Raw genomic sequence first — 88844 nt, 5'->3', positions numbered from 1 at the left:
GCGCTTCGACAAGCTGGCCAGGAACTTCCTCGCCGCCGTCCTGCTCGCCTCAACCCGCCTGTGGCTCAGAGCTTATGAGTCCACGCCCTAGTGCTGGTGACCCTGCTTGGCCATCCAGGCCTCGCCCTGGCTCTTCACGAGGGCGACGAGGTCGCCCATGGCCAGGTTCACGTCGATCAGGTGCAGGCCCCAGTCCTTGGCCACCACGCCGTTCTGAACGACGTCGCCGGCGATCTCGTCGGTGCGCGGGTCGCTCGGATCGGCGTTGGTCTTCACCGCCAGATAGTGGAATCCGTCCTTGCGGACGCATTGGCCGGTCAGCAGGCCGGGGACGGAAACGAAGGGCGTCGTGACCGTCTCGCCGCCCTTCACCCAAGCGCCCGGCTCTTCGGAGGAGCCGAGCAGGCTGCCGCTGCTGGCGAGGTAGGCGTGCATCTCCGCCGGCTGGTCCGACAGGTTCGCCGGATTGACGCAGGCCGCCTCCATCGTCGCGTCCGGCTCGCGCGGCACGCCGAAGCGCGAGTTGGCCGGCGGCGGCACGTCTTCGCGGAAGCTGACATAGGCGACGGCGCAGCCGACCTGGGTCTTGGATTCGCAGAGCGGCACCGACTTGAACGTCCCCGTCGTCTCGCCCTTCTTCACCGGCAGGTTGGTCCCGATCAGCAGGGCTGAGACCAGCTTGTCCTGCACCGGCTTGCCGTCGATTTCCTTGGCGATCAGCTGGGTCAGCACGCCCGAGCCCTGGCTGTGGCCGATCAGGACCACGCCGCGGCCGTTGTTCTCGTGCTCGAGGTAATAGTTCCAGGCGTCGACCACGTCCTCATAGCCGGTATTGGCCCGCGCCGCTGCGCCCGGCATGGGCGTGCCCGTCACCATCGCCCTCAGCGCCGTCAGGGTGAACTGGCGGTAGAGCGGGGCATAGACCCGGCATTGGGAGGCGAAGCGCGAGAGCTGCTGCTCGACGACGCGCTTCTCCTCCGGACCGGCCTCCATGTCGCTGATGACGCCGGGATCGTTGGAGACGGTGGGGTAGACGTAGAAGCAGTCGATCGGGGCCTCGGGATTGGCCGACCAGGTCTCGACCTGCGTCTCGCCGCTCGCCTTCACCACGGTCGTGGTGTTGTCGCCGGCGCAGGCGTCATCGCGCCCGGGCCAGCAGAGCCAGCTTGCCTTGTCGGCATAGTCGTTCTTGGGCGGCGGCCCCTGATCCTGCGCCTGGGCGTGCCAGACCCCGGCGGCGAGGGCGAGCGCGCCCGTCGTCGCCGTGAATGCGGCGATCATCTTCCTGGACATGTGTTCCCCGTGTGCAATTCGGCTTGCATCAATAAGGGTCGGACCATCGCCCAAGCCGCCTGTGCCGTAAAGCATCGGCGGCCACGCCCCACTGTAGAAAAACGTCCGTTAACTGACGAATACCGGCTGTCGCGCCTCCGGAGGCGGATGGTGGCGGCCGTTTGTCGCAAATATGACGGCGAATCGTCATAAATCCTTCACAAGGCGCCTTCGCCGTGAGACGATTTCCTCAAGTCCAGTGCATATGGACTCGCTAAGTGGAGGAAAGAAATGAAGTTTTTTGCGATGTCCACGGCGGTCGCCCTTCTTCTCGCCGGCGCTGCGAACGCCGGCGAAGCGCAAAATGCGCAGCGTCAGGGTACGGACGCCGCCGCCGTCGAGGCCGTTGAGGCCCGTAGCGAGCGCGTGGTCTATGTCTGCGACCGCTCCGACGAAACCCGCCGCTCCTTCGAGCGGCAGTATGGCGAGGCGAAGTTCGTCACCGCCGAGGAAGCCCTGAACGGCACGGCCGAAGCCTGGAGCGCCCCGCGCTGCATGACCGAGGGTCAGGCCCAGAAGCTGACCGCGCTGATGAGCCGCTAGGCGGTCTCAAGGCCCGCAAACGAAAAACGGCGGCCGATCGCCCGGCCGCCGTTCTTTTTTCGATGAGGCCGGCGGCCCTTAGGCCACGCGCACCCGCGCCGTGCTCTCCGGCAGGTCCTTGCCGAAGGCGCGCTGGAAGAACTCGGCCACTGTGCCGCGCTCCAGCTCGTCGCACTTGTTGAGGAAGGTCAGGCGGAAGGCCAGCGCCACGTCGCCGCCGAAGATCTCGGCGTTCTGCGCCCAGGTGATCACCGTCCGCGGGCTCATCACCGTGGAGATGTCGCCGTTCATGAAGGCGTTGCGCGTCATGTCGGCCACGCGGACCATGGCGTTGATCGTGCGCTTGCCCTCGGCCGTGTCGTAGTTGGGCGCCTTGGCCAGGACGATGGCCGCCTCCACGTCGTGCTCCAGATAGTTGAGCGTGGTGACGATCGACCAGCGGTCCATCTGGCCTTGGTTGATCTGCTGGGTGCCGTGATAGAGGCCCGTCGTGTCGCCCAGACCGATGGTGTTGGTCGTCGAGAACAGGCGGAAATAGGGGTTCGGCCGGATCACGCGGTTCTGGTCGAGCAGGGTCAGCTTGCCCTGCGCCTCCAGCACGCGCTGGATCACGAACATCACGTCCGGACGGCCGGCGTCGTATTCGTCGAAGACGAGCGCGATGGGCCGCTGGATGGCCCAGGGCAGGATGCCTTCGCGGAACTCGGTGATCTGCTTGCCGTCCTTCAGGACGATGGCGTCCTTGCCGACCAGATCGATCCGGCTGACATGGCTGTCCAGGTTCACCCGGATCAGCGGCCAGTTCAGGCGCGCCGCCACCTGCTCGATGTGGGTCGACTTGCCGGTGCCGTGATAGCCCTGGACCATGACGCGGCGGTCGTAGGCGAAGCCGGCGCAGATGGCCTTGGTCGTTTCGGGATCGAAGCGGTAGGCCGGATCGATCTCCGGCACATGGCTGTCGCGGTGCGAAAAGGCCGGCACGGTCATGTCCACGTCGACGCCGAAGGCTTCCCGAACGGAAACCTTCTTGTCCGGGACAAGGGTCAGCAGCTGATCGTCTTGGGGTTCGGAAATCGCGCTCATGACCCGTCCCGCATACAGGGTTACGCCCGCAAAGCAAACGGGTGTTTCATAGGCCCGCCGATCAAAACCAAAGAGGAAACGCCGGCGCCATGTCGAACCTTGACCTTAAGGACTATGAGACGATCCGGGTGACGCCGGAGGCCTCCGGATTCGGGGCTGTGGTCGAAGGGATCGACCTCTCGCGGCCGCTCGCCGAACCGGTCCGCCAGGAGATGCTCCGCGCCTGGGCCGAGCACGCCGTCCTGAGCTTTCCCCGGCAGGCGCTGAGCCTGGAGGCGCTGGAGGCGGCGACCCTGCAGTTCGGGCCCTTCGGCGCCGATCCGTTCATCAAGCCCATGGACGGCCACCCCAACGTCCTGGAGCTGCGCCGCGAGCCCGACGAGAAGGCCACCAACTTCGGCGCCGGCTGGCACTCGGACTGGAGTTTCCAGCCGGAACCGCCGGCCGCCACCCTGCTGCACGCCCAGGTCGTCCCGCCCGTCGGCGGCGACACCCTCTTCGCCGACTGCGCGGCGGCCTATGACGCGCTCTCGCCCGTGATGAAGGACCTGCTGGCGCCCCTGCGCGCGGTGCACAGCGCCAGCCGCGCCTATGGGACGCAGGGCGTCTTCGCCCGCGAGACCGAGAAGCGGACGATGCAGATCGTCGTCAGCCCCGAGGCCGACAAGACGCACGCTCACCCGCTCGTGCGCACCCATCCGGTGAGCGGCCGCAAGGCGCTCTTCGTCAGCCCTGTTTATACGGTCGGGATCGAGGGCATGACGCCGGAGGAGAGCCAGGCGATCCTCGGCTTCCTCTTCAAGCACATGACGCAGGACGCCTTCATCTTCCGCCACCGCTGGGCCAAGGACACCCTGCTCATCTGGGACAACCGCCGCACGGTCCACTTCGCCGAGGGGGGCTATGACGGCCACCTGCGGGTGATGCATCGCACGACGGTCGCGGGCGAGGTTCCGGTTTGAACACAGCCGACCTGGTCGCCGCCCTGCCGGGCGCGGCGCAGCGGCGGGCGGCGTCTCATGGCCAGGCCGGGCGCGACTGGCTCGACGGCCTGCCCGCGCGGGTCGACGAGGTGGCGGACCGCTGGCGGCTGCGCCTCGAGGGGGTGCTGGACGGAGGTTCGGAGTCGCTGGCCCTGGCGGTGGCCTGCCGCGACGGTCGTCCCGCCGTGTTGAAGATGGCCCCGCCCTGGGCCGAGGTCGACGGTCCGCAGACGCGGGTCCTGCAGGCCGCGCGCGGCCGGGGCTATGCCGAGCTCTACGCCGTCGACGCCACGGTCGGCGCGCTCCTGATCGAGCGCCTGGGCCGGCGGCTGGACCAGATGGGCTGGCCGCCGGAGGCGGAGATGGCGGCCCTCTGCACGGCGTTCCAGGCCGCCTGGACCGTCCGGATCGATCCGGACGGCCTGATCGACGGACGCGGGAAGGCCCACGCCCTGATGGCCTTCATCGACGCCACGGCCGCCGAGCTGGGCCATCCCCTGTCGGCCGCCGTGATCTCGCGGGCCCGCCTCTATGCCGAGGACCGGGCCGCGGCGCACGATCCGGCGCGCGCCGTGATCGCCCATGGGGACGGCCATGCCGCCAACGCGCTTCTGGGCGAGGACGGAGCGTTCCGCTTCATCGATCCCGACGGCCTGTTCATCGAGCCGGCCTATGATCTGGGCGTGCTCATGCGCGAGTGGCCGGACGACATCCTCGCGGGCGATGCGGTGGAGCGGGGGCGGGGGCGCAGCCGGGCCCTGGCTGATCCTTGCGGTCTCGATCCCGAGGCGGTGTGGCGTTGGGGATATCTGGAGACGGTCTCGACAGGTCTGCTCTGCCGCAAGCTCGACATCCCCGACTGGCCCCGGATGTTCGAGGTCGCCGAGGCCTGGGCCAGGGCCTGAGCCGGCCTATCCCTCGCAGACATCTCCCGACACGTAGTGATCGATGGTCCGGGCCAGCTCGACGCACAGCTCCCGCCGCTGCTCGTCGTCGAGCATGAAGTCCTCGTGCATCATCCGGTTCATGGTCGCGCCGAGCATCAGACAGCCCAGCAGGCGGGCGCGCACGGCGGCGTTCTCGCCGCCCATGAAGGTCTCCAGCGGACCGAAGAAGGAGGCGCCGGAGTGCTGCCGCACCGCCTCGGCGGTCTTCGGCGAGGAGGCGGACCGCAGCATGATGAGGATCAGCTCGAGCTTGTCGTCCCGCATGGGCTCCACAGCCAGCATGTGGGCCAGCCGTTCCCCGAAGCCCTCGCGTCCCTCCACCAAGAGCTCGTTGATGCTCGGCGCGCAGGACAGCACCTCGGCGAACAGCTCCTCCTTGCCGCCGAAGTAGCGCGAGATCAGCGCCGCATCGACGCCGGCGTCGGCGGCGATCTCCCGCACGCCGGTCTGGTCATAGCCTTCGCGAGCGAAGCGCTTGCGCGCGGCGTCCAGGATAGCGGCCCGCGTGGCCGCGGCGTTGCGGGCTCGGGCGGGGCTCAGCGGCGGGACCAATCGGGCATCTCCGAATTTTTTGTGTCAACACTTGTAGACAAGCACAGCCCTTCCCAACTAGGAAGTCACCACCTGTTGACATGACCCAGCGTCAAGCTGGGATGCGAGCCTTGGGGATAGGGCATGCGTACACTCTTTGTGGCTGCGGTCTTCGCAGCGACCGCTCTGGGTATGGCCGGATGCGGCGACCCATCTAACGCGGGTCAGGCGCCTCCGACCCCAACGGTCTCGGTGGCCGTCCCGCTCCAGGAAACCCTCGTGGACTGGGATGATTTCACGGGCCGGTTCGAGGCGCCGGAACGCGTCGAGGTGCGGGCCCGCGTGGGCGGCTACCTCCAGGGCGTGCACTTCCGCGACGGCCAGACGGTCCGCAAGGGCCAGCTCCTCTTCACCCTGGATCCGCGCCCGGCGCAGGCGGCCCTCGCGGCCGCCCAGGCCCAGGCCGATCTCGCCCGCGCCGACCTGGCCCGCGCCGAAGGGCTTCTGAAGGCCCAGGCCATCTCCCAGGAAGAGTTCGACAGCCGCAGGGCCCAGGCCCAGGTGGCCGAGGCCACTCTGCGCGCCCGCCGGCTGGACGTGGAGTTCACCCGCGTGACGGCTCCGGTGTCGGGCGTCGTCTCCCAGCGCCAGGTCGACCCGGGCAATGTGATCAGCGGCGGCGCCTCCTCCGGCGACGTGCTCACCACCATCGTTTCGGTCAGCCCGATCCATTTCGCCTTCGACGCCTCCGAAGCCCAGCTCTTGAAGTATCAGCGGCAAAATGGCCAGCGCCAGGGCGCGCAGGTCGAGGTGAAGCTGCAGGACGAGACCGACTATCGCTGGACCGGGCGCGTGGACTTCGTCGACGCCCTCGTCGATCGCGACACGGGCGCGGTGCGCCTGCGCGCCACCATCGCCAATCCGAACGGCTTCCTGAAGCCCGGCATGTTCGGCGAGGCCCGCATGGTGGGCACCGAGCCCTACAAGGCCCTGATGATCCCCGAGACCGCCGTGGTCACCGACGGTCCGCGCCGCGTGGCCTATGTGGTCGGCGCCGACGGCAAGGTGGGCGTCAAGCCGCTTCAGCTCGGTCCCGCCAGCGGCGGCCTGCGCGTCGTACGCTCGGGCCTGCGCCCGGACGACAAGGTGATCGTCGGCGGCGTCCAGCGGGCCATGCCCGGCCAGCCGGTGCAGACGCAGCCGGGCCGCATCACGCGCCAGGCGCAGTCCGACGATCCCGATACGCCCGTCCTCACCTCGGCTCCCGCCGCCTCGGCGACGCGCGCCGACTGATCCGCAAGATCGCGCCCGGACACCCCCCATGCGTCTTTCGCACTTCTTCATCGAGCGGCCGATCTTCGCCGGCGTGCTCTCGCTCTTCATCACCCTGATCGGCCTGTTCGCCTATCCGCTGCTGCCGTTGTCGCAGTATCCGGATATCGCGCCGCCGACCGTGGCGGTGATCGCCTCCTATCCGGGCGCCTCGGCCGAGACCCTGGCCGAGACGGTCGCCGCTCCGCTGGAGCAGGAGATCAACGGCGTCGAGGACATGATCTACATGACCTCGTCGTCCTCCAACGGCACGGTGCAGATCACCGTCACCTTCCAGCCGGGCACCGATCTCGATTCCGCTCAGGTGCTGGTCCAGAACCGGGTGAACCTGGCCGAGCCGCGCCTGCCCGAGCAGGTCCGCCAGACCGGCGTCATCGTCAATAAGCAGTCCACCGGCTTCCTGATGGTCGTGGCCCTCGTCTCCTCCGACGGCGAGGTCGACACCGACTATGTGGGCAACTACGCCAACTCTACGGTCCGCGACCGCCTGCTGCGGGTCGACGGCGTGGGCGAGGTCCAGATCTTCGGCGGCGGCCTCTATTCGATGCGCGTCTGGATCGACCCCGGCAAGGCCGCCGCCCGCAACCTGACGCCGACCGAGATCGTCGAGGCCCTGCGCGCTCAGAACCTGCAGGCCGCCGGCGGCGCCATCGGCCAGCCGCCGTTCGGTCCGGCCGTGGCCAACGAACTGCCCGTCGAGGTGCAGGGACGCCTCACCACGCCGGAGGAATTCGGCGACGTGGTGCTGCGCACCGACGCCGACGGTCGCGTGATCCGCCTGCGCGACGTGGCGCGGGTGGAGCTCGGCGCCCAGGACTACGGCGTGCGCGGCTACTTCCAGGGCCGTCCCGGCGTGGCCATGGCCATCCTGCAGCAGCCCGGCTCGAACGCGCTCTCCACCGCCGAGAACGTCATCGCCACCATGGAAGAGCTCAAGGCCGACTTCCCGCCGGGCGTCGCCTACGAGATCCCCTACAACCCGACCGAATATGTCGCCGCCTCGGTGGAGGCCGTCCAGCACACCCTGATCGAGGCCATCTTCCTGGTCGTCATCGTGGTGGTCGTCTTCCTGCACACCTGGCGGGCGGCCATCATCCCGATCCTGGCCATTCCGATCGCGCTCGTCGGCACCTTCGCCGTCCAGCTGGCGCTCGGCTACTCGCTGAATTCGCTGTCGCTGTTCGCCCTGGTGCTGGCCGTCGGCATCGTCGTCGACGACGCCATCGTCGTGGTCGAGAACGTCGAACGGAACATCCGCGAGGGCTTGAGCCCGCGCGAGGCGGCCCACCGGACGGTGAAGGAGGTCTCCAGCGCCCTGATCGCCATCTCGCTGGTGCTGGTGGCCGTGTTCATCCCGTCGGCCTTTGTGGCCGGCATTCCGGGCATGTTCTACCGCCAGTTCGCGGTGACCATTTCGGCGGCGACGGTGATCTCGCTGATCGTCTCGCTGACGCTCTCACCGGCGCTCGCGGCCCTGCTGCTCAAGGCGCACAAGGACGGCGAGGGCGCGCACGGCCCGCGCTGGCTCGCCCCCCTCTCGGCGGCGGCCGGCAAGTTCAACCAGGGCTTCGACTGGCTCAGCGACCGCTACGGGCGGCTGACCGCCCGCATCGTGCGCATGACCTTCATCGTGCTGGTCGTCTATGTCGGGCTTCTGGCCATGACCGGCTGGCGCCTGGCCGCCACGCCCACGGGCTTCATCCCCGAACAGGACCAGGGCGTGCTGATCGGCGTGGTCCAGCTGCCGCCCGGCGCCTCCCTCGAGCGCACCGACGCCATCGTCCAGCGGGCGACCCAGGCCATCGGCGAGACCGAAGGCGTCCAGAACGTGGCCGCCTTCGTGGGTCTGGACGGGGCCAGCTTCTCCAACGCCTCCAACGCGGCGACCATCTTCATCCGCCTGGACGACTGGGCCGAGCGCGGCTCGCAGCTCGACGCCCAGGCCATGTCCGGCATGATCATGCACAAGATGGGCGCCATCGAGGAGGCCAACATCTTCGTCCTGGCGCCCCCGCCCGTGGAGGGCATGGGCAACGCCGGCGGCTTCAAGATGATGGTCCAGGACCGCTCGGGCGCCGGCTACGCCGAGCTGGAGCAGGCCGCCAACGCCCTGATGATGCAGGCGTCGCAGAATCCGAAGGTCGTCGGCGTCTTCAACCAGTTCAACACCGGCGCGCCCCGCGTGACCGCCGACGTGGACCGGCAGAAGGCCCTGCTGATGGGCGTGCAGCCGGCCGACGTCTTCCAGACGCTCGGCACCTATCTCGGCTCCACCTATGTCAACGACTTCAACATGCTGGGCCGCACCTTCCGGGTCACCGCCCAGGCCGAGCCGTCGGGCCGCTCGCAGGTGTCCGACATCGCCAACCTGAAGGTCCGCACGGCGTCCGGCGGCCTGGCGCCGCTGGGCACCGTGGCGACCCTGCGCGACGACGCCGGTCCGGCCCGCGTGGTGCGCTTCAACCTCTTCCCCTCGGCCGAGGTGCTGGGTAACGCCGCGCCCGGCGTCTCCTCCGGCGAAGCCCTGGCGGAGATGGAGCGGATGGCGGCCGAGACCCTGCCGCCGGGCATGTCCTTCGAGTGGACCGAGCTCGCCTACCAGGAAAAGGCGGCGGGCGACTCCGGCCTGCTCGTCTTCTCCCTGGCCGTCATCTTCGTCTTCATGGTGCTGGCGGCCCAGTACGAGGCCTTCACCCTGCCGCTGGCGGTCATCCTGATCGTGCCGCTGTCGGTGCTGGCCGCCATGCTGGGGGTCTGGGTGCGCGGGATGGACAACAACATCCTGACCCAGGTGGGCCTGATCGTGCTGGTCGCCATGGCCGCGAAGAACGCCATCCTGATCGTGGAGTTCGCCAAGCAGGCGGAGGACCAGATGGGCATGAACCGCTTCGATGCGGCGGTCCATGCGGCCCGGACGCGCCTGCGTCCGATCCTGATGACCTCCTTCGCCTTCATCTTCGGCGTCCTGCCCCTGGCGCTCGCCACCGGCCCCGGCCAGGAGATGCGTCAGGCGCTCGGCACGGCCGTGGTGTTCGGCATGATCGGCGTGACCGTGTTCGGCCTGGTCTTCACGCCGGCCTTCTACGTGGTCTGCCGCAAGCTCGCCTCGCGCCTGCCCACCCGCGCCCCGCGCGCGCCGCAGGCCTCGGGCCACCCCACCTATGACGGCGAAGCCCAGGAGGTGCGGCCGTGAACCTTTCGCCCATCCTCGCCCTGACGGCGGGCGCCGCGCTGCTCAGCGCCTGCGCCGTCGGCCCGAGCTATGAAACCCCGACGCCGCCGCCGACGGAGACCGGCGGATTCGTCTCGGCGCAGGCCGGCCCCTTCACGGCGGGGCGGGTCCCCGACCAGTGGTGGCGGCTCTACGACGATCCCCTGCTGGACGATCTCGTCGGACAGGCGCTGGCCGCCAATCGCGACGTGGCGGTGGCCGCGGCGAACCTGCGGCAGGTCCGCGCCGCGCTTGGCGAGGCCCGTTCCGGCCTCCTCCCCTCGACCACGGTGACCGGCTCGGCCCAGCGGGTGCGTCAGCAGGACCAGCAGACCGGCGTCTTCGAGGAGGCCGACGCCTTCCAGGCCGGCTTCGAGGCGGCCTATGAGGTCGATTTCTTCGGCCGCGTCCGCCGTTCGATCGAGGCCGCCCGCGCCGACGCCGGCGCCGCCGAGGCCCTGCTGGACTCGGCCCGCATCACCGTGGCGGCCGAGACCGCGCGCGCCTATGCCGACCTCTGCGCCGCCAACCTGCAGATCGACACCGCCCAGCGGACCCTGTCGCTGCAGCAGGACACCTTCGACCTGACGCGCCAGCAGCTGGACCTGGGGCGCGGCACCGGTCTGGACGTGGCCCGCGCCCAGACGCAGCTGGAATCGACGCGCTCGACCATTCCGCCGCTGGAGGCGCAGCGCGACAGCGCCCTCTTCCGGCTGGCCGTTCTGACCGGCCGCCCGCCTGCCGAGGCGCCCATCGCCGCGGCCGGGTGCAAGATCGTGCCCGAGGTGGAGACGGCGATCCCCGTGGGCGACGGCGCGGCCCTGCTGGCCCGACGTCCGGACGTCCGGGCCGCCGAGCGGCGCCTGGCCGCGGCCACCGCCCGCATCGGCGTGGCGACGGCCGCCCTCTATCCGAACGTCACCCTCGGCGGCGCCATCTCGACGCTGTCGGCGGACTCCGGCGATCTGGGCGACGACTACCAGTTCAATGTCGGGCCGCTGATCAGCTGGAGCTTCCCCAACATCCTGGCCGCCCGCGCGCGGGTCGCCCAGGCCGGGGCGGCGGCGGAGTCGGCGCTCGCCACGTTCGAGCAGACGAACCTCACGGCGCTGCAGGAGACCGAGACGGCCCTGACCCAGTACGCCAAGGCGCTCGAGCAGCGGGCCGCCCTGCAGCGGGCGCGGGACGAGGGGGCGCGGGCTGCGCGCCTGTCGCGCATGCGCTTCGACGCCGGGGTGGACAGCTTCCTCACCGTGCTCGACGCCGAGCGGACCCTGGCCAGCCTGGAGGCGCAGCTCGCCCAGTCCCAGGCGGCGGTGGCGAACGCTCAGATCGCCGTCTTCCGGGCGCTCGGCGGCGGCTGGCAGACCGCGGCCGCTCAGGCCGACTGACGCTTGCGGCGCCTTCTCTTCGCCCGAACTTGATCTCTAAGCTCCTCCCACGGCCGGCGAACGGCCGACGGGAGGAGCCGATGAGCCGAAACGCACAGTCCGAGTCCGCCGCCATGGCGGTGCTCGACGCCTTCATGACCGCCTTCAACGCGCGCGACATGGAGGCCTTCGCCAAGACCTTCAACTTCCCCTCGATCCGCCTGGCCTCGAACACGCTGCGGATCATCGAGAAGGGCGACCTGACCCTCGACACCTTCAAGCACGCCTCGCTGGCGGACTGGGACCACTCGGCCTGGGAGCGGCGCGACGTCATCCATTCGGGCGAGGACAAGGTCCATGTCGACACCCGCTTCACCCGATACCGCAAGGACGGCAGCGTCATCGGCGGGTTCGACTCCATCTATGTGATCACCTGCGAGGACGGCCACTGGGGGGTGAAGGCGCGGTCCAGCTTCGCGCCCTGAGGCCGGGCGCCTGCCGCGCAGGCGCCCTCCGGCCCGCCGCAGCCCGTTACGGCCCCGCGCCGATCCATTCGCCCTGTCCGGCGTTGAGGCCTTGTCTCACAGGAGGGGGAGAGAGGACGCATGGCGGAACTCATCCTGGACTATCGTCCCGAATGGTTGCCGGTCTGGGCGGCGAACCTGCTGATCTTCGCCGGCTTCGCCGCCCTGGCCTTCGTGCTCCACGACATGGCCGTCACCCTGGTGCGCCGGCTGACGCGCCGGAGCGAGAGCTTCTGGCGGACCCTGCTGCCCAAGCTGCGCCGGCCGACGCGGCTGGCCGCCCTGATCCTGGGCCTCGGCCTGGCCGCCGAATTCGCGCCGATGAACGCCGAATCCGCCATCGCGCTGCAGAGGGTGCTGACCTTCGGCTTCGTCATCCTCATCGGCTGGTCGCTGATCGTGGCGATCGACATCTGGGCCGTCCTGCACGCCCGGCAGTACAAGGTCGATTCCGAGGACAACCTGCTGGCGCGCAAGCACCTGACCCAGCTGCGCATCCTCACCCGCTCGGCCTCGCTCGTCATCGGGCTGCTGACGGTCGGCCTGGCCCTGATGAGCTTTCCGGGGGTGCGGCAGTATGGGGTCAGCCTGCTCGCCTCGGCCGGGGCTGCGGGCATCATCGCCGGCCTCGCCCTGCAGCCCTTCCTGACCAACCTGATCGCCGGCATCCAGATCGCCACCACGCAGCCGATCCGCATCGACGACGCCGTCATCGTCGAGGGGGAGTGGGGCTGGATCGAGGAGATCACCTCGACCTATGTCGTGGTCCGGCTGTGGGACTGGCGGCGCATGGTCCTGCCGCTGACCTATTTCATTCAGAAGCCCTTCCAGAACTGGACGCGGGAGACGGCCTCCCTGATCGGAACGGTCATGCTCTATGTGGATTACACCGCGCCCATCGACGTGCTGCGGGCCAAGCTGGAGGAGATCGCCCGGGCCTCGCCGCTGTGGGACGGGCAGGTGATCAACCTGGCCGTCACCGAGGTCAGCGAGCGCACGATCCAGGTCCGCTGCCTGGTCAGCTCCCGCAATGCGCCCAGCACCTTCGACCTGCGCTGCGAGGTGCGCGAGAAGATGATCGCCTGGATGCAGAAGGAGATGCCCCACATCCTGCCGCGCGACCGCTTCGAACTGGACGCGCCGCGGCAGGAAGGCTTCAGCGCCTCGACAGCTTCGGCCTGAGGTCGAGTTCGGCCGTCTCCTGGTCGGCCGCGTACGGCGTGAACTCGAAGTCGTCGCTGGGCGGCGCGGCCGGATCGAGACCGTCATGGCTGGCGATCACCGCCCGCGTGACCGCCTGCATCAGGGCCTGACGCTCGGGAATGGTGGCGGTGGTCTCGGCGATCATCACCGCGACCGCATAGGTCGCCCCGTCCGGCGCCGTCAGCAGGCCGACGTCGTTGTAGCCCGTGGCGAGCGGCCCCATCACCTGACCTGTGCCGGTCTTGTGCGCCAGGGTCCAGCCCTCGGCGAGGCCCCCGCCCAGGCGGTTGGGCCCGGTTCGGCTGGCGCCCAGATGAGTGAGCAGAAGTTCGGTCGATTCCGGCGAGAGCAGCTCGCCGCGGTGCAGCCGCTCCAGCGCCTCGACGACCGCCACAGGCGTCGCGCCGTCCGGCGGCTCCGCCAGATAGGCCTCCAGGGCCGCGCGCCGCTCCGCCTGGGGCATGGCCGAGCGGGCGCGCCAGAAGGTGCGGCCGAAGGAGAACTGCTCCCGCCATTCCAGTCCGGCGATCTGCGTCTGGAAGTAGCGCTCCTCGTCAGCCAGACCGATGGCGCCAAGCTCCTTTTCCGCGATCACCGCGCGAACGGCTTCGGGGCCGCCGACCAGCCGCATCAGGACATCGTTGGCGGCGTTGTCGCTCTTGGTGGTGGCGCTCTCCAGAAGCTCGTCCACGCTGGTGGCGAAGCCGCGGGGGCCGACGAAGTCGCGGATCGGCTGGTGGAAGATGCTGAGGTCCTGCCGACGCACCAGGACCGGGTCGTCCAGGCGGATGACCTGCCGGTCGACCGCGTCCAGGACGCTGAGCGCGACCCACAGCTTGCTGACGCTCTGCTGGGGGTACAGGCCTTCGGCGTCGTGGGCGGCCGTCCAGCCGCCCTCCAGGCTTCGCACCGCGATTCCCGCGCGGCCCCGGAAGTTCCGCCCCAGGGCGTCGACATAGGCGGCGAGCGCTTCCGGCGGCTGCGGAACAGGCGGCGGAATCCTCAGGTTCACCCACTGCGCGCGCGGCTGCTCGCCCGCGCCGGGCGGCGGCTGATCGGGGACAAGGCTGGCGGCCGCCAGCGCGGCGAAGCCGAATACGCCGGCGAGCGTCTGAACCAGGGCGCGGCGGCGGCGGCGCGCGCGGTTCGCGCGTCTGGCCTTCCGGTCATCCAGCGCCTGCCGGATGGAGAATTCCGCCCCCTGCACGTCCGCCCCCGCTGCTCTCCGTCGCTTGCCTCGACCTGATCCTACACCATGCCGGCCTTGCGCAGCGCCTGGTAGGCCTTGATCACCCGCTGCAGCTTGTGCTCGGCCGACCGGTCGCCCCCGTTGGCGTCGGGGTGGCAGCGCTTGACGAGCTCGGTGTAGCGCGCGCGGATCGCCGGACCCTCGGCGTTCTCGTCGAGATCGAGGTCGGCGAGCGCGTTGCGTTCGATCTTGCCCAGACGCCGGCTCGGCTGGGCTACGGGCCCCGGACCGCTGGCGCCGCCATGGCCGAACATGTTGAACGGATCGCGATAGCCGCCCTTGCCGCGGGCGAAGTTGCTGGCGAAGGCCGCAGACTCCCGGGAGTTGCGGCTGGCCTTGAAGTCCCAGGTCGGCCGGCCGCCCGTGGTCTGCTCCTCCTCCTGGCGGGCGCGGATCTCGCCCTCGCTCATGCCGGCGAAGAAGTTCCAGTTGCGATTGTACTCCGCCGCGTGCGGCTGACAGAACCAGTAGTGCTCGTTCATCATGTCGCGCGACTTGGGCGCGCGCGCGCTGGCGGGCATGCTGCAGCCGGGGTGGTCGCAGCGCCTTTCCCCAGGCTTGAGCGCATAGACGTCGTCGGCCTGCGCCTCCTCGCCGGGCTTGGGCGGGCGAACGCGGATGTCGACGAACTTGGGCTTGTATTGAAACGCGCCGGGCATGGCCCAAGTATGGGGGCGTCTCTTTGTGTTTTGAAGAATTGAAGATGCGGCCGATGGGCGCCATATTTGATGCCATCCACAACAAGCTGACCGCGGCCTTCGCGCCGGTCCGACTCGAGATCGAGGACGAGTCCTCGCGCCATGCGGGGCACGCGGGCTCGCGCGAAGGCGGGGAAAGCCATTTCAACGTGCTGATTGAGGCGCAAGCCTTCGCCGGGGCGCCCAAGGTCGCGCGCCAGCGCATGGTCTACCGGGCGCTCGCCGAGGAGCTGGCGGGGCCGGTCCACGCCCTTTCCGTCAAGGCGCTCGCGCCCGGCGAGGCCGCCTAGGCGACGGCCGAGGACAACAGAATTCTACGGCGGGCCGTTCGGCCGCCGGGCCATTGGGGAGAGGCCGTTTGAAGACCAGTTTCACCGTCAACGGGCAGGCGACGACGCTCGACCTGGACCCGCGCACCACCCTGCTCGACGCCCTGCGCGAGCGGCTGGACCTCAAGGGTTCGAAGAAGGGCTGCGACCACGGCCAGTGCGGCGCCTGCACGGTCCTGGTGAACGGCCGGCGGATCAACGCCTGCCTGTCGCTGGCGGTCAGCCATGAAGGGGACGAGATCACGACGATCGAGGGGCTGGGCTCGCCGGACGATCTGCACCCGATGCAGGCGGCCTTCCTCGACCGCGACGCTTTCCAGTGCGGCTACTGCACGCCGGGCCAGATCTGTTCGGCCGTGGGCATGCTGGCCGAGGTGGGCGAAGGCTGGCCGAGCCTCGCGACCGAAGACGTGGCCGGCCCCGTCAGCCTGACGGACGCCGAGATCCGCGAGCGCATGAGCGGCAATCTCTGCCGCTGCTCGGCCTATCCCCAGATCGTCGAGGCCATCCGCGCCGCCGCGGGAGAGCCGGCATGAAGCCCTTCACCTATGAGCGTGCGGGCGACGTGGCCTCGGCGCTGGCTCTCGTCGCCGAACGCCCGGGCGCCAAGTTCATCGCGGGGGGCACCAACCTGGTCGACCTGATGAAGCTGCAGATCGAGCAGCCGGCCCATCTGGTGGACGTCTCGCGCCTTCCGCTCGGCCAGATCGAGGAGACCGCCGACGGCGGACTGCGCCTCGGCGCCGTCACGACCAACAGCCAGGTGGCCGCCGATCCCCGGGTGCGCGAACGCTATCCGGCGCTGGTCCAGGCCATCGTCTCCGGCGCCTCCGGTCAGCTACGCAACAAGGCGACGACGGCGGGCAACCTGCTGCAGCGGACCCGCTGCCCCTACTTCTACGACACCACCAAGCCCTGCAATAAGCGGCAGCCGGGCGCGGGCTGTTCGGCCCTCGGCGGGATCAACCCCAACACCGCCATCTTCGGCGCCAGCGAAGCCTGCATCGCCACCCATCCTTCGGACATGGCCGTGGCGCTGGTGGCGCTGGACGCCAAGGTCGAGACACAGGCCGCGACGGGCGAGAACCGGCTGCTGGCCGTTGAGGGGCTGCACCGCCTGCCCGGCGAGACGCCGCACATCGAGACCGAGCTGATGCCGGGCGAGATGATCACCGCCGTCGTCCTGCCCCCGCCTCCGCCGGGCGGACAGATCTACCGCAAGGCGCGCGAGCGGGCCTCCTACGCCTTCGCCATCGGCAGCGTGGCCGTCGCCGGCGGCCGGGTGGCCCTGGGCGCCGCCGCCCACAAGCCCTGGCGCGCCGAGGCCGCCGAGCAGGCCCTGGAGGAGGGCGCCGCGCCCGCCCAGGCCATGCGGGCCGAACTGGCCGCCGCCCGCACCGACGGCCGCAACGACTTCAAGATCAGGCTGTTCGAGCGCCTCGGCGCCGCCAGCATCGACGCCACGCGCCAGGGGAGGGCCCGATGAGCTCCGTCAAGGACTGGGAAGCGCCCAACCCCATCAGCGAGAACCGCGGCGGCCTGATCGGCAAAGGCGTCGATCGCTATGAGGGCCGGCTGAAGGTCACGGGTCAGGCGCCCTACGCCTACGAGGTCGAGCCGCCCTCGCCGCCGGCCTACGGCTTCCTGGTCGGCGCGCCGATCGCCCGAGGCCGGGTGGTCGCCGTCGACACCGCCGCCGCCGAGGCCGCGCCCGGCGTCCTGCTGGTCTGGACCCATCGCAATGCGCCCAAACAGGGCGAACGTGGCGCGAAGCTGAATCCGCGCAGCCAGCGCGGCGCCAATCCGGCCCTCGCCGACGACCGGGTCGAGCACTTCGGCCAGCATGTGGGCTTCGTCGTCGCCGACAGCTTCGAGAACGCCCGCGCGGCGGCCGCCCTGATCCGCTTCGAGTTCGCCGCCGAGCCGGCCGACCTGATCTTCGAGGAGAACCTCGCCAAGGGCGAGCAGCCCGAGGGCGAGGAGGACGTGCGCGTCGGCGACTTCGAGGCCGCCTTCGCCAAGGCGCCGGTCACGCTGGACGAGACCTATACCAGCCCCATCCAGAACCACGCTCAGATGGAGCCCTGCGCCACCACCGCCTGGTGGGAGGGCGACAAGGTCACGGTCCACACCTCGATCCAGATGGTGAAGGGCGGACAGCACACGCTGGCCGAGACCCTCATGCTGCCGTCGGACAAGGTGCGCCTGCTGACGCGCTATATCGGCGGCGGCTTCGGCGGAAAGGGCCAGTCCTACGACGACCTGACGCTTTCGGCGCTGGCGGCGCGCGAACTCGGGCGTCCGGTGAAGATCGCCTACACCCGCCAGCAGATGATGCAGGCCACCATCCATCGCCCCGCGGTGCGGATGCGCGTGCGCCTGGGCGCCCAGCCCGACGGGACGCTCGACGCTTTTGCGCTGGAGGCGGTCACCCACTGCCGGCGCGAGGTCCCCTTCACCGAGCACGCCGCCAACTTCTCGCGCAGCCTCTATGCCGCGCCCAACCGGCTCACCGGCCACCGGCTGGTCAAGCTCGACATCCCCGCCGCCGGCCCCATGCGGGCGCCGGGCGAGGCCTCGGGCATGCTCAGCCTCGAATGCGCCATGGACGAACTGGCCGAGCGCCTGGGGCTCGACCCTGTCGAATTGCGCCTGCGCAACGAGCCGGAGCGCGATCCGGAGACGGGCAAGCCCTTCTCCGTCCGCCAGCTGGCGCGCTGCCTGACCGAGGGCGCGCAGCGCTTCGGCTGGGATCGCCGCAACCCGAAGCCGGGTCAGGTGCGCGACGGCCGTTGGCTGGTGGGCATGGGCATGGCCGCCGCGATCCGCGGCAACTTCCTGCTGCCGGCCAAGGCGGGCGTGCGCATCGACGCCGACGGGACCGTCACCCTGCGCCAGGGCATGACCGATATCGGCACCGGCACCTACACCATCCTCGCCCAGATCACCGCCGAGACGCTCGGCGTGCCGCTGGAGCAGGTGAGGGTGGAGCTCGGTGATTCCGACTTCCCGCCCGCCCCCGGCTCGGGCGGTCAGTTCGGCGCGGCCACCGCGGGCTCGGCGGCTTTCGCGGCCGGCATGAACCTGCGCAGGGCGCTGGCGGAGCTGGCGACGGGCGACCCTCATTCGCCCCTCTACGGCGACGATCCGGAGCTGGTGACCTTCGGCAGCGGCAACATCGCCGTGGCCAACCGCGCCGAGCCGCTCGACCGGCTGGTGGCCCGCGCCGCGCCGGACGGCGTCTATGTGGAGGGCGCCATCACGCCCGCCGCCGACGCCCGGGACTACTCGCAGCACACCTACGGAGCCCACTTCGCCGAGGTCGGCGTCGATCCCGACACCGGGGAGACGCGCCTGCGCCGGATGTTCGGGGTCTTTGCGGCGGGGCGGATCCTCAACGCCAAGACGGCGATGAGCCAGATCACCGGCGGCATGATCTGGGGCGTCGGCACGGCGCTCCACGAATACAACGAGGTCGATCCGCGCTACGGCTCGTTCCTGGCCCAGGACCTGGCCGGCTACCACGTGCCGGCGCACGCCGACATCGCGGGCCTTTCGGCCATGTTCCTGGACGAGGCGGACGACAAGGCCAACCCCATGGGGATCAAGGGCGTGGGCGAACTCGGCATCGCCGGCGCCGGCGCGGCCATCGCCAACGCCGTCTACAACGCCTGCGGGGCGCGGGTGCGAGACTATCCGCTCACGCCGGAGAAGGTGCTGGCGGCGCTGCCCTGACGGGCCGCCGCCGGGGCTTAGACCTTGGCGTGGAGTTCGCCCAGAATCCGCGCCAGGTCGCTTTCCCGGAAGGGCTTCTGGAGAACCGGCGTCCCCTTGTCGACCTCGCGCAGGCCCGCATCGCCGTAGCCTGTGGCGAAGGCGAAGGGCGCACCCTTCTCGCGCAGCACGTCGGCCAGCGGGAAGATCGGCTGGCCGCCGAGGTTGACGTCGAGAACGGCGCAGTCGATCTCGGCGCTCTTGGCCAGTTCGAACGCCTCTTCGATGCGTGAGGCGGGGCCGACCACAGTGCAGCCCAAGTCGCCGAGCATGTCCTCGATCAGCATCGAGACCATCATCTCGTCCTCCACGACCAGGACCTTCAGGCCCTGAAGCTTGGTGACGTCAGTCATAGAGGGCGGCTCCGGAACGCGTTTTCAGACACTTAATGGCGCAGCATAGCGCGACCGCCGGCGAAGTCGCCTGCGATCTCACGTCCAACGTGTACGACATGGTCGCACCCGCGCGTTTCGTGAATCCCGTCATCGGAAGCTTGGCCTACCCACACCCACAGGCGCAAGCAACGCAGCCGCGAGGCGTTGGTTCCTTCAGTCCTCGGTCGGCGTCTCGATGGGACTGCTCACCCGAAGGGCGGTGATCTGGTTGCGCTCGCGCCGGACGATCTGGAACCGGTGGCCGTGGAAGATGAAGGTCTGGCCCACGCGCGGGATGGTCTGGGCCTCGTGGATCACAAGGCCGGCCACCGTCACGGCGTCCTCGTCGGGCAGGTCCCAGTCCATGGCGCGGTTCAGATCGCGGATGGGCACCGAGCCGTCGACATTGACCGTCCCGTCCGGCTGCGGCCGCACGCCGGGGATGGCGACGTCGTACTCGTCCTCGATCTCGCCGACGATCTCCTCGAGGATGTCTTCCAGGGTGATCAGCCCCTTCAGCCCGCCGTATTCGTCCACCACCAGGGCGAAATGGGTGTGGCGCTTGAGGAACGCGTTGAGCTGGTCCTTCAGGTTCGTCGTGTCGGGGATGAACCAGGGCTCCCGGGCGATGGCCAGGATGTCGAGCCGGTCCATGTCGCCGTCGGCCTGGGCCAGGGCGCGCAGCAGGTCCTTGGCGTGCATCACGCCGACGATGTTCTCCGGGTCGTCCTTGTAGAGCGGCATGCGCGTGTGCGCGCTCTCCAGCACGGCCTCGACGAACTCGCGCACCGGCAGGCCGACATCGACCATGGCGATGGACTTGCGGTGCACCATCACCTGGCCGACGTCCATCTCCGCCAGATCGAGCACGCCCCCCAGCATCAGCCGGTCGCGGTTCTCCACCAGGCCTTCGGAGTGGTGGTACTCCACCGCGCCGCGGATCTCCTCGTGGGCCGCCAGCACGTCGGTCTCCATGTCCAGCTTGATGCCGAAGGGCCGCAGCGTCAGGCGCACGATCCACTGGGCGCCGGTGGCCAGCGGGCCGAAGATCCGCACGATCCAGGTGGCCGGGATGGAGAGGATGCGCGCCGCCTGGTCCGGCTGTGCGATGGCCAGGGTCTTGGGCAGGATCTCGGCGAAGATCACCACCAGGGCGGTCATGGTGACGGTGGCGATCAGGGCCCCCGTCGGTCCGGGAATGGCCGTCGTGAGCACCGTCGTCGCCAGGGCCGAGGCGCCGATATTGATGGCGTTGTTGGAGAGGAGGATCGCCCCGATCATCTTCTCCTGGTCGTCGATCAGCCGGTTGACGCGACCGGCCGCCTTGTCGCCGTCACGCTCCAGCTTGTGCATGCGGCTGCGGCTGGCGGCCGTCATCGCCGTCTCGGTGCCCGAGATCATGGCCGAACAGAAGAGCAGGAAGATGATCGCCGGCGCGAGGCCGATCAGGACGGCGGTGATCATGCGGCGGCGCCTTCGGCGACCGCGCCGTCTTCGATCAGGAAGTCCCGGATGGCGCCGGCGTCCACGTCCTTGGCCACGAAGGCTTCGCCGAGGGCGCGCGCCAGGATGAAGGTCAGGCGACCGCCCTCCGCCTTCTTGTCCTGGCCCATGTGGCGGACGAGCGCGTCGGCGTCGAAGGGATAGCCCGCCACCTCGTCCATGCGCACCGGCAGACCCACGGCGGCGATGGCGGCCTGGGCGCGCTCGGCGTCCTGGCGGGGACAAAGCCCCTGGCGGGCGGAGAAACGGAAGGCCATGGCCATGCCGGCGGCGACGGCCTCGCCGTGCAGCAGGGCCTCGCCGTAGCCGGTCTCGGCCTCCAGGGCGTGGCCGAAGGTGTGGCCGAGATTGAGCAGCGCCCGGCGGCCGGCCTCACGCTCGTCCTGCGCGACGATCTCGGCCTTCATCTCCACGGAGCGGGCGACGGCGCGGGTCAGGGCCTCAGTCTGGCGGGAGAGCACGCCCGGCCCGTTCGCCTCCAGCCATTCGAAGAAGGCGAAGTCGCCGAGCAGGCCGTACTTGATGACCTCGGCGTAGCCGGCCTGCATTTCGCGGCGGGGCAGGGTGGACAGGACGTCCAGGTCGGCCAGGACCAGCCGTGGCTGGTGGAAGGCGCCGATCAGATTCTTGCCACGCGGGGTGTCGATGGCCGTCTTGCCGCCGACGGAGGAGTCCACCTGGGCCAGGAGCGTCGTGGGGATCTGAACGAAGTCGATGCCGCGCTTGTAGATGGCCGCCGCAAAGCCCGCGAGATCGCCGACCACGCCGCCGCCGAAGGCGACGATCAGGTCGCCGCGATCGAGTTCCAGGGCCAGCAGGTCGTCGCTGACCCGGGCGAGCATCTCGAAGCTCTTCGAGCCCTCGCCCGCCGGGACGATGACGGGGCTGGCGACGATGTCGGCGCGCGCCAGCGCAGAGGTCAGGGCTTCGCCGTGCAGGGCCCAGACCGTGGCGTCGCTGACCACGGCGACACGGCCGCGCTTGAGGAGCGGACGGATGTGGGCCCCGGCCTCGGCCATGAGCCCGCCGCCGATGCGGACGTCATAGGCCCGGTCGCCCAGGCCGACGGGAATGGTCACGCTCATGAGCCGGCCTCCTCCAGGTAGCGGGTCAGGCCGTCGATCACCTGACCGACCGCCACGTGGTGGGGCGTGTCGCCGGTCTGCACGGTGACGTGGGCTTCGGCATAGGTGGGATAGCGCGCCTCGGCCTGCGCCTTCAGGACCGCCATGGGATCGGCGTCCTTCAGCAGGGGACGGGTGTCCTTGCGCCCGACCCGGCGGGCCAGGATGTCGAGGTCGGCCTTCAGCCAGACCACGAGGGCCTTGCGCTTCAGCAGCTCGCGGGTCTCGGCGTTCATGAAGGCGCCGCCGCCGGTGGCCAGGACGTGCGGCGGCTCGTCCAGCAGTCGGGCGATCACGCGGCGTTCGCCCTCGCGGAAGGCGGCCTCGCCCATGTCGGCGAAGATGTCCTTGATGGATCGGCCGGCCGCGGCCTCCACCTCGGTGTCGGCGTCGCGGAAGGGCAGGTCCAGGGCGTTGGCCAGCCGGCGTCCGACGCTCGACTTGCCGACACCCATCAGACCGACGAGGGCGATGGTCCGGTTGCGGAGGGGGGCGTAGCGATCCATGGGCGGCAAGGCTTTACACGAGCCGCGCCGCCCACGCCAATCCGACCCCGCCTCAGCGGCGGGTCGCGCCCTTCAGATAACCGGCGATGGCCGGACCGTAGGGCGGCCGCATCCGCTGCAGAGGGCCGATGTCCTTCCTGATCTGGCTGTAGACCGACTTGGCGTGGCTGAACTCGCGGAAGCCGTCGTGGCCGTGATAGCTGCCCATGCCTGAGGGCCCGACGCCGCCGAAGGGCAGCTCCTCCTGCGCCACGTGGAAGATCACGTCGTTGATCGTCGCCCCGCCCGAGGTAGTGTTGGCCAGCACGTGGTCGCGCTCGGCCTCGTCGGTCCCGAACCAGTAGAGGGCCAGCGGCCGCTCGTGGGCGTTGACATAGTCGACGGCCTCGGCGGTCTTGCGATAGGTCTTCACCGGCAGGACCGGGCCGAAGATCTCCTCCTGCATCACCGCCATCTCCTCCGTCGGATTGAGGATCAGGGTCGGCGGGATCTTGCGATAGGGCTGCTGGCTGAAGTCCTCCCCCGCGGGGTTCAGCTCGACCACCTGGGCGCCCTTGGCCCGCGCATCCTCCACATAGCCGGTGATCCGCTCGTAGTGCTTCTGGGAGATGATGGCGGTGTAGTCCGGATTGTCCTTGATGGTCGGGAACATCTTGGCGACCGACTGGCGCGCTTCCTCGATGAACTCCCCGATCTTGGTTTCGGGGGCGAGGACATAGTCCGGCGCCAGGCAGATCTGGCCGGCGTTCAGCGTCTTGCCGGCCATGATGCGGGCCGCGGCCGTCTTGATGTCGGCGCTTTCGGAGATCACCACGGGGCTCTTGCCGCCCAGTTCCAGGGTGACGGGCACGAGGTTCTCCGAGGCCGCCCGCATGACGTGGCGCGCCACCGCCGTGCCGCCGGTGAAGATCAGGTGGTCGAAGGGCAGGCCGGAGAAGGCCTGGCCGACGTCCGGCCCGCCGGTGAAGACGGCGATCTCCTCCTCCGAGAAAGCCTTGGCGAACATCGACTTCATCAGCTCGGAGGTCGCCGGAGTCAGCTCAGAGGGCTTGATCATGGCCCGGTTGCCGGCGGCGAGGATGCCGGCCAGCGGGGCAAAGGTCAGGTTCACCGGGAAGTTCCACGGACTGATCACGCCCACCACGCCCTTGGGCTGATACTGGATCTGCGCTTTTGCGCCGAAGAGGCCGAGGATGGCGGGCGTCGTCTTGCGCTTTTCCGGCCGCATCCAGGCCTTCAGATTGGCCTTGGCGTGCTTCAGCGGCCCGATGGAGGCCGAGACGTCGGTGAGGCCCGTCACCGCCTTGGACCGCGAGCCGAAGTCGGCGTTCAGCGCCTCGGCGATCGCCTCGGCGTGATCGACCAGCAGGCCGATGCAGCGGTCCAGGCGTTCGGCCCGCAGGGCCTCCGACGGGGGGCCGTCGGCCAGCTGCGCCGCCTTCTGCCGGGCCAGCACGGCCATCATGTCGTCCCTGGTGGGTTCGCCGGTCATGGAAGCCTCCCATAATCTTGTCGGCTTCAGTAGAGCTCGGTTTACGCGGGGGCTGTCATGCGGAAACTGAGCCGAACAGCGGTGACCCGCCGCTCGGCTGGCTTATGGTGGCGCCATGGACTTCCGCAGACACTTCCGACTTCCCGCCCTGGTCCTCGCCGCCGGGCTCGCCCTGCCGCAGGCCGTCGCCGCCCAGGTCGCCGTCGAGGCTGCGCCCCTGCCGGCGCTGGATCTCTTCTCCACAGCAGGGCGCGAGACGGGCCTGCCGGCCGACCTTTGGCGCGAGGCCTCGGCCGCGACGGCCTCGACCGTGATCCCTCTGCTCGCGCAGAAGCCGCTGTCCCCGGCCGCCGCCGCGCTGGCGCGCCGCGTCCTGGCCACCGGGGCGCAGGGACCGGAAGGCGGCGGAAACGATCCGGCCTTGGCGGCGGCCAGGGCCCAGGCGCTGGTCGCCCTGGGCGACGCCGAGGCCGCCCGCATGATCCTCCAGCGCACGGCCCAGGTGGAGCGCAGCGAACCGCTCTCCCGTGCGGCGGCCGAAGCCGCCCTGCTGGCGGGCGACGAGCAGGGGGCGTGCGACGCCGCCGAGGCGCTCACCACCGACCGCGACCGCATCTACTGGCTGCGCCTGCGCGCCTTCTGCCAGGCCCGGGCCGGCGAGACGGCCGCCGCCCAGCTGACCTTCGACCTGGCCCAGAGCGTCGAACGGGACGCCGCCTACGGCCGCCTGATGGGCGCCAAGCTGGCCGGCGTCGGCGATCCTGGCGCGCCGTCCCTGCGCAACGGCCTGGACTACGCCCTCTCCCGCAGCCTCGGGCTCGATCTGACGGCGGCCGAGCCTGCGCCCGCCGTCGCCGCGGCGCTCGCGCCGGAGACGCCGCTCGAGGCCCGCTGGACCTTCGTGGCCGGGCCTGGCCCCGTCTCCGCGGCCATGGCGGTGCTCGCCCAGGGCGACCTGGCGCTGGCGGAGAATGTCCGCGCCACCCTCGTTCAGGACGAAATCCCGGAGGCCGGCGCCTTCGACCTCGCCCTGCTGGACGCCCTGATCGCGGCGTCCGCCGGCCGTGAGGACCGAGCCACCCTCGATCGCCTCGTCGAGCGGGGCGGGATCGGCGAGGCCAAGGCGCGCGCCCGGGCTCAGCAGGCCGCCGCCATCTTCGCCGCCCTGGGCTCGCCCATGAGCCCACAGGCCCGCGGCGAGTTCGCCCGCTTCGCCATCGGCGAGGCCAAGGCCCCTGAAGCCCGCACGCTCGCCTTGGCGCTGGCCTCCGAACGGCGCCTCCCGGGGGAGACCGCGATGCTGGCGCTCTGGATCGCCGCAGAGGCGGGCGCCGCGGGGCCCGCGCCGGCCGACCGAACGCACATCGTCCGCGCCCTCAAGGCTGCGGGCCTGGACCAGCACGCCCGCGACTTCGCCGTCGAAGGCCTGCTGGCTCTGCGATGAGCGGCGCGAACGCGCAGGGCTGGATCGAAGCCTTCCTGGAGATGATGGCGGTGGAGCGCGCCGCGGCGCGCAACACGCTGACCGCCTACGGCAAGGACCTTGCCGACGCTCAGGGCTTTCTCGCCGCCCGCGACTCAGACCTCGCCGTCGCCGCGGCCGAAGACATCGAAGCCTATTTCGCCGCCCTGGCCGACCGCGGTCTCGCCGCCTCCACCGCCGCCCGCCGCCGGGCGTCAGTGCGCCAGTTCTATCGCTTCGTCCTGGGCGAAGGCTGGCGCAAGGACGATCCCTCGCGCCGGGTCGACGCGCCGAAGAAGGGCCGGCCCCTGCCGAAGATCCTCAGCCGCGAGGAGGTGGACCGCCTGATCTCCGCCGCAGGCGCGCGGGACGGGGCGCAGGGCCTGCGGCTCGCCTGCATGGTGGAGCTGATCTACGCCTCGGGTCTGCGGATCTCGGAGCTGACGGCGCTGCCGCTGGCCGCCCTGGCGCGCGATCCGGCCTATCTGATCGTCAAGGGCAAGGGCGGCAAGGAGCGGCTCGTGCCGCTGAACGCGCCCGCCCGGGCGGCGGTGAAAGCCTATCTTGAGGTGCGGAAGGCCTTCCTGCCGAAGGGGGACGCGGCCAATCCGTGGCTGTTTCCTTCGCGGGGCAAGGGCGGGCGGCTGACGCCCCGGCGCTTCGCCCAGCAGCTGGACGAGGCGGCCGCCGACGCCGGGATCGATCCGGCTCGGGTCAGCCCCCACGTGCTGCGTCACGCCTTCGCCACCCATCTGCTGGAGGGCGGCGCCGACCTGCGGGTGGTGCAGACCCTGCTCGGTCACGCCGACATCGCCACCACCCAGGTCTACACCCACCTCGCCGGCGACCGGCTTCGGGAGGTGGTTGCAACCAAGCATCCTCTCGGACGTAAGCGCTAGCATGCAGGGCGACCTTCAGCAGCTCGAGGAGCTGGTGCTCTTCACCGTGGGCCGGACGCCTGTGACGCTGGGCGGCGTGGTCGCGGGCTTGCTGGTGATCCTGGCCGCCATCGTGATCGCCCGCTTCTCGGCGCTTGGCCTGAGGCGTCTGCGTTCGCGGGCGCGCTACGGCGGGGCGGCGCTCTACATCGTGGAGAAGCTGATCACCTACGGGGTGATCATCCTCGGCCTGATCGCAGGCCTGTCCACGGTCGGCATCGACTTCTCCTCGCTGGCCATCTTCGCCGGGGCCATCGGCGTGGGCGTCGGCCTGGGCCTGCAGGGCGTGGTGAAGGAGTTCGTCTCCGGCCTCGTCCTGATCTTCGACCGAGTGGTCAATATCGGCGACTATGTGGAGCTGGAGAGCGGCCAGCGGGGCCAGGTGCAGGAGATCGGGCCGCGGGCCACCCGCATCCGCAACAACGACAATATCGACATCATCGTCCCCAACTCGCACCTGATCGAAGGCACCCTCGTCAACTGGACCCTGCATGGCGCCACGCGGCGCATCCATATTCCGTTCGCCGTGGCCTACGGCGCCGACAAGGAGAAGGTGCGCGACGTGGTGCTGGCCGCCGCCCGGGCGCTGCCCTTCACGCAACCCGACACCGAGAGCCAGAAGAGCCAGGTGTGGCTGGTCGGCTTCGGCGATTCGTCGCTGAACTTCGAGCTGCTGGTCTGGCCGGACCTGCCGGCGGTGAAGCGGCCCAACGCCATGCACGCAGCCTACACCTGGGCCATCGACGACGCCCTGCGCAAGGCCGGCATCGAAATCCCCTTCCCGCAGCGTGACGTGCGCCTGCGCGGTCTGTTCGGCCAGGAAGGGGAGGCGGCCCTGTCGGCCCTGCGCCTGGAACACCCGGAGCCTGCGGCGCCCGAGCCGGCGGCCCGGAGCCGCAGCACGAACGACGCGGCCAAGGACATCCAGCGGCCGCTGCCCGAACCGGATCCGGAAGCCGAGGCGATGCCGCCCGACGGCGCGCCGCCGTGACCAACGGGCCCAAGCGTTCGGCGACGCACTTGTGACGCGGGGGGATCGCGCCTAACTTCGCGCGCTTTCGTGCACAGCCAGGGACAAAGTGACCTCGATGGCCGCCCACTATCTCGAGTTCGAGCGCCCCATCGCCGATCTCGAAGCCAAGATCGAGGAGCTCCAGCGTCTGTCGGAGACCGCCGAGGCCGGCGCGCTGGACGCCGAGATCGACGCCCTGCGGGCGCGCGCCTCGGAAATGCGGGTCAAGGCCTACGCCAAGCTGGACGCCTGGCAGAAGACGCAGGTCGCCCGCCATCCTGACCGGCCGCACTTCGTCGATTACGCCGAGGCGCTGATCGAGGACTTCGTCGAGCTGCGCGGCGACCGCAAGTTCGCCGACGATCAGGCGATCCTGGGCGGCCTGGGCCGCTTCCGGGGGCGGCCCGTGGTGGTCATGGGCCACGAGAAGGGCCGCGACACCGTCGGCCGCGTGAAGCACAATTTCGGTTACGCCCGGCCCGAGGGCTATCGCAAGGCGATCCGGCTGATGGAGATGGCCGAGCAGTTCAACCTGCCGGTGGTCAGCTTCGTCGACACGCCCGCCGCCTATCCGGGCGTGGGCAGCGAGGAGCGCGGCGTGGCCGAGGCGATCGCCCGCTCGACCCAGAAGGCCCTGATGCTCGGCGTGCCCATGGTGGCCGTCGTCACCGGCGAGGGCGGCTCGGGCGGCGCGCTCGGCATCGCCTGCGGCAGCCGCGTGCTGATCATGGAGCACGCCATCTATTCGGTGATCCCGCCCGAAGGCGCCAATTCCATCCTCTGGCGCGGCTCGCGCACGGCGGAAGAGGCGGCCAAGGCGATGAAGATCACCGCCCAGGATCTTCTCAAGATGAAGATCGTCGACCGCATCGTCCCCGAACCGCCGGGTGGCGCGCATTCCGATCCCGCCGCGGCCATGGCCGCCGTCGGCGATGCGGTGGAGGAAGAGCTTTCCGCCCTCGACGGCGTCGCCTCCGACGTCCTCCGCGCCAAGCGGTCGGAGCGCTTCTACGCCATCGGACGGTCGGGCCTGTGAGCGACTTCGGCGGCTGACCTCAGGTCGCCGCTTGCCTGAACGGCGTTCAAGGTCTTGAGTGCGTCCAAACAGACGTTTGGGAGGACGTGATGGCGCTGAAGACCCGTTTCACCGAGATGTTCGGGGTCGAGCATCCCGTGGTGCAGGGCGGCATGCAGTGGGTCGGCCGCGCCGAGCTGGTGGCCGCCGTGGCCAACGCCGGGGGCCTGGGCTTCATCACCGCGCTGACCCAGCCGACGCCTAAGGACCTGGTCAAGGAGATCGAGCGCTGCCGGTCCATGACCGACAAGCCCTTCGGCGTGAACCTGACCATCCTGCCGGCCATCAACCCGCCGCCCTATGCGGAGTACCGGCAGGCGATCATCGATTCGGGAATCAGGATCGTCGAGACGGCCGGCAACAAGCCCGCCGAGCACGTCGAGGAATTCAAGAAGCACGGCATCCTGGTGCTGCATAAGTGCACCGCCGTCCGCCACGCCCTGTCGGCCGAGCGGATGGGCGTGGACGCCATCTCCATCGACGGTTTCGAATGCGCCGGTCACCCCGGCGAGGACGACGTGCCGGGCCTGATCCTGATCCCGGCCGCCGCCGACAAGGTGAAGATCCCGATGATCGCCTCGGGCGGGTTCGGCGACGGACGCGGCCTGGCTGCGGCGCTCGCCCTGGGCGCCGAGGGCATCAACATGGGCACCCGCTTCATGTGCACGGTGGAAAGCCCGATCCATGAGAACGTGAAGCGCCAGATCGTCGAAAACGACGAGCGCCAGACCGACCTGATCTTCCGCACCATGCACAACACCAGCCGCGTGGCGCGCAACGACATCAGCCGCAAGGTGGTGGAGCTGGAGCGCTCGGGCGCCAAGTTCGAGGACGTGCGCGAGCTGGTGGCCGGCTCCCGCGGCCGCGTCGTCTACGAGACCGGCGATCCCGACCACGGCATCTGGTCGGCGGGTCAGGTCCAGGGCCTGATCCACGATATTCCCACCTGCCAGGAACTGGTCAGCCGGATCGTCAAGGAGGCCGAGGAGATCATCCAGGGCCGCCTGACGCGCATGCTGGGACACCGGACCCTGGCGCCGGCCTGAGGGCCTTAGGCGGTTGGCGATCCCGCGGGCGACTGTAATCTGGCGGCTGTTCCCTTCATGAAGAGTCGCCGTGCCGTCCGCCGCCGTCCGTCGTTCTGAGGCCGATCAGCTCATCGAGACCCTGCACACGGTCGCGGCCGATCCGGCGCTTTGGGAAAGCCTCGTCACCGCCCTGGCCGACGCGCCCGCCGATGCGCCGTCCGAGACGGACATGGACGGCTTGGAAGACGCGCCGGTCGGTCCTCCGGCCGTGGGCCTGCTGCTGCTGGCCGCCGACGGCGCCGTCGTGGGCTGGAACGCCGCGGGCAAGTCGCTCTTGCGGGGCAAGCTGGGGGCGGACGACGCCGCGGGACGGCCGCTGTTCAGCCCGGCCAATCACGAGGCGCTGGTCGAGGCCCGCCGTCGGCTCGGGGAGACGGGCGCGGCCCAGGTCATCGTCCGTCTGGTCCAGGCCGAGGACGAGGATCCGCGGTTCGCCTATGTCGGGCCCATTGAGGCCCTGCCGGCTATGTTGCGACAGGGCGTCGAGGGCAGGGAGGCCCCTCGGGCCAAGGTCGCCGTCATCTTTCCGGCGCCGGAAAACACCGACCGGCTGTGGATGACCGTCCGCGCCAGTTTCGGCCTCACCGCCGCGGAGACCCGGCTGGCGGCGCGCCTCAAGGCGGGCCGCACCCTGAAGGAGGCCGCGGACGACCTAGGCGTCTCCCTCAACACCGTGCGCAACCAGCTGCGGGCGGTGTTCGACAAGATGGGGCTCAACCGGCAGAGCGAACTCGTCCGGGCCCTGGCGCAGCTCAGCGCCTTGTCGAACTCGATCCAGCCGGAGCCCGCCATCGTCTCGGCCAGCGAGGCCGGGGCCCTGATGGCGGCTCCTCCGGTCCGCATCCACCGGCTGCCCGACGGCCGGGCTCTGGCCTATCGCGTATATGGACGGCCGGACGGCCGCCCCTGCATGGTCTTTCACCAGGGGCTGGGATCATCCCTTCTGCCGCGGGGGTCGGACGAACTGGCCCGGGACCTGGGCCTGCGGATCGTCTGCGCGGAACGCCCGGGCGTCGGGCGCTCGGACCTCCATCCGGATCTCAGCCTCGAGGCGGTCGCCGCCGATCTCGGCGACCTGACCCGCGCCCTGGACATGCGTCGCGTGCGGGTGGCGGCGATGATGTATGGCGCCGCCTTCGCCCTCAGCTATGCCGAGGACATGGCCGGCGAGGTCGAGCACGTGCTCCTGGCCTCGGCCCGTCCGACGGGCGCAGCGCCCGAGCGGCCTGAGGACCGGCGCAATCCGTTGGTCCTGCTTCGCCGGCGCATGCTGCGGCTGCGCTGGGTGGCCGGGCCGATGTACGCCGTGTTCCGTCGCCGGCTTTCGCACAGCCTCGTCGAGCGGATGGTGCGGGCCGGCGCATCGGCGCCTGGCGACGGCGCCTACCTCGCCCGCCACCCCGGAGTGGTCGACTTCATCCAGGCCTACATGGGCGAGAGTCTGACGCGAGGCTCAGAGGGCGTCGCCCGGGAAACCGTCCTGCTCGCCTCCAGCGACGGCGCGTCCTGGCCGCGCCTGCGCGCGCCCGTGTCGGTCTGGCACGGCGCGGAGGACACGGTGACCAGCGTGGAGGAGGTTCTCTCCTGGCTCGGCCATGCGCCGCATCAGGTGCGGGTCTTCGACGGCGTGGGCCACTTCCTGCCGCACAAGCACTGGCCCGAGATCATGGGCTGGATGGCGGCCTAGGCGATCGCGCGAAGGGTTCCGGCCAGCTCCTCGACCGCCGCCTCGGTCGTCGCCCAGGAACACATGAAGCGCACAGAGCCGTCGATGAAGCGATAGGCCGCCCAGCCCGCCGCGTGCAGGCGCCTCAGGGCGGCCTCGTCCATCTCCACGAAGACGCCGTTGGCCTCGACCGGGTGGCGCAGCGGAAAGGGCGTGAGGCCGGCCAGCTTCTGCGCCATGGCGTTGGCGTGGGCGGCGCGGCGGACGAACGATCCGTCCTGCAGCATGCCGACGAAGGGGGCGGCGTAGTAGCGGCTCTTGGACGGCAGTTGGCCCGACTGCTTCAGGCGCGCGTCGAAACGGGGGACGAGGTCCTTGCGGAACAGGACGATGGCTTCGGCGGGCGTCATGCCGGCCTTGGTCCCGCCGATGACCAGCAGGTCCACGCCCAGTCCCTGGATCGCCTTGGGATCGAAGCCCGCAGCCATGGCGTTGGCGAGCCGTGCGCCATCCAGGTGGACGCCGCAGCCGCGCCCGCGCGCCGGGCCGATCAGGGCGCCCAGGTCGTCGGCCGAATAGACGGTTCCATATTCCGTGGCCTGGGTGAGCGAGAGCGCCGCCGGCGGCTGGGCGTGGGCGCTTTCCGGCGCCGCCAGCGCCGCCTGCAGCGCCGCCGGCTCGATGCGCCCGGACGCGCCGGACAGGCCGCGGATCGCCAGGCCGTGGCCGAAGAAGGCGGGCGCGCCCGTCTCGTCGGTGGCCACATGGGAGTCCCGATGCGCCAGCACCGCCTCGAAGGGGCGGCAGAGCGCCGCCAGACTGATGGAATTGGCCGCCGTGCCGGAGGTCACGAACCGCACCTCGGCGTCGGCGTCCAGCAGTTCGCGGATGAGGTCGGCGGCGCGGGCGGTCGTCGCATCGGCGCCATAGCTGGCGGCGAAGCCCGCATTGGCGGCGTTCAGCGCGGCGATGGCCTCTGGGGCGGCGGGGGCGGTGTTGTCCGAGGCGAAGTCGTAGCGGGCGATCATCCCGCGCTTCTACCCCAGTCGCGAACGTCCTCAACGAACAGATCCGGCTCCTCCATGGCCGCGAAATGGCCGCCGCGGGGCATGTCGGTCCAGCGGACGAGGTTGTAGGCCCGCTCGGCCCAGCTGCGCGGCGGGGCGGAATAGAGGGGCTCGCCGGGGAAGTTGGCGAAGGCGGTCGGCGTCTCGCAGCGCTCGCCGGGCTTGAGCGCGATCCCGCCCTCCTCCAGCAGGCCGCGATAGTACCAGGCGCCGGTGGCGAACGAGTCGGTCATCACATAGAGCATGATGTTGGTCAGCAGCCGGTCCTTCGGGTGGACCTCGTCGAAGGGTTTGGCCGACAGGTCCGACCAGTCGTGGAAGCGCTCGGCGATCCAGGCCGCCTGGCCCACCGGATTGCCGGCGCCCAGCCAGGCCAGCGACTGGGGCTTGGACGCCTGCAGGCGGAAATAGGCCCCCATCAGGTCCATCATGCCGGCCTGGCGCGTCATCCAGGCGGTCTCGGCCTCGGACTGCGGCCCCCCGGCGGGACGGAACGCCATCATGTTCAGGTGGATGGCCCTGGCGTGCTGGCCGTGATCGTGGCCGAGCCAGGAGGTGATCATCGAGCCCCAGTCGCCGCCCTGGGCGAGATAGGCGGAATAGCCCAGCACCTCGACCATCAGCGTGTTGAAGAGCCGCGCGGTCGCCCGCTGTCCGATCGGCCGCACCGGCTTGGACGAGAAGCCGAAGCCGGGCAGGGACGGGATCACGAGGTCGAAGGCGTCCGACGCCTGTCCGCCGAAGCGGGAGGGAAAGGCCAGCTTCTCGATCGCGCCCCAGAACTCGTAGTGCGAGCCCGGCCAGCCGTGGGAGAGGATCAGCGGCCGCCTTCCCCCCGCCTCGCCCACCACATGGACGAAGTGCAGGTCGAAGTCTTCGACGCGGGCGGTGAACTGCGGGAAGCGGTTCAGTTCGTCGCGCGCGGCGCGCCAGTCGTAGGCCTCGGTCCAGTGGGCGCAGAGGTCCCTCAGATAGGCCGCGTCGCAGCCATAGGCCCAGCCGTCGGGAACCTGCGGGATCGGCGGCCAGGGATAGGCGCGCACCTGGTCCAGCACGGCGGCGACCTGCGCCTCGTCCCAGCGGACTTCGAAGGGTTGGATCTGGCTCAACGGCGCGCTCCCTTGCTCTCTTTCGGACAAGGTGCGACAGGCGCCGCTAAGGGCGTCAAGCCCGATCAGGCCTGGGGGCGCAGACCTCGTGAGATGGCCGAGTTGACCTCGCCGATCAGCTTCCGAGCGCCGCCCGGCGGCAGCTTTCCGGTCATCTCCAGCACGATGCAGCCGTGGGTGGAGGCCCAGAACATCTCGCCGATCCGTTCGGGGTCGCCGGCCAGGTGGCCGCTCTCGACCAGGGCCTTCACATAGTCGCTCATGGTCGCCCGGGCCCGCTGGGCCGCGCGCTTCAGCTCCGGATAGGCGTCCTCGTCCGGCTGGTACATGTCGAACATCAGCTTGTAGGTCTGCGGATGCTCGAAGGCGAAGGTGACATAGGCCTCGCCCACGGCCGCGCCGCGGGCCCGCGCGTCGCCCTCGGTGGCGTAGGCGGTCTCCAGGGCCTCGGCGAACCGGTCGAAGCCCATCGTGCGGACGGCGGCCAGAATGTCGTCCTTGTCCTTGAAGTAGCGGTAGGGCGTCATCGGACTGACGCCCAGCTCGGCGGCGAGCTGGCGCATGGTCACCGCTTCCGGTCCCTTGCCGGCGAACAGCCGCTCAGCCGCCTCGCAGAGGCGTTCGCGGAAGTCGGCGACGTCGGACTCGGTCAGGACGCGGGGCATGGAACTCGCAGGGAAGTTGAGCGGCGCAGGCCGCTCCCCTTCCTGTTACATTTACGACGTAAGCGCAACTGCTTTCGCCCCCCGTGCGCCGGTGGGCCGCGCCCCTGGCTCAGGCCTCGACCTCGAAGGTCATGCCCGCATTGGCGCGCAGCCGCTCCACCAGCTTCATCCCCATGGCTGCGCCAGGCGTCCAGACGCCGCCGGGCGTGTCCGTCGCCTCGGTGATCAGGCAGACCGCGCTCTCGCCGATCATCTTGGAGGTGCAGCCATAGCCCGGGTCCTTGTCGCCGGTGACGGCGACGGTCAGGCGTTCTCCGCCCTCGCCCAGGCCGATGAAGGCCAGGTCGAAGAAGCCGCTCTCGCGCTCCTCCTTGCTGGGCCCTTCGCCGGGCTTGGGGCCGCCCTCGGCGCCGAGGGCGGGGGCCGGCGGGGCGTTGGGGTCGACCACCACCATCTCGTCATAGACGAGGTCCCGCCCATAGGCGTGGCCGGTCAGCAGGTTCGAGCGGTGGACGTTGCGCGTGTTGATCGCCGCCATGACGAAGGGGCCGACGGCGGCGCCCAGGTCGGGATCCTGCTCGACCTTGTCGCCCTTCGGCTGCTCGGGGCCCTTGAAGCCCGGGGTAAGGGCGAAGGGGTCGGTCATCAGGGCGATCAGGCTGGGATCCTTGGCCAGAGCGGCCATGGTCGCCTTCAGGCTGGCCGCCGTGCCGCCGGAGAAGCCGCCCTTCATCTTGCGCACCCGGCCCTTCACGCGCGGCAGGGTGTGGCCGAACCTGGCCTTGGCCGCCTCCTCCAGGAAGAAGACGCCGAGTTCGAAGGGGATGGAGTCGAAGCCGCAGGAAAAGACGATCCGCGCCCCGCTCTTCTTCGCCGTCTCGTGGTGGGCGTCGATCATGTGGCGCATCCAGACCGGCTCGCCGCACAGGTCGAGATAGTCGGTCCCGGCCGCAGCGCAGGCGGCGACGAGATCCGAGCCATAGAGCTGATAGGGGCCGACGGTGGTGATGACGGCCTTGGCGCGCTCGACCATGGCCTTCAGGGAGGCGGCGTCGTCGGCGTCGGCGACCACCAGCGGCGTCTCGGCCGGGGCGCCGATCTCGTCGCGGACGGCGGCCAGCTTGTCGGGGCTGCGCCCGGCCATGGCCCATTTCACGTCCTTGCCGACGCCGTAGCGCTTCAGGAGGTGCTCGGCCACCAGCCGGCCTGTGAAGCCGGTGGCGCCATAGACGATGATGTCGAACTCGGCGTCCTTACGCATGTCAGGCGTCCTCCGTCTGGTCCTGGGCGACGAAGCCCGGCCAGTTGTTCATGTAGGCGATGAAGGGATCGCTCAGCCCCTCGGCGCGCAGGTGCGCGCGGGTGACGGGCAGGGCGACGGGCGTGAAGCCGGGATCGGCCTTGGCCTTCTCCGGCCAGTCGTGGTGCAGGATGGCGCCGCGTCCGATCAGGGCGTAGTCGGCGCCGTCGGCGAGCACCTGGCGCGCCTGCGCGGCGCTCATGATCTTGCCGGCCACGCCCAGGCGCACCTGGGCGCGCGGCAGCTCGGTGAAGTAGGACATCAGCGAACGGCCCTTGAACGCCTCCTCCGCCGGCTCCTTGAAGACGTCCCAGAGCGACATGTCGAGGAAGTCGAGCTCGGGCGCCTGCAGCATCTCGCCGGCGAAGGCGATGATGTCTTCGAGCTGCAGCCCGAAGCGCTCGGGCGAGAGGCGCAGGCCCAGCAGGAAGTCCTCCCCACAGCGGGCGCGCACGCCGGCGACGATCTCGCGCACGATCCGCGTGCGGTTCTCCAGCGATCCGCCATAGGCGTCCTCGCGTCGGTTCAGGGCCGGCGAGAGGAACTGGCAGAGGATGTAGCCGTGGGCGCCGTGGATCTCCACGCCGTCGAACCCGGCGCGCTTGGCCCGCTCGGCGGCGGCGATGAAGTCCTCGACCAGCTGCGCCACCTCGTCCCCGGCGAGCGCGCGGGCGCCGGTCTCGGCGTCGTCGGAGGGACAGACCGGCGCCTCGCCGATCAGATCCTTGGGCGCGCGGTTGCCGGCGTGGTGCAGCTGGACCACGGCCAGGCTGCCCTGCGCCTTGATGGCGGCGGCCAGGCGCGTGAGGCCCGGCAGGTGGTCGTCGGAAAAGACGCCGAGCTGGCCCGGAAAGCCCTGGCCGATCTTCTGCACGTGGGCCGCGCAGGTCATGGTCAGGCCGAAGCCGCCCTTGGCCCGCAGGGTCAGCCAGTGGAACTCCTCGTCCGACAGGGTCCCGTCCGCATGGCTCTGGGTGTTGGTCAGGGGCGCCAGCATCAGCCGGTTCTTCATCGACGCGCCGTGGGCGAAGGCGAGCGGGGCGAAGAGGTCGGGACGGTCCATGGCGGCTCCTCGGATGATATCTGATCGCCCATCACATAGACCGGCGCGGCCGTCAGACGAAGGGCGTCGTAACGGAAGCCGGCTTGTTTCCCCCCGCCGGCCGCGTCATGCAGGGGCGGATCGGCGATCCACGCTGGCGGGATGGGAGGCAGGATGAAGGCCGTCTGGTACGACCGCACGGGGCCGGCGCGCGAGGTGCTGGTGGTGGGCGAGCGCCCGAAGCCGGAGCCTGGCCGGGGCGAGGTGCTGATCCGCGTGCGCGCCTCGGGCGTGAACCCCTCCGACGTCGGCATGCGGGGCGGCGTCAGCGGCGCGCCCATGGCCTATCCGAAGATCACCCCCAACAGCGACGGCGCCGGCGTGGTCGAGGCGGTCGGACCCGGCGTGGCGCAGGCCTGGGTCGGCCGGCGGGTGTGGTTCTACAACGGCCAGCGCAACGGCCGCGCCTTCGGCTCTGCGGCCGAATACATCGAACTCGACGTCGACCTGATCCGCGAGCTGCCCGATGGCGTCAGCTTCGCGCAGGGCGCGACCCTGGGCATTCCCTGCATGACGGCGCACGTGGCCCTCTTCCTGGCGGGACCCGTGCAGGGCCGCACCGTCCTGGTCACCGGCGGGGCCGGCGCGGTCGGCCACTACGCCGTCCAGCTCGCCAAGTGGGCCGGCGCGAACGTGATCGCCACCGTCTCGGGCGAGGCCAAGGCCGAGCGCGCCCGCGCGGGCGGCGCCGATCACGTGATCAACTACAGGACCGAGGACGTCGCCGCCCGTGTGCGCGAACTGACCGGCGGCCAAGGGGTCGACCATGTGGTGGAGGTGGACTTCGGCGGCAATGTCGCCACCAGCCTCGCCTGCGTGCGCCCGAACGGCTCGCTCGCCTACTACGCCACCAAGGGCGACCGGGAGCCGCGGATCCCGGCCGGCGCCCTGATGGGGCTGAACCTGCGCATCCAGGGCGTCTACCTGCCCGTCAGTCCGCACGAGGCGCGGCGACGCGCGCAGGACGACATCACCCGCTGGATCGGGACGGGCGATCGGCTGCTGTCGGTCTCGGCGACCTTCCCCCTGGAAGCCTGCGCCGCCGCTCACGAGGCGGTGGAGGCGGGCGACAAGGCCGGCACCGTGGTGGTCGAGCCGTGACGGCGCCGGAAGACGCCATCCGCGCCCGGCGGCGGCTGACCAACAAGCTGATCGCGGGCAAGGACGCGACGCGCCTGCGCCCCTTCTTCGATCCCGCCGTCGTGGTGATCGTCGGCGACGGGTCGCTGATCACCGGCGCCGAGGCGGTCGTCCAGGCCTTCGCCGCCCAGTTCCAGGACCCGGACTTCACGGCCTATGTCCGCACGGCGGACGAGGTGGCGGTCGCCCACGACGGCGAACGCGCCGCCGAGCGCGGAACCTGGGTCGCCGTCTCCAGGAGCCGCGGCGAACACATCTCCGGCTGGTACCTGGCCGCCTGGAAGAAGGTCCGCGGCCAGTGGCTGATCGAAAGCGAGACCTTCGTCACCCTGACGGAGCGCTAAGCGCTGGTCTTCAGACCAGCGCCCCGTGGCAGTGCTTGAACTTCTTGCCCGAGCCGCAGGGGCAGAGGGCGTTGCGGCCGGTCTGCTCCCAGCCGGCGGGCAGGGAGGAGATCGGCAGGGCCTCGCGCTGCTCGCGCGAGAGACCGGCGGGCAGGGCGCCGGCGGTGGCGGCGTTCTCGCCGGTCAGGGGGTCGAGGTGGACCTCCATGAGGCGGCCCGGCGGCGGGGCGGGCGGGGGCTCGGGTTCGGCGATAGAGAACTCCACCGTCATCAGCCACTTGGTGACGTTCTGGCGCAGGTCGACCAGCAGCTTCTCGAAGAGGGAGAAGGCTTCGGTCTTGTACTCGTTCAGCGGATCGCGCTGTCCGTAGCCGCGCAGGCCGATGACGTTGCGCAGGTGGTCGAGGTGCATCAGGTGCTCGCGCCACTGCAGGTCGATGGTCTGCAGCAGGAAGCTCTTCTCGATGGCCCGCATGTTCTCGGCCTGGATCATGGCCTCGCGCTCCTTGGCGCGGGCGTCGGCGGCCTTGCTGATCCGCTCGTGGATCTCCTCGTTGGCGATGCCTTCCTCGGCCGCCCACTCCTTGATGGGCAGTTGCAGGCCGAGCAGTTCGCGCACCCGCTCGTCCAGGCCCTCGACGTCCCACTGCTCGGCATAGGCCTTGGGCGGCAGGTGACGGGCGACCAGGTCCTTGATGGTGTCGGCCCGCATCTCGTCGATGACCTCGGTGAGGTCCTTGGCCTCCATGAACTCCTGGCGCTGCTCGAACACGGCCTTGCGCTGGTCGTTCACGACGTCGTCGTACTTCAGCAGGTTCTTGCGGATCTCGTAGTTGCGCTGCTCGACGCGCTTCTGGGCCGTGGCGATGGCGCCGTTCAGCCACTTGTGGGTGATGGCCTCGCCTTCCTGGACGCCGAAGGTGCGCATGATGGCGTCCAACCGGTCGCCGGCGAAGATGCGCAGGAGGTCGTCTTCGCAGGACAGGAAGAACTTCGAGCGGCCCGGGTCGCCCTGGCGGCCCGTCCGGCCGCGCAGCTGGTTGTCGATCCGGCGGCTTTCATGGCGCTCGGTGCCCAGCACATAGAGGCCGCCGGCGGCCAGCGCCTTGGCCTTCAGGTCGGCGATGTCGGTCTCGATCTCCGCCCGCTTGGCGGCCAGGGCGTCGGCGTCCGGTTCGATGCCCAGGCCCAGCTGCTCCTCGCGCCAGCGCGAAAGCCGCATGTCGACGCTGCCGCCGAGCTGGATGTCGGTGCCGCGGCCGGCCATGTTGGTGGCGATGGTCACCGCGCCCGGCACGCCGGCGTCGGCCACGATCACGGCTTCCTGCTCGTGATAGCGGGCGTTCAGCACGTTGTGCGGAATGCCCTTCTGCTTCTTGCCGTCGACCTCGAACTCATGGGTCTTCAGCAGCTCCGAGAGCAGCTCGGACTTCTCGATCGACACCGTGCCGACCAGGATCGGCTGGCCGCGGACGTAGCAGTCCTCGATCTGCTTGAGGATCGCCAGGTTCTTCTCGCGGGCGGTCCGATAGACCTCGTCGTCCTCGTCCACGCGGGCGATGGCCCGGTTGGTGGGGATCTCGACGACCTCCATCTTGTAGATGTCGCCGAACTCCTGGGCCTCGGTGGAGGCCGTGCCGGTCATGCCCGACAGCTTCTTGTAGAGGCGGAAGTAGTTCTGGATCGTCACCGAGGCCAGGGTCTGGTTCTCGGGCTGGATATGGGCGCCTTCCTTGGCCTCGATGGCCTGGTGCAGACCTTCCGACAGGCGGCGGCCCTGCATCATGCGGCCGGTGAATTCGTCGATCAGGATCACTTCGCCGGCGCGGACGATGTAGTCCTTGTCGCGGGTGTAGAGCACGTTGGCGCGCAGGGCCTGGTTGACGTGGTGCACCACCGAGACGTTGGCCGGATCGTAGAGGCCCGCGGAGTCCTCGGCCAGGTGGCCGCCGGCTTCCAGAATCTCCTCGATCTTCTCCGAGCCCTCCTCGGTCAGCAGCACCTGGCGCTGCTTCTCGTCGTGATCGAAGGTGGACGGATCCTTGATCAGCTCCTTCACCAGGGCGTCGATGGTCTTGTAGAACTCGCTGCGGTCCTCGGTGGGGCCGGAGATGATCAGCGGGGTGCGCGCCTCGTCGATCAGGATGGAGTCCACCTCGTCGACGATCACGAAGTTATGGCCGCGCTGGACCATCTCGCCGGTCTCGTAGACCAGGTTGTCGCGCAGATAGTCGAAGCCGAACTCGTTGTTCGTGCCGTAGGTGATGTCGGACCGGTAGGCCTGCTGCCGCTGGCCCTGCGACAGGCCATGGACGATGACGCCCACGCTCATGCCCAGGAAACGGTAGATCTGGCCCATCCATTCGGCGTCACGCTGGGCCAGATAGTCGTTGACCGTGATGGCGTGGACGCCCTTGCCCTCCAGCGCGTTCAGGTAGACGGGCAGGGTGGCCACCAGGGTCTTGCCCTCGCCGGTGCGCATCTCGGCGATGCCGCCGCGGTGCAGGACCATGCCGCCGACCATCTGCACGTCGAAGTGACGCAGGCCGATGGTCCGCTTGGACGCCTCGCGGACCACCGCGAACGCCTCCTCCAGCATCTGGTCGAGGGTCTCGCCCCTGGCGAGGCGCTCCCGGAACTCCGCGGTCTTGCCCCGGAGCGCCTCGTCCGACAGGGCCTCCATCTGAGGCTCCAGCGCGTTGATCTTGGCGACCCGCGCCTGGAAGGCCTTGACCTTGCGGTCGTTCGTGGAGCCGAAGAGCCGTTGGAAGAACATATGTGGGGGCGTCCGAGAATGCGGTCGATGCGGGCTCACGGGGCGTTTCGCACGGCGCGCCGTCTGACCTTCGCCGGCCCGGAGTCCGCTCAGTTGAGCGAGCGCGAGACTTAAGCAGCGACCCCTTGAGTGTCAACGCAGGCTCGTCCCCTGGGCGACCTGGCGCGGCCGGCGGCCCGGCGCTGGGGCCTCGTCAGCCCACCGCCGCCTCGGGCGAAGGCTCGGCCGCGACCAGGGCCATCATCGTCTCGATCAGGCGTTGCGGGCTGATCGGCTTGGCGACGTGCGCGTCCGCGCCGGCCGCCAGCGCCTCGGCCACGTGGTGGGCCATGGCGTTGGCTGACAGGGCGATGACCGGCGTGCGGCGCGCGCCGTCGGCCGCTTCGGTCCTGCGGATCGCGGCGGTCGCGGTCAGCCCGTCCACCACCGGCATCTGCAGATCCATCAGGACCACGTCGAAACGGTCCGGGGCGAAGGCGTCGAGCGCCTCCTGGCCGTTCTCGGCGTAGGTCACCTGCGCCTCGACCATCTCCAGGATCATGGCGACGATCCGGCGGTTGTTCGGGTTGTCCTCGGCGACCAGGACGCGCAGCGGCCGCAGCGCCTCCAGATCGGGCGCCTGAGGCTCGAGACCGTCACCGGCGGCCCGCCGCGTGCGGAACGCGCCGCGGAAGGTCGAGCCCTCGCCCGGGACGGAAGACCAGGTGATGTCGCCGCCCATCAGGCGCGCCAGCGAGCGCGAGATGGTCAGGCCAAGCCCCGTGCCGCCGAACCGCCGGGTGATGGAATCGTCGACCTGCTCGAAGCGGCTGAACAGCCGCTGCGACTGTTCGGCGGAGAAGCCGCAGCCGGTGTCGGCGACCGTCATCTCGATCTCGACCTCCTCGGCGCCGCACGGGCGGGCGTCGATGTGCAGGCTCACGCTTCCGGCCTCGGTGAACTTCACCGCATTGCTGAGCAGGTTGGCCAGGATCTGGCGCACGCGCAGGCTGTCGCCGACGAAGCGGCCCGACGCGGCCTCGGTGATCATTCGGTGGAAGACGAGGCCCTTCTCGCCGGCGCTGGCGGCGAAGAGATCGATCACCGGCGCGAGGTCCGGCGCCAGGTCGAAAGGCTCCGACGCAATCGCCAGATGGCCGGCTTCGATCTTGGCGAAGTCCAGGACATCGTTCAGCAGGCGCTCGAGCATGCGGCCCGAGTCCGCGATCAGGCGCGTCATCTCCGCCTGGCGCGGATCGAGCCTGGTCAGGGCCAGCATGTCGGCCACGGCGGTGACGCCGTTCAGCGGCGTGCGGATCTCGTGGCTCATATTGGCCAGGAAGCGGGACTTGGCCTCGCTCGCCTCCACGGCGGCGCGGCGTTCGGTCTCCGCCAGGTGCGCGGCTTCCGCCAGGCGGCGGCGCTGGGCCTGGGCGAGGGTCTGGGAGATCAGCAGGCTGAGCCGCGAGACGAGGGCGCCGTCCCGCGCCGAATAGGCGCCCGGCTTGTGGGACTGCAGCACCAGAAGCCCCTGGCCGGCGCTGGCCGAGACCGGGGCGTAGATGCCGCCGCCGGGGAGGGGCGCCAGGCCCTCGCACTGCGACCATTCCGGCGGCCGTCGGTTGTCCGGGACGACGGCCGCCCGGCCGTTGGCGACGCGACTGAAGAAGCCGCCCGCCGGCCAGCGGGCGCCGACCGCGGCCGGATCGGTGGCGGCGGTGCAGACGAAGCTCTCCCCCTCGGGCTCCAGGATCAGGGCCAGGTTGAAGGCGATGCTCCGGCCCAGGGTGTCGAAGGCGCGCTGCAGCAGGGCGGCCGGCTCCTCCTCGCCTTGCAGGGCCTCGAGCCCGTTCAGGATCAGGTCCTGCTCGCGGATCCGCTCGGCGAGCGCCGCCTCGATCTGCTTGGCCGACGCCAGGGCCTCGCGCAGCTGCTCCTTGTCCAGGTCGACCATGTCAGCCGAAGGTCAGGGCTGAGACCATGAGATTTCCGTGCCGGTTGCAGGAGTCGACGATCGCCCCCTGCTCGCCGAAGGTGAAGGCGCCCAGGAACGGCGCGCCCGGCATCGCGGCGCGGATCTGGTCGACCACCTCGTCCATCTGCTCGCGCACGTGGAGCATGCAGCCGCCGCAGTAGATGACGAGGCCCCCCAGGGTCTCGGCCCGGCGCCAGCCGCCCATGGCGCAGGCGTCCTCCACCACCAGGCCCGCCCGCTTGACCAGGGAGTCCGGCGATCCGCGCATCAGGTGCACCACGTCGCCCGTGCGGATGTCGGTGAACAGCGACAGGTCGCCGCCCGTGCCGAGAAGGGCCGGGTGGGACAGGACGAACATCGGCACCCCCTGGACCTCGGCGGCGACGCGCCCGAGCGGGGTTGGCGTGCTCTTGGCCAGGATGGCCCCGGAGGCTGCGGCGTCGACCACGCCGTCTGTCCAGGCGCTGTAGACCTCGGCGGCGGGGCGGTGGTCGATCTCCAGCACCTGGCGGGCCTGGGCTCGGGTGACCAAGCCGTAGCGGCCCGTCGGCGCATAGCCGCTCTGGAAGGCCGCGCCGTGGCCGCGGGTGGGGAATAGGACGGCGATGACCACGTGGTCTTCCAGGGCGCCCTGCGCCGAGAACTGCCGCCAGGCGCCGGCGATCGCCTCGTCGGCCGAGCTGCCGCCGATGATCGGGGTCCGTTCGCCGATCACCGACTGGACGCCGGCCAGCACCTCTTCCTCGCAGCCCGGGGGCTGGCAGCACCAGACGAGGTCGGGAGTTTCGAAGTCGCGGCCGGCCGCGGTCAGGGCGCGCTCCACCGCCTCCGCGCCGGCGCGGCGGGCGTCCTGGGCGACAGCCGAGACGCCCACGCCATAGGCCCCGTCGGGATCGAGGACGCCGAGCAACCCCACCGCCCCGTCGGGGCCGGCGTGAAAGCCCGCCTCGGTCATGACGCCGCCGCAGGAGGTGCCGCCGACGATCTGCGTCCCGGGCGCGAGAGTGGCCAGGGTGTCGATGAGGGCCGGGTGGGCCTTGTGTTCGGTGGTGTAGAGGACGAGCAGCTGGGGGTCGGCGCCGAGACGGGCGATCAGGCTGCGATAGGCCTCGAGGGCGGCTTCGGCCGGACCCTCGGCGAGGCTATAGGCGGAAGCGATCCGCATGTGCGCTCCGGCGTCATTCTGGCCGCGCGTCCGTCCCATGGACGCAGAAGAGGCCAAGACTAGGCGAGGAGCGTTAAAGAAACCCTTGGAGGCGGTTGGTTATCCAACCGCCTCCGCAGGATGCCGACGATGTCTTAGTAGACTTCGAACAGGCCGGCCGCGCCCATGCCGCCGCCGATGCACATGGAGACCACGACGTTCTTGGCGCCGCGGCGCTTGCCTTCCTGAAGGATGTGGCCGGCCAGGCGGGCGCCGGTCATGCCGTAGGGGTGGCCGATGGCGATGGAGCCGCCGTTCACGTTGTACTTCTCGGGATCGATCTTCAGCTCGTCACGGCAGTACAGGCACTGCGAGGCGAAGGCCTCGTTCAGTTCCCACAGGTCGATGTCGTCGACCTTCAGGCCGTGGCGCTTCAGCAGGCGCGGAATGGCGAAGACCGGGCCGATGCCCATTTCGTCGGGGGCGCAGCCGGCGACGACCCAGCCCTTGAAGGCGCCCATCGGGTTCAGGCCCTTCTTCTCGGCGGCCTTGGAATCCATGATCACCACGGCGGCGGCGCCGTCCGACAGCTGGCTGGCGTTGCCGGCGGTGATGAACTTGCCCTCGCCGCGGACGGGCTGCAGCTTGGCCAGGCCTTCCAGGGTGGTGTCGGGACGATTGCACTCGTCGCGATCGACCGTGTAGTCGACGATCGTCTCTTCCTTCGTCTCCTTGTTGACCTGCTTCATCTTGGTCTTCATGGGGACGATTTCGTCCTTGAACTTGTTCGCCTGCTGGGCCGCGGCCATGCGCTTCTGCGACTCCAGGGAGTACTCGTCCTGGTACTCGCGGCTGATCTTGTAGCGCTCGGCCACCACGTCGGCGGTGTCGATCATCGGCATGAAGATGGCCGGGTACTGCTGCACCAGCGCCGGGTCGATGTTCTCACGGCCGCCGCCGCCGCCCGGGATGGACAGCGACTCGACGCCGCCGGCGACCACGGCGTCGGCGCCGTCGTTGCGCACGTAGTTCGCCGCCGTGGCGATGGTGTTGAGGCCCGAGGAGCAGAAGCGGTTGACGGTCGAGCCCGAGGTGGTGATCGGCAGGCCGGCCAGCAGGCCCACCTGACGGCCGAGGTTGCCCGCGCCGTGGGTCACGTTGCCCATGATGCAGTCCTCGATCTCCGCCGGGTCGAGACCGGAGCGCTCCACCGCGTGCTTCACCGCATGCGCGCCCATGCTCATTGTGGGCGTCATGTTGAAGCCCCCACGGCCCGACTTGGCGAGCCCGGTGCGGGCATAGGAAACGATTACGGCTTCGCGCATACGAAATTCTCCCAAATGAATGCGATCGGGCGACGCGCTTGTGCTGCGGTCCCCTTGGCCTGATCGCCGCAACCTTTGCATCCCGCGAGGGAAATGGCTAGGGACGGACTTCGCCCTCGGCCTTCCGACGGGCGTCAGGGAAACCGGCCATGATGCGTGAAAAGCCCTTTCGTCTCGGCGGCTTGGCCGCCCTCCTCGCGGCGCTGGGACTGGCGCTCGCCGCCTGTGGCGACCGCGGCGGCGCCGAACGCCCGCCGCAGCCCGGCGACGAGGCGGTCGCCCGTGTCGACGGCAAGACGGTCTGGGCCTCGGACGTGAAGCGCGAGGCGGTCGCCCAGGGCCTGATCGGCGAGGGCGAGCCGCTGGACATCTCGTCCGACCTGTTCCGGCGCGTGCTCGACGAGGTGATCGACCAGAAGCTGCTCGCCGCCGAGGCGCTCGAGCGCAATCTCGACGAGGATCCGGTGGCGCAGCGCCGGCTGGCCGCAGCCCGCGAACGGATCCTGGGCGACATGCTCGTGGAAAGCGTCGTCTCCGACGCCGTCAACGAGAACGCCATCCGCAGCCTCTATCAGGAGCAGCTCAAGCTCGCCCGGCAGTCCGAGGAGATCCGCGCCCGCCAGATCGTCGTCGCGACGCAGGAGGAGGGCGAGGCGATCAAGAACCTGCTGGCCACCGGCGCCTCCTTCGAGGCCCTGGCCATGGAGCGCTCGACCGACGCGGCCACGCGCTTCAACGGCGGCGACCTCGGCTATTTCACCACCGACGTCATGCCCGAGGCCTATGAGGACGCGCTGAAGACCGCCAAGGCCGGCGAGGTGGTCGGCCCCTTCGAAGTGGAGGGCGGCTGGGCGGTGGTCCGTATCGAGGACCGCCGGCTGGAAGAGCCGATCACGCTGGAGGCCGCCCGGCCGCAGATCATCCGCTTCCTGACCTATGACCAGGTCCGCGACCTTCTCGAGAAGCTGCGCGGTCGCGCCAAGGTGGAGACCCTGATCGGGGCGGCCGAACCCGTGCCGGGGGCGCCGGTGGAGCCGGCCGACGCCGCGCCGGCCCCCAAGGCCGCCCCGGCCGAGAAGGCCCCGGCGGCCAAGGCCGCGGAGAAGACCGGAGGGGCCGACTGATGGCGCGCAAGCCCGCAGATCCCGCCCCCAAGGCCAAGTCCCGCTCGAAGACGTCGGAGGGCTCGACCCGCCCCGTCGAGGTGGTCGGCCAGACCATCGAACGGGCCCTCGACCCCCTGGCCAGCGCGCTCAAACGGGCCGCCCTGAAGCGGGCCGACAAGACCAGCCGCGCCTTCGACGCGCCAGCCGCTCCGGCCGCGGCCGCCGCACCCGCCAAGGGCGCCCTGCCGGTCTCGCCGCTCGCCGTGCCCTTTCCGAAGATGCCGCCGATCGCCGGCGTCCGCATGGCCACGGGGCGCGCCGGCTTCTACAAGCACGAGCGCGACGACCTCCTCGTCATGGCCTTCGATCCCGGGACGACGGTGGCTGGCGTGTTCACCCGCCACGGCGTCGGCTCGGCGCCCGTCGACTGGTGCCAGAAGCAGCTGGCCGTCACCAAGGGGACCGAGGTCCGCGCCCTGGTGGTCAACGCCGGCTGCGCCAATTCCTTCACCGGAAAGCCGGGGGCCGACGCGGTCCGCCGCGTGGCCTCGGCCGTGGGCAAGCGCTTCGACTGCCGGCAGCGCGACGTCATGGTGGCCTCCACCGGCGTCATCGGCGTCCTGCTGGACGACGCCAAGATCATCCAGCGCCTGCCCGACGTGGAGCAGAAGCTGACCGAGGACGGCTGGACCGGCGCGGCCCGCGCCATCATGACCACCGACACCTTTCCCAAGGGCGCCTATGCCGAGGCGACCATCGACGGGACCAAGGTGCGCATCGCCGGCATCTGCAAGGGCTCGGGCATGATCGCGCCCGACATGGCCACCATGCTGGCCTTCGTGGTCACCGACGCGGCCATCGCCGCGCCGGCCCTGCAGACCCTGGTCAGCCTCTATGTGCGCACGACGTTCAACGCCGTGACGGTGGACGGCGACCGATCGACCAACGACAGCCTGATGCTGTTCGCCACCGGCCAGTCCGGCGCGCCGAAGATCTCGCGGGCCGGCGACAAGCGGCTGGCCGACTTCCGCGACAAGCTGGAAGGGGTGCTGCTCGACCTCGCCCTGCAACTCGTGCGCGACGGAGAAGGGGCGACCAAGTTCGTCAAGATCACCGTCGCCGGCGCCGAAAGCCCGGCCTCGGCGCGGAAGATCGCCCGCACCATCGCCGAGAGCCCCCTGGTCAAGACCGCCTTCGCCGGCGAGGACGCCAACTGGGGCCGCATCGTCATGGCCGTGGGACGCGCGGACGAGCCGATCAACCGCGACCAGCTGTCGGTCCGCTTCGGCGACCACTGGGCGGCGCAGGACGGCCTGATCTCGCCGACCTACGACGAGGAGAAGATGAGCGCCTATATGAAGCGCCAGGAGCTCGAGGTCTTCGTCGACGTGGGCGTCGGCCGCGGCTCGGCCACCGTCTGGACCTGCGACCTGACCAAGCAGTACGTAGCCATCAACGGCGACTACCGCTCCTGAGGCGCAGGCGGCTCAGCGCGCGGCGGCGAGCGCCTCGCGCAGGGCCTTCTCCGAATAGGGCTTGCTGATCACGGTCACCCGGGACAGCGCCTCGGGCAGGTCGGCCTGATCGCCGAAGCCCGTGCCGAAGGCGAAGGGCACGCCCATCTCCAGCAGCCGTTCGGCCACCGGAATGGAGGTCTCCGTTCCCAGGTTGAGGTCGAGCATGGCGAAGTCCGGCCGCGCCTCGTCCAGGGCCGTCAGGGCCGCCGAGACGGTGGAGGCCACGTCCACCTGCCGCACGCCCAGCTTCAGCAGCACGCCCTCCAGGTCGAGCGCGATGATCATGTTGTCCTCCACGAGGAGGACGTGGGCCGGACCCGAGACCTGAGCGCTCTCGCGGGTCGAGGGCGCCGGGCCGGCGGCGCGCGACACCGACTGGACCACGAACCGGCCGGGGATGCGCAGGGCGACCGACAGACCCTCGGGCCGGAAATCCACCATCGCCTCGCCCCCCAGTTCATGCGGGATGGAGCGTTCGATGATGGTTGAGCCAAAGCCCCGCCGAGTCGGCGGCCTGACGGCGGGGCCGCCCTCCTCGCGCCACTTCAGCTCCAGGGCCCCGGCGCCGTCCACCTCCCAGGAGACATGGACCTTGCCGCGGCTGTCGCAGAGCGCGCCGTACTTGGCCGAGTTGGTGACCAGTTCGTGGATCACCAGCGAGAGGGTCGAAAAGGCCTGGGGCTCGATCAGCACGTCGGGGCCCGACAGGACCAGCCGCTCGGCCTTGGCGGCGAGATAGGCCTCGGCCTCGCCGCGGATCAGCTCGGTCAGGGCCCCGGGACCCCAGTGATGCTGGGTGATCTGGTCATGGGCCCGGGCCAGGGCCTGCACGCGCCCGGAGACCACCTCGAAGAACTGCTGGACGGTGGAGGCGCCGTCGCGGCTCTGGGAGATCAGTCCGCGGATCAGCCCGAGGATGTTGCGCACCCGGTGGTTCAGCTCGGCGATCAGGATTTCCTGCCGGTGCTGGGCCTTGCCGCGCTCGGCGTTGGCCAGGTCGGTCAGGCGGAGCACCACCTCCAGCAGGGTCAGGCGCAGGCTCTCGACGGCGGCCAGTTCGGAGCCTGTCCAGGGCCGGGACTGGCCGCGCACCGTCTCCTTCCACTCCTCGAAGCTCTGGCGCGGCGTCAGCCGCGCGCCCAGCGGCCCGACGCTCACCGGCTTGTTCGGATCGCCCGCCCAGGTCACCTCGCGGACCACCTCGCCCCGGAAGAAGAGCATGTAGTCGCCAGGCTGGCGCGAGACGGGCACGGCGACGACGCCGGCGGCGACGTCGCGCCAGTCGGCCGCCTGCGGCAGCAGGGCCGAAAGGTGGTGGGTGTGGAAGACGGCGTCGCGCCCCTGGGCGTCGAGGAAGCCGATGAGCTGTTCGAGCGGCTCGCCGGCCAGCACCTTTCCCAGGCTCGCCGTCTGGCCCGCCATGTGGAGGGCGAGGCCGTCGCAGCCCGCCAGGCCGCAGAGTTCGCCCAGGAAGGGCGTGATGCTCTCCGGCCCGGAAGCGCTGGCCGCGACCGCGCTGATCAGGCGGTCGTGCAGGTTGCGCGCCCTCTGGACGTGCTGGGCCTCGGCCGCCTGTTCGCGGCTCTCGAGCATGTAGGAGAAGATCTGGCCGAACAGCTCGGCTGCGGTGCGCCGCTCGTAGGAGACGTGGTGCGGCCCATAGTGATGGCAGGCGAACAGCCCCCAGAGCCGGCCCTGCCGGAGGATGGAGACCGACAGCGAGGCGCCGACGCCCATGTTGCGCAGATACTCGATATGGATCGGCGAGACCGCCCGCAGCATCGACATGGAGAGGTCGAGCGGCTCGCCCGTGGGGCCGAGCGCCGGGCGGATCTGGGGGGTCACGGCGTCGACATCGGCGATGATGCGCAGCCAGTTGCGCTCATAGAGGGCGCGGGCCTGCTGGGGAATGTCGGTGGCGGGATAGCGAAGGCCGAGGAACGAGCCGATGCCCGGCCGCACGGACTCGGCGACCACCTCGCCCGCGCCGTCCTGGTCGAAGCGGTAGACCATGACCCGGTCGAACTCGGTCAGGGCCCGCACCTGCCGCGCCGCCTCGTGGAACAGGTCCTCCAGCGACTTCCGCTCCGCCACGCGGTTGGCCATGGAGCGGACGGCCGAGGCCGCCTCCAGGGAGGAGTCCGCGCGGCTCGGCTCGGCCTCGATGACCAGCAGGTCGCCGGAATAGTGGACCGCCACGTCGAAGGGCTCGCCGCCCGGCCGCAGGGCCAGTCCGAAAACCCGCTCGACCGCGTCGGCGCCGCGCATGATCTGCAGGCGGCCGCGGATTTCGTGGATCGCGTGACCGTCCAGCACCTGGGTCAGGGACTGCCCGATGAGGTCGTCGGCGGGCAGGCCGAGGAACGCGACGGCGTTGTCCGAGGCATGCGCGACGATCCAGTCGCGGGACACCGCCAGCAGGAATCCGAATGGCTGGACCGCACCCAGGATGTGGATCGGTTCGCGGTCGCAATTTGTCAGGTCGACATCGGCCAAAAGGTCGGCACTCGCTGGCGGGAGATGGGGGAGGTCTTGGGTGGGCGCGGCGCGACGCCGCGTGCGCCGGACCTGGAACTCAACACAGAATGGCGAGGCGATCTGTCCGGTAGATGACTCTCACCCTCGCGCGGCGGGCTCAGGCCGCTTCGCGCGCGGCTTGCCGGAAGCCGGTTTCGAAGGTGGCGAAGGTCGCGTCGGCGGCGGCGATGGCCGTCGCCTCTTCCGCGGGCGAGGGCGTCTGGGCCCCGAGCCATTCGACGAAGGTCCGCCACAGGGGCTCGCCCGCGCCGTGCGCCAGATAGGCCGCCGGCGCGTCCGGCTGGCTCTGCGCCAGGCGCCGGCGCAGATAGGCGCCGCCGAGGCGGGAGCCTTCGAGCACGTAGAGCGCGCCCATGAGCTGGGCGCGCGTATGCAGGCCCGGCGATGCGACCGGTTCGGGCGGCGCGGCGGCGACCGCCGCCAGATCCTGCAGGAGGACGCCCGTGCGCCGGCGGCTGGGCCAGTCGGACAGGAGCCGCCCGACGCCGGCCGCCTCCAGCCTGCGCTCGAGGCCAGGCAGGGCCGCCCCGTGTCCGCGGAGGAAGGCGCGATAGCCGGCGGGACTCGCCAGGTCGAAGCTTTCGCCGAGGCGGTCCACACGCTCGTGCGCCGCACGCGTGGCCGCGCGCAGCTTCATTCGGAATTCCATCACCAACCGCCAGACTTTGACGCTCCATGCCACGAACGCACGAAACGCCAAAGCGTGGCCGCACCTGGCTTTCCGGTTAGTCGAGCGGGCTCCAGCTCTTCGTCGCCGGCTGCCGCTTGGGACCGCGGAAGCCGCCGCCCGCGCCGCTCTCCGCGCGCGCCTGCGGCTTGCCGCCGCCGTCGCGCGGGCCGGCGGCCTTGCCGCCTTCGGGCCGGCGGCGGTTGCGGGTCTTGCGCAAGGCGGCCGGGACGTTGTTGCGGGGGTCGCGGGACCGGACCGGCGCCGCGGCGGGCTCCGGCGAGACCTCGGCGATCGCCTTGGTCATCAGGCCGAGCGCCTTGTCGTTGCGGCGGTCGAAGGACGGGATGGTCTGGCGCGTCACCTTCTGGATGTCGCGCAGCAGGTTGCGTTCGTCGTCGGCGCAGAAGGCGATGGCCGAGCCCTCGGCGCCGGCGCGCGCGGTCCGGCCGATCCGGTGGACATAGGCTTCCGGCACGTTGGGCAGTTCGTACTGCACCACGTGGCTGACGGCGTCGATGTCGATGCCCCGTGCGGCGATGTCGGTGGCCACCAGGGCGCGGATCTGACCGGCCTTGAAGGCCGCCAGCGCCCGCTCCCGCTGGCCCTGGCTCTTGTCGCCGTGGATGGCTGCGGCTTCGACGCCGCCCTGCTCCAGGCTCTTGGCCACGCGGTCGGCGCCGCGCTTGGTGCGGGTGAAGACGATGACGCGCTTGAAGTCCTTCTCGGCGAAGAGTTCGGCCAGCAGGGCGCGCTTGCGCTGCTGCTCGACGAACAGGACCTGCTGGCGGATGCGTTCCACCGTCGTCGCCTGGGGCGTCACGGACACCTGCAGCGGGTCCTTCAGCAGTTCGCCGGCCAGCTTGCCGATCTCGCTCGGCATGGTGGCCGAGAAGAACAGGTTCTGACGCTTGTGGGCCAGGTGCTTCACGATCCGGCGGATCGGCACGATGAAGCCCATGTCGAGCATCTGGTCGGCCTCGTCGAGGACGAAGGTCTCGACGCCTTCCAGCGTGACGGTCTTTTCCTGCAGGTGGTCGATCAGGCGGCCCGGCGTGGCGACGAGCACGTCGACGCCCGGCGCCATGGTGCGCATCTGGCCGCCGTACTTCACGCCGCCGAAGATGACGGCGACGGAAAGGCCAAGGTGCCGGCCATAGGTCTTGAAGCTCTCGCCGATCTGGGTGGCGAGCTCACGGGTGGGGGAGAGCACCAGCACGCGGCAGCCGCGGCGCGGCGCGGCGCGGCGATCCTCGGCCAGGCGGTGCAGGATGGGCAGGGCGAAGGCCGCGGTCTTGCCGGTGCCGGTCTGGGCGATGCCCAACAGGTCGCGGCCGGCCAGCACGCCCGGAATGGCCTTGGCCTGGATGGGGGTGGGGGTCTCATAGCCTTCGTCGGCGAGGGCCTTGAGGAGGGGCTTGGCGAGGCCAAGGTCGGTGAACTGGGTCAAGTGACGTCCGTCTTTCGGAATGCGCCGAGCGCGGCCGCTCGCAGGATGCGACGGTCGCGGGACGCGATGATTTGGGGAAAGCCCCCGCGTGGCGGGGCGATCGATGCGATCTCTTCAGGGCGCTCAACGGGCCAGATCTCCTGATGATGGAGACCTTCACGCGGGCCGGAGCGCCGATAGCGCCAAAGATCGGCGCGTCCTGCACATCGTCTTTCGCAGCTGCGAAGTCAACCTCATCCGATCGTTTCGTCGATCCTGTTGCATTCCTGGCGCGGTGCGGGAATGAGGAGGCATGACCTATAAGCCCCTCCTGCTGGTCGCCGCGGCGGCCCTCGTCGACACCGACGGCCGCGTCCTGATCTGCCAGCGCCCGGAGGGCAAGCAGCTGGCCGGCCTGTGGGAGTTTCCGGGCGGCAAGGTCGAGCCCGGCGAGACGCCGGAGGCCTGCCTGATCCGCGAGCTCGACGAGGAACTGGGCATCACCGTGACCGGCGCCTGCCTGGCGCCGTTCGTCTTCGCCAGCCACGGTTATGAGTCCTTTCACCTGCTGATGCCACTCTATCTGTGCCGGCGTTGGAGCGGTTTCGTCACCGCCAGGGAGCACAAGGCCATCGCATGGGTGAAGCCCGCCAAGCTGACCGATTATCCGATGCCGCCGGCCGACGCGCCGCTGGTCGCCTGGCTGCGCGACCTGATCTGAGCGCCTTCCGGCGCGACGACCGCGGCGCGACCGCGATCGAGTACGCCCTGCTGGCGGCCGTCCTCGGCCTCGTCGTCGTCACGGCCGCAGGCGCGTTGCGCGCCGAGATCTACGACCTCCTGATCTTCGTCTCCGACTCCCTGGGCTAGGCGCCGCCTGCCGCCCGGCGGGGCATTCGCTGCGGCGTGCGCGCCGCCGTCACAAAGCCGACTTGCGCCTGTGGATAACCTTTGCCTAGGGTCCAGCGGGGGCGCGGATGAAGACGATCGCGGTCATTTCGCGAAAGGGCGGAGCGGGCAAGACGACCCTGGCCGTCAACCTGTTCGCGGCGCTGCGGCAGGCGGAGCGCCGCACGGTCCTGGCCGATGCCGATCCCCTCCGCTCGACGAGCGAGGCCCTGCGCGCCACCCCCGGCGACGGGGGTCCGGTGGTGGAGACCTCGGCTTCGAAGCTGTTCGCCCTGTCCACCGCCTCGGCGCGCAGCGGCGTCGAGCGGCTGGTGATCGACACGCCGGCTTCGCCCGAGGCCGACATCGTCGCCGCCATCAAGCTGGCGGACCTGTGCCTGATCGTCGCCCGTCCGACCTATCTCGACCTTTCCGCGGCGCTGAAGACCCTGGAGCTCGTTCGCCAGCTCAGCACGCGCGGCATGGTGGTTCTCAACCAGTGTCCGCCCGCCCGGCGGGGGGCGGAGCCGCGGAGCGTCGCGGCGACGCTGGAAACCCTCCGCTTCTCCGGCGTCCCCGTGGCGCCGAGGGCCCTGCGGGCGAGGCTCGCCTACCAGAACGCCATCGCACGCGGCCAGGGCGTGGTGGATTACGAACCCGAAGGCGTAGCGGCCGCCGAGGTCCGAAGCCTGGCGGCCGCCGTCGAGCAGCAATTCGTCGCCGAAGCTGCGCCGGCCGCGGCCAACGACGCCGCCGCGCCCCGGCGGGCCCGGTCGTAGGGCTTAGAGCCGCGACGCCGTCGGACGATGCGCCTCGGCCGAGACCTCGCCGGTCTTGAAGGCCTGGGCGAGCGGCATGATCTGCCAGAGGGCGGAGAGGCCGACGACGATGTAGACGAGGTTCGACAGAACGGTGTCGACACCGAACAGGCTGGCGACCAGATCGACGTCGAAGGCGCCCACGAGGCCCCAGTTCAGTCCGCCGACGATCACCAGGATCAGGGTTGCGAGGTTGAGAGCTTTCACAGGGTTCTCCTTTGGAACGGCTTGCGAAATCAACACCTGGAGAACGCCGGTGTTCCTTCGGCCTAGCTTGCAGCGACGCGGACGCCAAGCCGCTCCGACAGACCCGCCGCGCCGGCGGCCGAGATCACGATCACCCGCCCGTCCGTTCTGCGGGCCCAGCCGACGTCCACGATCTGCTGAAGCAGAGCTGCGCCCAGCGCGCCGCCCAGATGGCTGCGCCGCTCGCTCCAGTCGAGGCAACGCCGACATAGAGGCCGGCGCGCGCCCGCGAGCCTTTCGACCGGCAGGCCGAAATCGGTCAGACCCTGGCGGCCGGCGTCTGTCAGCTGCGGCGCCTCGCCGGAGGTCAGCCAGCCCCGCTCGACCAGGCCGTCCATCACCGCCACGCCAGCGGCGCCGGCCAGATGGTCGTAGCAGATCCGCGCGCGGCGAAGCGCCGGGTCCCGGGGTCCTGTCCGCACGCGCACGGCGCCGGTCCGCTGCGCCAGGGCCATCAGGCCCTCCAGAACCTCAGCCACATCAGGGCCGGAGAGCCGGAAGTAGCGGCTGCGCCCCTGCTTTTCCGCCGTGACGAGCTCCGCTTCGAAAAGGCGCGCCAGATGACCGCTGGCGGTCGGCAGGGTGACGCCGGCCACCTCGGCCAATTCGCTGACCGTCAGTGCGCGCCCGTCCATGAGCGCGGTCAGCATGTTGGCGCGCGCCGGATCGCCGAGCAGGGCGGCGGTGCGGGCGATGACGGGTCCGTCTTGCATAGTTCGATCCTAACCGAAGCATCGACGTCGCTCCAGCCGCTAGAGATCTCAGCCTGAACCACTGGGAGCCCGCCGTGATCACCTGCTTCATCCGGTACGAAATCGACCCGTTCCGCGTCGACGCCTTCGAGGCCTATGCGAAGGCCTGGGGCGAGGCCATTCCGCGTTGCGGCGCGGACCTCGTGGGCTATTTCGCCCCGCATGAGGGCTCGGCCACGACCGCCTACGGCGTCTACAACATCGACAGCCTGGCCGCCTACGAGGCCTACCGCGCGCGGCTGCGCGACGACCCGCAGGGCCGCGAAAACTACGCCTTCGCCAAGGCGGAGGGCTTCATCCGGCGGGAAGACCGGATCTTCCTGCGCCTGGCTTCGGCTCCGCACGAAGGGAAGGTGACGCGATGATCGCGGTCCTCTTCGAAGCCTGGCCCGCCGACGGCCGCGGCGATCGCTATTTCGAGCTCGCCGGCCTGCTGCGGCCGGAACTCGACAGGATCGACGGTTTCATCTCCATCGAGCGCTTCGAGAGCCTCGCCGAACCGGGCAAGCTCCTGTCGCTGTCCTTCTGGCGCGACGAGGCCGCCGTGGCCGCCTGGCGCGGTCATGCCGGCCATCGCCAGGCTCAGAGCGAAGGGCGCGCAGGCGTCTTCGCCGACTACCGTCTCCGCATCGCCGAAGTGACCCGGGACTATGGCCTTGCCGACCGGGCGGAGGCGCCGGCGGCCAAGGCGGTCGAAGGAAGGCGCTAGCGGGCCTCAGTCCTCGTCCCGCGGCAGCGGGTTCTCCTTCACGCCGAGCGCGTCGGCCAGGCGCATCTTGGCCGAGCCGGGCTTGAGCGGCTGCTGCTGGCTCTCGTGCGGCGCCCAGCCGGTCAGGGTCAGGATCTCGAAGGTGGCCGGCACGCGGCCGTCGGGCTCGGCGAAGCGCTCGACATAGAGTTCGAAGGCGCGGGCCAGCAGGGCGCGGGTGAGCGCGCGGGGATGGCGTTCGGAAAGCGCATTGGTCTCGCCCATCTGGCGCAGGTCGGCGAGCAGCTTCAGCGGATGGGAATAGCGCACGCTCACCCGGTCCACATCGGCCACGGGGAGGGCGAAGCCCGCGCGCTGCAGCAGGCCCGCGGCGTCGGCCGGATCGGCGAAGGGCGAGACGCGGCTGCCGGCGCCGCCCAGGATCTCGGTCTCCGCATCGATCAGCGAGCGGCGCAGCTCGAAGAGGGTCGAGCCGCCCAGAAAGGCGCCGATGAAGAGGCCGTCGGGGCGCAGGGCGCGGCGGATCTGGATCAGGGCTCCCACCACATCGTTGGTCCAGTGCAGGCCGAGCGTCGAGACGGCGAGGTCGAGGCTGCCGGGGGCGAAGGGCAGGGCCTCCTCGTCGGCGACGAGCCGCGGACCCCGCCGGCCGGCGAGCATGGCGGGCGAGGCGTCGACCTCGATCACCTCGCCGATACGGTTGCGCGCATCGCTCTGCGCCAGGGCTTCGCGGAACGCCCCCCGGCGCGCCGAAAGATCGACGGCCACGGGGAAGTCGCGCATGATCGGCTCCAGCCGCTCGACGGCGTCCTCCGCTGCGCGGCGGTGGAGGAAGTCGGCCTGGGAGAAGCCGGCGGCGGCGCGGTCCAGGCGCTTGCGGTGCAGGGACCGATCGAAGAGGCGGGGCGGGGCGGAGGACATGAGCGCGCAAGATGGCCCTTCGCCGGCCCTGTGGAAACCGGGGCCGCGGCTGATTTCGGCCGGACGCGGCCTGCTCGACCTCGTCTTCCCGCCGCAAGCGCTCAATGACGGGCCTCGGCCCGCATCGGTCGGCCTGTCGGCGGAGGCCTGGAGCCGCATCACCTTCCTCGACGGACCTGTCTGCGACGGCTGCGGGACGCCGTTCGAATACGCCCTGGGGCCGGGCGTGCGCTGCGTGGCCTGCGAGGCCAAGCCCCGCGCCTTTTCCCGCGCCCGCGCCGCCTGCATCTATGACGAGACGTCCCGCGATCCGATCCTGCAGCTCAAGCACGCCGACCGGCAGGACCTGGCGCCCCTGTTCGCCCGCTGGATCTCGCGTTCGGCCGACCTCCTGATCGAGGAGGCCGACGCCATCGCCCCGGTTCCGCTGCACCCCGGCCGGCTGTTCGCCCGCCGCTTCAACCAGGCCGCCGAGATCGCCCGCGCCCTGGCGCGGCTGAGGGGCCGCGCCTACCTGCCCGACGCCCTGGTGCGCCGCAGGGCCACCGACAGCCAGGGCGGCAAGTCGGGCTCGGGCCGGCGGCGCAACGTCGCCGGCGCCTTCGCGGTGCCGGAGGGGCGGGCGCGGCAGGTGGCCGGGCGCAACATCCTGCTGATCGACGACGTTCTGACCACGGGCGCCACGGCCGAAGGCTGTGCGCGCGCCCTGCGGGCCGCCGGCGCGGCGCGCGTCGATGTCGCAGTGATCGCCCGGGTGAAAGAGGCGGCGCGCGGCGCCATATGACCGTCCGCCTACGGCTCAGGTCTGGACATTCGCCAAAGGAGGCCCCTTATCCCCGCCATGACCCAGGTCACCATCTACACCAAGCCCTACTGCCCCTACTGCATCCGCGCCCTGTCGCTGCTGGAGAAGAAGGGAGTCGAGTTCACCGAGATCGAGGCCGCCTTCGATCCCGAGAAGCGCCGCGAGATGAACGAGCGCTCCGGCGGCCGCAACACCTTCCCGCAGATCTTCATCGGCGACCGCCACATCGGCGGCTGCGACGACATGATGGCGCTGGAACAGCAGGGCAAGCTCGACGCCCTGCTGCAGGCCTAGGGACGCCGCGCCTCCGATGAGTCCGTTGCGCGTCGCGCTCGTCCAGACCCGCACGCCGGCCAGCCACGCCGCCGCGCTCGACCACGTCCTGCCGCTCGTGCGCCAGGCCGCGGCCGGCGGCGCGCGCCTGATCGCCACGCCGGAGGGGACCAACATCCTGCAGAAGGATCGCGAGACCCTGCTGCCGCAGCTCGTCTCGCTGGAGGAAGACCCGGTGGTCGCCGGGCTCCGGCAGGCGGCGCGCGAACTGGGCGTCACCGTCCTGGTCGGCTCGGCCCTGGTGAAGCGCGAGGACGGCAAGGCCGCCAACCGCAGCGCGCTGATTGACGCCCAGGGCGAGATCGTCGCCACCTACGACAAGCTGCACATGTTCGACGTCGACCTGCCGACGGGCGAGACGGCGCGGGAATCGGCCACCTACGAGCCGGGCGACGCCGCGGTGGTCGCCGAGGCCGAAGGGGCGAAGCTCGGCCTCACCATCTGCTACGACGTGCGCTTCCCCGCCCTGCACCGCGCCCTGGCGCTCGCCGGGGCCCAGGTGCTGACGACGCCGGCCGCCTTCACCCGTCCGACGGGCGAGGCGCACTGGGAGGTGCTTCTGCGCGCCCGGGCCATCGAGACGGGCAGCTTCATGCTGGCCCCGGCCCAGGGCGGCTTCCATGAGGATGGCCGCGGCACCTATGGCCGCAGCCTCGCCGTCGCGCCCTGGGGCGAGGTGATCGCCCGACTGGACCACGACGAGCCGGGCGTCCTCTTCGCCGACCTCGATCTCTCCCTGGTGGACAAGGCGCGCCGCGCCATTCCGGCGCTGGCCAACGCCCGCGCCTTCACCGAGCCGTCGGCGCGCCCATGATCCGCTACGCCTTGGCCTGCGAGCACGGCCACGAGTTCGAAGGCTGGTTCGGCTCCTCGTCCGACTTCGACGACCAGCAGGCGCGCGGCCTGCTGGAGTGCCCGGTCTGCGCCTCCAAGTCCGTGCGCAAGCAGATCATGGCCCCGGCCGTCGCGGGCACGAAGCGCAACACGCCCGACCTGCCGCCCAAGGCGCGCGCGATGATGATGGAGGCGCTCGGCAAGGTGCGCCGCCACGTGGAAGAGAACTTCGACTATGTGGGCGACGCCTTCGCCCGCGAGGCCCGCGCCATCCACGAAGGCCGGTCCGAAGACCGCGGCATCTATGGCGAGGCCTCGCCCGCCGAGGTGAAGGCCCTCGTCGAGGACGGCGTCCCCGTCGCCCCGCTGCCCCCCGAACCGCCCAAGAAGACCGAGGTCAACTGAGGCGGCCCGGGGCGGGCGGCCTCAGAACGTCTTGCGCAGGCCCACGGAGATGATGCCGCCGTCGCCGGTGACGTCGCCGCGCAGGCGGGTCGTGGTCTGGGCCGGCGTGCCTTCGTAGAAGACCGTGTCGTGGTTGATCTCGGTCTCGTCGAAGGCGATGTAGGCCAGCGCCGCGTCCATCTCCAGGCTGTCGCTCAGCCGCGCCGTGGCGCCGACGCCGTAGAGCCAGCGATCGCCGTCCGGCACCCGCGCGGTGCGGCGATCGTCGGGCGTGGGCGTGGGGTCGAACTGGGCGCCGGCGCGCAGGGTCAGGGCGTCGTTGACCATGTAGTCGAAGCCGATCCCGCCGGAGGTCACGTCCTGGTAGTCCTGGATCAGGGTCTCGTTGACGGCCGAGGAGGTGACGGCGATGTCGTCGAACTCGCTCCAGCCGATGCGCTGCACCTGGGCGTTGACGGCGAAGCGGTCGGTGGCCTGCCAGCGGGCGCCGAAGGTGGCGATCCACGGGGTCGAGAAGTTGGCCTGGCCTTCGACGTCGGTGTTGAACGGGGCGAGCGGGCCGGCGAGGCCGAGCACGCGCACGTCCCCTTCCAGTTCGTGCTCGACGGCCGAGCGATAGCTGGCGCCGAGCGTCAGGGTGTCGAAGTGCGCCTGGGCGCCCACGGTCCAGCCGAAGTCCCAGCCGTTCCCCTTCAGCTGTGAGACGCCGTCGGGAAGGGCGGGCGACAGGTTGGGATAGGCGGTGGTCAGGACGGCCTCGGTGTACTGGCCGCTGACGCCGGCGCCGACGTCCAGCCAGTCGGTCACGCGCATGGCGCCGGTCAGCTGCACGTCAGCCGTGGTCAGGCTCGACTCCAGGCCGTCATAGCGGGCCCAGGCGACGTCACGGTATTCGGTGGTGAAGTTGTAGGGGGCGGCCACCGACAGGCCGACCGCGAACCGGTCGCCGATCGGCATGGCGACGGCGGCGTTGGGGGCCACGCCGTCCTGGATGGGATTGAAGGCCCGCGGCTCGCCCTGGACCGGCACGGTCACGCCGCCCGGATAGGTGATGGTCGAGCCGTCGTTCTCCACCGTCGCGTCGACGAAGATGGCATGGGCGCCCAGATAGGCCTCGCGCGGGGTGCGGGCGATGGCGGCGGGGTTCCACCACAGGGACGAGGTCCCCGTGTCGGCGACCTCACCGGAATAGGCGCGGCCCAGGCCTCGGACCGACTGCTCCTGCAGATAGAAGCCCCCGGCCGCAGCCGGAGAGGCCAGACCCGCCAGGCTCGTTGCGCCGACCAGCGCCAGGATCCACGCCTTCTTCATCAGAAACTCCACTCGCATAAGGGAATTGGCGGGGTTCCCCCCGCGGAAGCACGTGGAAAGCTTCGGAGTTGGATTTGTTGCATTGCCGACCCGGGAGAACGGGGGCGGGAGGCCGGTTGAGCCATCTTGTGTGGCCCATGAGCCACACCTACATCTGAGCCGGCGAGGCTTGCGCTGACTCAAAGGCGAGCCTGGCCAATCCGCCTAATGAGGGGATGCCATGAACATCGACGTCTATTCCGATCGCGCCAAACAGGCGATCCAGTCGGCGCAGAGCCTCGCGCTCGCCCGCCGCCACCAGCAGCTCGCGCCGCTGCACCTTCTGAAGGTCCTTCTGGAAGAGAAGGACGGGCTTTCGCGCGCCCTGATCCAGAGCGCGGGCGGCCGGCCCGACGAGGCCGACGCCGCCGTGGAGGCCGCGCTCGCCAAGCGACCCAAGGTCGAGGGCGGCTCGGGCCAGCTCTACATGGCCCCTGAAGCGGCCAGCGTCTTCGCGCGCGCCGAGGCCGACGCCAAGAAGGCGGGCGACGCCTTCGTCACCACTGAGCGCCTGCTCATCTCCATCGCCGCCGAGGGCCGCGAAGCCGCCGACATCCTGAAGGCCGCCGGCGCCAAGGCCGACGCCCTGGAGAAGGCCGCCCAGGAGGTCCGCAAGGGCCGCACCGCCGACTCCGCCTCGGCGGAGGAAGGCTATGACGCCCTGAAGCGCTACGCCCGCGACCTGACCCAGGCGGCCCGCGACCAGAAGCTCGACCCCGTCATCGGCCGCGACGAGGAGATCCGCCGGACCATCCAGGTCCTGTCGCGCCGGACGAAGAACAACCCCGTGCTGATCGGCGAGCCCGGCGTCGGCAAGACCGCCATCGTCGAGGGCCTGGCCCTGCGCATCGTCAATGGCGACGTGCCCGAGAGCCTGAAGGACAAGCAGCTTCTCTCCCTCGACATGGGCGCCCTGATCGCCGGCGCGAAGTACCGCGGCGAGTTCGAGGAGCGGCTGAAGGCGGTGCTGAACGAGGTGACGGCGGCCGAAGGCTCGATCATCCTCTTCATCGACGAAATGCACACCCTGGTGGGCGCGGGGAAGTCCGACGGCGCCATGGACGCCTCGAACCTGCTGAAGCCTGCGCTCGCCCGCGGCGAACTGCACTGCGTCGGCGCCACAACGCTGGATGAGTACCGCAAGCACGTGGAGAAGGACGCCGCGCTCGCCCGCCGCTTCCAGCCCGTCTTCGTGGACGAGCCGACGGTGGAGGACACGGTCTCGATCCTGCGCGGCCTGAAGGAGAAGTACGAGGTGCACCACGGGGTGCGCATCTCCGACAGCGCCATCGTCGCCGCCGCGACCCTGTCGAACCGCTACATCACCGACCGGTTCCTGCCCGACAAGGCCATCGACCTGGTGGACGAGGCGGCCAGCCGCGTGCGCATGGCCGTGGATTCCAAGCCCGAGGAGCTGGACGAGATCGACCGCCGCGTGGTGCAGCTGAAGATCGAGCGCGAGGCCCTGACCAAGGAGACCGACGCCGCCTCCAAGGCCCGGCTGGAAAAGCTGGAGGACGAGCTCGCCGAGCTGGAAGCCCAGTCCGACGAGATGACCGCCAAGTGGAAGGCCGAGAAGGACAAGCTGACCTCCGCCGCCCAGGTGCGCGAGGCGCTCGACCGGCTGCGGGCCGAGCTCGTCGCCGCCCAGCGCCGCGGCGATCTGCAGCGGGCTTCGGAGATCGCCTATGGCGAAATCCCGCCCCTGGAGCGCCGGCTGGCCGAGGCCGAGAACGCCGCGGCCGAACAGGCGGTCAGCCCCGAGGTCGTCGACGCCGAGCAGATCGCCGCCGTCGTCTCCCGCTGGACCGGCGTGCCCGTGGACAAGATGCTGGAGGGCGAGCGCGAGAAGCTGCTCTCCATGGAGGACAATCTGCGCGCCCGCGTGGTCGGCCAGGAGGAGGCGCTCGTCGCCGTCTCCGACGCCGTGCGCCGGGCCCGCGCGGGCCTGCAGGACCCGAACCGGCCGATCGGCTCGTTCCTGTTCCTGGGCCCCACCGGCGTCGGCAAGACGGAGCTGACCAAGGCGCTGGCCGAATTCCTGTTCGACGACGAGCAGGCGATCACCCGCATGGACATGAGCGAGTACATGGAGAAGCACTCGGTCAGCCGCATGATCGGGGCGCCTCCCGGCTATGTCGGCTACGACGAGGGCGGGGCTCTGACCGAAGCCGTGCGTCGCCGGCCCTATCAGGTCGTGCTGTTCGACGAGGTGGAAAAGGCTCACCCCGACGTCTTCAACGTGCTCCTGCAGGTGCTCGACGACGGGCGGCTGACCGACGGCCAGGGCCGGACGGTCGACTTCCGCAACACCCTGATCATCATGACCTCGAACCTGGGCTCGGAATTCCTGGCCAACCAGGCCGAGGGCGAAGATGTGGAGGCGGCGCGGCCGATGGTGATGGACGTGGTCCGCAGCCATTTCCGGCCGGAGTTCCTGAACCGGATCGACGAGATCATCCTCTTCAAGCGGCTGGGCCGTGCGGAGATGGACAACATCGTCCGCATCCAGCTGCAGCGGGTGGAGAAGCTGCTGGCCGACCGGCGGATGGCGCTCTCGCTGGACGACAGCGCCCTCGCCTGGCTGGGCGACAAGGGCTACGACCCGGTCTACGGGGCGCGGCCGCTGAAGCGGGTCATCCAGAAGGAGCTGATCGATCCGATCGCCCGCAAGCTGCTGGCCGGCGACATCGAGGACGGTTCGGTGATCTCGGTCAGGGCGGGCGAGGACGGCCTGGCGATCGGCAAGGCCCAGGTGCACTAAGGCCGCCGAAGCAGGGAGACCTCGGTCTCGCAAGACAGGGCCCTTCCCGGAGACGGGGAGGGCCTTTGCTGTCAGGACCTGGCGCGGGCGAGCCGGCGCGCGGCGTAGAGATCGGCCAGGGTCAGACCCAGCAGGACGCCGTAGCCCAGGGCCAGGCCGCGCCACTGACGCGACGTCGCAGGCCGCGCCTTCAGGAGGACCGCGATCTGGCCGAGCAGGCCCAGGCCGTGGGCGGCGAGCCAGGGGGCGTTCGGTCCCGCCAACAGCAGGCCCGCGCCGGCGGCGGTCTCGCGCAGGCCGAGCGTGCGGACCATGCCGGCCTCGGCCATGCCGGTGTTGCGGGCGATGGCTTCCGGTTTCGCGGTCTTCAGCAGGCCGATGATCAGACTGGCGGCGCCCAGGACCAGCAGGGTCGGGCGCGCGGCGGCGGGGGTTTTCGAAAGCGAAGCCATGGCCGCAAAAGCGGTTCGCCCGCCCCCCGGTTCCGAGGGCGGGCGAACGAAGGCTTCACGGTTGGGTCAGCCGCTACAGGTCGATCGGGGTGACCCGGCCGCCGCGGGTGACCACGCGGCGCATGATGGCGATGCTCTCGCCGCCGCCGGCCTGGGGTCGCGCCACAGTGATCACGAACCAGGCGCCGTCCGGCAGATTGGAGAAGCTGAAGCGGTCGGCGGCGTCGCAGGTGGTCCGCCGCACGAACGAGGAATAGTCGTCATTGGGCGCCGAGGGCGTACGGGCGCGCACCTCGTCAGCCGGCAGGGCCGCGGCGTCGGGCGAGGAGTAGAGGATGCTCATCCGCCGGCGCGTCCACGGCGTCTCCGGAGTCAGAACCACCCCGGCGCCCGAGCAGGTGTAGCGGGTCGCCCCCTGGCGATAGATCAGGCGGCCGTCGATCCGGTTGCGGCCGGGCACGGCCGACCAGGAGAAGTCCTCCGGCCGGAAGACGGTCGGCGAGGGCGCAGGCTGGCCCGGCGGCGGCGGCGGCGGGCCCATGGTCGGGGCGCAGGCCGTGACGAGGAGAGCAAGCGCGGCGCCGAGCGCCGGGAGGCGGAGGTGGGTCATGGCGGGACTTTAGTTAAGGTATGTGACAGAAGCCAACCCCTGATGCGGCGGGCCGCCGCACCCATGGGCGGCGTGCGCCGTCAGTCCTCGCCCCGCGGGCGGCCCCGCATCGCCTTCACAGAACCGCGCCGGCTCTTGGCCTCCAGGCGCCGCTTCTTGGAGGCGAGCGTCGGCCGCGTCTTCTTGCGCGGCGGGGGCGGCGGCTCGGCGGCCTTGCGGATCAGCTCGGCCAGCCGCTCCTGCGCATCGGCCCGGTTGCGCTCCTGCGTGCGGAACCGCTCGGCCATCAGCACCAGCACGCCCTCCTGCGTCAGCCGCCGCCCGGCCAGACGCTCCAGCCGCGCGCGCACGGGTTCGGGCAGGGACGGCGAATTGCGCACGTCGAAGCGCAGCTCCACGGCCGTCGAGACCTTGTTGACGTTCTGCCCGCCGGGGCCGGAGGCGCGCACGAAGCGCTCGACGATCTCGTCGTCCTCCAGGGCGATGTGGTCAGTGATCCTCAACATCCTCGGGCGTCTTGCTGAAGAGCAGCTTGTCGATGCGCCGCTCGTCCATGTCGATGACCTCGACGCGGTAGCGCCCGATCTCGACCGTGTCGCCCTCCTTGGGGATCTTGCCCATGCGGTGGAGGACGAGGCCGGCGGCGGTGTGGAAGCCCTCGTTCTCGCCGAAGCTCTCGTCCAGGCGGTCGCTGACGTCCACGAGGTCGGCGCGGCCGTCGATCAGGAAGGAGCCGTCGGCCCGCTGCACGATCAGGGCGCCGCCCTCGTCATGCTCTTCGGGGAAGTCGCCGGCGATCATTTCCAGGAGGTCGATGGGGGTGACCACGCCCTCGAAGTTGCCGAACTCGTCGACCACGAAGGCCATGTGGGTGGTGGTCCGCTTGAACTGTTCCAGCGTCCGCAGGATCGAGGAGGTGTCGGGGATGAACAGCGGCGTGTGGACCAGCGGCTCCAGGTCGAAGTCCGCGGCGTCCATCAGCAGGTCGGCCACGTCCTTCTTGTGGAGCACGCCCAGGGGATCGTCGATCTCCTGCTCGCGGCAGACGACGATGCGGGAATAGGGGCATGCGCGGACCTCCTCGCGCAGCTTGTCCGGCGGATCGGCCAGCGAGACCCAGTAGACCTCCCGCCGCGGCGTCATGGCCACGCGGACGGGGCGGTCGCCCAGGCGCATCACCTCGGTCATGATCTTGCGTTCGGCAGGCTCGATCAGGCCGGCGCTCGTGCCTTCGGCCAGGACGATCTCCACGTCCTCCTGGCTCATGGGCTGACCGTGGGAGTCGCGCACCCCCATCAGCCGGAGAACGGCGGCGGTGGAGCCGGTCAGCAGGGTCACGAACGGGCCCATGAGCACCGCCAAGGCGGCCAGCGGGCGGGCCGCCAGCGCGGCCAGCGACTCGGGGAAGATCAGCGCCAGGCGCTTGGGCACCAGCTCGCCGACGATCAGCGAGACATAGGTGATGGCCACCACCACGACGCCGGTCGCGATCGCCTCGGAATAGCCGGCGATGGCGGGAACGCCCTCCAGCAGGGCGTCGAGCTCTGCGGCGATCGTCGCCTGGCCGAAGGCGCCGGCCAGGATGCCGATGAGGGTGATGCCCACCTGCACGGAGGACAGGAAGCGGGTGGGCTGCTCGGCCAAGCGGAGGGCGGCCGCGGCCCCCTTGTCGCCGGCCTCGGCGCGGGCCTGAAGCCGGCCCCGCCGCGCGGAGACGACGGCGAGTTCGGACATGGCGAAGAGACCGTTCAGCACCAGGAGGAGAAGAACGGCGACGATGGCGATGAGGAGCATTGGCCTAGGCGCGAGACGCGGTCGGAAGAAGAGGCCGCCCGCGCATCCTAAGGGCGAGAACCCCTGCTAGGCCATAGGGGCGCCGTCAGCCGCGGCAGGCGGGGCAGAGGCCGCGGGCTTCCAGGGTCACGGTCTTGACCTGATAGCCGGCCGCCTCGGCGGCGCGCATCTGCGGGCCGAAGTCGGGCTCGAACTCCTGGGCCGCGCCGCAGCAGTCGCAGATCAGGAAGGCCGCGCTGTGCCCCTCACGCTCCATGCGGCAGGGCACATAGGCGTTGAGGCTTTCGATGCGATGCGCAAAACCGAGGCGTTCGAGGAACTCCAGCGCCCGGTAGACGGTCGGCGGCTTGGCCGGTTCGCCATCCTGGCCGTAAGCGGCGATCAGGTCATAGGCCTTCATGGGGCCGTCGGCCTCGAGCAGCAGCTGGAGCACCCGGCGCCGTGGAGGCGTCAGACGCTCGCGGCTCTGCTCGCAGCGGACCTCCGCCGCCGACACGGCCGCGGCCAGTTCGGAGCCGGCCAGTCCCGGCTGCGCGCTTTCTGGGTGGTGGCACTCGGCGCCCATGCAGATCAGCTAAACATCGCCGCCCGATCACGCAACAGGCTTGACGACCCGTTATGTTATTTCATAACGCACTTGTCGGTGATCTGTTTCAGCGGGGCGTGCGGCATGCGCAGACTTCTTCTTCTCACCTCGGCGGCCATGGCCGCGGCCTCTCCGGCCCTGGCGCAGACGCGCGACCGGGCCGTGGATGTGGAGCAGGTGATCGTCACCGCCGCACCCTATGTGGTCTCGATGGACTCGGTGACCACGAGCGTCGACGTGGTCACCCGCGACGACCTCGACCTGGCCCCCTCTTCGGGCCTGGGAGACGTGCTGAACGGCCTGCCGGGCGTGCGCTCCACCTTCTTCGGTCCCGGCGCCAGCCGGCCGGTGATCCGCGGCTTGGCCGGTCCGCGCGTGCTCGTGCTCACCAACGGCGTCGGCATGATCGACGCCAGCGCGCTTTCCCCCGACCACCAGGTGGCGGTCGATCCGCAGGAAGCCAAGCGCATCGAGGTGCTGCGCGGCTCGGCGGCCCTGGCCTATGGCGGCTCGGCCATCGGCGGCGTGGTCAACGTCATCGACGAGCGCATCTCCGAACAGCCGGTGGACGGCGTCTCCGGCCGCGTCCTGGGCGCCATTTCCAGCGGCGACAGCGGCGAGACGGCCTCCGGCGCTCTGAAGTTCGGACAGGGGCCGTGGGTCTTCAGCGTCGACGGCCTGCGTCGTCAGAGCGCCGACTATGAGGTTCCGACCAGCCCGGAGTCGCGCCGTCAGCTGGAGGCCGAGGGCGAGGAATATCTCGGCCCCGTCGAGTCCACGGTCGAGAACACGGCCGTCGAGCTGAACAGCTATGGCGGCGGCGTCTCCTATGTCGGCGACCGCGGCTTCCTCGGCGTGGCCGTCAAGCAGACCGACACCACCTACGGCGTCCCCGGACACGCCCACGAGCATGAGCACGAGGACGAGGATCACGAGGACGAGGACCACGACGGCGACGACCACGAGGAGGAAGAGGGCCACGCCGAGGAGGGCGTGAAGATCGACCTCCAGCAGACCCGCTACGACCTCCGTGGCGGTCTCGACATGGCCCTGGGGCCGTTCGAGAAGATCCGCTTCTCCGGCGGCTATGCCGATTACGAACACGTGGAGATCGAGGACGGCGCGCCGGCCACCCGCTTCCAGTCCGAGGGCTGGGAAGGCCGGCTGGAGCTCGTCCAGCCCGATCGCGACGGCTGGCAGGGGGCTGTGGGCCTGCAGGCCCTGTCGCGCGACTTCGCCGCCATCGGCGAGGAGGCCTATGTCCCCTCGGTGGAGATCACCGAGACCGGCGCGTTCGCCCTGCAACGGCTGGATCGGGACGCCTGGGGCCTGGAAGGCGGCCTGCGCTTCGACCGCCGGACGCTGGAGACCGCGGCGGCCGAGATGGACTTCGACAATGTCTCGGCGAGCCTCGGCGCCTTCGTCCGCCCGGCCGACGGCTGGTTCCTGGGGGCGAGCCTCTCGCGGACCGGCCGTGCGCCGACGGAGGCGGAGCTCTTCGCCGACGGTCCCCACATCGCCACGCGCGGATACGAGGTCGGGGATGCGAGCCTCGGCTCCGAGGTCTCCTACGCCTTCGACGCGACCCTGCACTACGGCGACGCCCGCTGGGACCTGGACCTGCACGCCTTCGCGGTCCAGTACGACGGCTTCATCGATCTGCGGCCGACCGGGGCCGAGGATCCCGAGAGCGAGCTGCCGATCTACGCCTATCGGCAGACGGACGCGGAGTTCTACGGCGGCGAGGCCGAGGTCTCCTACCGGCTCTGGTCGCAAGGGGAGTCGAGCTTCACCCTCGAAGGCGCGGCCGACTATGTCCACGGCGACACCGATCTTGGCCCGCCGGCGCGCATTCCGCCGTGGTCGGCCACGGGGCGCGCCATCTTCGATCGGGGCTGGTGGACGGGCACGCTGGAAGTCCGCCAGGTGGGCGAGCAGGACCGCGTGGCCGAAGGCGAGCTGCCGACGGACGGCTACCGCATGATCAACGCCTCGCTGGTCTTCCGCCCGACGGACGGCTTCAAGGTCTTCGTGGAGGGCCGCAACCTCAACGACACCGAGGCGCGGGAACACGCCTCGTTCCTCAAGGACCTGGCGCCGCTGCCCGGCCGCAGCCTGCGGATGGGCGTCGGCTACGCCTTCTAGAAAAAAGAAGGCCCGGGCCTCTTCGGAGGTCCGGGCCGCCTGGTCTGGGATGGCGAGAGCGGCGTCCGTCGGGCGCCGCTCTTCTGCGTATCAGGCCTCTTCGGTCTCGCTGGCCGAGGCCCCTTCGCCGCCTTCGAAGCTGCGCGGGGCGCGGCGACGGCGCGGCTTGCGGGCCGGCTCCTCGCCGGTGTCGCGTTCGGGCCGGGCCTGAAGGAAGGCCGGCGCTTCGCTGGCCCCGCCCTCGGCGTCGCGCAGCATCGGACCGTCCTGGCCGCCTTCGCCGCCCAGGGGCGACGCCTGGGGCTCCACAACCGCCATCGGGTCGGGACGTTCGGCGCGTTCGCCGCGCTCCTGACGCTCGCCGCGGTCGCGACGCTCGTCCCGGTCGCGCCAGCGGTCGCGGCGGCCTTCGCGGCCGCCCTCGCGGTCGTTGCGGTCGCGGTCGCCGCGATCACGGCGGGCCTCTTCGCGCTCACGGCCGCCACGCTCGCGGCCCTCGCCGTCATTGCCGCCCTCGGTCTCGCCGTTCTCGGTCGAGTCCGAAACCTGCGCCTGACCGCTTTCGTCCTCGAAATCGATGTCGAGGCCGGAGGACGCCTGGTCGCGGCCCAGAATATCGCTGGGCGAGCGCTGCGGCTGCATGGCGCGCAGCAGGCGGAAGTAGTGCTCGGCATGCTGGAGATAGTTCTCCGCCAGGACACGGTCGCCCGAAGACGTCGCATCTCGCGCCAGCTGCTGGTACTTCTCGAAGACGTGCTGGGCGTTGCCGCGCACCTTCACGCCCTCAGGGCCGTTCGAATCGAAGGCGCGGTTGGCGTTGTGCTGAGGCTTCCCGCCGCCGCCGCCGCGATTGCGCCCGCGTTGACGCTTCATGCCCTTGAAATCTCTCATATGTGGTAACCGTCCAGCGCCGCGGCCGGGGCGTGCGCCCAAGCTCCGTGCGGCTGCGTAAGCCTCATCTCGGGATCGGGCGAGATCGCCCAAGGTTCCGTGTTGAAGACGTAAATGTTCCCTGTCCTCCGCCCGGGACCTCTGGGCGCGCGCCGCGCTTGACTCGATCGCTGCGCCTGCCGGAGCGGCTGACGTCCCGAGACTTCGGAACCTGAGCCTGACGCACCGGCGAATTGGGTGGAGACGCTTATGGATGTAGCGATTCAGCCCGCAGTTTCCAAGGGTCTTTTTTTGCCCATCACCACCCGGTCGAGCGCGCTGAGGTCCTGCTGTGTCGAAACGTCCACAGCGCCGGCCGCCCGGAACAGCGCCTCCACGGCCTGTTTCTGGTCGTGGCCGATCTCCACGAAGAACAGTCCGCCCGGCTTCAGGACCCGGAGGATTTCCGGGGCGAGCCGGCGATAGGCGTCCAGCCCGTCGGGGCCGCCGTCGAGCGCCAGCCGGGGCTCATGCACGCGCACTTCCGGCTCCAGGGTCTCGATGACGTCGGTGGCGATGTAGGGCGGATTGGCGGTGACGAGGTCGAAGCTCTCGTCCGACAGTCCCGCCGTCCAGTCTCCGCGAAGCAGGGCCACGCGGCCGCCCAGGCCCAGATGGGCGGCGTTGTCGCGGGCCACCGCCAGGGCCTCCTCGGACACGTCGATCCCCAGCCCCTTGGCGTTCGGCCGCTCGGCCAGGATCGCCAGGATGATGGCGCCCGACCCCACGCCCAGGTCCAGCATCGAGAACCGCTCGAACTCGGGGATCGCCTTCAGGGCGGCGTCGACCACGCACTCGGTGTCGGGCCGCGGCGTCAGGACGTCGGGCGTCACCTGCAGCATGATCTTCCAGAAGCCCTTGCGGCCCAGGATATGGCTGACGGGTTCGCGCCGCTCCCGGCGGGCCAGATAGTCCTCCAGCGTGGCTTCCTGCTGCGGCGTCAGGGCCCGATAGGGATCGGTGACGATGTCGATCCGGGTGGCCTCGGCCGCGGCCTCGACCAGCAGGCGGGCGTCGATCACCGGGCCGGCGAGGCCCGCAGCCTCCAGGCGCTTCTTGGCCGCGCCCCAGGCCTGCAACAGGTTCATGGCCATGGCCTCAGCCCTCCTTGGCGGCGGGAGCGGTGCAGGCGTCGCCCGGACTGACCGAACCGCCCGCCACGACATGCACGTAGATTCCGCAGAACATGTGGCCGTAGTTGTCGTACAGGGCCTTCACCACATCCAAATCACGCTCGGCCGTCTGCGGATCCACATGGGTCGCCGCACAGCGGACGATCGGCTTGAAGACCCGCGCCCTGGCCCAGCCGACCATCAGCTCGCGGCCGGTCCACTGGTTCTCCGCCCACGGGGCCCAGCCGTCGACATAGATGTTCGCACGAAAGCGCAGCGGATCGATCGGGCGGCCGATCTTCTGCTCCAGGTCGCGGACGCTGGCGAGGTTGACGATGGAGACGTCGCCCCGCGGATGGTCCATGAAGCGGTGGCCCTCGGCATGCACCACCTTCAGGGGCCCAGCGGCGGCCTCGCCCAGCAGCCTGGTGAGCCACTCCGCCAGAGCCGCGCGCCCGGCCTCGTCGGTGAGGTCGGCGGAGACGGCGCCCACGCCGGCCGCTTCGGCGTGGAAGAGGCCCGTGGCCTCGTCCAGCCGCGTGCGGGCCTTGGCGACCGCGGGAATGGCCGCCAGGACCGTGAACTTCTGCTTGGGCGTGAAGGCCGGAGCCGTCGGGTCGAAGCCGGAGGGCCCGTTCTCGACGGCGTAGAGGCGATCGCCGGGGAAGGGGGCGCCCGCCGACAACTCGGCCCGGGACAGGCGCTCGGGCGTGAATCCCTTCACGGGGTGGCGGTAGAGGGCTGCGATCTGGCCGGACATGGGCCCCTGTTGCCGCAAGCTTGACCTCGCCACAAGCCAGGCCGTTCGGAACGGCGCCGCCTGTTGTCGGGTTTTCGCCAACGACCATGGCCACAGCCCGACCTCCCGCCCCGCCCTCGTCCCGCACCCCGCGCGGTCTCGTGCTCGCCCGGCGCGCCTTCGCCCTCGCTCCGTGGCTCCTCGTGGCCGGTCTGGCTCTGCGGAGAGGGCGGCCGCAGCCCGCGCCGCAGCCGGGCATGAGCCGGCAGGACGTGGCCGAGCCCGCGGCGCTGGATCTGCAGGAGCCGCGCCGGGGCCGTCTGGCCCGCCACCCGCGCCACATCCCGCCGCACGGCTGGAAGGACGTCCTCTGGCGGACGCTGAAGGAGATCGGCCGCGACCGTCTGCCGCGCGTGGCGGGCGGCGTCACCTTCTACGCCCTGCTGGCGATCGTGCCCGCGCTGGGCGTCTTCGTGTCCCTCTACGGCCTCTTCGCCGACATCGGACAGGTCCAGCGCCAGCTGGACCAGATGGCCACGGTCATTCCCGCCGACGTGGTCAGCATCGTGGGCGAACAGATGAAGCGTCTGGCCGTGGAGCGCCGCGCCAATCTCAGCATCGCCTTCGCCGTCAGCCTTGCGCTTTCGGTCTGGACGGCCAGCAACGCCACCCGGGCGCTCGTCGACGGTGTGAACATCGCCTATGACGAGCTCGAGAAGCGCAACGTGATCCAGCTGATGGCCGTCACCTATGCGGCGACCTTCGGCCTCCTCGTCTTCATGATCCTGGTCACCGGCGTCCTGGTGGCTGCGCCCATCGTCCTGCGCATGGTGGGGCTGGGCGAGTTCGAGCCGATCTGGGTCCCGCTGCGATGGGCCATCCTGCTGGCCGCGGCGGCGGCGGCCTTCACCATGCTCTACCGCTACGGCCCCTGCCGCAGCCTCGCCCGCTGGCGATGGGTGGCGCCGGGCGGGGCGTTCGCCTCCGTCCTCTGGCTGGGCGGATCCCTGGGCTTCTCCTGGTTCCTGAACAACGTCGCCAACTACGACGCCACCTATGGCTCCCTCGGCGCCGTCATCGGCTTCATGATGTGGATCTGGTTCTCGGTCATGGTGGTCCTGCTGGGGGCGGAGCTGAACGCCGAGATCGAGCACCAGACCGCGCTCGACTCCACCACCGGGCCCGAGCAGCCCCTCGGACAGCGCGGCGCCACCATGGCCGACACGGTGGGGCTGGCGCTGAACACCACCCTCGTCGAAGCGCTGGGGCTCGTCTGGCGCGGCGGCCGGACCTTCGGCCTGCGCCTCTATCACCGGCTGCAGAAGCCCGCCGATCCGGAGCAGGCGGCCCAGGCGCATGAGGAGGCCCGGGCGCGGGAGGACGGGGCGCCGGCCGGACGTCAGCCGCCCAGTTCTTCCTCCAAGGCCGCCAGCCGCGCGGCCTGATCCTCGGCGATCAGGGGCTCGATGACGTCGTCGAGCGCCTCGCCCTCCATCACCTTGGCGAGGTTGTAGAGGGTCAGGTTGATGCGGTGGTCGGTTACGCGCCCCTGCGGGAAGTTGTAGGTGCGGATCCGTTCGGAACGGTCGCCGGAGCCCACCTGGCTCTTGCGCGCATCGGCCCGGGCGGTGTCCAGGGCCTCACGCTGCATCTCGTAGAGCCGGGCCTGCAGCACCTTCATGGCGCGCGCCCGGTTCTGGTGCTGCGACTTCTCCGAGGAGGTGACCACGATGCCGGTGGGCAGGTGGGTGATGCGTACGGCGGAGTCGGTCTTGTTCACGTGCTGCCCGCCGGCGCCGGAGGAGCGATAGGTGTCGATGCGCAGGTCGGCGTCGTTGATCTCGATCTCGACATCCTCGACCTCGGGCAGCACCGCGACCGTGGCGGCCGAGGTGTGGATGCGGCCGCCGGCCTCGGTTTCCGGCACCCGCTGCACCCGGTGGACGCCGCTTTCGAACTTCAGCCGTCCGAACACGCCGTCGCCGGTGATGGAGGCGATGATCTCCTTGTAGCCGCCGACCTCGCCTTCGGACACGCTGTCGATCTCCACCTTCCAGCCGCGGTTCTGCGCATAGCGCTGGTACATGCGGAACAGGTCGCCGGCGAAGAGGGCCGCCTCGTCCCCGCCCGTGCCGGCGCGCACCTCCAGGATGGCGGAGGCGTTCTCGTCCTTGTCCTTGGGCGCGAGCAGCAGGGCCACCTGATGCTCGAGTTCGGGGATCCTCTCCTCGAGGGCGTCGAGCTCTTCGCGCGCCAGGGCGGCCATTTCGGCGTCGCCGCTGCGCAGCATCTGCTCCAGGTCCGGCGCTTCCTTGCGGGCGCGGACGAGGGCCTCGACGGCCTCGGCCACCGGCTTCAGTTCGGCGTGCTCCTTCGACAGGCGCACGATCTCCGCGCCGTCGGAGGCTGCGCCCATCCGCGCTTCGATCTCGTGGAACCGGTCGATCACCTGGTCGAGGCGGGCCTGGGGAAGTCGCACTTTGGTCGGTCACCTGTTGAAGCGGGAGGCTCTTCTAGCTCCGGACGCCGGCGCCGACAAACCTGGCGCGCGAACAGGCTCGCCTGTCGCGCCCGACCTATGGTTAAGCTGCGCGCGGTTGGGTTCGGCGACTTTGGTCCGCCAGGAGTGGGGAGAGGCGTGGGGGCGCTGTTTCCGATCGTTTGCCCGTTCTGCCACGGCAAGACCGCGGCGGCGCCGGAGATGTTCGTGCGCTGGCGACCGCCGGCCGGGCGCAGCGAGGCCGCCGAGAGCCTGCTCCTGCGCGCGCCGGTCCCGGCTGAGGCCTGGGGGATCTTCTCGGCCGTCTGCGCGGCCTGCGACCAGCCCGTCTTCCTGGAGCTCAAGATGAGGGGCGAAACGCTCGCCGACCTCCTGCCCCGGCATCGCACGCCGGCGCGGCGGGCCGTGGGACGGCTGGAGGCCAACGAGGTCAGCGAGTGCAGGGTCGTGACGCCGAAGCCGCCGCCCGGGCCCAACCTGCCGCCTTCGGCGCCGGAGAAGTTCCTAAAGACTCTGCGGCCGCTCTGGGAGGACGCCGAGAAGGGGCGGAACGACGAGGGCGTCAGCGCCGGTTGTCGCTGGCTGCTGCTCGACGTGCTGAAGGACATCGGCGTCTCGGCCGCGCCGCGCCGCGGCGTGTTCGGCGGCAAGCCGGAGGAAGAGAAGCTGGGGCCGCGGCTCAGGGCCGCTTGCGAGGCCGGGCTGCTGCCGCGCTGGGCGCAGACGCGGGCCGAGGCCATCGAGGTGGACGCCAAGACCCGGGGCGGGGATCCCAAGGCCTATGTCGCCTATGTCGCCGCCGTCATGCGCGCGGCCTATCCGGGCTTCTGAAGACGGGCGGCCGCGCATCCGCGCGACCGCCCCTCGCCATCTCAGGCGCGGACGCCGGTGAGCGGGGCGGAGCCGAAGGCGCCCAGCTTGACGTTGCCGTTCATGGTGTCGCCGCTGACCGTGGCCTCGAATTCCAGCGTCATGGGCATGGGCTGGCTGATCTGGGTGGACCAGGTCAGGGTGTCGCCGTTGACCTTACCTTCCACCGTCTGGGTGCCCATCTGGCCCGAGGTGGTGCCGGTGAAGGTGTCGCCGTTGGTGGTGATGTTCGCATCCACCGTCTGGGCGCCCATCGGCGTGTTGATCGTGATCTTCCAGTTGCCGTCCGCGGACATGACGTCCTCCCGTTTATGGAGCCGGCACCTAACCAAGGCGGCCCGGGCCGCGCAAGCGTGACGCAGACGTCAGCTTTGCGGGGAATCGTCCGGTCCGACCGTGAAGCCGGCGTTGCGCAGGCGGGCCAGCATCTCCACCAGGCGGGCGTAGATCTCGTTCGTGCCGGCCAGCATCTCCGGCCGCGTGAACACCGCCGCAGGCACCACGAGTCCGCCGCCCCGCCGCTCCATCACGCCATCGGCCACCAGGGCCGCGACATAGCGGTCCTGGATGTCGCGCGGAATGCACAGCAGGTCGGAGAGGGCGGCCTCGCTGATCGGGCGGCGCTGGGAGTCGGGCGGGATGTCGTGCAGCCCGGCGTAGCGGCTGCGCTCGTTCCGCAGATGGGCGGTGTTGGAGGTCCAGACGCCGGTGAAGACGAGCAGGGCGATCAGGTCGCCGCCGTTCGCGTGGGCGAACCGGCTCATCAGCTGCACGGCCTCATAGGCGAGGATGCGGTTGGCGACGCGGCGGGTATCCGGGGGGGAGGTCATGGCGGCGCTTACGGAACACGTTCGCTGAGCGCATTCAATAACGCGCTCGCCAGAGATTGGCGCCCCTGACCGCAATCCGCCGCCGCGCGTCTATTCCGCCGCCGCCGGCGCGGCCGCCTGCTGGGCCCGGATTTCCGCGGCGCGCGCCTCGACCAGTTCGACGATGTGGTCGACCATGCGGTCGTTGTCCATCTTGTGGTCGGGCCGGCCGGCCACATAGACCATGCCCGCCCCCTTGCCGCCGCCGGTGAAGCCGAGGTCGGTCATCAGGGCCTCGCCGGGACCGTTCACGACGCAGCCGATGATCGACAGGCTCATGGGGGTGGAGATGTGGGCCAGCCGCTGCTCCAGCGTCTCCACGGTCTGGATCACGTTGAAGCCCTGCCGCGCGCAGGACGGGCAGGCGATGATGTTCACGCCCCGGTGCCGCAGGCCGAGCGATTTCAGGATGTCGAAGCCGACCTTGATCTCTTCCACCGGATGGGCGGCCAGGCTGACGCGGATCGTGTCGCCGATGCCCGCCCACAGCAGCGAACCCAGGCCGATCGAGGACTTCACGGTGCCGGTGCGCAGGGCGCCGGCCTCGGTGACGCCCAGGTGCAGCGGGCAATCGACGGCCTCGGCCAGCTGCTGGTAGGCGGCGACCGTCATGAAGACGTCGGAGGCCTTCACGCTGATCTTGAACTCGTGGAAGTCGTGGTCCTGGAGGATGCGGGCATGGTTCAGCGCGCTCTCGACCATGGCGTCGGGGCAGGGCTCGCCGTACTTCTCCAGGAGGTCGCGTTCCAGCGAGCCGGCGTTGACGCCGATGCGGATGGAGCAGCCGTTGTCACGCGCAGCCTGCACGACCTCGCGCACCCGGTCGGGCGAGCCGATATTGCCGGGGTTGATCCGCAGGCAGGCGGCCCCGGCCTCGGCGGCCTCGATCCCCCGGCGATAGTGGAAGTGGATGTCGGCGACCAGCGGGACCTTGGAGGCCCTGGCGATCGTCCGAAAGGCGGCGGTGGAGTCCTCGTCGGGGCAGGAGACCCGCACGATGTCGGCCCCGGCCTCTTCCAGCTGGCGGATCTGGTCGATCGTCGCGGCGGCGTCAGCGGTCACCGTGTTCGTCATGGACTGGACGGTGATGGGCGCGTCGCCGCCCACCTCCACCGACCCCACGCGGATCTTGCGGCTCTTGCGGCGCGCGATGGCGCGCCAGGGGCGGACGTGCGTGTGGTCTGCTGGGTGATCGTGCTGGGTCATGCCGCGCCTAAAATAGCGGTTCGCCCGCCCCGGCCCAAGGGGCGCGAGGCGCTCGACCCCGTGGGATCAGCCGATGAGGCGGCTCAGATTGGTCTGATTGGCCGGCAGGAGGCCCCGGCTCTCGCCGTCGACGAAGACCTGGAAGGCCGTCGGTTCGGAGACGTCGACCACCAGCCCCTTCAGCGCCGGGGCGCGATAGGCCTCGCCCTTGGCGAGCTGACGGGCGAAATAGACCGAACCGTCGCCGCCGCGGACGATGATCGAAGCCGATTCCCGCGCCTGCAGGGTGACGGTCGAGACGCCGGCCGCGGCGCCGTAGACTTGGCCGTCGGGCTTGAAGCTGGCGGGCAGGCCCACCGGCTCCTCCGGATCGGCGGCGTTCAGACCCTCGGCCTGCTTGGCGGCGATGACGGCGTCGGCCGAACCGCCGGCTGCGGCGGCCACTTCCAGTCCGGGCGTCTTGTAGGGCTCCGGCACGGTCGATTCGACGGGCGCGGGCAGGGGGGCGCCCAGCGCCAGCGGACCTTCGGGCGTCGACGTCTCCGCCGCCGGAGCGGGCGCCACGGCGGGCGCCGGCGGCGCAGCTTCGCTCAGCCCGCGCTGGGCCAGGTTCCAGGCGACGATCGCGCCGATCACCAGGGCGCCGGCGGTCAGGCCCAGGCCCAGGCGCCGGTCGCCGGTCTTGCGCACGCCCACAGGCTCGCGCAGCTCGGTCTCCGGCGTCGGATCGTCGGCCTTGAAGCGGTTGACGGCGGCCTCGCTGTCCAGCCCGAGCGCCTTGGCGTAGGCCCGGACATAGCCGATGGTGAACGGGCGCGAGGGCAGGTCCTCGAGCCGCATCTCCTCGATGGCCGAGAGATAGGCGCGGCGAATGCGCGTGGAGTCGGCGACGTCCTGCAGGCTCAGCCCACGGAATTCCCGCGCCGCCCGCAGCGCCGCGCCGATGTTCGGACCGGAATCGAGCGTGGGCATGTAGGTGTCGATCGCCGAGGCGCCGCCGCCGCGACTGTCATACGTGGGATTGAAGTCGGTGACCCGACCCGTGTCGAGCGCCATGGCAGCTCGTCGCCCTTGAAAAGTACCACCGCGTGATGCTCGCGGCCCGCCCCGCCCGTTTGTCACGGGTCGATTAATTTCTCTTTGTCCATAACACGATAGCGGCCGGATTTCAATGGAAGGCGAACCACGATTCGCCAAGGTCAAGCTTAAACCGAAAGGTAGAGCTTCCGCGCCAGCGTCTCGATCTCGTTGCGCACCGATCCGGCCGAGCCCTTGATCAGCGCCATCACGCCGCGCCGCGCGGCCTCGCGGTCGCAGGACAGCACCATCTGCTTGACCGGACCGATGCCAGCCGGCGGCATCGACAGCCGCTCGAAACCGAGGGCGACGAGGGTGAAGGCCTCCAGCGGACGGCCGGCCATCTCGCCGCAGACCGAGACGGGCGTGCCCGTCTCCTCGCAGGCGGCCTGGATCTGGGCCAGCGCCCGCAGGGCCGGCGGCGAGAGCGGGTCGTAGCGGTCGGCCATGCGCGCATTGCCGCGGTCGGCGGCGAACAGGTACTGAAGCAGGTCGTTCGTGCCCACCGACACGAAGTCGGTCATGGGCAGCAGGGCGTCCAGGTGCCAGATCAGGGCCGGCGCCTCGATCATCGCGCCCACGTCCAGGCGCGCGGGCGCCGCGCGCCCCCGCCGCTGCGCCCAGGCGACCTCATGGTCCACCAGGGCGCGCGCGGCGCGGAACTCGTCCACGCTGGCCACCAGCGGGAACATGATGCGCAAGGGGCGCCCCCGAGCCGCGGCGATCAGCGCGCGGAGCTGCAGGCGAAGCAGGGCGGGGCGGTCCAGTCCCATGCGGATGGCGCGCCAGCCGAGCGCGGGGTTCTCCTCCCGCTCAGCCTCCAAATAGGGGAGCACCTTGTCGCCGCCGAGATCGAGGGTCCGGAAGGTCACCGGCATGCCGCCGGCGGCGTCGAGGACACGGCTGTAGAGGGCGGTCTGGGCGTTGAAGCGGGGCAGCTCCTCGGCGACCATGAACTGGAATTCGGTCCGGAAGAGGCCGATCCCCTCGGCGCCGGTCTCGGCCAGGGTCTCCAGGTCCACGTCCAGGCCGGCGTTCATCAGCAGGGTGACCTTCACCCCGTCGCGGGTGAAGGCGGGCGTATCGCGCAGCCGGGCGAACTCGGCGCGGCGCTGGGCCCGGACCTCGATCCGGGAACTGATCGCCTGCAGCACGTCGGGCCGCGGCCGCAGATAGGCTTCGCCGGTCTCGGCGTCCACGATGACCGGGTCGCCCTCGCTGACGCGGTCGCGCAGGCCGGTGAGCCGGCCCACGCAGGGGATGTCCAGCGCGCGCGCCACGATCGCCGCATGGCTGGCGGGCGAGCCCTCTTCCAGCAGCAGGCCCTTCAGCTTGGTGCGGTCATATTCGAGCAGGTCGGCGGGGCCGAGGTTGCGCGCGATGAGGATGGCGTCGTCGGGCAGGTTCCGCGCCACGTGGCCGTCGCCGGCGAGGTGGCGCAGCAGGCGGTCGGCGAGGTCCTCGAAGTCGTGCAGCCGCTCGCGCAGATAGGGGTCGCGCGCCTGGCCCAGCCGCGCCCGATGCTCCGAACGGACCCGCTCGACGGCGGCTTCCGCGGTCAGGCCGTTGCGGACGGCGTCTTCCAGCGATCTGTTCCAGCCCCGGTCGTGGGCGAACATGCGGTAGGTCTCGAGGACCTCGTAGGAGGCTTCCACCAGGCCATGCTGGCCCTCCAGCATCTCGTCGATCTGGGCCTGCAGGGCGACGATCGCGGTCTTCAGCCGCGCCTCCTCGGCCACCACGTCGTCGGCGAGCAGCTGGGAGGGCGCGACGGGCGGCTCGTGCAGGACCGCAACGCCCAGGGCCAGGCCGTCGGCGAAACGCGCGCCCTTGATCCGCTCGGGCCGGTGGGGCGTGATCTCGACGCCGGAGAGTTCGTCCTCGGAGATCAGCTCGCCGGCGACCATCTCGGCCAGGACCATGGCGATGATCTGCAGGTCCTCGACCTCGTCCTCGGTGTAGACCCGTTCGGTGCGGTTCTGGACGACCAGCACCCCGATGGCGCGGCCGCCGCGCAGCAGGGGCACGCCGAGGAAGGCGTGATAGGGATCCTCGCCTGTCTCCGGACGATAGGAGAAGGCCGGATGATTGGGCGCGTCGGCCAGGTTCAGCGGCCGGCCCAGGCGCATGATCTCGCCGACCAGGCCTTCGCCGGGGCGCATGCGCGTCAGGTGGACGGCGTCGGGCGCCAGGCCCTCGGTGGCGAAGAGCTCCATCTCTCCGCCGGCGCGGCGCATATAGAGCGAGCAGACCTCGGCGACCATCGAGCGGGCGATGATCCGGACGACCATGTCGAGCCGTTCCTGCGCGGGGCCTCCGCGCTGGACGGCCTCGCGGATCTGCCGCAGCAGGCTCCGCTGTCCTCGAATGACCGCGCCCGGCATGGCCATCGCCTGGTCGCCTCCTCTCCCTAGTCGATCCCTACCAGCTTTGTGCAGGGTCGAAGAGCCGCAAATTGGGCGCGCGGCGTTGACCTGCGTCAACGCGTGGCGCGGCTCAGCAGCTCGATCAGTTCGCTCGCCTTGCGCCGCTGTTCGTCGGCGTCGCCGCTGACGATGGCGCCCTCGATGCAGTGATCGAGGTGATCCTTCAGAATCTCGGTTTCGACCCGCGCCAGGGCCGCGCGCACCGCCTGCACCTGGGTCAGGATGTCGATGCAGTAGCGATCGTCCTCCACCATCCGGGTGATGCCCCGCACCTGTCCCTCGACCCGGTTCAGGCGGTTGATCAGCTTGGACTTGTCCTTGTGGTCGCTCATGCGGGCGCCTCCCTCGGGCGTTGATTATACCCCGCCGCGGTAATTGCGCTATGCCCCAGGGGGGTATATCTGCAGGGCGAGGAGATTTCCATGTCCGAGCCTGCGCACCACCACCACCATCATCACTCCACGCCGTCCGCGGGCGGCTGCTGCGGAGGCGGCTCCGACGGCGGAGCGGCGAAGGATCCGGTGTGCGGCATGACCGTCGACCCGGCCACGGCCCGGCATCGCGCCGAGCACGAGAGCGAGACCTTCTTCTTCTGCTCGGCCGGCTGCAGGACGAAGTTCGAGGCCGATCCGGAAAAGTACCTGACGCCTCAGCCGCCGCCGCCGGCGGCGCCGCCCGGAACCATCTACACCTGCCCCATGCACCCGGAGGTGCGCCAGGAGGGGCCCGGCGCCTGTCCGATCTGCGGCATGGCGCTGGAGCCCGAACTCGTGACCGCCGAGGCGGCGCCCAATCACGAGCTGATCGACTTCACCCGCCGCGCCTGGATCGGCGGCGCGCTCGCCCTGCCGCTGCTGGTGGCGGAGATGGGCGCCCACCTGTTCGGCCTGGATCTGCCGATCGCGCACCGAACCTCCGCCTGGCTGCAGCTTGCGCTCGCAACCCCGGTGGTCTGGTGGGCGGGCTGGCCCTTCATCGTCCGCGGCTGGGTCTCGCTGCGGACGCGCCAGCTCAACATGTTCACCCTCATCGCGATCGGCGTCCTCACCGCCTGGGCCTTCAGCGCCATCGCCACGGCGGCGCCGGGCGCCATTCCGGCCGCCTTCAAGGACGCCCATGGGGCGGCTCCTCTCTACTTCGAGGCCGCGGCGGTGATCGTGGTGCTCGTCCTGGTGGGTCAGATCCTCGAGCTGCGCGCCCGCGACCGCACCAGCGGCGCGATCCGCGCCCTGCTGAACCTCGCGCCCAAGACGGCGATGCGGGTCGGCGAGAACGGCGCCGACGAGGAGGTGCCGGTCGAGGACATCGCCCCCGGCGACCGCCTGCGCGTGCGCCCGGGCGAGAAGATCCCCGTGGACGGCCAGGTGGTGGAGGGCCGCGCGGCGGTCGACGAGTCCCTGATCACGGGCGAGTCCCTTCCCGTCACGAAGACGGTCGGCGACAGCGTCAGCGCCGGCGCTCTGAACACGACCGGCGGCTTCGTCATGCGGGCGGAGAAGGTGGGCGCCGAGACCCTGCTGTCGCAGATCGTCCAGCTGGTGGCCCAGGCCCAGCGCAGCCGGGCGCCGATCCAGCGCCTGGCCGACCGGGTGGCCGGCTGGTTCGTGCCCGCCGTGGTGGCCGTCGCCGTCGCGGCCTTCGCGGCCTGGAGCCTGTTCGGACCCGAGCCCCGGCTGGCCTACGCCCTGGTGGCGGCGGTCTCGGTGCTGATCATCGCCTGCCCCTGCGCGCTGGGCCTGGCGACGCCGATCTCGATCATGGTGGGCGTGGGCCGCGGCGCCCAGGCGGGCATTCTCGTCCGCTCGGCCGAGGCGCTCGAGCGCCTGGAGAAGGTTGACACCCTGGTGGTCGACAAGACCGGCACCCTGACCGAAGGCCGGCCCGAGGTGACAGCCATCGAGGCGTACGGCGATCTTGCCGAGGACGAACTCCTGCGCCTGGCCGCGAGCCTGGAGCGCAGCAGCGAGCATCCCCTCGGCGCCGCCATCGTCCGCGCCGCCAAGGCGCGGAGCCTCGCCCTGTCGGAGGCCGCCGACTTTGATTCCCCCGTCGGCCGCGGCGTGCTGGGCCAGATCGAGGGCCGCGCCGTCGCCATCGGCAGCGCCGCCTTCGTGCAGGAGCAGGGCGCCGGGTTCGACACCCTGGCCGATGCGGCGGAGGCTCATCGCCGGGACGGGGCCACGGTCGTCTTCGTCGCCGTCGACGGCGCGGCGGCCGGCCTGATCGCCATCGCCGATCCCGTGAAGGCGACCACGAAGGACGCGATCGCCGCCCTGCACGGCGCGGGTCTGCGCATCCTCATGCTGACGGGCGACAATGAGACGACGGCGCGGGCCGTGGCCGCCCGCCTCGGCATCGACGAGGTCCGAGCCGAGGTCTCGCCCAAGGACAAGGCCGCCGTCGTCGAGGAGCTTCGCCGCGCCGGCCGCGTCGTCGCCATGGCTGGCGACGGCGTGAACGACGCCCCGGCCCTCGCCAGCGCCGATGTCGGCATCGCCATGGGCGCCGGCGCCGACGTGGCGATCGAGAGCGCCTCGGTGACCCTGCTGAACGGCGACCTGACCGGCGTCGGGCGGGCCGTGGCCCTGTCGCGCGCGACCATGCGCAACATCCGCCAGAACCTGGTCTTCGCCTTCGTCTACAACGCCGCCGGCGTGCCGCTGGCGGCCGGCGTCCTGTTTCCGGTCTTCGGACTGCTGCTGTCGCCGCCCATCGCGGCGGCGGCGATGTCGCTGTCCTCGGTCAGCGTGGTGGGCAACGCCCTTCGGCTCCGCGGGCTGAAGCTCTAGGCGGCGCCGGCGATCCGCATCAGGAGGACGAACAGGACGAGCGCGGCCAGGCCGCCGAAGAAGACCCAGCGCTGCCAGCGCTTGCGCAGGATGATCTGTCCCTGGCGCACGTCCTGCGCGGAATAGGTCTTCGGCGCCTCAGGCGCCGGGTCGTTCTGGGGATCCGCCATGCTCCGCCTCGAAATTCTCCGGTCCGCTTCAACCGGCGAGAGGCGGTCGCGGTTCAGATCGGCGGCGCACACGTGTTGGGCGTCACCAGGTAGGCGCAGCGCCGCGCGCCCTGGAGGATATGGTCGATGCGCTCCACCTGGGCCGGCGCCAGCAGGTCGCGGAAGATGGAAAGCTCGGAGCGGCAGAAGCCCTGGCAGGCGCTGGCCGCCGCGCAGATGGGGCAGTGGTTCTCGATCAGCAGATAGGCGCCGTCGCCGGTGGGCGTCCATTCGGCCATGTAGCCCTCGGCGGCGCGGACGGCGGCGAGGCGTTCCAGCCGCGCCTCGAGCGTCGAAGCGCCGGACAGGGCCGCGGCGTAGCCGCGCGCGCTGTCGGCCTCCCGCCGGCGGATCAGCCGGTCAAGGCCCTCGGGCCCGAACTCGGCACGCACCGCGTCCAGCAGCTCCACCGTCACCTGGGCGTGGGTGTCGGGAAAGCGGGCATGGCCGGCCTCGGTCAGGGTCCAGGTCTGTCGTGGCCGGCCGACGCCGCCTCGCGTCGTCTCGGCGTCCACCAGGCCGCCGGCGGCGAGGCGCTCCATCTGCTGGCGCGTCGCCTGCCGGCTGACCCCCAGACGTGCGGCGAGGGCGGCCGTGGTGGCCGGTCCCTGCGTTTTCAGATGCTGGAGGATCGCGTCAGCGGGAGTGGGCATCGGCCTCGCTGAATTTGACAATTATCAGGTTGCGAAATCATCGCCGCGGAGCTAGCCAGGGTCAAGCTCGTTTTTGCAATCGATTGTTTGTCAAATGACCGCCGCCGCGCCCGTTCATGGGACCTGGAAGGACGTCCTGGCCGAAGGCCGGCTCGCCCAGTTCGTCCTCATCTGCCTGGCCGTCTGGCTGCACGCGGCCGACAGTCTGGTGACGGCGACCATCATGCCCAGCGTCGGCGCCGACCTGGGAGGCTACGCCTATTTCGGCTGGGCGACGGCGGGGTTCCTGCTGGGCTCGGTCGTGGCGGGCGCCAGCGCCGGCTGGCTGACCGGGCGCACCGGTCTGCGCCGCGCCTTCGCCTTCTCCGCCGCCCTCTACGCTGCGGGCTGCCTGATGAGCGCCGTGGCCCCGGACATCTGGACCTTCCTCGCCGGCCGCCTGGTGCAGGGCGTCGGCGGCGGCTGGCTGGCGGGCTTCGCCTCGGTCGCCGTGGGCCTGCTCTTCCCGGACCGGACCTTGCCCAAGGTGTATGCCGCGGTGACGGGTCTCTGGGGCGTCGCCACCCTGGTCGGGCCGCTGATGGGCGGGGTCTTCGCCGACGCCGGCCACTGGCGTTGGGCCTTCGGGGCCTTCGTCATCCAGGGCCTGGCCGTGGCGCTCGCCGCGCTCGTCCTGCTGCCGCGCGGCGAGCGCGGGCAGGGCGGCGGCGTGCCCGTCCGGCAACTGCTGCTGATCGCCGTCGGCGTCTCGGCCATCGCCGGCGCCGACCTGATGGGCGACTTCGCCCTGACCCTGCTGCTCGTCTGCGTCGGCCTGGCCCTGCTGGTCCTCAGCGTGCGGGTCGACGCCCGCGCGCCGGTGCGTCTGCTGCCGCGCTCGACGGGCGACCTCACCAGCGTCGCGGGCCTGGGGCTCGCCACCATGTTCCTGATGACGGCCGCGTCCATGGGCTTCACCGTCTACGGCCCGGCCATCCTGCAGGCGACGCGCGGCTATTCGGCGTTGTCGGCCGGCTATGTGGTGGGGATCGAGGCCTTCGCCTGGACGGCCTTCGCGCTCGCCGTCTCCAACCTGACCGGGGCCTGGCGCGGACGCATGGTGCGGGTCGGGGCGGCCAGCGCCGCCCTGGGCGTGGCGCTCTTCATCTGGGTGATGGTGGACGGACCCTTCTGGTCGCTCGTCCTGGCCGCCGTCCTGCTGGGCGCAGGCTTTGGCCTCTCCTCGGCCTTCATGAACCAGATGGTCCTCGCCGCCGTGCCGGAAGAGGAGCGGGGCCTGAGCGGCGGGGCGGTCAATTCCGTCCGCCTGACGGGCGCCGCCGCGGGCGCGGCGGTGGCCGGGGCCATCGCCAATCTGAACGGTTTCGGGGAAGGGCTGACCCAGGAGACGGCGCGCGCCACGGCCACGGCCGTCTTCGGCCTCGCCACGCCGGTGGCCGCGCTCGCCATCCTCACCGCCTGGCGGCTGACGCCCAGGGCCGCCGCCCAGGGCGTCTGAGCGTCCTAGAGCTTGTCCAGGCCGTAGGCGGCGTGCAGCGCTCGGACGGCCAGCTCGGTATAGGCCGCGTCGATCAGCACGCTGATCTTGATCTCGCTGGTGGAGATCACCTGGATGTTCACGCCCTTCTCGGCCAGGGCGCCGAACATGGTCTTGGCCACGCCCGCATGGCTGCGCATGCCCACGCCGATGACGGAGACCTTGGCGACGTCCTCGTTGACCGCCACGTCATCGAAGCCGATGGCGCTCTGGGCCTGGCGCATGATCTCCAGCGTCCGGGCGGCGTCGCGCTTGCCGACCGTGAACTCCATATTGGCCGTGTCCTGGGTGCGGGCATGGCTCTGGACGATCATGTCCACATTGACGTTGGCGTCGGCCAGCCGCCCGAAGATCTCCGAGGAGACGCCGGGGTGGTCGGGCAGGCCGAACACGCTGATCTTGGCTTCGTCGCGGCTGTAGGCGACGCCGCTCACGATGCGCTTCTCCACGATCTCCTCCTCGTCGCAGACGATGGTGCCCTGGCCGGGGGCCTCTCCGGGCTCGACGAAACTGGACAGCACGCGCACCGGCATGTGCTGGGCCATGGCCAGCTCCACCGAACGCGTCTGCAGGACCTTGGCCCCGAGCGAGGCCATTTCCAGCATCTCCTCGAAGGAGATCTTGGACAGCTTGCGGGCCTTGGATTCGATGCGCGGATCGGTGGTGTAGACCCCGTCCACGTCGGTGTAGATGTCGCAGCGCTCGGCCTTCAGGGCGGCGGCCACCGCCACGGCGCTGGTGTCGGACCCCCCGCGGCCGAGGGTGGCGATGCGCCCGTCGCGGGTGACGCCCTGGAAGCCGGCGATGACGGCCACCTCGCCGGCGTCCAGCGCCGCGGCCAGCTTCTCCGGCGGGATGTCCTCGATGCGGGCGCGGCCGTGGGCGTCGTCGGCGATGATCGGGATCTGCCAGCCGAGCCAGGAGCGGGCCGGGATGCCGGCGTTGCGCAGGACCATGGCCAGGAGGCCGGCGGTCACCTGTTCGCCCGAGGCGACCACGGTGTCGTATTCGTCGTCCGAGGCGGGCAGGCCCTGCGCCGCCGCGCCCGCGCCATCGGTCCAGGCGACCAGTTCGTTGGTCTTGCCGGCCATGGCCGAGACGACGACGGCCACGCGATGGCCTGCCTCGACCTCCGCGGCCACGAGCCGGCCCACGCGCCGGATGCGCTCCAGGTCGGCCACCGAAGTGCCGCCGAATTTCATCACCAGCCGGGCCACGACGCGCTCGACCCCCGTCCACAAAGGCCGCCCTTCTATCCGCGGCCAAGCCGGCCTGCAATCGAACTTTCACAAGGCGCAGGCGCGCTTTCGCGCGGGCCCCGCCGCGCTATATGGTGGGTTATGTCCGCAGCTCCCGAACTCCGCTCCAGCATCGATCCCGCCGAGGTCGAACGGTTCTCGCGCATCGCCGCCGAATGGTGGGATCCGAAGGGCAAGTTCGCGCCGCTGCACAAGTTCAACCCCGTGCGGCTGGCCTTCATCCGCGACAAGGCCCTGGCGCGGTTCGGCCGCGATCCCATGGCGCGGCGGCCGTTCGAGGGGCTGCGCCTGCTCGACATCGGCTGCGGCGGCGGCCTGCTGTCGGAACCGATGAGCCGCCTCGGTTTCGAGGTGACCGGCGTCGACGCCTCGGAACGCAACATCGGGACGGCCTCCACCCACGCCGCCGAGCAGGGCCTGTCCATCGACTATCGTTGCGCCACCGCCGAGCAGCTGCTGGCCGAGGACGTGCGGCCGTTCGACGTCGTCCTGAACATGGAAGTCATCGAGCACGTCGCCGATCCGGGCGAATACCTGCGCAGCTGCGCCCAGCTGACCGCCCCGGGCGGGATCATGATCGTGGCCACCCTCAACCGCACGCTCAAGGCCCTGGCGCTGGCCAAGGTGGGCGCGGAGTACGTCCTGCGCTGGCTGCCGGCCGGCACCCATGACTGGCGCAAGTTCCTGACGCCCGAGGAGCTGCGCGGCTTCCTGCGCAGCCAGCCGGTGGAGGTGGACGGCCCCTATGGCGTCACCTTCAACCCGCTCACCGGGCGCTGGTCGCAGTCGCGCGATTGCGACGTCAACTACATGATGACGGTCAGCCGGCCGGCGTGACCTTCCGGTCCCGCCCGGCCTCACCTCCCCGCGAGCCGGCGAACCGACTTGCCGGATCGGCGTTCAGTCCCCAGCTGAAGGTTGACTGCTCCAGGAGGTGAGACGTGCCGCGCAAACGGCCGAAAGGTGTGATCGGCGTGGGTTGGGCGTGCTTCGCCTCCTCGGTTCTCGGCCGCACCGAGCATGTGCCGATGTCGGAGGACTATCCCGACACCGTCGTGCGGCGCACCTTCTTCGAGGCTGGCGGCGACCTGGGCTGGCGGCTCTCGGCGCTGGAGACGCCGCGCGAGGGTTTCACGCGCTGGAAGATCGTGGTCATCACCGGCTCGCCCTCCTGGGCCGAGTACTGGGCGCCCGTGCTGGCGGCCCTGCCGCAGGACCGCGAGATGGTGGTGGTCGACCGTCCCGGCTTCGGCGCCTCCCAGCCGGATGACCACGTGCCGGACCTCGAGACCCAGGCCCTGGCGCTCTCGCCCCTGCTCAAGGCCAAGCCGGGCCAGAAGATCCTGCTGGTGGGCCAGTCCTATGGCGCGGCCATCGCCACCCTGATGGCGCGGCTGAATCCGCGCCGGGTGCGCGGCCTGGTCCTGCTTTCGGGCTATTACGCCGAGCCGGGGCCGACGGCGCGCTGGCTCCTGGACGCCGGCGGCAAGGCGCTCAGCATCATCCCGCGCGACCTGCGCAACGCGGTGCTGGAGGTCACCGGTCAGCCCGCCCAGTTCGACACGGTGCGCCAGGCGCTCGCCCAGCTCGACCTGCCGATCCACGTCGTGCACGGCGACAAGGACGACTTCGCGCCGCTCGAGGCCGCCGAGCGTCTCGTGGCCGAGACCCGCCCCCGCCGGTCCATGAGGTTCGCGCGCGTGGACGGGGCGGACCACTTCCTC

The 88844-nt window shown here is 70.6% G+C and carries 83 protein-coding genes and 1 pseudogene (1 of these 84 cut by a window edge); 40 read left to right on the top strand and 44 right to left on the bottom strand.

Annotated features, from left to right (window positions below):
- A pseudogene (locus tag H2041_RS10495) lies at window positions 1-91 on the top strand (IS5/IS1182 family transposase); the annotation flags it as partial.
- On the opposite strand, the gene H2041_RS10490 reads toward H2041_RS10495, so the two are convergent.
- Window positions 88-1293, bottom strand: coding sequence for a DUF3089 domain-containing protein (locus H2041_RS10490; RefSeq protein ID WP_293412372.1), 1206 nt, complete (start codon window positions 1291-1293; stop codon window positions 88-90). The pseudogene H2041_RS10495 and the gene H2041_RS10490 sit on opposite strands and share 4 nt — an antisense overlap.
- A gap of 270 nt (window positions 1294-1563) precedes the next feature.
- Between H2041_RS10490 and H2041_RS10485 the strand changes: the two genes are divergently transcribed.
- Complete coding sequence (locus H2041_RS10485) at window positions 1564-1875, top strand: hypothetical protein (protein ID WP_293412370.1); 312 nt, start codon at window positions 1564-1566, stop codon at window positions 1873-1875.
- Window positions 1876-1953: 78 nt separating this feature from the next.
- Here H2041_RS10485 and cobS read toward each other — a convergent pair whose 3' ends face one another.
- Entirely contained in the window at window positions 1954-2958 is a 1005-nt protein-coding gene (cobS, locus tag H2041_RS10480; protein WP_293412368.1) for a cobaltochelatase subunit CobS, read from the bottom strand.
- 89 nt (window positions 2959-3047) lie between these two features.
- Between cobS and H2041_RS10475 the strand changes: the two genes are divergently transcribed.
- Together H2041_RS10475 and H2041_RS10470 are read left to right on the top strand one after the other, a co-directional pair.
- Complete coding sequence (locus H2041_RS10475; RefSeq protein WP_293412366.1) at window positions 3048-3920, top strand: TauD/TfdA family dioxygenase; 873 nt, start codon at window positions 3048-3050, stop codon at window positions 3918-3920.
- Window positions 3917-4846, top strand: a complete 930-nt coding sequence (locus H2041_RS10470) for an aminoglycoside phosphotransferase family protein (protein WP_293412364.1) — start codon at window positions 3917-3919, stop codon at window positions 4844-4846. Before H2041_RS10475 ends, H2041_RS10470 begins: the two co-directional genes overlap by 4 nt.
- A 6-nt stretch (window positions 4847-4852) precedes the next feature.
- On the opposite strand, the gene H2041_RS10465 is transcribed toward H2041_RS10470, so the two are convergent.
- The gene (locus H2041_RS10465; RefSeq protein WP_293412362.1) at window positions 4853-5440 is read right to left on the bottom strand and encodes a TetR/AcrR family transcriptional regulator; all 588 of its coding nucleotides are present in this window, start codon (window positions 5438-5440) and stop codon (window positions 4853-4855) included.
- 123 nt (window positions 5441-5563) lie between these two features.
- On the opposite strand from H2041_RS10465, the gene H2041_RS10460 reads away from it, so the two are divergent.
- The 5 genes from H2041_RS10460 to H2041_RS10440 all read left to right on the top strand — a co-directional run bounded on the left by H2041_RS10460 (window position 5564) and on the right by H2041_RS10440 (window position 13038).
- Window positions 5564-6712 (top strand): efflux RND transporter periplasmic adaptor subunit, encoded by a 1149-nt coding sequence (locus H2041_RS10460; RefSeq protein ID WP_293412360.1) that lies wholly within the window; start codon window positions 5564-5566, stop codon window positions 6710-6712.
- Between the two features lie 28 nt (window positions 6713-6740).
- Window positions 6741-9944, top strand: coding sequence for an efflux RND transporter permease subunit (locus H2041_RS10455; RefSeq protein WP_293412358.1), 3204 nt, complete (start codon window positions 6741-6743; stop codon window positions 9942-9944).
- Entirely contained in the window at window positions 9941-11353 is a 1413-nt protein-coding gene (locus H2041_RS10450) for a TolC family protein (protein WP_293412356.1), read from the top strand. Before H2041_RS10455 ends, H2041_RS10450 begins: the two co-directional genes overlap by 4 nt.
- 80 nt (window positions 11354-11433) lie before the next feature.
- Window positions 11434-11817: a hypothetical protein gene (locus H2041_RS10445; protein ID WP_293412354.1), complete on the top strand. Its 384-nt coding sequence runs from the start codon at window positions 11434-11436 to the stop codon at window positions 11815-11817.
- Window positions 11818-11937: 120 nt separating this feature from the next.
- Window positions 11938-13038 (top strand): mechanosensitive ion channel family protein, encoded by a 1101-nt coding sequence (locus tag H2041_RS10440; RefSeq protein WP_293412352.1) that lies wholly within the window; start codon window positions 11938-11940, stop codon window positions 13036-13038.
- On the opposite strand, the gene H2041_RS10435 is transcribed toward H2041_RS10440, so the two are convergent.
- Window positions 13013-14266 carry a serine hydrolase gene (locus H2041_RS10435; RefSeq protein ID WP_293412350.1) on the bottom strand — a complete coding sequence of 418 codons (1254 nt, stop codon included), beginning with the start codon at window positions 14264-14266 and terminating at the stop codon, window positions 13013-13015. The two genes, H2041_RS10440 and H2041_RS10435, sit on opposite strands and share 26 nt — an antisense overlap.
- Window positions 14267-14307: 41 nt before the next feature.
- Window positions 14308-14967, bottom strand: a complete 660-nt coding sequence (locus tag H2041_RS10430; RefSeq protein WP_293412348.1) for a J domain-containing protein — start codon at window positions 14965-14967, stop codon at window positions 14308-14310.
- Window positions 14968-15020: 53 nt separating this feature from the next.
- On the opposite strand from H2041_RS10430, the gene H2041_RS10425 reads away from it, so the two are divergent.
- The 4 genes from H2041_RS10425 (at window position 15021) to H2041_RS10410 (ending at window position 19070) form a co-directional block, all read left to right on the top strand.
- The gene (locus H2041_RS10425; protein ID WP_293412346.1) at window positions 15021-15296 is read left to right on the top strand and encodes a BolA family transcriptional regulator; all 276 of its coding nucleotides are present in this window, start codon (window positions 15021-15023) and stop codon (window positions 15294-15296) included.
- A 68-nt stretch (window positions 15297-15364) separates the two neighbouring features.
- A complete protein-coding gene (locus H2041_RS10420) occupies window positions 15365-15871 on the top strand; it encodes a 2Fe-2S iron-sulfur cluster-binding protein (RefSeq protein WP_293412344.1) in 507 nt (168 codons plus the stop codon).
- A complete protein-coding gene (locus tag H2041_RS10415; RefSeq protein WP_293412342.1) occupies window positions 15868-16821 on the top strand; it encodes a xanthine dehydrogenase family protein subunit M in 954 nt (317 codons plus the stop codon). The genes H2041_RS10420 and H2041_RS10415 overlap by 4 nt, the downstream gene beginning before the upstream one ends.
- On the top strand, window positions 16818-19070 hold the full coding sequence (locus H2041_RS10410) for a xanthine dehydrogenase family protein molybdopterin-binding subunit (RefSeq protein ID WP_293412340.1): 2253 nt from the start codon (window positions 16818-16820) through the stop codon (window positions 19068-19070). Before H2041_RS10415 ends, H2041_RS10410 begins: the two co-directional genes overlap by 4 nt.
- A gap of 17 nt (window positions 19071-19087) precedes the next feature.
- Here the strand turns inward: H2041_RS10410 and H2041_RS10405 are convergent, their stop codons facing one another.
- The 5 genes from H2041_RS10405 to H2041_RS10385 form a co-directional block, all read right to left on the bottom strand.
- Window positions 19088-19462 carry a response regulator gene (locus tag H2041_RS10405; RefSeq protein ID WP_293412338.1) on the bottom strand — a complete coding sequence of 125 codons (375 nt, stop codon included), beginning with the start codon at window positions 19460-19462 and terminating at the stop codon, window positions 19088-19090.
- Between the two features lie 195 nt (window positions 19463-19657).
- Complete coding sequence (locus H2041_RS10400; protein WP_293412336.1) at window positions 19658-20947, bottom strand: HlyC/CorC family transporter; 1290 nt, start codon at window positions 20945-20947, stop codon at window positions 19658-19660.
- Window positions 20944-22071, bottom strand: a complete 1128-nt coding sequence (aroB, locus tag H2041_RS10395) for a 3-dehydroquinate synthase (RefSeq protein WP_293412334.1) — start codon at window positions 22069-22071, stop codon at window positions 20944-20946. Before aroB ends, H2041_RS10400 begins: the two co-directional genes overlap by 4 nt.
- Window positions 22068-22616 (bottom strand): shikimate kinase, encoded by a 549-nt coding sequence (locus H2041_RS10390; protein ID WP_293412332.1) that lies wholly within the window; start codon window positions 22614-22616, stop codon window positions 22068-22070. The genes aroB and H2041_RS10390 overlap by 4 nt, the downstream gene beginning before the upstream one ends.
- Before the next feature lie 52 nt (window positions 22617-22668).
- On the bottom strand, window positions 22669-24108 hold the full coding sequence (locus H2041_RS10385; RefSeq protein ID WP_293412330.1) for a coniferyl aldehyde dehydrogenase: 1440 nt from the start codon (window positions 24106-24108) through the stop codon (window positions 22669-22671).
- A gap of 115 nt (window positions 24109-24223) precedes the next feature.
- On the opposite strand from H2041_RS10385, the gene H2041_RS10380 reads away from it, so the two are divergent.
- From H2041_RS10380 to H2041_RS10355, 6 genes are all read left to right on the top strand, one after another.
- Complete coding sequence (locus H2041_RS10380; protein ID WP_293412328.1) at window positions 24224-25552, top strand: hypothetical protein; 1329 nt, start codon at window positions 24224-24226, stop codon at window positions 25550-25552.
- Window positions 25549-26469, top strand: coding sequence for a site-specific tyrosine recombinase XerD (locus H2041_RS10375; protein WP_293412326.1), 921 nt, complete (start codon window positions 25549-25551; stop codon window positions 26467-26469). Before H2041_RS10380 ends, H2041_RS10375 begins: the two co-directional genes overlap by 4 nt.
- Window position 26470: 1 nt before the next feature.
- The gene (locus H2041_RS10370) at window positions 26471-27499 is read left to right on the top strand and encodes a mechanosensitive ion channel domain-containing protein (RefSeq protein WP_293412324.1); all 1029 of its coding nucleotides are present in this window, start codon (window positions 26471-26473) and stop codon (window positions 27497-27499) included.
- A 97-nt stretch (window positions 27500-27596) separates the two neighbouring features.
- The gene (locus H2041_RS10365; protein WP_293412322.1) at window positions 27597-28556 is read left to right on the top strand and encodes an acetyl-CoA carboxylase carboxyltransferase subunit alpha; all 960 of its coding nucleotides are present in this window, start codon (window positions 27597-27599) and stop codon (window positions 28554-28556) included.
- Window positions 28557-28645: 89 nt separating this feature from the next.
- Window positions 28646-29641 (top strand): NAD(P)H-dependent flavin oxidoreductase, encoded by a 996-nt coding sequence (locus H2041_RS10360; protein ID WP_367133444.1) that lies wholly within the window; start codon window positions 28646-28648, stop codon window positions 29639-29641.
- A gap of 70 nt (window positions 29642-29711) precedes the next feature.
- Complete coding sequence (locus H2041_RS10355; protein ID WP_293412320.1) at window positions 29712-31370, top strand: alpha/beta fold hydrolase; 1659 nt, start codon at window positions 29712-29714, stop codon at window positions 31368-31370.
- Here the strand turns inward: H2041_RS10355 and H2041_RS10350 are convergent.
- From H2041_RS10350 to H2041_RS10330, 5 genes are all read right to left on the bottom strand, one after another.
- Complete coding sequence (locus tag H2041_RS10350; protein ID WP_293412318.1) at window positions 31367-32377, bottom strand: low specificity L-threonine aldolase; 1011 nt, start codon at window positions 32375-32377, stop codon at window positions 31367-31369. The two genes, H2041_RS10355 and H2041_RS10350, sit on opposite strands and share 4 nt — an antisense overlap.
- The gene (locus H2041_RS10345) at window positions 32374-33525 is read right to left on the bottom strand and encodes an epoxide hydrolase family protein (RefSeq protein WP_293412316.1); all 1152 of its coding nucleotides are present in this window, start codon (window positions 33523-33525) and stop codon (window positions 32374-32376) included. The genes H2041_RS10350 and H2041_RS10345 overlap by 4 nt, the downstream gene beginning before the upstream one ends.
- 65 nt (window positions 33526-33590) lie before the next feature.
- On the bottom strand, window positions 33591-34190 hold the full coding sequence (locus H2041_RS10340) for a TetR/AcrR family transcriptional regulator (protein ID WP_293412314.1): 600 nt from the start codon (window positions 34188-34190) through the stop codon (window positions 33591-33593).
- Window positions 34191-34299: 109 nt separating this feature from the next.
- Window positions 34300-35451, bottom strand: coding sequence for a saccharopine dehydrogenase NADP-binding domain-containing protein (locus tag H2041_RS10335; protein WP_293412312.1), 1152 nt, complete (start codon window positions 35449-35451; stop codon window positions 34300-34302).
- A gap of 1 nt (window position 35452) precedes the next feature.
- Window positions 35453-36553 carry an NADH:flavin oxidoreductase gene (locus H2041_RS10330; RefSeq protein WP_293412310.1) on the bottom strand — a complete coding sequence of 367 codons (1101 nt, stop codon included), beginning with the start codon at window positions 36551-36553 and terminating at the stop codon, window positions 35453-35455.
- A 153-nt stretch (window positions 36554-36706) separates the two neighbouring features.
- Between H2041_RS10330 and H2041_RS10325 the strand changes: the two genes are divergently transcribed.
- Together H2041_RS10325 and H2041_RS10320 are read left to right on the top strand one after the other, a co-directional pair.
- Window positions 36707-37693 (top strand): NADPH:quinone reductase, encoded by a 987-nt coding sequence (locus H2041_RS10325; RefSeq protein ID WP_293412308.1) that lies wholly within the window; start codon window positions 36707-36709, stop codon window positions 37691-37693.
- Entirely contained in the window at window positions 37690-38076 is a 387-nt protein-coding gene (locus H2041_RS10320; protein WP_293412306.1) for a nuclear transport factor 2 family protein, read from the top strand. Before H2041_RS10325 ends, H2041_RS10320 begins: the two co-directional genes overlap by 4 nt.
- Window positions 38077-38086: 10 nt before the next feature.
- Here the strand turns inward: H2041_RS10320 and secA are convergent, their stop codons facing one another.
- From secA to H2041_RS10300, 4 genes are all read right to left on the bottom strand, one after another.
- On the bottom strand, window positions 38087-40852 hold the full coding sequence (gene secA / locus H2041_RS10315; protein WP_293412304.1) for a preprotein translocase subunit SecA: 2766 nt from the start codon (window positions 40850-40852) through the stop codon (window positions 38087-38089).
- Between the two features lie 193 nt (window positions 40853-41045).
- The gene (locus H2041_RS10310) at window positions 41046-42785 is read right to left on the bottom strand and encodes an ATP-binding protein (RefSeq protein WP_293412302.1); all 1740 of its coding nucleotides are present in this window, start codon (window positions 42783-42785) and stop codon (window positions 41046-41048) included.
- 1 nt (window position 42786) lies between these two features.
- A complete protein-coding gene (locus tag H2041_RS10305) occupies window positions 42787-43971 on the bottom strand; it encodes an FIST N-terminal domain-containing protein (protein ID WP_293412300.1) in 1185 nt (394 codons plus the stop codon).
- A 134-nt stretch (window positions 43972-44105) separates the two neighbouring features.
- On the bottom strand, window positions 44106-45275 hold the full coding sequence (locus H2041_RS10300) for an acetyl-CoA C-acyltransferase (protein ID WP_293412298.1): 1170 nt from the start codon (window positions 45273-45275) through the stop codon (window positions 44106-44108).
- Between the two features lie 149 nt (window positions 45276-45424).
- On the opposite strand from H2041_RS10300, the gene H2041_RS10295 reads away from it, so the two are divergent.
- Complete coding sequence (locus H2041_RS10295) at window positions 45425-46399, top strand: peptidylprolyl isomerase (protein ID WP_293412296.1); 975 nt, start codon at window positions 45425-45427, stop codon at window positions 46397-46399.
- Window positions 46399-47856 carry a bifunctional glutamate N-acetyltransferase/amino-acid acetyltransferase ArgJ gene (gene argJ, locus H2041_RS10290; protein WP_293412294.1) on the top strand — a complete coding sequence of 486 codons (1458 nt, stop codon included), beginning with the start codon at window positions 46399-46401 and terminating at the stop codon, window positions 47854-47856. Before H2041_RS10295 ends, argJ begins: the two co-directional genes overlap by 1 nt.
- Before the next feature lie 12 nt (window positions 47857-47868).
- Here argJ and H2041_RS10285 read toward each other — a convergent pair whose 3' ends face one another.
- The 3 genes from H2041_RS10285 to H2041_RS10275 form a co-directional block, all read right to left on the bottom strand.
- Window positions 47869-50394, bottom strand: a complete 2526-nt coding sequence (locus H2041_RS10285) for an HWE histidine kinase domain-containing protein (protein WP_293412292.1) — start codon at window positions 50392-50394, stop codon at window positions 47869-47871.
- A gap of 139 nt (window positions 50395-50533) precedes the next feature.
- Window positions 50534-51073, bottom strand: a complete 540-nt coding sequence (locus H2041_RS10280; protein ID WP_293412290.1) for a biliverdin-producing heme oxygenase — start codon at window positions 51071-51073, stop codon at window positions 50534-50536.
- An 88-nt stretch (window positions 51074-51161) separates the two neighbouring features.
- The gene (locus H2041_RS10275) at window positions 51162-52553 is read right to left on the bottom strand and encodes a DEAD/DEAH box helicase (protein WP_293412288.1); all 1392 of its coding nucleotides are present in this window, start codon (window positions 52551-52553) and stop codon (window positions 51162-51164) included.
- 292 nt (window positions 52554-52845) lie between these two features.
- Between H2041_RS10275 and mutT the strand changes: the two genes are divergently transcribed.
- From mutT to H2041_RS10260, 3 genes are all read left to right on the top strand, one after another.
- Window positions 52846-53253, top strand: coding sequence for an 8-oxo-dGTP diphosphatase MutT (gene mutT, locus H2041_RS10270; protein ID WP_293412286.1), 408 nt, complete (start codon window positions 52846-52848; stop codon window positions 53251-53253).
- On the top strand, window positions 53169-53402 hold the full coding sequence (locus tag H2041_RS10265) for a Flp family type IVb pilin (protein ID WP_293412284.1): 234 nt from the start codon (window positions 53169-53171) through the stop codon (window positions 53400-53402). Before mutT ends, H2041_RS10265 begins: the two co-directional genes overlap by 85 nt.
- A gap of 107 nt (window positions 53403-53509) precedes the next feature.
- A complete protein-coding gene (locus tag H2041_RS10260; protein WP_293412282.1) occupies window positions 53510-54199 on the top strand; it encodes a ParA family protein in 690 nt (229 codons plus the stop codon).
- 3 nt (window positions 54200-54202) lie between these two features.
- Here the strand turns inward: H2041_RS10260 and H2041_RS10255 are convergent, their stop codons facing one another.
- Both H2041_RS10255 and H2041_RS10250 read right to left on the bottom strand, forming a co-directional pair.
- Entirely contained in the window at window positions 54203-54445 is a 243-nt protein-coding gene (locus tag H2041_RS10255) for a DUF378 domain-containing protein (RefSeq protein WP_293412280.1), read from the bottom strand.
- A 62-nt stretch (window positions 54446-54507) separates the two neighbouring features.
- Window positions 54508-55197, bottom strand: coding sequence for a helix-turn-helix transcriptional regulator (locus H2041_RS10250; protein WP_293412278.1), 690 nt, complete (start codon window positions 55195-55197; stop codon window positions 54508-54510).
- Window positions 55198-55271: 74 nt separating this feature from the next.
- Between H2041_RS10250 and H2041_RS10245 the strand changes: the two genes are divergently transcribed.
- Window positions 55272-55601 carry an NIPSNAP family protein gene (locus H2041_RS10245; RefSeq protein WP_293412276.1) on the top strand — a complete coding sequence of 110 codons (330 nt, stop codon included), beginning with the start codon at window positions 55272-55274 and terminating at the stop codon, window positions 55599-55601.
- Entirely contained in the window at window positions 55598-55945 is a 348-nt protein-coding gene (locus tag H2041_RS10240; RefSeq protein WP_293412274.1) for an antibiotic biosynthesis monooxygenase, read from the top strand. The genes H2041_RS10245 and H2041_RS10240 overlap by 4 nt, the downstream gene beginning before the upstream one ends.
- A gap of 6 nt (window positions 55946-55951) precedes the next feature.
- On the opposite strand, the gene H2041_RS10235 is transcribed toward H2041_RS10240, so the two are convergent.
- Window positions 55952-56866 (bottom strand): methyltransferase domain-containing protein, encoded by a 915-nt coding sequence (locus H2041_RS10235; RefSeq protein WP_293412272.1) that lies wholly within the window; start codon window positions 56864-56866, stop codon window positions 55952-55954.
- Between H2041_RS10235 and H2041_RS10230 the strand changes: the two genes are divergently transcribed.
- Genes H2041_RS10230 through H2041_RS10215 form a run of 4 tightly spaced genes read left to right on the top strand, consistent with a single transcriptional unit; the run spans window position 56865 to window position 59243 of the window.
- Window positions 56865-57650, top strand: coding sequence for a ComF family protein (locus H2041_RS10230; RefSeq protein ID WP_293412270.1), 786 nt, complete (start codon window positions 56865-56867; stop codon window positions 57648-57650). The genes H2041_RS10235 and H2041_RS10230 overlap by 2 nt on opposite strands.
- Before the next feature lie 57 nt (window positions 57651-57707).
- A complete protein-coding gene (gene grxC / locus H2041_RS10225) occupies window positions 57708-57965 on the top strand; it encodes a glutaredoxin 3 (protein WP_293412268.1) in 258 nt (85 codons plus the stop codon).
- A 16-nt stretch (window positions 57966-57981) separates the two neighbouring features.
- On the top strand, window positions 57982-58818 hold the full coding sequence (locus tag H2041_RS10220) for a carbon-nitrogen hydrolase family protein (protein ID WP_293412266.1): 837 nt from the start codon (window positions 57982-57984) through the stop codon (window positions 58816-58818).
- Window positions 58815-59243, top strand: a complete 429-nt coding sequence (locus H2041_RS10215) for a DUF1178 family protein (RefSeq protein WP_293412264.1) — start codon at window positions 58815-58817, stop codon at window positions 59241-59243. Before H2041_RS10220 ends, H2041_RS10215 begins: the two co-directional genes overlap by 4 nt.
- Window positions 59244-59264: 21 nt before the next feature.
- Here the strand turns inward: H2041_RS10215 and H2041_RS10210 are convergent, their stop codons facing one another.
- Entirely contained in the window at window positions 59265-60554 is a 1290-nt protein-coding gene (locus H2041_RS10210; RefSeq protein ID WP_293412262.1) for an OmpP1/FadL family transporter, read from the bottom strand.
- A 220-nt stretch (window positions 60555-60774) separates the two neighbouring features.
- Between H2041_RS10210 and clpB the strand changes: the two genes are divergently transcribed.
- Window positions 60775-63357, top strand: coding sequence for an ATP-dependent chaperone ClpB (gene clpB, locus H2041_RS10205; RefSeq protein ID WP_293412260.1), 2583 nt, complete (start codon window positions 60775-60777; stop codon window positions 63355-63357).
- Window positions 63358-63428: 71 nt separating this feature from the next.
- Here clpB and H2041_RS10200 read toward each other — a convergent pair whose 3' ends face one another.
- The 5 genes from H2041_RS10200 to H2041_RS10180 all read right to left on the bottom strand — a co-directional run bounded on the left by H2041_RS10200 (window position 63429) and on the right by H2041_RS10180 (window position 66778).
- Window positions 63429-63809 (bottom strand): hypothetical protein, encoded by a 381-nt coding sequence (locus H2041_RS10200; RefSeq protein WP_293412258.1) that lies wholly within the window; start codon window positions 63807-63809, stop codon window positions 63429-63431.
- Window positions 63810-63882: 73 nt separating this feature from the next.
- The gene (locus H2041_RS10195; RefSeq protein ID WP_293412256.1) at window positions 63883-64419 is read right to left on the bottom strand and encodes a hypothetical protein; all 537 of its coding nucleotides are present in this window, start codon (window positions 64417-64419) and stop codon (window positions 63883-63885) included.
- An 80-nt stretch (window positions 64420-64499) separates the two neighbouring features.
- The gene (gene arfB / locus H2041_RS10190; RefSeq protein WP_293412254.1) at window positions 64500-64925 is read right to left on the bottom strand and encodes an alternative ribosome rescue aminoacyl-tRNA hydrolase ArfB; all 426 of its coding nucleotides are present in this window, start codon (window positions 64923-64925) and stop codon (window positions 64500-64502) included.
- Window positions 64909-66213 (bottom strand): hemolysin family protein, encoded by a 1305-nt coding sequence (locus H2041_RS10185; protein WP_293412251.1) that lies wholly within the window; start codon window positions 66211-66213, stop codon window positions 64909-64911. Before H2041_RS10185 ends, arfB begins: the two co-directional genes overlap by 17 nt.
- A gap of 85 nt (window positions 66214-66298) precedes the next feature.
- A complete protein-coding gene (locus H2041_RS10180) occupies window positions 66299-66778 on the bottom strand; it encodes a Fur family transcriptional regulator (protein ID WP_293412249.1) in 480 nt (159 codons plus the stop codon).
- A gap of 105 nt (window positions 66779-66883) precedes the next feature.
- Here H2041_RS10180 and H2041_RS10175 point away from each other — a divergent pair, with 105 nt between their 5' ends.
- On the top strand, window positions 66884-68944 hold the full coding sequence (locus tag H2041_RS10175) for a TonB-dependent receptor (protein ID WP_293412247.1): 2061 nt from the start codon (window positions 66884-66886) through the stop codon (window positions 68942-68944).
- Window positions 68945-69034: 90 nt separating this feature from the next.
- Here H2041_RS10175 and H2041_RS10170 read toward each other — a convergent pair whose 3' ends face one another.
- From H2041_RS10170 to H2041_RS10160, 3 genes are all read right to left on the bottom strand, one after another.
- Complete coding sequence (locus H2041_RS10170; protein WP_293412245.1) at window positions 69035-69835, bottom strand: DUF4167 domain-containing protein; 801 nt, start codon at window positions 69833-69835, stop codon at window positions 69035-69037.
- Between the two features lie 263 nt (window positions 69836-70098).
- Window positions 70099-70968, bottom strand: a complete 870-nt coding sequence (gene prmC / locus H2041_RS10165; protein ID WP_293412243.1) for a peptide chain release factor N(5)-glutamine methyltransferase — start codon at window positions 70966-70968, stop codon at window positions 70099-70101.
- Between the two features lie 4 nt (window positions 70969-70972).
- On the bottom strand, window positions 70973-71746 hold the full coding sequence (locus tag H2041_RS10160; protein ID WP_293412241.1) for an MOSC N-terminal beta barrel domain-containing protein: 774 nt from the start codon (window positions 71744-71746) through the stop codon (window positions 70973-70975).
- A 236-nt stretch (window positions 71747-71982) separates the two neighbouring features.
- Here H2041_RS10160 and H2041_RS10155 point away from each other — a divergent pair, with 236 nt between their 5' ends.
- Window positions 71983-73170: a YihY/virulence factor BrkB family protein gene (locus H2041_RS10155; protein WP_293412239.1), complete on the top strand. Its 1188-nt coding sequence runs from the start codon at window positions 71983-71985 to the stop codon at window positions 73168-73170.
- Here H2041_RS10155 and prfA read toward each other — a convergent pair.
- The gene (gene prfA / locus H2041_RS10150) at window positions 73125-74204 is read right to left on the bottom strand and encodes a peptide chain release factor 1 (protein WP_293412237.1); all 1080 of its coding nucleotides are present in this window, start codon (window positions 74202-74204) and stop codon (window positions 73125-73127) included. The two genes, H2041_RS10155 and prfA, sit on opposite strands and share 46 nt — an antisense overlap.
- 159 nt (window positions 74205-74363) lie before the next feature.
- Between prfA and H2041_RS10145 the strand changes: the two genes are divergently transcribed.
- Window positions 74364-75056: a hypothetical protein gene (locus H2041_RS10145; RefSeq protein WP_293412235.1), complete on the top strand. Its 693-nt coding sequence runs from the start codon at window positions 74364-74366 to the stop codon at window positions 75054-75056.
- A gap of 41 nt (window positions 75057-75097) precedes the next feature.
- Here the strand turns inward: H2041_RS10145 and H2041_RS10140 are convergent, their stop codons facing one another.
- From H2041_RS10140 to H2041_RS10115, 6 genes are all read right to left on the bottom strand, one after another.
- Window positions 75098-75391 carry a hypothetical protein gene (locus H2041_RS10140; RefSeq protein ID WP_293412233.1) on the bottom strand — a complete coding sequence of 98 codons (294 nt, stop codon included), beginning with the start codon at window positions 75389-75391 and terminating at the stop codon, window positions 75098-75100.
- Window positions 75392-75460: 69 nt separating this feature from the next.
- Complete coding sequence (locus H2041_RS10135) at window positions 75461-75925, bottom strand: hypothetical protein (RefSeq protein ID WP_293412231.1); 465 nt, start codon at window positions 75923-75925, stop codon at window positions 75461-75463.
- 90 nt (window positions 75926-76015) lie between these two features.
- Window positions 76016-77170, bottom strand: a complete 1155-nt coding sequence (ispG, locus tag H2041_RS10130; RefSeq protein ID WP_293412229.1) for a flavodoxin-dependent (E)-4-hydroxy-3-methylbut-2-enyl-diphosphate synthase — start codon at window positions 77168-77170, stop codon at window positions 76016-76018.
- Between the two features lie 66 nt (window positions 77171-77236).
- Window positions 77237-78226: a RodZ domain-containing protein gene (locus H2041_RS10125; protein ID WP_293412227.1), complete on the bottom strand. Its 990-nt coding sequence runs from the start codon at window positions 78224-78226 to the stop codon at window positions 77237-77239.
- Between the two features lie 149 nt (window positions 78227-78375).
- Window positions 78376-80637, bottom strand: coding sequence for a phosphoenolpyruvate--protein phosphotransferase (gene ptsP, locus H2041_RS10120; RefSeq protein WP_293412225.1), 2262 nt, complete (start codon window positions 80635-80637; stop codon window positions 78376-78378).
- Window positions 80638-80726: 89 nt separating this feature from the next.
- Window positions 80727-81005, bottom strand: coding sequence for a metal-sensitive transcriptional regulator (locus H2041_RS10115; RefSeq protein ID WP_293412223.1), 279 nt, complete (start codon window positions 81003-81005; stop codon window positions 80727-80729).
- A 90-nt stretch (window positions 81006-81095) separates the two neighbouring features.
- Here H2041_RS10115 and H2041_RS10110 point away from each other — a divergent pair, with 90 nt between their 5' ends.
- Window positions 81096-83462, top strand: coding sequence for a heavy metal translocating P-type ATPase (locus H2041_RS10110; RefSeq protein WP_293412221.1), 2367 nt, complete (start codon window positions 81096-81098; stop codon window positions 83460-83462).
- Here H2041_RS10110 and H2041_RS10105 read toward each other — a convergent pair.
- Together H2041_RS10105 and H2041_RS10100 are read right to left on the bottom strand one after the other, a co-directional pair.
- The gene (locus tag H2041_RS10105) at window positions 83459-83632 is read right to left on the bottom strand and encodes a hypothetical protein (protein ID WP_293412219.1); all 174 of its coding nucleotides are present in this window, start codon (window positions 83630-83632) and stop codon (window positions 83459-83461) included. The two genes, H2041_RS10110 and H2041_RS10105, sit on opposite strands and share 4 nt — an antisense overlap.
- Before the next feature lie 53 nt (window positions 83633-83685).
- A complete protein-coding gene (locus H2041_RS10100; RefSeq protein WP_293412217.1) occupies window positions 83686-84324 on the bottom strand; it encodes a metalloregulator ArsR/SmtB family transcription factor in 639 nt (212 codons plus the stop codon).
- A gap of 94 nt (window positions 84325-84418) precedes the next feature.
- On the opposite strand from H2041_RS10100, the gene H2041_RS10095 reads away from it, so the two are divergent.
- Complete coding sequence (locus H2041_RS10095; RefSeq protein WP_293412215.1) at window positions 84419-85822, top strand: MFS transporter; 1404 nt, start codon at window positions 84419-84421, stop codon at window positions 85820-85822.
- 5 nt (window positions 85823-85827) lie between these two features.
- Here the strand turns inward: H2041_RS10095 and H2041_RS10090 are convergent, their stop codons facing one another.
- On the bottom strand, window positions 85828-87078 hold the full coding sequence (locus H2041_RS10090) for an aspartate kinase (RefSeq protein WP_293412384.1): 1251 nt from the start codon (window positions 87076-87078) through the stop codon (window positions 85828-85830).
- A gap of 123 nt (window positions 87079-87201) precedes the next feature.
- Here H2041_RS10090 and ubiG point away from each other — a divergent pair, with 123 nt between their 5' ends.
- Together ubiG and H2041_RS10080 are read left to right on the top strand one after the other, a co-directional pair.
- The gene (gene ubiG / locus H2041_RS10085; RefSeq protein ID WP_293412213.1) at window positions 87202-87957 is read left to right on the top strand and encodes a bifunctional 2-polyprenyl-6-hydroxyphenol methylase/3-demethylubiquinol 3-O-methyltransferase UbiG; all 756 of its coding nucleotides are present in this window, start codon (window positions 87202-87204) and stop codon (window positions 87955-87957) included.
- A gap of 104 nt (window positions 87958-88061) precedes the next feature.
- Window positions 88062-88844, top strand: the 5' portion of a protein-coding gene (locus tag H2041_RS10080; RefSeq protein WP_293412211.1) for an alpha/beta hydrolase. The gene runs 189 nt beyond the window's last position; only the first 783 of its 972 coding nucleotides appear in the window; it begins with the start codon at window positions 88062-88064; its stop codon lies beyond the right edge, outside the window.

This window comes from Phenylobacterium sp. (assembly GCF_013911965.1).
GTDB lineage: Bacteria > Pseudomonadota > Alphaproteobacteria > Caulobacterales > Caulobacteraceae > Phenylobacterium.
This window is presented reverse-complemented; position numbering and strand designations above follow the sequence as displayed.

Excerpts from the sequence above, each read along its gene's own strand:
- H2041_RS10490 (WP_293412372.1), bottom strand. The coding sequence starts at position 1,293 with ATGTCCAGGAAGATGATCGCCGCATTCACGGCGACGACGGGCGCGCTC.
- H2041_RS10485 (WP_293412370.1), top strand. The coding sequence starts at position 1,564 with ATGAAGTTTTTTGCGATGTCCACGGCGGTCGCCCTTCTTCTCGCCGGC.
- cobS (WP_293412368.1), bottom strand. The coding sequence starts at position 2,958 with ATGAGCGCGATTTCCGAACCCCAAGACGATCAGCTGCTGACCCTTGTC.
- H2041_RS10475 (WP_293412366.1), top strand. The coding sequence starts at position 3,048 with ATGTCGAACCTTGACCTTAAGGACTATGAGACGATCCGGGTGACGCCG.
- H2041_RS10460 (WP_293412360.1), top strand. The coding sequence starts at position 5,564 with ATGCGTACACTCTTTGTGGCTGCGGTCTTCGCAGCGACCGCTCTGGGT.
- H2041_RS10455 (WP_293412358.1), top strand. The coding sequence starts at position 6,741 with ATGCGTCTTTCGCACTTCTTCATCGAGCGGCCGATCTTCGCCGGCGTG.
- H2041_RS10445 (WP_293412354.1), top strand. The coding sequence starts at position 11,434 with ATGAGCCGAAACGCACAGTCCGAGTCCGCCGCCATGGCGGTGCTCGAC.
- H2041_RS10440 (WP_293412352.1), top strand. The coding sequence starts at position 11,938 with ATGGCGGAACTCATCCTGGACTATCGTCCCGAATGGTTGCCGGTCTGG.
- H2041_RS10430 (WP_293412348.1), bottom strand. The coding sequence starts at position 14,967 with ATGCCCGGCGCGTTTCAATACAAGCCCAAGTTCGTCGACATCCGCGTT.
- H2041_RS10425 (WP_293412346.1), top strand. The coding sequence starts at position 15,021 with ATGGGCGCCATATTTGATGCCATCCACAACAAGCTGACCGCGGCCTTC.
- H2041_RS10415 (WP_293412342.1), top strand. The coding sequence starts at position 15,868 with ATGAAGCCCTTCACCTATGAGCGTGCGGGCGACGTGGCCTCGGCGCTG.
- H2041_RS10410 (WP_293412340.1), top strand. The coding sequence starts at position 16,818 with ATGAGCTCCGTCAAGGACTGGGAAGCGCCCAACCCCATCAGCGAGAAC.
- H2041_RS10405 (WP_293412338.1), bottom strand. The coding sequence starts at position 19,462 with ATGACTGACGTCACCAAGCTTCAGGGCCTGAAGGTCCTGGTCGTGGAG.
- H2041_RS10400 (WP_293412336.1), bottom strand. The coding sequence starts at position 20,947 with ATGATCACCGCCGTCCTGATCGGCCTCGCGCCGGCGATCATCTTCCTG.
- aroB (WP_293412334.1), bottom strand. The coding sequence starts at position 22,071 with ATGAGCGTGACCATTCCCGTCGGCCTGGGCGACCGGGCCTATGACGTC.
- H2041_RS10390 (WP_293412332.1), bottom strand. The coding sequence starts at position 22,616 with ATGGATCGCTACGCCCCCCTCCGCAACCGGACCATCGCCCTCGTCGGT.
- H2041_RS10385 (WP_293412330.1), bottom strand. The coding sequence starts at position 24,108 with ATGACCGGCGAACCCACCAGGGACGACATGATGGCCGTGCTGGCCCGG.
- H2041_RS10380 (WP_293412328.1), top strand. The coding sequence starts at position 24,224 with ATGGACTTCCGCAGACACTTCCGACTTCCCGCCCTGGTCCTCGCCGCC.
- H2041_RS10375 (WP_293412326.1), top strand. The coding sequence starts at position 25,549 with ATGAGCGGCGCGAACGCGCAGGGCTGGATCGAAGCCTTCCTGGAGATG.
- H2041_RS10370 (WP_293412324.1), top strand. The coding sequence starts at position 26,471 with ATGCAGGGCGACCTTCAGCAGCTCGAGGAGCTGGTGCTCTTCACCGTG.
- H2041_RS10365 (WP_293412322.1), top strand. The coding sequence starts at position 27,597 with ATGGCCGCCCACTATCTCGAGTTCGAGCGCCCCATCGCCGATCTCGAA.
- H2041_RS10360 (WP_367133444.1), top strand. The coding sequence starts at position 28,646 with ATGGCGCTGAAGACCCGTTTCACCGAGATGTTCGGGGTCGAGCATCCC.
- H2041_RS10350 (WP_293412318.1), bottom strand. The coding sequence starts at position 32,377 with ATGATCGCCCGCTACGACTTCGCCTCGGACAACACCGCCCCCGCCGCC.
- H2041_RS10340 (WP_293412314.1), bottom strand. The coding sequence starts at position 34,190 with ATGCCCCGCGTCCTGACCGAGTCCGACGTCGCCGACTTCCGCGAACGC.
- H2041_RS10335 (WP_293412312.1), bottom strand. The coding sequence starts at position 35,451 with ATGCGTAAGGACGCCGAGTTCGACATCATCGTCTATGGCGCCACCGGC.
- H2041_RS10330 (WP_293412310.1), bottom strand. The coding sequence starts at position 36,553 with ATGGACCGTCCCGACCTCTTCGCCCCGCTCGCCTTCGCCCACGGCGCG.
- H2041_RS10325 (WP_293412308.1), top strand. The coding sequence starts at position 36,707 with ATGAAGGCCGTCTGGTACGACCGCACGGGGCCGGCGCGCGAGGTGCTG.
- secA (WP_293412304.1), bottom strand. The coding sequence starts at position 40,852 with ATGTTCTTCCAACGGCTCTTCGGCTCCACGAACGACCGCAAGGTCAAG.
- H2041_RS10310 (WP_293412302.1), bottom strand. The coding sequence starts at position 42,785 with ATGGTCGACCTGGACAAGGAGCAGCTGCGCGAGGCCCTGGCGTCGGCC.
- H2041_RS10305 (WP_293412300.1), bottom strand. The coding sequence starts at position 43,971 with ATGCGGATCGCTTCCGCCTATAGCCTCGCCGAGGGTCCGGCCGAAGCC.
- H2041_RS10300 (WP_293412298.1), bottom strand. The coding sequence starts at position 45,275 with ATGCGCGAAGCCGTAATCGTTTCCTATGCCCGCACCGGGCTCGCCAAG.
- H2041_RS10295 (WP_293412296.1), top strand. The coding sequence starts at position 45,425 with ATGATGCGTGAAAAGCCCTTTCGTCTCGGCGGCTTGGCCGCCCTCCTC.
- argJ (WP_293412294.1), top strand. The coding sequence starts at position 46,399 with ATGGCGCGCAAGCCCGCAGATCCCGCCCCCAAGGCCAAGTCCCGCTCG.
- H2041_RS10280 (WP_293412290.1), bottom strand. The coding sequence starts at position 51,073 with ATGAAGCTGCGCGCGGCCACGCGTGCGGCGCACGAGCGTGTGGACCGC.
- mutT (WP_293412286.1), top strand. The coding sequence starts at position 52,846 with ATGACCTATAAGCCCCTCCTGCTGGTCGCCGCGGCGGCCCTCGTCGAC.
- H2041_RS10265 (WP_293412284.1), top strand. The coding sequence starts at position 53,169 with ATGGGTGAAGCCCGCCAAGCTGACCGATTATCCGATGCCGCCGGCCGA.
- H2041_RS10260 (WP_293412282.1), top strand. The coding sequence starts at position 53,510 with ATGAAGACGATCGCGGTCATTTCGCGAAAGGGCGGAGCGGGCAAGACG.
- H2041_RS10250 (WP_293412278.1), bottom strand. The coding sequence starts at position 55,197 with ATGCAAGACGGACCCGTCATCGCCCGCACCGCCGCCCTGCTCGGCGAT.
- H2041_RS10240 (WP_293412274.1), top strand. The coding sequence starts at position 55,598 with ATGATCGCGGTCCTCTTCGAAGCCTGGCCCGCCGACGGCCGCGGCGAT.
- H2041_RS10230 (WP_293412270.1), top strand. The coding sequence starts at position 56,865 with ATGAGCGCGCAAGATGGCCCTTCGCCGGCCCTGTGGAAACCGGGGCCG.
- H2041_RS10235 (WP_293412272.1), bottom strand. The coding sequence starts at position 56,866 with ATGTCCTCCGCCCCGCCCCGCCTCTTCGATCGGTCCCTGCACCGCAAG.
- grxC (WP_293412268.1), top strand. The coding sequence starts at position 57,708 with ATGACCCAGGTCACCATCTACACCAAGCCCTACTGCCCCTACTGCATC.
- H2041_RS10220 (WP_293412266.1), top strand. The coding sequence starts at position 57,982 with ATGAGTCCGTTGCGCGTCGCGCTCGTCCAGACCCGCACGCCGGCCAGC.
- H2041_RS10215 (WP_293412264.1), top strand. The coding sequence starts at position 58,815 with ATGATCCGCTACGCCTTGGCCTGCGAGCACGGCCACGAGTTCGAAGGC.
- H2041_RS10210 (WP_293412262.1), bottom strand. The coding sequence starts at position 60,554 with ATGAAGAAGGCGTGGATCCTGGCGCTGGTCGGCGCAACGAGCCTGGCG.
- clpB (WP_293412260.1), top strand. The coding sequence starts at position 60,775 with ATGAACATCGACGTCTATTCCGATCGCGCCAAACAGGCGATCCAGTCG.
- H2041_RS10200 (WP_293412258.1), bottom strand. The coding sequence starts at position 63,809 with ATGGCTTCGCTTTCGAAAACCCCCGCCGCCGCGCGCCCGACCCTGCTG.
- H2041_RS10195 (WP_293412256.1), bottom strand. The coding sequence starts at position 64,419 with ATGACCCACCTCCGCCTCCCGGCGCTCGGCGCCGCGCTTGCTCTCCTC.
- arfB (WP_293412254.1), bottom strand. The coding sequence starts at position 64,925 with ATGTTGAGGATCACTGACCACATCGCCCTGGAGGACGACGAGATCGTC.
- H2041_RS10185 (WP_293412251.1), bottom strand. The coding sequence starts at position 66,213 with ATGCTCCTCATCGCCATCGTCGCCGTTCTTCTCCTCCTGGTGCTGAAC.
- H2041_RS10180 (WP_293412249.1), bottom strand. The coding sequence starts at position 66,778 with ATGGGCGCCGAGTGCCACCACCCAGAAAGCGCGCAGCCGGGACTGGCC.
- H2041_RS10175 (WP_293412247.1), top strand. The coding sequence starts at position 66,884 with ATGCGCAGACTTCTTCTTCTCACCTCGGCGGCCATGGCCGCGGCCTCT.
- H2041_RS10170 (WP_293412245.1), bottom strand. The coding sequence starts at position 69,835 with ATGAGAGATTTCAAGGGCATGAAGCGTCAACGCGGGCGCAATCGCGGC.
- prmC (WP_293412243.1), bottom strand. The coding sequence starts at position 70,968 with ATGGCCATGAACCTGTTGCAGGCCTGGGGCGCGGCCAAGAAGCGCCTG.
- H2041_RS10160 (WP_293412241.1), bottom strand. The coding sequence starts at position 71,746 with ATGTCCGGCCAGATCGCAGCCCTCTACCGCCACCCCGTGAAGGGATTC.
- H2041_RS10155 (WP_293412239.1), top strand. The coding sequence starts at position 71,983 with ATGAGCCGGCAGGACGTGGCCGAGCCCGCGGCGCTGGATCTGCAGGAG.
- H2041_RS10140 (WP_293412233.1), bottom strand. The coding sequence starts at position 75,391 with ATGTCCGCGGACGGCAACTGGAAGATCACGATCAACACGCCGATGGGC.
- H2041_RS10135 (WP_293412231.1), bottom strand. The coding sequence starts at position 75,925 with ATGACCTCCCCCCCGGATACCCGCCGCGTCGCCAACCGCATCCTCGCC.
- ispG (WP_293412229.1), bottom strand. The coding sequence starts at position 77,170 with ATGACCCAGCACGATCACCCAGCAGACCACACGCACGTCCGCCCCTGG.
- H2041_RS10125 (WP_293412227.1), bottom strand. The coding sequence starts at position 78,226 with ATGGCGCTCGACACGGGTCGGGTCACCGACTTCAATCCCACGTATGAC.
- ptsP (WP_293412225.1), bottom strand. The coding sequence starts at position 80,637 with ATGGCCATGCCGGGCGCGGTCATTCGAGGACAGCGGAGCCTGCTGCGG.
- H2041_RS10115 (WP_293412223.1), bottom strand. The coding sequence starts at position 81,005 with ATGAGCGACCACAAGGACAAGTCCAAGCTGATCAACCGCCTGAACCGG.
- H2041_RS10110 (WP_293412221.1), top strand. The coding sequence starts at position 81,096 with ATGTCCGAGCCTGCGCACCACCACCACCATCATCACTCCACGCCGTCC.
- H2041_RS10105 (WP_293412219.1), bottom strand. The coding sequence starts at position 83,632 with ATGGCGGATCCCCAGAACGACCCGGCGCCTGAGGCGCCGAAGACCTAT.
- H2041_RS10100 (WP_293412217.1), bottom strand. The coding sequence starts at position 84,324 with ATGCCCACTCCCGCTGACGCGATCCTCCAGCATCTGAAAACGCAGGGA.
- H2041_RS10095 (WP_293412215.1), top strand. The coding sequence starts at position 84,419 with ATGACCGCCGCCGCGCCCGTTCATGGGACCTGGAAGGACGTCCTGGCC.
- ubiG (WP_293412213.1), top strand. The coding sequence starts at position 87,202 with ATGTCCGCAGCTCCCGAACTCCGCTCCAGCATCGATCCCGCCGAGGTC.